This window comes from Gimesia chilikensis (assembly GCF_007744075.1).
Classification (GTDB): domain Bacteria; phylum Planctomycetota; class Planctomycetia; order Planctomycetales; family Planctomycetaceae; genus Gimesia; species Gimesia chilikensis_A.
Window position 1 is genome coordinate 5,233,975 of record NZ_CP036266.1, and the last position, 115,343, is coordinate 5,349,317.

A 115,343-nucleotide genomic window follows, 5' to 3' on the forward strand; every position below is an offset into this window, starting at 1 on the left:
AGTTCAACAGAAAATACGAGCCCGTTTCGGGTCTGTGGTGTTCAATGAACAGGGGATAATAATACGTAAAGAACTCGCCAGACTCGTTTTTGGAGAAACAAAGCAACACCAGGAAGCATTAGACGCACTTGAAAAGATTGTCCATCCCGAGATTCATCGGAGGTTGGAACAGGAAATTGTGGCAGCCCGGTCTGAAGGACAGGTTGATGCCATCCTGGTAGACGCCGCCGTGATTCTGGAAGCGGGATGGCAAAAGCTGTGTGATCACATCGTTTTTATTGAGTGTCCCTTTGAGCAACGCCTGCACAGAGTGACTGAAAATCGAGGGTGGTCAGCAGCAGAATTAAGCAAACGGGAGAATCAACAGTTGCCTCTCTCAGAAAAGCGTAAACTGGCAACCAGCGTGATTCACAATGATCAGGACCTGGAATCAGCAGGTCTTCAATTATCCAGATTCATCGATTCAATACTGCCAACAGAAAAAGAGACAATTCAATGATTTGAGGATATCCCATTCACATCCTCAGTCTGACACATATAATAATTTCGTCTTCAACCTGAGACAGCTGACTCGCCGCTGATTCAACCGAAACCAGTTGATGCCTTTTCAAATGTAACCTGACCTTTCCAGAGGTTCAAAATTCTTCGCGTTCAACCCATCTGCTTTACTCCCAGAAACTCCACTCGATTTCATCTCACTATTTAGCAATTCGGAAAGTATTTGATCATGGCCAAATCCATAAAACTTCAGACCTCTGAAAATGACGGGCTTGTGGCTTCAGAAAATATAGACGGGTTAGACTCGAACGGTAAAGCGGGCAAAACCGCGACGCGCGATCAGCGCGCGGATGCCATCTCCAAAGCGGCAGATGAACGCTACGAAAAAATCAAGCAGAGCGAAATTCACATCGCCGATCTGCAGCGGCTGACCATGAAAGAACTCATGCAGCTTGCCAAGGAAGAAAACCTCACGGAATACACCGGGCTCAAAAAACAGGACCTGATCTTCAAGATCCTGAAAGAACGAACCAAGGTCAACGGTCTCATGTTCGGCGAAGGAACTCTCGAGATCCTGCCGGACGGCTTCGGCTTCCTCCGCAGCCCCGATTACCACTACCTCCCCTGCCCGGACGACATTTACGTCTCGCCCAGCCAGATCCGACGCTTCGGATTACGCACCGGTGCGATCGTGGCGGGGCAGATTCGTCCGCCCAAAGAAAACGAACGTTACTTCGCACTGCTGCGAGTCGAAGCGGTCAACGGTTGTGATCCCGAAATCCTCACGACCAAAGTCTTCTTCGATGACCTGACCCCGCTGCACCCTAAAGAACGGCTCCGCCTCTCTTCACCTGCCGGCAACCTGAGCACGCGCATTGTCGATCTCGTGGCCCCCGTCGGTATGGGACAGCGTGGTTTGATCGTATCACCTCCACGTGCCGGTAAAACGGTCATGCTGCAGGAGATGGCCAAGTGCGTTCTCGCCAGCCATCCCAGCGCGTACGTGTTCATCCTGCTGATTGACGAGCGGCCGGAAGAGGTCACCGACATGGAACGACAGGTCGGCGGCGACCGCTGCGAAGTCGTCTCCAGTACATTCGACGAGCCGCCGAGCCGACACATTCAGGTTTCGGAAATGGTCATTGAAAAAGCCAAACGCATGGTGGAATACGGTGAAGACGTTGTCATCTTCCTGGATTCCATCACCCGCCTGGCCCGTGCCTGGAACACCGAAGTCCCGCACTCTGGTAAGATCCTCTCCGGTGGTGTAGACGCAAACGCGCTGCAGCACCCCAAACGGTTCTTCGGTGCTGCCCGTAACGTGGAAGAAGGGGGCAGCCTGACAATCGTTGCAACCGCCCTTGTCGATACCGGCAGCCGCATGGATGAAGTGATCTTCGAAGAATTCAAAGGGACCGGTAACACCGAACTGCACCTCGACCGTAGAATGGTCGAAAAGCGTATCTGGCCCGCCATCGATGTCAACAAGTCGGGTACCCGTCGCGAAGAACTGCTGATGGACGAAGAAGAACTCCGTCGCGTCTGGATCCTCAGACGGGTTCTCAACGATATGAATCCAGTTGATGCGATGGAACTGTTGACCAACCGGATGCGACGTTCTAAAACGAACGAAGAATTTCTGCTGAGCATGAACCTGGGATAATCAGCAATCTAAAGTAGTCTCAAAACAGACTGCTGACTCTCCCGGAACTGTCATTTTTATCCACCTGGCTATTTGAAATAACGACCTCGATGAACCACAAACTGATTGAAGGCAACCTGCTGGCCCGCGATGCGAACTATGCAATTGTTGTATCCCGCTGGAATGAACTGATTACCCGCCGTCTGCTGGATGGCGCACTGGAAACATTCCGTCGTCACGGGGGTTCCGAAGAGAAAATTTCTGTCTACTGGGTGCCTGGTTCCTTCGAGCTGCCGCTCGTCGCTGATAAACTGGCCAAAAGTGGACGCTTTCAGGCAGTCTGCTGCCTCGGTGCCGTCATTCAGGGCAGCACCATGCACCACGATTACATCAATCATCAGGTGGCTGCAGGCATCATGCGCAGCAGCCAGGAGAGCGGGATTCCCGTTCTGTTTGGTGTTTTAACCTGTGAAACAATGGAACAGGCCATGGATCGGGCCGGTGGAAAAGTCGGCAATAAAGGGAGTGAAGCCGCTCTGGCCGCGATTGAGATGGTCAATCTGTTAGACTCGATTGATCAGGATCAGCCATCCGCCTGATATTCAGGCCCTGATCCGCTTCCCCGGACAAACCGGATTTTTCTGTCTCCAGACTGTAGTTGTGATACCCCTATGTCTCTCCGAAAACAGGCACGCCAGCTGGTCGTGCAAATGCTTTACCAGATCGACCTCAACTCTGATATCACTGCGGAAGAGATTCGCGCAATGATCGATGAGCATGGTCGCAGCAAAACAGTTCGCGCTTTCGCCTGGGAACTGTTTACCGGAGTGATGGAATTCAAACAGCAGATCGATGCGGAAATTGTCCACGTCGCAGAGAACTGGTCCCTGAAGCGGATGGCAGTCACCGATCGTAACATCCTGCGACTGGGAACCTACGAGTTGCTGCACACCGACACACCGTCTGCAGTCATTATCGATGAAGCCGTCGAACTGGCTCGTGAATTCGGCAGTGCTCAGTCATCCCAGTTCGTTAACGGGATCCTGGATAAGCTCGTCCCCGGACGACACGACGAAAATCGTGCCGCCCCTCCTCTGCCAACTGAGCCCGCTCCTCAACCACCGGTGGAAGAAGATCCCGAAGAGGAAGATCCTCCACTAAAGCCGGGCAGCCCCTGGGCTACTTAACGCCGAACCGGTGGGGCGTACGATCGTTCCAGCTGAAGTTCATATCAATCGCCACCTGCGACAGATGCAGCAGCAGATCGCGATCCACGTGCGGACAAGGCAGATGCGGTGCCGCCTCTTGCGTGTTGGAACTGTCGAAGACCGGGTCATCGCGCCAGTAAGAGTTGTACACCCGGATGTGATCGTAGAACAAGCGTTCCCCTTCATTGGGGTCAGTCAATTCCACGCCAGCCCCTGCAAACCGGGAACCATAGAACTTGCAGGCCGTCGAAAGCACATCGTGCACCAGGCGGGACTGGACCGGATGCAGCGGAGTCAGATGGTACGTTTTGCCATGATGCTTGGGATGCGTAATGATGTATGACATCACTGCGGAAACCCAGTCGACGGGAATCAGGTTCTTGGATTCATCACCGTTCAGAGTGAACCGGGAGCTGGCATACAACAGGCCCGTTTCATCACGGGACTGCATCTGCATCAGGGTGTGTCCCAGCTGCAGAGCGGCATAGAATCCGTGGAAGGTGTTCGTGAATCCGGTTTTGGAATCGCCAATAATGATCGCCGGACGGAAGACGGTCAGCGATTCAAACTGATCGGAGCCGCGAACCATCAGTTCTGCTTCGAGTTTGCTCCGCTCGTAGTCATTTCCTGATTCCTGTCCCACATCGACGTCGGATTCCATGATCCGACCGGTTCGTAAACCACAGACATACGCAGTCGAAACGTGAGCAAACTTTTTGATTTCCGCGGTTTTACAGAACTCCAGCACTTTTTTTGCACCGCCCACATTGGAACGCCAGGGCTCACTTTCATGGCTGGTGCTGTAGAATGAGAGGCTGGCGGCGGAATGAATCATGTAGTCCACATTCTCAGTGGCCCACTTCAGGTCCTCTTCACTTAACCCCAGATTCTCTTCATTGATGTTGCCTTCCAGCACGACAGGTCGCGGCAGTTCACGGCCCAGCTGATCATCCCAGAAGCCCATGATCATGTCGATCCGCTGGTCTGCTGTCATCCGTCGGGTAGGTCGCACCAGCACCGCCAGCGGGACTCCCGCCATGGACAAATCTCGAATTAAGTATCTTCCCAGTAAGCCGGTGGCACCTGTGATCAGATGGTATCCCATTTTGATTTCCGCTATGAACCTGTAGTTGAAAAAAAGAGTGCTGAATAGCTCTGTTTGTTATCTCAGTTTTCTGGCCGGTCCTATCCAGCTGGCATCGCTGCAGCACAGAAACGCTGCAGACCGGTCCCCCGCCGACACAGAAAAAAGCTGTTTTTCAGGGGAAAGTCAATGATAATGAACTGGCTTCATATATCAATCAACGGGTACGGAAAAGCGAAGAGATTGACCGACGAATTCAGGCAATTGCACTAAAATCAACTATGCAACTGCTTTGTCTGACTGATCTTTCGCTCCCTGTTGCGACTGCTTGAGAAAATGCGGACTCCGTGGCCGGGACTCATCCGTCTCGGCACCACTGTCTTTGTGATCAGATCCATCCGGCTGATCGACATTCCGTGGTCGCAGGGCCAGCAGACAGGGCAGCAGGATCAAATCTCCCACCAGTGCTGCCACCAGCAGTGAAGTCATCATATAGCCAAACCGCGCGGTCGGCACGAAGTTGCTGAGCGTTAACGCCAGCATACCGGCCCCGGTAATCACCGCAGCCGTAAAGATCGGTTCACCGGTCATCAGCAGGGAATCGCGGGAAGCCTGAGCCGAATTACGGGAAAGACGGAACTGCTCCTGGTATCGCACCAGGAAGTGGAACGTCCCGTCGACGGCGATGCCCAGCGCGATACTGGCGGTCATCATGATCCCGATGTCGATCGGAATCTGGTACCAGCCCAGGATGCCGAACACGATGCAGATCGGCGTCAGGTTGGGAACCATGGCCACCAGTCCCGCCTTGATGGAACGCAGTGAGACAATCATCACGATCGTAATGATCACAAAGGCCATCGAAAAGCTTTCCCAGAAGCCGGTAAAGATCTGGTTCTGAGCACGTCTTAACAACGGAGCCACGCCGGTCAGAACGACCTGCGGGTCATTGATCATCGCCGACAGTTCATCGTAAATCTGATCCTGAGGCAGCTCTGCATCGCTGCTGATGCGAGCGGAAATCCGCCACAGCCGTTCCCCATCAGAAACAAAGTCATTCTCTCCGTGCTTCGACTGCGCCTTTGACAACAGCCGGGCTGTTTCAAACGGACTTTCGGGAAACTGATTCGGGAAAAAGCTCGCCAGCGACATGGTGTGCCTGACAGCAGGATGCTGCTGGATCACTTTTTCCAGCTCGCGAACACGCTCTACTTTTTCGATAAATGGCTTGTCGTCATCGCCAAAATCGACAATCGCTTCGACGGAATCGAGTTCGGTCAGATTCTCCTGAACGGATCTCACATCCTGAATCACTCGTCCTTCCGCGGGCAGAAAATCGAGTGGATCAATTTTCGTTTTAAGACTGAACAAGCCTACGCCGGTAATCATCACCAATACGATTGTCGCCAGCGACACGCGTCCGGAATGATCGATCAACCAGTTGGCACATTTCTGGAAGTTCCAGCGGGATTCCGCGGCGTGGATGGTTTTCGGATCAATGGGCCAGATGGTCAACACCGCGGGAGTGAGCCCGAGTCCGGTAATCAGGGAGACGAACGTTCCCAGTGAGGCGGCATAGCCGAACTGGGTGACTGGTCCGATTTCGCTGATCGTCAGCGAGTACAGGCCGATCGTGGTTGTCAGGGTCGCCAGAAAACAGGGTTTCCAGGCGATTTTGAGTGCAGCAGACAGGGGATCGGGTTGATCGATACAGCTGGCGACATAATGATGCACGTGAATCGAAATGGCGAGCGTGAATACCAGCACCATCACCGACAGGGCACCAAGAATGAAGTTCATCTCACCGCCGCCCAGGTAGATCAGAGCGGTGGTCAGGTTGATGGCCCAGATCGTCAGCCCCAGTGTGGCCAGTGTTTTCTTCCATTCGCGGAAGGAGTAATACAGGAGACACAGGCTGATCAGCAGCGTGATGATGAAAAACTTTTTATTGGATTTCTGACTGCCCAGACGATCCAGTTCTGCAATCACCACCGGCGCTCCCGCCAGCTTGACCTCACGTCCGGTTAACTGGTTGTACTCCAGCTTTTCACGAATCCCGGCGACCGTTCCTGCCCGGTCTTTAATCCCCTCATCTGATAGTAATACCAGAATTCCGGCCATGTTATGCTGCTTGTTCATCAACAGGCCGTCCAGACGACGGTTGACCTCTGCTGGTTCTACCTGGAACTCATTCAGAATATTTTTCAGTCGATCGGGGGTCCAGCACTCTCTGACGGAAGCTAAGGTTTCGATCCGCCCTGCGGTGCCTTCAATCAGTGCCGGCTGATCCAAACCCTTCTCTACCGCCACCAGAATGACTTCTTCTGCACCGAACTCCGCCTTGAAGCGATCGTAAACAATGCGAACATCCGAATCCTTGGGCAACCAGGTTTCGATATCATTGTTGGAAGGCAGCAGCTCTGCCATGAAGGCCAGAATCGGCAGCGTGCAGAACACACCCCAGATCAGGCAACGACTGTATTTTTGATAGAAAGATGAGATCATAAGATTTGGTAGATCAATCTGCTTTCGCTTGCTCGAGCCATTTCAAGTACTCACACCCCTGGTAATCAACATTATTCTGAACTCAGGATCCAGGCCCGGCTGAGTCATCAGTCAAATGATCGATTACTGAGACCACCCCAATTTCATATCGAACCGACTTGAAACAATGCGTCAAACGGTTTTTCCAAACGGCAGCCGGTATAGCAGAATCAGCTGATTTCTTTCGTACGACTGGTATAACTCGTACCTTCAAGGGGTGAAATACCGTCACAACCGGTAGATTCAAAACAGCCGGTGTCATCGATCTGACTCACACAAGAGTCAGCGGTTACCCCGTTCGCAAGGATCGACTGTGGTGAGCTCAGTCATTCCCCTCAAATTACAGATTCTCTGTTCGAGCAAACTCTCTAATCTGGCATGAAATCAGGCACTGTTCGTGATTTGTATTCTATATTTCTATATCAGTCAGAACTGAACCCACATACAAAATCAAAATACAGACTTCTAACCCGGGAGTAATTCAATGGAAGAAACGCCATGGAGCCGTCCTTCAATGGAGGACCTGAAACACGTACTGGCCAGCTTCGGTAATCAGGATGCCGTCAATGTCCGTGACGTGGATCGCCTGGAACTCTCCGTACCCGCAGAGATCAAAACCTCACGGGGGAATACCATTTCAGCCATGACTCGTGAAATCAGTCGTCAGGGGCTTGGACTGCTGCACAAAGGGATGATCAATCCGGGCGAAGTAACCGTCAAACTGGCCAGCGAAACGCGTGAATTTGAATACCGCGTCAAGATCATGTGGTGCACGCCTTGCGATAACGGTATGTTCATCAGCGGTGGTGAGTTTCTCACCAAACCGGAAAACTAAGCAGACGCTGATTCCTGATCCAATCAGAAGAGACCGCTCGCAGGAGCGGTCGACTGCTGCCTGCTTTCTCACCCAAACCTGAAGTACGTGATCAGTCCATCAGGAAGCAGAGGTTCCACGCCGCAGCAGAACGATAATGATCCCGGACAGCAGAAAGATGATCACCCCACCTGCGACCAGTAACAGGGTTGTCAGACTTCCCCAGCCACTTTTCACTTCGGGACGCTTCTGCTCTGCCAGGTCCCACTCAATCTCATCCAGTTGCAGACTCGTGCCTGCCTGACCTGCTTCCGCTTGAACGTCTTCCAGTTTCTGCTCGACAAAGGGAGATGGCTCCGCGCCACGATCCTGAATCCGCGATCGAAACTTTACGGGTGCCGTCTGCGTACTGCGGTGGCGCCCCGTCTGTGACGTCTGATCACCGGGAACAGAAGGCAGTTTCGGCAGCATCAGCTGAGGCCCCGGCCCAGCAGCAGGCTTCTGGTCCTGTTTTTCAACAGTCTGAGACGGCTGCACAGGAGCAGCCTGGGGGTCCGGCCCTTTCAAATCAATCCGAGCAGGCGCTTCGGCTGGTACTTCTTCCAGTTCCAGTTTGACAGACGGTTCCTGCGGTACGGGCTGTTCCCGGCGCTGAATCGGCTGTTCGATCGGCGGCAATTCTTCGGGAGCCTCGAGAGTTGGTTCGAAACTCGGAGGTTCGAGAGAGAGACTGCCTGCGGAACTTTTCTGCCTGACGGGCTGCTGTGGCTGAACAGGAGTCGTCCCCATGTTACGAGGTACGATCAGAGGTAACTCATCACTCGCAGAACCGGGTGAAGTCGGTTGAACAGGACGCGTTTTCACTGGTTCGGGTTGCTGAGGAGGTGTAGCACGTCGTTTCAAGGGATGAACCCTTGAGGGACGGAAGTTAGGAACTCTCTGACCGCCGTTAGACTGTACCTGCGGTTCGGAATGACCTGTCTGCTTTAAATCGGACGGCTGCTGGGCTGCCAGTTCTTCTTTGATCTGCTGCAACAGCATCTGTGGAGAGACTTCATCCAGACCAAAGGCGACATGCCCGCGATAGCTGGTTTCCAGGGCCTGTTCCGCCAGGAACTGGGCGTATTCATAGTTCTTCTGTTTCAATTCACGCCGGGCTCGTTCCATGATCGAACTGATCTGCAGTCTTCGCATTTCCTGTGACACATCTTCGAAGACGGGATTCGTCTGCTGCAGATCCCGCTCTAATTCCTGACCAAGTTGTTTCAGCTGAGGATCAGCTGACTGCTGCTGATCGGCCTGATCTAAATAGCGACTGAGCTCGTCCGATCGAAAAACATCATCTGCCGTTTGTTCGAAATTTGGTTCCTCCTGGGGAGGTTCCTGCGGTGTGACAGCTTTTTCCTGCAAAGTGGATTCCGGCTGCGCGGTTCCCGCCAGACGTCGAATCCCTTGAGAAAATTCCCTGCTGATCGAACCGGAAGCCTGTTGAATCCGTTCGGAGTTCTGCTGACAGGCGTCCATCAGCTTTGAGGGATATTTCCTGGCCGAAGCGATCAGTGATTTCGAGCGCCAGTCGTCAGTATCGGCAGGGCTGCGTTTGACTGGTTTGTTTTGAGCTGCTGCTTCTGCTTCCTGTCGCTGGCGTTCCGCATCCTCAAAGGCAGCCTGGCTGATTTTCACTGGCCCCGGTTGCATCGCCTCTGATTTGTGTTCCGCTTGAGCAATCTGCTCTTCCGGCACTGAGGTCGGCGCCCCCAGCTTCACACGGCCCGGCTTCTCTTGAACAGAAACTTTCTTTTTCTGCTCAAAAAAGTTAAAGCTGGAGCTGTTACTGGCAGTGATCAGCGGGTTGTCTGATTTCTGATTCGACTGGGAGATCACGTCCGCAGGCTGGCGCAGACATCCCACGGTCAGATAACCGAAGAGTGCCAGCAATAAATAAACCGTTGTCAGTTTTCGTGTTAACAGACCGATCTTCACAACGAAAAATCCTGTTTCTGCATGCAGATATCGTTACGGGAACGAGATCTCTGCCTGGGTCGCGGGGAGCAGCCTCAATGGGGCGTTGAGGTGCAGGCGAGACATGACACAGGCGCGCAACAGCACCCGACACTTCGCCTGTTACCCTTTATCGACTGGGCGAAATTGATGGCATGAGAGGGTATTTCGGATTTTAGCAGTCTTTGAGAAAATCGTTCAGTCTTCGCATAACCCACGCAGGGTCTGCATGTTAATCTGATCCAGCGGCACGCCGTCTTCCTCATCCTTGGGAGTTTCCAGATACATCGGACGGTCCTGGAAATTCGGATCATTGAGCAGATGCCGAAACGGTTCCAGTCCGAGGAAGCCTTTACCGATGTTTTCATGACGGTCTTTACGACTGCCAAACTCACACTTGCTGTCATTCAGATGGAAGGCCCGCACGCGATCGTAACCGATCACATTATCCAGTTCCTGCATGGTTGACTGGTATTCGTCCGCTTCGATCAGAGGATAGCCGGCGGCAAAGATATGACAGGTATCAACACAGATCCCCAGTCGCTCCCCTTCCTTGACCTGCTCCAGCAGATACGCCAGTTGTTCGAAGCGATGTCCCAGATTCGATCCCTGGCCAGCGGTGGTCTCCAGCCAGATCTGGGTCTGGAAGCCATCGGTCTTCTCATGAATCTGATCGATGGCAGCCACGATCCGGTCCAGACCCTCTTCTTCGCTGGAAGTCACGAAACTGCCGGGATGCATCACGGCCCCTTCCAGTCCGAGGGCTTCCGCTCGTTCCAGTTCCACAACGACGGCATCGATCGATTTGTTCCAGAGTTCATCTTTGGGACTGGCGAGATTAATCAGATAGCTCATATGCGAGCAGGGACGACTCACGCCCGTCGACTCCAGATGCTCTTGGAACAGAGCCACATCTTTATCCGTCAGAGGCTTGGCCCGCCACTGGTTGTTGTTCTTGGTGAAGATCTGCACGCAGTCCATTTCAAATTCAGCAGCCAGATCCACGGCTTTATAATATCCACCAGCAATCGACTGATGTGCTCCCAGTAATGGCATGATTCTCTTTCCGGATTATGGTGATATTCTTCGCTGCGCCCGGTCTCGCTTGCGGACGGGATCGCTTTCATCAGCGAACCTGCAGTATAGGCGTTCGAAGCGATCCCTTCCAGCGATGCCCCATTCACACTCGTATTTCACCAATTCAATCAGGATTTCATGGGCAGCAGTTTCCCGAAGCGTTACAATCGATGAGCCGCTGTTTCACTCCGGTCCCGGAAACGGCCCTGTGTATTCAAATCGATTCGCTCATCGAAGAGGAAACCAGCATGCGTCTGATCGTCTCCCTGTTTCTGCTCTGTTTCATCCTGTCCCCCCTGGCAAAAATTTCCTCCCTGCGAGCTGCAGAACAGCCCAACATCATCATCCTACTCGCCGATGACCTGGGTTACGGAGAACTGGGTTGCCAGGGAAATCCGCAGATTCCCACGCCTCATATCGACTCACTGGCGCAAGAAGGAATTCGTTTTACACAGGCTTATGTCACCGCGCCCAACTGTAGTCCGTCACGGGCCGGCCTGCTGACGGGTAAAATACCGACTCGCTTCGGTTATGAATTCAATCCCATCGGTGCCCGCAATGAAGATCCAGGTACGGGCCTGCCTCCTGCAGAGCAGACGCTGGCCGAACTTCTGCACGACCAGGGTTACACGACCGGCCTGATCGGAAAATGGCATCTGGGGGGCGCTGCCGACTATCATCCCTACCGCCATGGATTCGACGAATTCTTCGGCTTCATGCACGAAGGACACTACTTCGTCCCGCCGCCGTATCAGGGTGTGACCACCATGCTGCGTCGCAAGACACTTCCCGGTGGAAGCAAGGGCCGCTGGATCGGAGGTCAGCTGATTTACTCAACGCACATGGGATACGATGAACCCGATTACGACGCTAACAACCCCATCATTCGCGGCGGACAACCGGTTGTGGAACCGGAATACCTGACCGATGCGTTTACGCGGGAAGCGGTCAGCTTTATCGATCGCCACCAGGACAAACCCTTTTTTCTCTACCTGGCGTATAACGCGGTTCACAGTCCTCTGCAGGGGAAACAGGCGGACATGCAGAGTTTTCAAAACATTGATGATGTCCACCGACGCATCTTTGCCGCCATGCTTGCTTCCCTGGATCAAAGTGTCGGTCAGATTCTGAAGCAGGTCCGAAAAGCCAAACTGGATCGCAACACGTTGATTGTCTTTCTGAGTGACAACGGAGGTCCGACGCGCGAACTCACTTCCAGTAATCTGCCTCTGAGGGGCGAGAAGGGATCCATGTATGAAGGAGGACTGCGGGTTCCCTTTCTGATGCGCTGGACAGGCAAGCTGCCTGCTGGCCAAACCTATTCGCAGCCAGTCAGCAGTATGGATCTTTTCAGCACGTCGGCAGTTCTCTCTGGCGCACCGCTGCCGGACGACCTGGATGGTGAAAACCTGATGCCGTACCTGTTGAAAGAAAAAGAGGGCACGCCGCATCACGCGTTTTTCTGGCGTCAGGGCAAGCGAGCTGCACTCCGACTGGGGGACTGGAAAATTGTCAAAATGCGGGGCAAAGCCGACATCAAAGACTGGGAGCTGTACCACATCACAGAGGATCTGTCGGAACAGACCAATCTCGCCAGTGAGCGGCAGGACAAACTGCAGGAACTGCTCACCCGCTGGAACGAACTGAATTCGCAGATGAAGCCGGCCCTGTTTTGATTATTTCTCTACAGGTGCAACGGCACCGGGTCGGCTGCTCCCCTGCTCAATCAGATCGGCCAGCTGTTTTTTCAACCGCTGTGCAAGTTCCGGATGTGCCTGGATGACGTTCTGCTTTTCCGCAGGATCCTGCTCCAGATCAAACAACTGATATTGGGGGACTTTGGTGTTTGACAGCTGCTGCTCGACGATGATATTGCGGGCGGTCTGTTTGTCGTACCGTTGTAATTTCCATTTCCCGACCCGCAAAGCATACGTGCCGTTGTTCCCGTTGTTCTGTTGCACGAGATGCGCGCGTCCTGCAGCATCCGCTTTCCCCAGCAACGCATCCAGCACATTGAAGCTGTCGCGACAGGCATCCTGGGGCAGTTTCTGTCCGGTCAATGTTGCCAGGCTGGCTGGCAAATCGATGGTACAGACCAGCTCATCACTGACACCAGGCGGGATATGCCCTTTCCAGCGGGTAATAAAGGGTGTTCGGGTTCCCCCTTCATAGACGCTGTACTTGCCCCCGGAATATGGTCCGGCCGCGCGGTGATCTCCGACTTTCTCCAACGCGCCATCTTTGTAACCATCATCCATCACAGGGCCGTTATCGGAACAGAATACGACGAGCGTGTTCTCAGCCAGCTGGAGACGATCGAGTGTTTTCATCAGCTCACCCACACACCAGTCGAGCTGAATAATCGAATCGCCGCGATATCCGAGTGATGTTTTTCCCTGAAAACGTTCATGAGGCATGCGCGGGACGTGAATATCGTGCGAGGCGAAGAACAGGAAGAAAGGCTGATCTTTGTTAGCTTCGATAAATTCGACCGATTTCTCAACCCACTTATCAGCCAGATCCTCATCGCGGAAACGAGCCGCATGCCCGCCTGTATAAAAGCCGATGCGGCTGATTCCATTGTGAATCGTTGAGTTATGCCCGTGAGACCAGTCCATCTTGAGCGTATCACGGTGTGTGAGGCCGGTCGGATGATCGGGGCTCGGCTTCTTATTTCCCACCCAGAGAGGATCTGCCGGATCGAGATTGAGAACCCGGTGATCTTTCACATAAACCTGGGGAACCCGGTCATTGGTTGTCGGCAACAGGAAGCAGGTATCAAAACCGATCTCCAGTGGCCCCGGTTTCAAATCTCCGTTCCAGTCTGGTCCTGCTTCTCCCCCAAGCCCGAGGTGCCACTTACCGATAACGGCCGTGGTATAGCCGGCACGTTTCAACAAAGAAGCGACGGTCTCTGTTCCCGGCTTAATGATGGCCGGTGCATTTGGTGGCGCAATCCCGGTCCGCTTTCCCCGAAAGGCATAGGTCCCGGTCAGGAACGAATAGCGGGTCGGCGTGCATGTCGAAGCGGAACAGTATCCGCTGGTAAACCGCTGTCCGTCGGCTGCCAGTTGATCGATGTGAGGTGTCTTCAGTGCTGTCGCGCCATAACAGGAAACATCCCCGTACCCGAGGTCATCGGCCATGATTACGATCACATTAGGTTTTTCGGCCCGGAGCTGAGAATGACCGTGCAGGAGGCAAACCAGGAACAGCGTCAGCAGTGAGAAGATTCGAAATGACATGAGAGCACTTTCAATGACAGTGAATTAAAAATGAATCCGGGATTTGGGGCGGTTTTATTCTCCCGTTTGAGCAGCAGGAATCGGCACACCACTCCGCGTGAAGGCGATTGCCCGCGAACCGGAAGCCCCCACCATGACGGATTCAACCAGCGGCGGTGCAACCTGCTCCTCGGCCATCCAGTTCACGAGAAAATTCGCACCGGAGCCTCCCGTGCTGTCTTTTTCTTCCACCAGGAATTCAATCGTCTGAAACGGAGCAAGCTTGATAGGCTGGTCCAGATAGACCTTAATCGACTCCCCGTCAGTATCGACATACTTGACTCCGGTGAGGTAGACCGGCTGATCCTGATTGATGTTCCGGATACTCAGAGTCGTTTCCAGAAGCAACGGCGAACCGCCATGATAATAGATGTGAGAATAACAGGGGGCATAGATCGAACCGCTGCGCGTCATTTTTTCTGAGTCGATTTCGCCCGCCTGGTATTCCGCGAGATCAGGCGGTTCATAGCTAGGCGGCGGTATGAACTTCAATTCGTGTTCAAAGCGTTCGAAGCGGGTATCGAGGTACACTGCCCCCGCGATCAGCACTAAGGTCACGACTCCCAGCAAGAGAAACAGGACGAACCATTTGTCCCACAACCACAAAAACCAGTCGGGATATTCGCCTTTATTTCCCATCGCACACGCTTCCCCTGTGACAATTATTATTTCATTTCCGGCAGCGCGCCTGAAAAATATGGTTCAGACGGATTGAGACACTTCCTGTCGGCTGATGTATTAAACACTACCTCAGTCAGCATGAAAAGTCACCCCGACTGACCGTGTCGACTATGGCATATGTTTCTGTAACTCATCCAGGCGAGACAGGCAGTTTTTTACCAGCGGGACCAGTCGTTCATCCGACTGACCGGCGGCCTCGATCATGGAATGATAATACTGCACAATCTCTTCCGGCGGGGCGCCGAAGTGCCCCCAGAATTCAGCGCGGTCTTCCGTCTGCAGATCGAACAGCATCGCTTCCAGATTATGCAGCTTGTCCGCGAGTTCAATCGCCCGCGCGCCGAGTGATGCCTGCTGCATTACTTCAATATGATCCCGCTTACGATCGCGCCAGCTCCGCTTTGCGCCTTCCAGAGTCTCTTTCTCTTCGGTCATCTCCCTGACGTACTGCAGGACCTCATCTGAAAAGGTTCCCTCCAGATCCTCAAAAGTCAGCGCAGTGTCTTCGACCACATCATGCAGGGCGGCAGCTGCCAGGATGGATTCCTCATGAAATCCGGCTTTCACCAGGATCAGACAGACCCCCATCGGATGCGCGATGTAAGGAATTCCGGAGGACTTGCGTTTTTGAGATTTATGTGCTTCCGCGGCAACTCGAATGGCGTTCTCGACTACCGGAGAGTGAAGTGTATCCATGCTGCAAACTCTGGTTTAACGTTGTTCGATCGGAGTATCCTGTGAGTGCCGGAACTGGTTAAATCGCGTGTACTCCCAGTGACGATACAGGGCGGATTTCTTCAACAGGTTCGATTGACTGTCGACCGCTTCCACTTTGCCTTCGTGAATCACGACAACCTGATCAACGCGTCGCAGGGTCGTGATGCGGGAAGGGATGACCAGTACGGTCCGGTTCTGGAAAATCCGGGAGTAGGCATCTTCGAGCAGCGTTTTGGTATCTTCGTCGAGCGGCCCTTCCGGTTCTTCGATGATCATCAGAGCCGGCTTTCGCAACAGGGCGCGGGCCAGACCTAACCGGAAACACTCACCCGTTGTCAGATCTTCCCCGTGCTGCCCCAGCACGGTTTCGTAACCCTGAGGCAGCCCCTGGATAAACTGATGTGCGTGTGATTCTTTTGAAGCCGCAATGACTTCCTGCAGCGAATACCGTTCATCGCCACAGCGGATGTTGTCCTTGACGGTTCCGGTGAGACAGGGATCGTTCCCGCTCACAAAAATCGCTTCCGCCCGCAGAGACTCCAGGGTCACCCACGCTGTGTCTTCGCCGTCGATCAGGACCCGGCCCGAGCGGGGCTCAATAAAGCGAGGTACCAGGAAACTGACAGCGCGCGGGGCGAGCTTCTCCAGTGAGACCAGTGCGGTTGTCGTACCCGCGGGAATTTTCAGATCAAAGCCCTTCAAAATCGGAGGCGAACCAGGCGTGAGACTGTAAGTGACGTTTTCGAACTGCAGTGCCGTCGACATCGGCTCCAGAAATTTCGCTCCGACGGCCTGTCCGACTTCGGGGATCAGGTTCAGATAACGATAAATTGAACTGGCAGCCACAGTGGATTCTTCGCGCACACGGAACAGTTCATGCAAACCATTGACCGGCAGGTAGAAGAAGCCGAAGATTCCCACCACCAGCACCGCAGCAGAGAGCGGCAGGCTATCCGGGTTTACGAGGACTTTATACCCCACCAGAAAGACAACCAGGCACGAACAGAAGACGGCCAGGCCCCGGGCGATACGATGTCCCCAGCCTTCAACGCGTTTCAGCTTCTCCAGGTTTTCGGTGTATTTCGCCAGGTGCTTCTGAAACTGTTCATGCTCCGGGTTTTCCATTCCATAGCCACGGACCAGGCGTGTGCTCCGCAGATTTTCAGCCAGCAGGGAAAGTTCGGTGTCGATGGTGACCAGTGTTCTGGCATGCTGTAAATCGTAATCCTTGCGATGCTGCATCAGAAAATACCAGGCTGCGGCCAGTGGAATGATGCACTGCAACGTTAATCGCCAGTCGATGGAAACGGCAATCAACAGCAGAATCGCCAGCGTCACAGTATGACGCGTCAGACCGTAGACCCAGTGGAAGACGCCGTTCTGGACGGTTCCCACATCCTGAATGAACAGGTGAAACGCCTGATCGGTCTCTTTCCCTGACAGATCGCCGGGACCCAGGCGGAGCGCCTGGCGATGAATCATATTGCGTAACGTTGTCGAAATATGATGGGAAACCTTCAGGCTCCGCAATCTGCATCGCCAGCGGATCAATACACGAATGCTGGCCACGACCAGCGCGACTAAAATCAGTGTGAATAACGCGGACTGATTCTGCTGCAGCAAGGGGACGCGCTGATACACGCTTTTCATGATCCCCAGATGGTATTTGGAATGCGTCCACCAGACAGAGGGCAGAATCCCCGTATCAGAAAGGACCAAACGATCTGGGGTCGTCGTTGATTTTTCGGCCGCGGGAGCCGCTTTCGGCTCCGGTTCAGGCGCGGGCTTTTCTTCCGCGGCAGCAACTTCGTCGGTATCGGCTTTCGGCTCAGCCGGTTCTTCGGATGGTTCTGCGGTTTCAACAGATGCTTCGGGTTCGGGACTGGCCAGGATTTCCTGCAGTTGCTGAACCCGCTCTACCCCCTGCACCGAAATCCGCCCACGATGATCCAGCAGATCCAGGATCAGAAAAAACAGGATGAGCAGAAACGCCAGCAAGAGGCCATTGATGAACGACCAGAACACAACGGATCTGGCAGACCCACGAAAAAACTCCCGCGCGGGGAACGCGCGATGGAATGCGTTGGGCTGACGATTTGACACAGGACCCACCGAATCTGTTTTAAGTGATTAAATTAAAAGGCCTGTCCCCTGTCTGTCAGGCAAGGTCCCGGTCTTCGAAAAGGATGAAGGCAACCAGAATCGCAATTCCGGAATAGAGCAGACAGCTTAATGCGGAATGACCGATATAGACTGGTGGAACCACGGTTCCCGTTGCAACCGCAGGTGACATATTGAAGTTATCCAGGTTGGGCAGAATCGTAGCAATCAGCTGCCCGGTAAACTTCACGAATTCCAGCCCCTCTGCCTTGGCCTGAACCAGATTGGGAGTGAGGTGGCCAATGATATAGACGCCGAAACAGATAATCATGTTGACCATCATGGGCAGACGCGTCGAGATCGCCACGCTGATGGCGGCCAGAATGGCGACTTCCATATAGATCAGCAGAATCCCGGGCAGAATCAGCCAGACCGCAGCCATCCGCTCGGCGTGCGTTGGCGGTTCCTGGGCCGCTTCGCGGGCATCATAGCCGACTTTGAAGTAAACCAGCAGCAGGAAGGTGATCACCATGGGCAACATCAGCCAGACGACGGCCTTCAGAATTCCCAGGTATTTCCCGACGATAAACTGACGGCGATTGATCGGCTTCGACAACAGCGTCATGGCCGTCTTACCTTCAATTTCATCAGCGATACTGGTACTTGCCGACCACACGGCCAGCAACAGACTGCAGATCAGGATCGTGGCCAGACCACAGTCCATCAGCATCTTGACGTCATCCCCCATCGAAAAGAACGGGAGAAACGTATTTAACAGCAGCAGAATTAAACCGAGAGCCATCAGCAAGAGGAACACGGGCTGGCGAATGGCTTCCTTCGTGGTCGCCCTGGCGATTACACCCGCCTGGGTCATCGAAGTCACACCGAACAGGAGTACAAAATAGATTGCCACTCCGATTCCGGTAATCCACCATTGCACTGTCAGATTTGTCGTCTCAGCAGCCAATACCAGCAGGTTTCCCATTGTTTATGTACCGTCTTTAAAATAATGCATCAAAAAGTCAGTGCCCGCAGCTGACACCTGAGTGCGCAACTACACTTGCATCATACGAATGAAGTCTGCTCCGATGTTGGTTTTATTTTTGAACTTCTGAAAAAAGAAAGAGAATTCAGAATTCGCAGACCATCGTCGGAAAGCAACAGCTACTTTACCGAGAACCGGTGGCGAAAGTAAAGAAAACAGACCCAAACGCCCCGCGTTTTCCCCAATCTGACAGGCAGCTTCGCTATAACTTGCCAAATTGCTGCCATGCTCACGGCAAATGGTGAGGGGGAGTCTGCTCCTGTTGAACAGCAAAGCGGGTTTTGACTGATCGAAACCTGGCGTGTTGGTGATCCAGCAGGGATCGGAGCGCTCAATATTCGATGGTGAAACTTTGACGATCAGAATCGGCCGGGGCCCCTTGAATCGATACATCCGTCACATTCGTTGCGAATGTCAGCATCATATCATCGAAAAACCGATCGAGTACTGACTGATCATGGGCCTGCGCGACCAGTTCCACTGTTCCATCAGACAGATTTTTGACGAATCCGGTAACAGGGTAACGCTCCGCCAGTTGAGTTGTGCGATATCGAAACCCGACGCCCTGCACCCGCCCCGCATAGATCACGCGCAGACAGATCAAGTCCGTCGATGAACCGGATTGATGAGGATCAGCACACATGGCCGATATCCTCTCTATCAAGAGACCGTAATTAATGAGCGAAAAACATTGATCGGAGACAGTACGATCAGAAGGGACTTTTAGCCCTGAGAAATGAATAGAGACTTCGGTCGTACTGTTTTAATGCGAAGAAGGCTCTTCAGTCAGCTGGCCTGATTCCGGCAAGTCTGAAAAGTCGATACACAATTCTTCGCGAACAATGCTCATGCTGCGCGGAGCATCAATTCCTAATCGCACGGAATTGGGACCAATTCGAACAATCGTCAGGGTTACGTCATCGCCAATCCGAATCCGCTCGCCGGGCTTACGTGATAATACAAGCATTTCTTTTCGAATCCTTCGTTTTCTGTTCCCTCATACTTCCCTGTAACCTTCCAGGAAGGTCGAAAGCATTGTGCAGGATGAGGGTAGTTCAAGAGTACTCATCTCGACAATTCACTGAAACCAGCCAGCAAACTGCCATCACTACGATGTCGACATCAGTATGATAACAGCTTTTGAATTATCATGTCCAGCCCAGACTGAAAAATAACGTCACGACCCGCACAACCGCCAAAAACCGCCCCAAAACCACTCATTTTACCCAAAATCGTGCCCGAAAACCAGGCACAGCCACCCCTGCACAATAAACAGGCACAACCACTGCCATCGTCAGAGCTCTCATAACCAGACAATTTCCTCTCAGCCCGCTGACCGGTGCCCAGCCCGCAGTCAATTTCCAATATAGTGGACGCCGCAGATTCTACTGAAAACCGGTCCGCGCGCTGGTAAAGAATTTCATAATTTCTTTCTCTCCTCTCAGCCGGTTACCGGATGGCGGCGGTGAATGCAGATGCAAAAGAAGACGGAAAAGCAGCGGGGACCCGCTTGACGATTCCCACTTTGATCGTCAGTCTTTAGCAACAGTATTAACTAACTCAGAATTTCTGCCTCGCTATCAGGGGAACATCATGGTTCGTATCGGAATAATCGGCGTCGGTTTTATGGGAATGGCTCACTACGAAGGAGCCAAAAAGCTCAAAGGAGCCAAGGTCACTGCGATCTCAACGCGCGATCCCAAGAAACTGTCTGGCGACTGGAGCAGTATCGAAGGCAACTTCGGTCCCCGCGGAGGTCAGGTCGATCTCTCTAAGGTAAAACAGTACAGTGATTACCATGAACTGCTGGCAGACCCCGATATTGATCTGGTCGATATCTGTCTTCCCACCGAAATGCATGAAAAAGTCGCCATGGATTCCATCCAGGCCGGCAAACACACACTGGTAGAAAAGCCGATAGCCATCGACCTCAAGGCCGCCAACCGGATGGTGAAGGCTGCCGAAAAAGCGGGCGTACAGTTCATGGTCGCCCAGGTTCTTCCCTTCTTCCCGGAATTTCAGTTTGCCGTTGAATGTGTTCGCAGCCAGAAATATGGAAAACTGCTGGCCGCACACTTCCGCCGTGTGATGGCTCCTCCCAAATGGTCAGAGAATATTGAAGACTTCCAGAAACTGGGTGGCTGGGGCATCGACCTGCACATTCATGACAACCACCTGATCAGCCTGATGTGTGGCGTTCCCCAGAAAGTGACCTCTCGCGGTATCGAAAACAAGGGATACATCAACCACGTGCATACCGTTTATGACTATGAAGACCCGAACCTGGCAATCAGTTGTGTCAGCGGTGGCATTGCGACGCGCGGCCTCGAATTCGCCCACGGCTTTGAACTCTACTTCGAAGAAGCCACCGTTCTCTTCGGAGCCGGAACCATGGGTGTCGGCAAAAATAAGGAATGGGTTGTCAGCCAGCCACTGACATTGATCACCAAATCCGGTCAGCTGAAACATCCAAAACTCAAAGGGGGCAACGAATGGTGTGCCGCCTTCACGCTGGAACTGCAGGCAGCCGTCAATGCGATTCAGTCGGGTGAAGAACCCGAGGCACTCTCCGGCGCCCTGGCCCGCGATGCTCTGAAAATCTGCTACGCGGAAGCAAAAAGTATTCAGACAGGGCGATCCATTCCTGTCAAATAAGTGTCACTTCAGCTGTTGAAGTACACATTATGATATTCACACCGCCGATTCTCGAATCGTTCTCGAAAACCGGCGGTGTATTTCTTGGTATACTGCTGAAAATGAAGTAACCTGAGCCTGATTCCCGGGCAATTCAGCCCGAATCTTTAATCACTCCGACCTGAACCGGTAACAATAATCGGTCCGGTTCTGAAAAACGGCTCTGCCCAGTCTCCGATAAGCTAAGCTCATGCTCGAAAATCTACCTCTCCAATCAGTAAAATATAAAGGACTCACCATCGAGGGGTATTCTCGCGCTGCAGTACAGAGTTACTGGAGGATTCCCGAGCTGAAACTTGGCTTTGACCTGGGGGCCAGCCCCTGGTCGTTTATGGGAACGTCGGTGTATTTCATTTCTCATGCGCACCTGGATCACATGGCAGCGCTCCCCGCATACGTGGCCCGGCGGCGGATGATGAAAATGAGTCCGCCCACGATCTATATGCCCGAAGAAGTTGTCGATCCCGTCTGGAAAATGCTCCGCAGCTGGCACAAACTGGACCGGGGCCGCATGGACTGTGAACTCATCGGCATGAAAGACGGCGAAGACATTCAGCTGACCCGCGAACATGCAGTCACTGCATTTCAGACCAAGCACACGGTCCCTTCGATCGGATTCCAGGTCTGGGACTGTCGTAAAAAGCTCAAGCCGGAATTCATGGGTAAACCGGAAACCGAAATTCGCGATGCGCGGATGGCGGGAGTCGAAGTCAGTGAAGAAATCCGGGTACCCCTGGTCTGCTACACGGGCGATACCGCTCCCGCGGGACTGGACCACTTCGAAACCGCTTATGAATCAAAAGTCCTGATCACCGAGATGACGTTCCACCGTCCGGAACATCGGCGGGAACGAATTCATAAGTTCGGGCACATGCACCTGGATGATATCATCGAACGCGCCGACCGTTTTAAGAACGAGTTACTGATTCTCGCGCATTTCAGTACGCGCTACCACGATAATCAGGTGCTCAACGCGGTCAAAAAACGGGTTCCCGAGGATTTACTCGAGCGCATCCATCTCTGGCTGTAATTTACCCGGCCTCAATTGACTGTGAGACTCTGACAGCAGATCTGTAAAAAAAGCCTGGAAGGGATCGCCCCTCCAGGCTTTTTCTGTGTAGTCAACGATTATGCATTGATTTCGTAGCCTTTCCGCTGCTCACGGCTCTGCCACTGGTTGGCTTCATCATCACCAATGATCTGTTCCGTCTGGGGATCCCATTTCAGAGATCGATTCAGGCGAATCGCAATATTGGCCAGGTGACAGGTGGTGATCGCGCGATGGTGCGTCATCACATCTGAGATTGGCTGCTCACGGGCATCGACACATTCATAGAAGTTCCGCATATGGTCGCCGGGCTGGCGTCCTTTGTAGAGTTCCTTGATGGTATCGCTGGAAAGTGGATTGTCTTTCAGGTCTTCCACCGGCTTTCCGGTCAGATCGCCGCGGCTGACAAACATCCGCCCCTTGGTTCCGCTAAACAGAATTCCGTTGCGGCCATCGCTTTTGATCGTCATCTTCACATCATTCGGGAAGGTCGCCTGCACTTCAAACTTGGAAGCCACATTGTATTCATCATCCTTGGTCGGCATACCGTCTTTGAGAGGAACCGGATGCACTGCGGAAATCGGCACGACCTGGGTCGGTCCGGAATGATCCATGCCGATCCCCCACTGGGCGATATCCACATGATGCGCGCCCCAGTCGGTCATTTTTCCGCCGGAATACTCATACCACCAGCGGAATTCGTAATGGCAACGGGTTTTAGGACGTCCGTCGGCTGATTTCCAGCGGTAATCGGTCATGGGTGCCTGGCCCAGCCATTTGTCCCAGTTCAGAGTTTTGGGAACCTCGGCCACGGGAATGGAACCGCTGGGGTCGATGCCACCAATCACACATTCCACTTCGGTGATGTCACCCAGGCGCCCTTCCTTGATGATTGCCAGTGCATTCAGGAACCGCTGATTCATTTCGCTCCGCTGCTGGGTGCCGACCTGGAAGACCCGGCCTGTTTCCTTGAGCACTTTGATGATCTGCTTGCCTTCATCAATCGTCAGAGTCAGCGGCTTTTCACAATAAACGTCCTTGCCGGCTTTCATTGCTTCAATGGCAATTTTGGTGTGCCAGTGGTCGGTCGTTACGATCGTCACGATATCGATCTCGGGATTTTCCAGAACTTTCTGGTAGTCTTCGAAGACCGCGACTTCTTTGTTGTTGCCTTTTTTTCCCTGAATTTCTTTGACCTTGTCGTGTGCTTTACCAGCGTGTGCTGCATCCACGTCGCAGACGGCAATCACATCGCCGTACTTCATCGCATTCGGACCAACGGCGTTCCAGCGGCTTCCGGTACCGATACAGCCTACAACGGGGCGATCATTGGCCGCTTTGAATTTGTAGGCGCTGGCAGGATCAACACTGAACCAGAAGGGAACGCTGCTTCCCGCGACTGCGGCTGCTGAGGTTTTCAAAAAGTCGCGACGATTCTGCTTGGAATTACTCACTGAAGACTCCTTATCTACATGGAAGGGTGCGCGCCGATTTCAGGAATGGAATCACGCAGGTGCAGGATGATTGATCAATAGATCCATTATAAGGAACTCGGAATCGGCAATGCAAAGATCAAGACTGCTTTATGTCTGTTTTCTTCATACGACTTGTCCGGGATTACTGATAGAATGAAAGTATCAAAAAGTGCCGTCACCTCGCTTTTACTGATCGAACGTGGCGATCCCGGTTTTATAAAAGACCCTAACATATTTTCTTGCCTGAAACGGTAGCATGCGCACCATTCTGCACGTGGATATGGACGCCTTTTACGCGTCCATCGAAGAACGGGACCACCCGGAACTCAAAGGGCAGCCGATCATTGTCGGCGGTCGGGCCGAGTCACGGGGTGTCGTTTCGGCTGCCAACTATGCCGCGCGCAAATTCGGCGTTCACAGTGCCATGCCGATGAAAACCGCCCGCTCACTCTGCCCCCACGCACACTATTTTCCGGTCCGGATGAAAGATTACGCAGCCGTCTCCCATACACTGCAGCAGATCTTCCAGCGTTTTACCCCCCTGGTCGAGCCGTTGTCCCTGGATGAAGCATTCCTGGATGTGACGGGAAGCGAACTGCTCTTCGGCACGGGTGCAGAAATAGCGCGCACGATCAAGCGCGAAGTTCAGGAAACGTTACATCTGATCGCTTCCGTCGGGGTCGCGCCAAATAAATTCCTCGCGAAAATTGCCAGCGATGCGGACAAACCGGATGGTCTGGTGATTGTCGCGCCTGACCGCATTCATGATTTTCTCGATCCACTGCCCATTTCGCGCATCTGGGGCATTGGGAAGGTCGCCACCCGCCGCTTTAACCAACTGGGAATTCAAACCGTCGCTCAATTACGGGCCCTCGAACCGAAATTACTCACGGAACTGTTCGGCGAACAGGGTGCGCATCTCTGGAAGCTGGCACAGGGGCTCGATGAGCGACCCGTGGTGCCGGAACGCCAGGCCAAATCCATTTCGCGCGAAACCACTTTTTCCCGCGATGTGACCGATCTGGAAATCCTCAAGTCCGTTTTGATTGAACTGGTAGAAGACGTGGCTCGTCGGCTCCGTAAAAACCAGTTGCGCGGAAAAACGATTCAGCTCAAAATCAGGTATGATGACTTCTCGACCTTTACGCGGGCATCGACCATTGCGCAACCGACGGACATCACCCGCGATATCCAGGGTGCCGCTCTGCAGATGCTGGAACACCGGCTGCCGGCCCGCCGGTTGTCAATCCGACTGATCGGGGTCGGCGTTTCCGGTTTCGATCAGAGCGCCGTTCAGCAGCGCAGTCTGTTTGACGAAGAGGATCAACAGAAACACTCCCGACTGGACCAGATCAAAGATCAGATCGCCGACCGTTTCGGAATGGATTCGCTGAAACGCGGCAATCGCATTATAAATGATGCGCGAGATGAATCAGCGGAAGCAGACTGAGCTCGAATTCCGTTTTTTCTTCAATCTTTGACTGGTGCCCAGCGCAACTTTTGAGTTGTCTTGAATTCGACTTGTCCGTCATTTTGACTTTGCTGGTCCGGGCGACTACTGCCACGGTCGATCAATGCCTGCAGGTCGGCTGTCATCTGTCTGACCCGTTCCGGATGTTTCTGTGACAGATCCTGCTCTTCCGCAATGTCAGACTGCAGGTGGTAGAGCTCTGCGATGGTCGGCTTGCCGCGCGATTTTTCCAGATTGCGTTCGCCCAGTTTATACACCAGTTTCCAGGGACCATCCCGGAAGGCAAATTCACCAAAGTTCGAGTGATTGACCACTGACGTGCGTGAGCCGTCTGACGCTTTGCCCTGCAGTGCGGGGAAAAAGCTGAGGCTGTCTTCTGCGCCGGTTGCGGGTAACTTTGTTCCCAACAGATCGGCACTGGTTGCCAGCAGATCCGTCAGGCAGATCAGTTGGTCACTGCTGCTGCCCGCCTGTACTTTTCCGGGCCAGCGGACGACCAGCGGAACGCGGTGTCCCCCCTCCCAGACATCGCCTTTATGTCCGCGATAAGGACCGCTGGGGAGATGACCGGCTTTGATCAGATCCTTCCAGCCCGTGTAATGCGAATGGCCATTGTCTGCAGTGAAGATTACCACGGTATTCTCGCCCAGTCCCGCCTGGTCAATGGCCTGAATGACCTGACCTGCAGACCAGTCGGTTTCCATCACAAAATCAGCCACGGGGGCGATGCCGCTTTTTCCGCGGAAAGGGGGCGAGGGAACCACCGGCTCGTGCGGAGAGGTCATCGAAAAATAAAGAAAGAATGGTTCCTGCTGTGCCGCTTGCTGTTCGATGTACTTGACTGCCCGTCGGGTTAATTCGGGAAGAATTTCCTGCATTTTCCAGTCGGGTGCCGCCGGAGCGCCCGTGAACGCTTTGGGCAGGACAATTCCCTCTGCGGGATCGGGTTGAAATTTGGCCGTGGGCTGTGGAAAGACCCGGCTGTTTTCAATGAAGGTAAACGGAGGCAGATTCGGCAGATCGACTCCGAAGAAATAATCGAAGCCCCGGTCAACCGGTCCCCCTGAAATCGGTTTGGTAAAGTCCCAGTTCAGTTGCCACTGGCCGTTACGTTTCTCCGTCATCTGACTGGGCTGCGGTCCCGGCCAGTTCCAGCCCAGATGCCACTTTCCGATGCAGGCGGTGGTGTAACCCTGCGACTTGAGAAACCCGGGAAATGTGAGTCGGTCGGCAGCGATCAGTGGAGGTTCGTAAGCGGCGATGACCCATTCCTGCAGGCGTGTCCGCCATGCATAGCGGCCCGTGAGGAGTCCATAGCGGGTGGGAGTACAGACCGCCGAACCACTGTGGGCGTCGGTAAAGCTCATCCCCTGCTTTACCAGGCGGTCTAAATACGGCGTTGGAATTTTGTTCTCCGGATAGTGTGCCTGGATATCACCCACCCCGAAATCATCGGCCAGGATGACCACAATGTTCGGTTGCTGCTGTTCAGCCGCCGAAAGCAATCCGGGGCTCAGACACAACAAGAGACAACAGACAAGCGGGCGCAACATGTTAGACTCCTCAAGACGATCCAGGACAATGAAGCAGGAGATTGCCAACTGCAACTCGTTGTGAAGCTGACAGTATTTCTATCATCTATCCTACCGGTTCTAAAACGACAGTGAAAGCAGGACTGGCAGAAAAGCGTTAACCAGCTGTCGGGGGAGTGACGCCGACCAGTGACTCGTCTGTCTTCTGGCTCCGGCTACTGAAATGAACCAGCGCGAACCCAACCACGATGGAACAGAGGGAAACGATCAACCAGAAAAGGGGCAGATGCTTCTGGTCCTGCAGGTTCATGTCCCATTGTGAGAAGTAATGCTGATAGCTGGCGAAGGTGATCAACAAACCGTTGTGTAGCATGTGCAGCACGATCCCGGGAATCACACTCCGCGAGAGGATGTTGACATATCCCAGTGAGAGGCCCATGAAGAAGCTGGGAAAAAACCGCTCGATAAACAGGGAATCACGCACGATGACGTGGAACAGTGCGAACAAAAACGCCGAAATGAAGATCGATTTGGTACTCGAAAAGCGGTTCAACAGCCCGCTCAACAGGTAACCGCGGAAGAAGAGCTCTTCGCAGATCGCGGGGAGTACCGCGAGGCTGATCAACTTGATCCAGAGTGGTACCAGCTCCAGTTCCAGCTTCATCGAATCAAATAGTTTCGTCAGAACTTCAATGCGATAGTCGGTCAGGGCGAAGATCTCAATCTCGTAAGCCATCGGCCAGAGCGTGACCCCCAGCAGGACCGCGCCCACGCAGGCCAGCGGTCGGGGGCGATTCCAGCGAAAGCCGGACTTCAGATTCACACCTCCCAGCCAGGCAAACAACAGCGGGATCAGCAGGAACAGACAGAAGGTGAGCGTGCCTGATGCCAGCAGCCGCATTGCCATGGAAAGTTCCTGCAGCCGACTGATAAATGCAGCCGACAGGATGAACACCGGAAATAAGACCGCCAGACAGAGCACCGCATTATTCAGCGCGGGAGCAGCATGGGTTTTGGTGGCACGCTTGAAAAAATCGCTCCAGGAAGCTTCGCTCTGATACAGAATCGTATCGGTTCCGAAAATCCGGGCGGCCAGACTCAGGGCAACCACACCGTAGAAGACCGTGGAAAAGACCGAAACAAAAAACAGGGAGGGCTGCGCCTGGTGCAGTAAAAAATCGCGACTGAGCAGCACGATATTCGCCAGGGGAATCACCGCCCAGAAAAGCGTCATTTTGAGGTCGGGCACCAGGCCGATGACTCCGGGGGCCATCGAGATCAGCATCAGCGGAATCAGGTAGGCCTGTGCTTCTTTGAAGCTGCGGGCAAAGCTGGTGATACAGAGCAGGACCGCAGAGAAGAAGGCGGCGAAGATCAACAGAAGTAACAGAATCTGCATTAAGACGACTGGCGTCAGCCCCTCGCCGAACAGCATCCCCTCTAGACCGTTTGCGTATGCGGTCGCGAGCATCGCCACCATATTCACGATGGCAGTCAGCGTCGCCACCGCCAGGACGGCAAAAAACTTGGAACACAGAATCCACATGCGGGGTAACGGCGCGGCCATTAAGGTTTCCAGTGTTCCGCGTTCGCGTTCGCCGGCTGTCAGATCGATTGCGGGATAGACGGCGCCGGTCATCGTCATCAGCAGCAGAATCATGGGGACGAACGTCACCAGGGAAGCCCCCTGTCGCATCTCGGACTTTACCGGTTCAAACGTCGCGATGAACGGAACGGTGTCGCTTTTTCCCATTTCTGTCAGCAGCTGGTCGCGGTAATTCCAACGTACGGCCTGCAGACGTTTCTCGACATATTCCGCGGCCCGTCGACTGTGGGGAGACTGTGCGCCGTAGGTAATCTGAAAACGGCCACTATGTCTTTCGCGGGTCTGATCTGCCTGCGCCGTGTCGATGGGAATATAGCGTACTCCCACGTCAACCTGACCATCGCGGACCAGTTTCGAAATGTTTTGATTTTCACCGGAACTGTCGGCGATCAGAAACTTGATGACCGGGTCGACCTTTTGAAAGCGGGCCAGGGGCTGCTCGTCGTCAGCTGATTTCTGTTGGACAGGCGACATGCCGGGATTGGTTGCCAGCAGACGGTTCCCCTTGGTGAGCAGGGCGCGAAACAGCTGCCCCTCTGATTCGTTGGAGAGAATAATCCGGTATTCCACTTTGCCGAGCTGGCTCATCTGGCTCAAAAAGAACTTCTGCAACAGCAATCCGAGCAGCGGATAGACCAGCAGGGGCATCAGGATCAGGGTGATCACAGTGCGACGGTCGCGGAGAATTTCGCGCAGTTCTTTCTTCAAGAGACCCGAAAAGCGAAAACCGGTCGTGGGAGTGTAGATCCGGTGATCCGAGTCCTGATCGTAGGGTGACACCATTAAAGCAGTTCCCCCTGTGCCGCGGCGACTGTTTCTGTTTTTGTCACAGGCGCATCCAGCAGTTGCAGGAAGATCTGGGTTAATGTCTGACACGAAGTGCATTGCTGCAGCTCTTCCAGTGTGCCCTCATAGCTTTTCTTACCCTGGTACAGGAGCCCGAACCGATCGCAGAGCTGCTCGGCTTCATCCAGGCGGTGTGTGCAGACGATGACGGCCTTGCCTTCATCGCGGAGATGATCGATGTAATCGAAGATGACCTTGCTGCCGACCACATCCAGTCCGCGGGTTGGTTCATCCATCAGCATCACAGGAGGATCGTGGATCAGGGAACGGGCCAGATTCACGCGTTGCTTCTGACCGGTACTTAAAGTGGCAGAACGACGATCGAGGAATTCAGAGAGCCGAAACAAATCCGACAGTCGCTGGATGCGGTCTTCCGCCTGCGCTGCGGAGACGCCATAGACGTCGGCGAAAAAAGAGAGGATCTCGCGGGGTGTCAACCACTGGTACAGCCCGGCACTGGTTGAGACGAGGCCGACCCGCCGTTTGATTTCGTCGGGATGCGTCGAGACGCGAAAGCCTTCGACTTCAGCATCGCCACTGGTCGGTTTGAGCAGGCCGAGAATCATGCGGAGCGTCGTAGTTTTACCGGCACCATTGGGTCCCAGCAAACCATAGACTTCGCCTGTTTCGACTGCGAACGAAATATGATCGACGGCCAGAACATCCTGTTTTCCGGCTTCGAAAATACGTGTGAGGTTTTGAACGCGGATCATAACGGCCCTTAGTCCTGATTCTAAAAGAACCCCGGGAGCGCACCAGAGGTATCAATGAGAATTCAAAGGCGGATCATCGCTTGAATTCATTAGAACCAGAAACACTTGAAACTTCAGATTGGAAGAGCTGGCCTGCCTGAATCATGTTGAATTCACTGGAAGTGCGAATAGAAATGCTGGCGCATAAATAACCTGATTCGGAACTGATTCATCTTAACAAACCAAAAGCGAATCTGTCACCTGTGAAAACAGGTTTCCTGAACGGAAGACGGGAATGCATCCTCTTCTATGAATATTTGAATATCTACCACCGGGTATTTTAGTAAACAAAACTTTGAAGCCAGACTCTGCTTGCAGAGCGTTCCCATCAAACACACAATAGAACCGAAATACTTACTTCAAGCTGCTCAGATTATCCGTATCATTCCATTCCCGTTTGAAAGCCGTTTCCGTAATGAGATGCTTCCCCCGCCAGATCGTGCTGACACTTCTGTTCTGCCTGTTTGCGTCCAGCCTGTTTGCCGCTGATGACTGGCGCGTGTGGCGCGGGCCCACGGGAAACGGGGTGGCTGCTGCCGGACAAACACCACCGGTCAAATGGTCGGAAACGGAAAACATTCACTGGAAAACCCCACTCCCCGGACGGGGCCATGCCTCGCCGATTGTGGTCAACGATCGAGTACTGATCGCGACCGCTGATGAGTCACAGGAAATTCAGTCGGTGGTTTGTCTCGCCCGGGACTCGGGAAAAATACTCTGGAAGACCGACGTCAACCGGGGTGGCTTCGCTCCCAAAATTCACCAGAAGAATACACACGCTTCTCCCACACTCGCTTCCAATGGCGAACTGGTTTTCGCGGCCTTTCCGCATCATGAAAGTATTCAGCTCACGGCGCTCGATCTGGACGGGAAACAGCGCTGGCAGATCCGGGCGGGGGGCTTTCTGCCCAGGGCGTATCAGTTCGGCTATGGTCCTTCTCCCATTTTGTATGAGAATACGGTGATCGTGGCAGCCGAATATGAGAAGAACGGTTACCTGGCTGCCTTCGATCAACAGACGGGCAAAGAGGTCTGGCGTCTCGATCGCCCCGATAAAATCAATTTCTCGACGCCCATTGTTGCTCGCATCGCTGGTCGGGACCAGCTGCTGCACAGCGGCAATTCGCGGGTTGCGAGTTTCGATCCGCGAACTGGTCGCGAAATCTGGTCGGTCCCTGCTCCCTGGATTGTCAGCTGTGGCACCATGGTCTGGGATCAGGAACTCGTCTTCGCCAGTGGTGGTTTCCCAACCAAGGGAACTATTGCAGTGAAAGCAGATGGTTCGGACAAGGTCGCCTGGACGAACCGCGTTAAATGCTATGAGCAATCGATGCTGGCTGCGAATGGATATCTCTACGCGGTCGATGACAACGGCATCGCCTACTGCTGGGATGCACAGACCGGAAAAGAGATGTGGAAGCATCGCCTGGGCGGGAAAGTCTCTTCCTCACTGGTCCTCGCGAACGGCAATCTGTATTTGACGAACGAACGGGGGACTACGTTTGTCTTCCGTTCGAATCCTCAGAAATTTGAACTGCTGGCAGAAAACCAGCTCGGCGACGAAGGTTTTGCTTCGCCGGCAATCTGCGGCAGTCAGATCTTTCATCGCGCGGCCGGACGTGCCTCGGGAAAACGTCAGGACGTGCTTTACTGCATCGGCAAATAGTCTCCGGTCAGACTCTATTCTGCCTTGGCGGGCTCGGCTGCTTTCTGAGGTGGTGGCACCTGTTGATTTGCCGGAACCGGCTGACCAAAGGCTCGAAAGCCGCGCATCTCCTGGGGTACTCGAAAATAGAAACGGTTGGCGGTGTACGCGTTCGTCCATTGATAACGGACCTGCCCTTCTTTGGGACGGACGCTCATTTTGGGACTGGTCCAGACTTCTTGCTTGTCGAGTTGAACTGTCGTCGCTGCTGCAGACAACCGTGCGCAACCATAAGACCAGGTCTTGCCATCGGTTTCCAGAATCAGGATGACCTCGGGATTGAACCCGCGTTCAAAATAGAATGCCGCAGCATCCGAATTCTCTGCATCGGTCGGTTGATACTGGTCGAAAGGAGTGGGATGCAGATTCAGAAAGATCTGCTCCCGTCCCAGCATCTCCTCGGCTGAAAATCGAATTGCCAGCTGCTGCATCTGGTCCAGTCGTTCTTCCGCGGTCGCCGCCGGTTCGGGTGCATCGGGCAGCGGTTTGAATTCGATCCCGACCTCCCAGGGTTGCCAGGTCACACTGGGCCCTTCAATGCGAAACGGTTTTTCGGTCAACGAGAGGAATTCATAAGTGGCGCGTCCTGCAGTTCCTTCCGGATGATCCATTTCCACAGCGATATATGCCCAGGGACGCCCCGTTGTTCCTAAACGCCAGATCGCACCTTTGGTCACTTTATATTTGGGATCATGATATTTCATGACCGGTTCCTGAACGAAAGCCAGCGGCGCACTGCGTTCTTCCCTGGTACGAATCGACCAGGCATTGAGCAACTCCCGCATCGTATCGATTTTGGAATCATTGGCCGCCTCCTCTTGTTCCCCGGCAACGATCTGCACAACGACACAACAGAGTAAAACCGCTGCAAAACTACTGAGAAATGTGATTCTCCGGCGCATCATGACGAGTTCCTTATTCGAGACAGATTCAGTTCAACGTGAACTCATTGTATGAACACACAATCAGTGATCAAATATAAAGTTTGCTAAACGGGCGATTATTTAAGAATGCCTATTATTACTGTCCCGGTTGGATACCGCTGTATTTCGCGCATAAAAAAACGGCAGCCCTGTTTTCAGGACTGCCGTTTTCCATTCCATTGAAAGGAAATCGCTACTTTGCTTTTTTGATATTGGGATTCAGCAGACTGTCAGCTGCGGCATCCCCTTTGGCAGACTTCAAAATGATTTTGATTGAGTCTCCGCCCCCTTCCGGAATCATTACCTGAGTATCCTGTACTGCAGGTGGAGGATCCATCAGGTTTTCTCCCATGTTGCCGAGAACCACGCGGTAACTGCCGGGGGCAGCCCCATCTTCTTCTTCATAGGTTCCCAGCACAAAGGTACCGTCTTCATTCACATTCGCCCGGGCGGTCCGCACATTTTCTCCACTCGTGAGTGGTAAGAGATCAATGTGAATCGGTCCGAACGGTTGATCATCCAGTGTTAATGTTCCCGCAGCCGGCACGGTCTGAACTGTCCGTTTACTCCCTGCTGCATCCCCGCCTCCACAGCCTGTCAGACAGATCATCAGGGTTGCCAACAGTACGTTCGCTGAGCGCATCATCGTATGCTTGTTTCCTATTCCAAAATGACAAATGAACTTCAGGTCATCAGCACGATTTCCTCTCCCGGATCTCCGGGAGAGGAAACTGAAAATGGCTGATTAAAACTCACCAACGATACTATCGAAGCGACCGCCGGCAATCGTGTTGAGCGACATCCAGAGGCTGGGTGCACCAGGAGACTGGTTGTGATCACCGTGGTAATCGATGTTTTCACTGATGAATCGCACGGAACCATCGGCCATCAGGAAGTGAGCACCACCCTGATGCACAGAACCCGGCCCTGGCCATTCTGAGTTGAGACAGTGAGCGGCGATATAAACTGGCCCCCAGGCATAAGGAGAAGTTTTAAAGAATGTGGCATCTTCACCGGTGGAAGTACCGTCCGGTAACAACAGCTGATTACGGGGATCGTTCATGACCACGATGTGTGTCGAAGCAATAAATGCCATGCGGTAGACCGCTTCTCCACCACCGTCGCGGAGTCGGCCGGCACCACAGGTTCGTCCGCCACTGGCAAAACCATTTTGCGGAACTTCACCCACGGCAATGGTCGTGGTGGTTCCATCGGTGATGTCACGAATCCGGACTTTTGATTTCAGCGTGAAGACGCCTGTATGAACCTGGTTGGGTCGATCCCACCAGTCAAATCCCTGGGATCCGGCATAGTTGGTGGTTGCGAAACCATCACGGGCGCTGGGATCATGGTCCTGGTCCGACGGACAATGCAGGACAGGAACTTTAGTCGCCTGAATTGGTCCTGCCGTTCCGGTCTGGCCCAGCAGCGGTGCAGAGAAGTTAATCTGATTATACAGGGGCGCCTGTTCCAGGAATGGTAAAATCAGAGTAATCCAACTGTAGTTACGAGCTCCAGGTGAGGAACCGCCTGGAGCGTTCGTCCAGACATCGTTGGGAAACATCGAGTGTGTTTCATGATAGTTGTGCAGTGCCAACCCGATCTGCTTGAGGTTGTTCTTGCAGGTACTTCGACGGGCTGCTTCGCGTGCCTGCTGCACAGCGGGTAGTAGCAAGGCGATCAAAATTGCGATGATCGCGATGACCACCAGCAACTCAATCAACGTAAAGCCTCTCTTCTTTGAGCGTTTCAACTCCATACTGACTCTCCTTTAAGAATAAGAATAGTGATTATTGAGATGATAAAATCAGTCTCTCTCACAACACGCAGTATCGTTTCTCTCTCAGATGGAAATGAAAGGACATCTGATTGAATGAGAGTATAAATCGTTGCTCAGTACGCTCGGTTAACATCAGTTCAAAACTGATGTCGCTCGTAGTTAGAATTGAGTTAGATTCCGTTACCGGAAATTTAAATGAATGGAACCCCTGAAAACGGGGAGGAGATGCGAAAATCCAAACGGATTATTAATGGAAATTAAATAAATCAACACTCTCCGATCCGATTTTAATCGTAGTTTTATAAAATTGTCAAACAAGATATTTCGATGTTACGACATTTCGAAATAAGTAAGAATCCTTAATAATAAACAGGATTTCTAAGGTAAATTGACAAGGCCCTACGCAGTTGTGGCGATACAGATGTGAGACTGAGACCTGTAGAATTCCTGCATCGTTAGAAATACCCGCTGCATAACATTATGAATGACATTACTTCCGAACTCTTTACTGTTTTAACAGTAACTCACCAACGAATCGCGCTTCATGTCACCACTCAATCATTATGACTTCATCATCGTTGGCCAGGGGCTCGCAGGCACAGCGCTCGGCTGGACGCTGCAGCAACGCGGCTATCAAACCTTGATCATTGATCGTGGTGAAGAGATCACGTCCTCGAAAATTGCAGCCGGTTTGATCACGCCCATAACGGGACTGCGACTGGTGGTCTCCTGGCGACTGGAAGAATTCCTGCCTTGCGCAATCCGCTTCTATCGAGAGATTGAATCACTCACCGATTCCCGTTTTCTCGAACTGAAACCGATGCTGAGACTATTCGCTTCTGAACAGGAGCAGGAACAGTACCAGCAACGATCCCAGACACATTTTCCGGAACTGGTTTCCATTCCCGAGCCCCTGGCGAACGAAGCTGAATTCGATGTGTCACAGGGGGGATTTGAAATGCAGAGTGGAGGAAAACTGGATGTCCCCACTTACCTGGAAGCTTCACGAGAGTGGTTTCAAAAACAAAACTGTTTTTTGAAAGCAGACATCGATCCTCGCCAGGATCTGGAATGGGAAGCAGACCAGCTCCAGATCAACCGTCTGGGAGTGAGTGCCGACAAAATCATTTTCTGCCAGGGGATCCAGGCGCGGCGCAATCCCTGGTTTGAAAAAGTGCCTTTTGAGGGCGTCAAAGGAGAAATCCTGACTTTGAAAATTCCAGGCCTGACAGAGCGACGCGTGGTCAACCGGGGAGTCTGGCTCGCGCACTGGCAGGACGACCTGTATCGTGCCGGCTCAACTTATGATCGGGAACACCTCGACTGCGAACCCACGGTTGCCGGCCGAAAAGAAATCATGCAGCGTCTGACCGAATTTCTGAAAGTTCCGTTTGAAGTTGTCGAGCATCGGGCCGCGGTCCGTCCGGTCATTCACGGACGACTGCCTGTCTTGGGACTGCATCCGGAAAACCCGTGCGTCGGATTCTTCAACGGTTTTGCCTCGAAAGGGAGTCTGCAAACCCCCTGGATGGCAGCCCATTTTGCCGATGTACTGGAAGACAAAGCGACTCTGGAAAAACAACTGGACCTCAGCCGTAAGCTCAAACCAAAATCATGACACGTTTAACCGACCAGGCACACGCACGCATCTCTGATATTCTCCGCGCCGGTGAAACCGCCATCGACGCCACTGCGGGGAACGGGCACGACACCTGTTTTCTCTGTCAGACCGTTGGTCCCACGGGGCACGTGTATGCAATCGACATTCAAGAGTCGGCACTGGAGCAGACAGCCGCACAACTCGCGGAGGCGGACTGCTTTCATTGTGAGCTGATCTGCTGTGATCACAGTCTACTGGCAGAGATCGTTCCGGCTGAACACCAGGGCGCAACGGGGGCGATCATGTTTAACCTGGGCTACCTGCCCGGGGGTGATCACAGCCTGATTACGCAGGAGGCGACTACAGTAAAAGCGCTGGACGCGGCGATCGATTACCTGCGTCCCGGAGGAATTCTGACGATCCTCGCGTATCCGGGACATCCTGGCGGGGAAGCAGAAACCGGTGCCATTGTAGAATGGATGAACCAGCTACCTGCCAGCGAATTCAAAACGGAAACGATCCTGGCGCGTTCGTCTGCGCCCACCGCACCGCGTCTGTTGATTGTCACCAGGCAGGAATCCTGAGACAGAATTATTCCTCTTCAGAGGAATCCTCGTGCGATTGCGAAGACTCACGGATTTCGTCAATGATCTGACGGGCCCGATCCACGTTCGAGGAGACCACATCGACCTTAATCTCAAAAATACCGGTCATCGCAGCCTGATTTTCATTCTCGAGCAGACAGCGAATGCCTTCCCCTTCCAGCGTCATCTTGATGAATTCCGCTTCCATCACATTCGTCGTTGAATAGACAGTTTCCAGACTATCACTCATGGTATTGTGTTCCTTAGACAAACCGTCCCTGAAGAGTGAACTCATCATGGAGCGCTTCACAGTCAGTCAAATAATGGTCTCGTACCCTGTAAGGCTAACCTGATTCAGTGTTAACATCAATATTAAATACACAGGATACGCTTCAGATCGCCGATGGTCGGCTGGAATTCATCAGCAGGGTGAATGGAATTGAATCTCAGGGTCACCGCCTGCTATTCTGTAAGGGTGCTCTGATTATCATCGCCATCTAACAAGGGATCTCTCCCCATGAACCGCCTGTCACTCCGAAGTCTTTGCCTGCATCTCCTGACTCCCCTGCTGATCACAGGCGGCCTGATTCCCTGCTCGACTCAAGCGGAGCCCTCTGCAAAGAAACCTGTGGTCCTGACGGACCGGGCCCGTGAGTTGCATCGGCAATGTCTGGTGGTCGATGGTCACAACGACCTTCCCTGGACGATGCGGGAAAAAGCGGCCTCTTCCTTTAAACAGGCTGACATCGCCCAACCACAACCGAAGTTCCATACCGATATTCCCCGGTTGCGTGAGGGAAATGTGGGAGCCCAGTTCTGGTCTGCTTATGTTCCTGCTGAGACCAGCCAGGAACGCAGGGCCGCTCATTACACCCTGGAACAGATCGACCTGATTCACCGGATGATCAAGCGTTATCCTGACGTATTCGAAATGGCATCCACGGCTGATGATATCGAACGGATACACAAATCGGGGAAGATCGCCTCCATGATCGGTGTCGAAGGGGGGCACTCCATTGAAAACTCACTTTCATTGCTGCGGGTCTTCTACGGTCTGGGAGTCCGTTACATGACACTCACGCACTCCGACACACTAGACTGGGCTGACTCTGCAACCGATACAGCCAAACATGACGGCCTTTCCCCGTTCGGTGAGGAGGTTGTTCGCACCATGAACGAACTGGGGATGCTGGTCGATATTTCCCACGTCTCGCAGGCAACCATGGAGGATGTGCTGCGGGTCAGCCAGGCGCCCATCATCGCCTCGCATTCTTCAGCCCGGGCCGTTGCGGATCATGTGCGGAATGTACCCGATGAGATCCTGGTGAAAGTCAAAGAGAACGGAGGCGTGGTGATGGTGAATTATTTCTCCGGATTCGTCGTACCGGAATCAGCCCGCCAGATGACAGAAATGTTCCATGTCCGTCGGGAGCTGAAAAAGAAATATCCCGATGAAACAGAGTTCAATCGGGAATACAATCGCTGGAAGAGCAGCCACAAAATGCAGCCCGGCACTATTCATGATGTGGTCGATCATATTGACCACATTGCTAAAGTCGCCGGAGTGGAACATGTGGGCATTGGTTCGGACTTTGACGGCGTCTCGACGCTTCCCAGTCAACTGGAAGATGTCTCAACCTATCCCCTGATCACTCAGGCTCTGCTCGACCGGGGTTATACCGATCAGCAGATCAAACAGATCATGGGACTGAACCTCCTGCGGGTCATGCGGGAAGCCGAGCAGGTCGCCCATCGTCTGCAACAGCAGACAAAAGACTGACAGTCAGCTTCCCGTTGTCCTCTGTCACCCGCAGAAGAATCAGTTTATACCAAAACCCTATTTTGAGTCCGGCAGCTTCGGCATGACAGGACGCGGTGCTACCAGCTCCGGCTCTTCAGCCGGGGGTGGTGCCGGCAGCTTCACCTGGGCGGGCTGCTCCTTAGGTGCCGCCTGCTTGACCTGTTTTTCCAGACTCTGCTGCTGCTGAACCTCTTTGAGATAATCCTGCAGCAGACGATAGGTATTCTGAAACTCCTGACGATTCGTAATCATGTGATATTGTGAATCGACCTGAACCTGCTGATAGTTGGCAATCACTGCTTCCAGTTCAGCCGGATCGGGAGGGGTGGAACTGGATTCCAGTCCTTCAGGAAGTGCCAGGTAGTCTTTCCAGGCAGCATCCACGACATCGGTCAGTGACTGGTGTGCTCCCAGCAACTGATACTTCAGTTCGTCACTTTGAAGCTCCTGCTGTGCCAGATGAGCGACATCCTGCTCGATGCGAACCATATCCCAGACTTCAGAAACTCCATCACTGAAAAACAGGATGACCGTCGATTTATCTTTGGTCAGACTGTCCAGGCCGGTCTCCATGGTGACGGCTTCTTCTTCCCCCACCTTCCAGACCGCACGTTGTTTGGTTTTATCAATCGCCCCCTGCAGAGGCAGAGTGATATTACCTTCTTTATTGAAGTAAGTCCCGGCGATCGCACCATTCTTACCGACCGCCAGCTGGACTGTGACATTCACATCCTGGGTTCCCTGAGGAACGATCGCGAATAACCCGACCGGCATCCACTCTGCTGACTCTTCAGGAGGAGTCACGCTTTCGGCAATCTGATTGGCCTGGGATGCGTAATCGTTAACAGGTGCAATGGGCGTCCCATCATTGTAGATGTAGCCGTCATTGATGGAATAGTTATAGACGACGGGTGTCAGATTATTGTAACCGCACCAGGAAGCCAGACCACCGTAAGTAGCCCAGATCCAGGGACGGTAACCGTATCTGCGATAATGGTAGTAAGGATAGTATCCGTAACCGCGGCGATAACGACTATAGCCGGAACCGTATCCATAGCCGATTCCGAATCCGTAGCCTGTCCGGTAACCGGACCAGTAACCGGGATTATAATGATAGGATCTGCTGGCATAGCCGGTATGACCTCGGCCACGATTGTAGTTTCGGCCTGATCTTAATCCGGTACCGCCACGTCCAGCATGATGATGTCCTCCGGAGCTTAAACCAGGATTACTGTGTCGATGCTGACTGCCAAAGCCAGACTGAATTCCCCCGGGACGATAACCGGTGGCTCCCCGGTAATATTGATCGGTTCTGCCGTGACGACTTCCCCCCGAGCTTAATCCGCTGATGTTGCTTCCCCGGCGGGATCCGAAATCCTGAACTGACGAGCGGGAACGGTTGGAAGCGGAAGAACCGGATCGGTTACGACTGCCGGAATGCAGCCCCGGATTACCGGTCACACTACGCTGTCCCCGCGAAATGGAATTACGGGGAGAATTCTGCGATCTGCCGGAAGCAGAGGAACCGGAATGTCCGGGACGCATCGTGGTATGACTGGAGCGTCCCGAAGAACTGCCGAATGACTGATTGAACGATCGCGAAGGAGCACTCTGTCGACTGCTGCCTGAACCGCGAAAGGAACTTGAGTTCGGACGTGAGAATGAACGCCCGGGAGACATTGAGCGGGACGATCCGCTACGCTGGCTACTCCCCCGAGAGATGCTGCCCCGGGAAATACTCCCTCGGGAAATGCTCCCTCGCGAACTACTACCGCGGGACATGCTGCCGCGCTGGCTTCCCCCTCCGGAGAATCCCCCCCGGTGTCCGCCACCGCCTCCGCCACTTCGACTGCCGCCGCCTCCGCCGCCGCGACCACCCCGTTGGGCGAAACTATCGACTTCGCTGACGCATAACATCGTCAGCAACACTAAGAACGTGATTGATATCTTTTTCATTGAGTTCACCTGACCGACCACGAAGGTGAGAGCCCCCATGCATCGTCCTGATAGTACTTCTATGCGAAAAAGCGGACAGGTTTCCTACCTGACATCCGAGCCCGTTAAGCATAAGAGAGAGAAAAAACTGATCAGGCAGATATCTCGCCGTCAGTATCCAGACAGACGTACTTAGACTGTAACCGTCTATGGTAATTATCTCTGGTGTTCAGGTGGGGTAGGAAGCAGAGATAAATTTTAATAGCAGCGCAGACAGCACAAATTACTGTTTTCAACTGACTCAGCGACTTCGCATCCTGCTGGAATGCTGCCGAATCTCAATGGCCCGTATATCTGTCACAATAGGAATCGGGGTTCTAAAAGTCAATAACTGCCTGTCTGTAACAGATCTATCGTCAGGCATCAACCAGAGTGCATGGGTCCGGAATCGCTCTTAATTTCATGCGTTCCAGGGCTGTTCCAGAAGCAAATATTCACGTTTTTAAAAAATTCATCATTTCTTTGGAATAAACGGGAAGCAACGGGCCTCTTACAGACAGCAGGGACCGATTGGGCCCTGTCTGACGCACGAGACACATTACCGGGTTTCTTTCCTATCATGGAACTGGCCCCGGTCTGCAGGCCTCTCATCCCTGCGGATCTGTTATTGAATCGAGAATTTGGAGAACTGAGATGAAATCACTGTCGACACTTTTCACCATGCTGGCCCTGACCCTGTTCTTTGTTGGTTGTGGCAAAACTGAAACACCAGCTCCCAGCGAAACTCCTGCTCCCGCAGAAACACCTGCTGAAACTCCTGCTGCTCCTGAAGGGGAAGCTGCTGCACCAGAAGGGGAAGCCGCTAAGCCAGAAGAAGCTGCCGCTAAACCAGAGGAAGCTGCTGCTAAGCCAGAAGAAGCTAAACCAGAAGCCAAGCCAGAAGAAAAGAAACCCTAAGCTCTGGCATGTCATGCATGATGACGACACAAAAAAAGCTCTCCTGATCTGTCAGGAGAGCTTTTTGTTTTGGTTGTTGAACTCAGTTTACTTTGCAGATGCGTTGCCACTCAGAATGCGGGCTGCGGTCAGCGTATTTTTCAGCAGCATGGCAATGGTCATCGGTCCGACGCCCCCTGGAACCGGGGTAATCGCAGACGCGACCTCTTTGACACCTTCAAATTCCACATCGCCTACCAGTTTATCATCCACGCGGTTAATGCCCACATCAATGACAATCGCCCCCGGCTTGACCATGTCGGCGGTTACGAATTCAGGCTGACCGATGGCGGCAATGATAATATCTGCCGACTTCACGATCTCTTTCAGATTCTGTGTGCGGCTGTGACAGATCGTCACCGTGGCATCGGCGCCCATGCCCCGCTGAATCAACAGCATCGCCATCGGCTTCCCGACGATTTCACTCCGCCCCAGAATGACCGCATGTTTGCCTGCGGTCTCCATCTTCGTCGAGAGGATCATCTGCTGAATGCCGTAAGGCGTACAGGGCAGATAACGGGGACGCCCCTGCACGATCAGCCCCACATTTTCGGGGTGAAAGGCGTCCACATCCTTGAGCGGATCGACCACATCCAGAATGGCTGTCTCATTGATGTGCTTCGGCAACGGCAGCTGCACCAGGATGCCGTGTACTCCGGGATCAGCATTGAGCTCTTTAACCAGGGTCAGCAATTCTGCTTCGGTGGTTTCGGCATGCAGCCGTTTCAAGGTGCTTTCGATACCGGCTTTTTCACAGGCCCGCTGTTTATTACGGACATACACGGCGCTGGCCGGATCATCGCCTACCAGTACCGCTGTGAGGTGCGGGACGACCTGCGTTGCTGATTTCAGCTCTGCGACTTCCTGTGCGATCTGTTCTCGAAATGTCGCCGCCAGTGCTTTGCCGTCAATAATTTCTGCTGACACCCTGTCAATTCCTTGTTCAAGAGGGTTAATTTCCATCCGCTCACAACATAACGAATCGTCTGATAATCTAAAACCACCCCAAAAGAATTAATGTGACGTAAAGGCAAATCGCGGCGTAGATGGCTGCGACATAGTCGTCCATCATGATTCCCCAGCCTCCGTGGATGCGGTCAAAATATCGAACCGGCCAGGGCTTCCAGATGTCAAACAGACGGAACCAGAGAAAGGCAAACAGGGAAACCCAGAGAAAGTCAGCAGATAACGGTCGGTGAAAGACGGGCAGCATGACGATTGTGAAGGCCCCGATCTCATCAATGACGATCTCTCCCGGATCATCCTTTCCCAGGAGTCGTGAACCCTGCTCACAGAGATAGACGCCGAGCAGGAAAATCAGCAGAGAGACCACCAGATAGACGGGTAATGACAATTGCAGCCAGAACAGTCCCAGAACCAGAACCGGTCCCAGCAGACTTCCGAATGTTCCGGGAGCTTTGGGAGCGAGCCCTGTACCCAGTCCCCGTGCGAGGAGCAAAATCGTAACGTTTTTGAAATTTCTCATTTATGGTAATTGACCAGGCAGCCGATTCTCTGTGTTGCGTAATCGGAAAAATGTCACTATTCAAGATAATCTAAAGCGTTTATACTTTAAACAGGAGTGATTTTCCCGGGGTACATATAGACAGTCAACACAAACCAATGCGTTGATTCCAAAGCGGGTGCATTTCGTAACTCGAAGGCAGCCCGTCATTTCCTATATTGATCGTACCCTGACAGCCGAAAATTTCCAGTAAGACTCAACGAAACCTACCCTGCCATTTTGAGTCGCTTCTCGTGAAGAACGATTCGGGATGGCTCCTCGATTACATCAATCAGGATTGATCAATATGACATCCCCCGAAGGCCCCAAGCTTTCCAAGCTCGAATCTCTCAAAGAAGGCAGCCATCAGCTGCGCGGAACCATTGCTGAAGAACTGCTTAACGAAAGCGACCAGTTTTCCGGCGATTCGCTGCAACTCCTGAAGCATCACGGTACCTACCAGCAGGACGATCGTGACCTGAGAAAAGCCAAAAATCCGGACGGGACTCCCAAAGGCAAGTCATACAGCTGCATGATCCGAACCCGCGTGCCGGGTGGTAAAGTCACCTCAGATCAGTTCCTGGCCGAGCTGGACCTGTGTGACAAATACGGCGACGGAACCGTGCGTCTGACCACACGTCAGGGCTTCCAGCTGCACGGCGTGATCAAAGGCAACCTGCGGGCCGCCATCAAGGGGATCAACGAGACCAAACTGACGACCCTGGCCGCCTGTGGGGACGTGAACCGTAACGTGATGGCCTGCCCGGCTCCTTACAAGAACAACCAGGTCTTCGACGCGATGCAGAACATGGCGTATGCCATCGCCGAACATCTGCGTCCCAAAACAACGGCCTACTTCGATCTGTGGATTACCGACGAAGATGGCAACAAAACCAACGAAGCGGAATTCCAGCCGGTAGAAGAGCCGATTTACGGCAAGACCTACCTGCCCCGTAAGTTCAAGATCGGCATCGCTCTGCCGGAAGATAACTGCGTTGACATCTTCACCCAGGATATCGGCCTGCTGGGAATTGTCGAAAGTGACGAAATCGTCGGCTACAACTTCTACGTTGGCGGCGGAATGGGAGTCACTCCCAGTAAGAAAGACACCTATCCCGCGCTGGGCAAGCTGCTCGGCTTTGTGCCCAACGATCAGGTTCTGGCGGTCGCCGAAGCGGTCGTGAAAGTCCAGCGTGACTTCGGAAACCGGGAAGACCGGAAACGGGCCCGTATGAAGTATCTGGTGGACGATCTGGGAATTGAGAAATTCCGCGAAAAGGTTGCTGAGTACTTCGGTTCTGAAATAGCCGCTCCACGCGACGTGGAAGTGACCGGCATTGACGATCACATGGGCTGGCATGAGCAGGGGGATGGCAAGCTGTTCCTCGGCGTGAACATCGAAAACGGTCGTATCAAAGACGATGGCGACCTGCGGATTAAATCCGGCCTGCGGAAGATCCTCGAAACCTACAAACTGGATGCCCGGATCACTGCCAAGCAGAGTGTCATCTTCTGTGATATTGACCCCGCTGACAAGCAGGGAATCGAGCAGATCCTGGCCGATCACGGCATGAAGCGGGCTGAGGAACTGACCCTCATCCGTCGCTTCTCAATGGCCTGCCCGGCACTGCCTATGTGTGGCCTTTCGATTACAGAATCCGAACGGGTCCTGCCCGATCTGATTACCGAATTCGAAGAAGAGCTGGCGCGCCTCGGCCTGCAGGATGAGCGGATTTCGGTCAACATGACCGGCTGCCCGAATGGCTGTGCCCGTCCTTATGTTCCGGATATCGGACTGGTCGGTAAAGCCGTCGGCAAGTATACGGTTTTCCTGGGTGGAAACTCGCTGGGGAACCGGCTGGCCTTCATTTATGATGACCTCGTTCCACTGGAAGAAGTCACCAGCCGCCTGTCACCCGTGCTGGAATTCTTCAAGGAAGAACGTCAGCCCGGCGAAGCCTTTGGTGATTTCTGCCATCGGATGGGTAAAGAAACCCTGCAGGAAAAAGCGGGCCTGGCAGCCAAATAATTCTGCCGGAATTGTCTGTTTGAATATGAACCTTCCGGCAGGCAGGCTGTCTTTCATTTTGACAAAATCAATCCGTAACGGGTTGACCCTGTCTGATCGCGCGGGTAGATTATCTGCAACAGACAGCCTCTAAGGCTGCTGAGAACCGGAAATTACGAGTATTAACGACCAATGCGAAATTACAATCTCCTAAACCTGAACCTGCTACGAAGCCTGCTGCTACCAGCCAGGTCTTAGGTTCTTTGTACGATTGTAAATCAAAATACAGTGAAACCCTGAGACCAGATCGGCCTCAGGGTTTTTTATTTTCCCCACTGGTACTATTCTGGTCTCTCAACAGCGTCCCTCAGCGGGGCGTCAACCGATTCATGGAGCAAACCAATGTCCAATGACACAGTAAAAATCTTTGACACCACCTTGAGAGACGGTGAACAGTCGCCCGGTTGCAGTATGACAACCTCGGAAAAGTTGAAAGTGGCCAAAGAGCTGGTCGCGCTGGGCGTCGATATCATTGAAGCCGGTTTTCCCATCGCTTCACCCGGCGATTTCGACGCGGTCCGTAAGATTGCCACCCAGTTCGGCGATCAGACCACCATCTGCGGCCTCGCCCGCTGTCGTAAGGAAGACATTGACCGGGCCTGGGAAGCGTTGAAAGAAGCCAAAAACTCCCGGATCCACGTCTTTTTAGCCACCAGTTCGATTCATCGCGAACACAAGCTCAAGATGAGCAAGGAACAGATCATCGAAACCGCGGTGGAGATGGTCAAACGGGCCCGCGATTACTGTCCGGATATCGAATTCTCTCCGGAAGATGCCGCCCGAACTGAGAAAGACTTCCTCTGCGAAGTGGTCGAGCGAGCCATCGAAGCGGGCGCATCGACGGTAAACATTCCCGATACGGTCGGCTATGCGACTCCCGCGCATTTCCATGATGTGATCACCACGTTGAAGAAGAATGTCTCCAACATCGACCAGGCGATTATCAGCACCCACTGTCATAACGACCTGGGACTCGCCGTCGCCAACAGTCTGGCCGCAGTAGAAGCCGGCGCGCGACAGATCGAATGCACGATCAACGGCCTGGGTGAACGGGCCGGTAACTGTGCTCTCGAAGAAGTCGTCATGGCGTTGAAAACCCGTGCCGACTACTATGGCGTGAATACGAACATCAATACAAAACGCCTCTACCCCATCAGCCATCTCGTCTCTACCGTCACCGGCATGGCTGTCCAGCGGAACAAAGCGATTGTGGGCAAGAACGCATTCGCTCACGAAGCGGGAATCCACCAGCATGGCGTGCTGCAGGAACGGACCACCTACGAAATCATGTCTCCCGAAGACGTGGGTTACGTGGGAACGAACCTCGTGCTCGGCAAACACAGCGGCCGGCACGCTTTCCGGGATCGTGTGCAATCGCTGGGACATACCCTCGATGACGCGACGTTTGAGCGGATCTTCAATGAGTTCATTACCCTGGCCGATAAGAAGAAAGAGATCTACGACTCAGACATCGTCGCCCTGATCGAAAACCAGGTCTCCGATGCACCGGAAAAATGGTCGATTGCCCGTTTTCATACCTCAGCGGGCACCGGTACCATCGCGACGGCGACGATCGAACTCGCTGACGAAGACGGTAAAATCCACTGTGATGCCGCTACCGGCGACGGCCCCGTCGATGCCGTGTTCCGTGCTTTGGAACGCATTACCGGCATCTCGGCTGTACTGGAACAGTATCACGTCGGCAGTGTTTCCAGCGGTAAGGACGCACAGGGCGAGGTTCGTGTCGAAGTTCGCATTAACGGCGAGATGTTTAACGGGCGCAGCGTCAGCACTGATATCATCGAGTCCAGTGCGAAAGCATACCTGCAGGCGATCAACAAAGCCGTTGGTCGTGGGGAAAACTGAAAACCGACCTGAATTCGAACTGAGTCAGTAATGACCATGCACGATCCTGAACCATCATCCCGTCGCATCAAAGGCAGAACGATTGTGATCAGCCTGTTGATCTTCGGGCTGGTGATGTCAGGATCTTTGTATGTGTTTCAGGCTATCAACACCTACCCCTTCGCTGAAACTCAGCAGGCACTGGCTCAGAAGTTCCCGAAGTCCCGTCCCCGCGTTGAAGGGGGACGGCTCAAGGGAAAAGAGATCAACCCGCTCACCTTCCGGGTGACGCTTGCGGTCGACTTCAATCCCAATGAGAACCAGGGCCGCATCGACGAACTGGCGGATCAGGTGCTGCTGGTCGCCCGCGAGCATCTCAACCTCAACGAGTACGAAGTCGCCGAACTGCACTTCTATCAGCCGATCCCCGAACAGCAGATTCTGATGCGGGATCTCGAAATCGATCTGGCCGACTGGCAGAAACAGCATTGACGCGTCCCTGAGACCAGCGCCCACGCAACAGACAGGCCTGTCGAACCAACCGACACGTCCCGGCTCCTGCCGAGTGATGGTTGTCCGTCACCGCTTACGAAAAACAGCCTGAATACCGCGGAAAAACGCTTTTCCAGGATTCCCCGAGAAATCCCGCGTATTGGCATAAACATTGCCTGTCTACCTGCTGCCTGCTAAGCATTTCCGTCGAGAAGTATGAGTCATCTCATTCACTTTTCCGGAAACACGAAAATAATGGTTACCCTCCAGCCTGTGTGATGACGCCCGTCTTTATTGGCTGGAGGGTTAACCATTTATGGCCTGCTCCATTGTGAATATCCCCGTTCGCATCGCTTCCCTTCCGAAAGATCCAGGCTCCGGCTATCATCGAACGTATCGTAAGTGACGAGGAAATTCCTGTTTCAACCTGAGCGGTCATGACTTCACTGCAACAGCAACTCCAGAACTCCAGAAGCTTCTGGCTGGTCATCAGCATCCTCCTGCTGTTCCAATTCTGTCTCGGCCTGTACTCAGCCCAAAAGCTGAGTGTCACGCACGACGAATACTGGCATCTGCCGGTCGGCCTGCTCACCTGGAAAACGGGACGGACCGACTTTGATCGACTCAACCCGCCCCTGATTCGCAACTGGGCGACCCTGCCCCTGTTATTCACGTCGGCCCAGACCGGCGATCCGGAGCACTCCTCCGATCCTGCCGACTACGGAGACGCGTTTCTCAAAGCGAATCCGGAAGATTATCACCACTATTACGTCCAGGGACGCGTGATGATTCTCATTCTGGCAGTGGCTTCGGGACTGCTACTGGCAGTCTGGGCCCGCGAACTGTTCGGTCCCTCTGCAGCCTGTCTGGCAGTTTTTCTGTGGAGTATGAGCCCCAACGTTCTGGCGAATGCCGCTCTGGGAACGCAGGACCTGGCGATTGCGGGTTGCTTCCTGGCAACCTTGTATTGCGGTTGGAAATTCGCGTTAGCGGGATCGTGGAAGTGGGCGCTGATTACCGGCGCCGTACTGGGGCTGGCTCAAATCACGAAATACACGGCCATCCTGCTGGTGCCTCTGTTGATCATGCAGTGGTTCCTGCTGCGAGTCAAAAACCCGGAAATCAAAACGGAGACTCCCGCGAAAGTCATACTCGGACGCTGGGTTGCCTTGCTGCTCATGTGCTGTCTGATCATGAACGCTGGCTACCTGTTTCAGGGTAGCTTTCAGTCCGCAAGTACGTATCAGTTTCAGAGTTCGGAATTGAAACTTCTGAACCAGCTGCCTGCCTTGTTGCAGAGCCTCCCCCTGCCGCTGCCGCGGGATTACCTTTTGGGGTTCGACCTGCAGCGGCACATCATGCAGCAGTCACATCCCACGTTTCTCGATCTGGAATGGCGGCTTACCGGCTTTCGCAGCTATTACATTTTTACCCTGCTGTATAAACTTCCCCACGGCATTCAGTTGCTGTTGCTCCTGGCGGCCTGGCAGTGGTTTCAACAACGGCGCACGACGCTCATGTCTCCCCGGGTTCTGGGCATGCTGTTAAGCCCGGTTGTACTGCTGGTCGGCATTGCCAGTCTGTCGAATAATCAGCTCGGTCTGCGGTACATTCTGCCTGTGATTCCCTTTCTGTTTCTGTTGATCGCCCCCCTGGGAGAACTGATTGATCTGGAAAAACGGAAGACCCTGGCACTGGCTGTGATCGTCGCCTGCGTGAGCCTCCCCTTCTCGCTCCGTTATGCACCGGATCACCTGGCATACTTCAATGAGTTCTCCGGCGGTCCCGAAAACGGCAGCTATCATCTCATCGATTCCAACATCGACTGGGGACAGGATTTCTATCGCCTCAAAGCGTATCTGGAACAGCATCCGACAGACAACCTGGGACTGGCGTATTTCGGTACGATTCCCCCTTCCACTTTGGGGACTCCCTACCGCATCCCGCCGGAACTGCAGCCGCAACCGGGAACGTATGCGATCAGTGCCAGCCTGCTGCAGGGGCGCCCCTATTCGGTGCGTAAAGAGGATGGCAGCCGGCACAATCTCGGTACCGATGCCCTCGGCTATTTCCGCTTTTTTGAACCCAAGCAACGGCTGGGATACTCCATCAACGTGTATGAGTTGACACCCGAAGACGTTTACCGCTGGCAGAATGCGGTCAACCAGGCGCGCATGGGGCTCATGCCTTCTAATTAAAACCGACTGTCTGCCGGAATGCTCAGTCAGAAAACGGAAGTACTGTTGAATCCGTGATTTCCAGTTCGTTGAGCAGAGCCTGGTACTGAGCACGCGTATTGATATTTCGCAGGCTCCGCAGACCCGGATCAATTTCCTGCAGTTCCGTCGTTTCCAGAAAGACTGAATCCACCTGCGCAACGAGGTCAATCGGGCGTCGTTTTCCCTGTGACAACAGTTGTTGAATTGTCTCGAGCAGCGAGACGCGATAGATGGCCGCCAGCGGGTGCAGGCGGTCTCCTTCGCGAACCATCGCCAGTTGGTTGTTTCCCAGACGGGAGCAGAGACATTCGATCATTGCAGTCTCTATCAGAGGCGTATCACAGCCCGATATAAACACGGCTTCGCATTTCCCGTGCAATGCTTCAAGTCCCTGCCCAATCGCCGCGAGAGGCCCTTCCAGCGGCTCTCGATCGAAATAAACGGGGACATCGGCAGGCAGTGTGGGAAGTTGTTGATCCGGGGAGGCCATCACCGCTAGCGGACTGACACAGGAGCCAATAATTCTCACCACGCGCTGCAGCATCACCTCCTGGCCCAGAGGCAGCAGGGCTTTAGGATAATTCATCCGCGAACTGGCACCACCACAGAGTACGATTCCGCCGACCTTCAATTCCGCGTTTGAGTTTGACATCTCAGCTCAAGTAATTTACAAACAAAAATGAAAGTCACAGTTTAACAACTTCTCCTCTCAAGAAGCGATCCGAAATCATGAGTGATCAGAATTCTGAACAGGAACCATGGTATCGCGATGGCCTGAATTTCACCTGTACACAATGTGGAAACTGTTGCACGGGTGCGCCGGGAGTGGTCTGGGTCGATGATGCAGAAATCAAAGCGATAGCAGACTTAACGGGAAAATCGACGGGAGAAATTATGTTAATGCATACTCGGCTTTACGCAGGTCGACGCACCTTAACGGAATATGCAAACGGGGATTGCACTTTCTTTGATCCCGAAAAACGTGGCTGCACAATTTATGAAGCACGTCCGGTGCAATGTCGCACCTGGCCTTTCTGGAATTCGAATCTGAAAGACAAAGCAAGTTGGGACTCTCTCTCTCCCGACTGCCCTGGTGCAGGTAAAGGTGCCTTCGTCAGCTTCGAAGAAATTCAAAAACGGTCTGAGCAAATCGACTTGTGATTCAGCAGCGTGTTGTAAGTCTGTTGAGAACTTTCCGTTTGTTCTGCGCACTGTTTTCACAACGACAACGCTCTGACTTGTAATGCATTTCTATACCGTCTGACTCTCGATCGTCTGATGAATTCCAATTTTTATCGCTTCAATAAGTAACGGTTGAGCAAGACTTTGGAACGTCGAAAACGACTTGTTCTGCTCACAGAGGGCATTTTTTTTCATTTAACTTCGAAGTTTGTCAAAAAATCTTACAGTCTGGATATAGGGACTATAACGAAGTTACGAATCCTGGTTGCGGGCTTCTGAGCTGAAAGCGACTCTACTCCTATCCTGTTTTCCAGATTACACTTAAGACCGTCACCATAGCTCATTTTCCGTCAAAATCCCCTGCATATGCGGTTTTGGCTTTTGACATTTGAACAGTGTCTCCCTGTCCAAGAACCAGGCGCGAAACCCCTGCGCTGAAAGATCGGTCTTGACTTACTGTTCAATTGTGGGAAATAATCTATTGTGACACTAAGTCGTGTAACCCATTACAGTTGAGACGGCTCTCGAGTGCCCAGCGGAAGGGCGTAGCTGTCCGACGGCTTCTCAAAATTGGGAGAACCCAGTCGTGACGAAAAAAGAGATTGTCAAAGTGATTTCGGAAGAGATTGGTCTGACACAACTCAAGACAAAAGAGATTGTGCAAAAAACGTTCGATGCGATTGTCGATACACTCGTCACCGACAAACGAATCGAGCTCCGCAATTTTGGCGTTTTCGAAGTCAAAAAGCGGGCGGCCCGTAAAGCCAGAAATCCAAGAACAGGCGAACGCGTCGACGTGGAAGAGAAGTACGTCGTCACATTCAAGCCTGGTAAGGAAATGGAAAAACGTGTACGCGACCTGGAAGAAGAAGCAGCCAAGCTCAAAGCGGCCGCTGCCTCCCAACCACCGGTAAGCAGTCCACCTGCGGCGTCAACACCACCGCAGCAGACTCATCCACCGTCGTCGGCACCACCCAGTCCCGGTACGACACCAGGGTCCCCTCAAGTAGGAAGCTACAATAATTCCTACCCGTCGGGTACGCAGCATACACCTTAAGCCTTTTTCTTAAAGACCTTATTGTGGAAAGTACTGGTATGAGTTTTCTCATAACCGGTCTGATTTGATGGTACATCAACAGACCGGTTTTTTTATGCCCTTTTCTACCTGATCTCACCTCTCTCAGCGTCTGATGAACGGTTATTCCGTATCAGAGGCCCTTTTCAGCCCTCAATGGCCCGATTACCAAAATAATTGGAATAATCCGCATTTTTTACCAAAGTCACCTGATCCGGTTGTCGATAAAACGATCTAGAGGAGAATAAAAGCGGTATTTATAATCATATCTCTCCACTCTCCTCCCTTCACATTTCAGCACTTTAACCCCTTCGATATCGGTTTGATGCCTTGATTTCAATGGATTGAATTAAGGGATCTCTGCCTGGGATCAATACCAGCAAATATGGCACGACCATATCATGGAGAAGAAAATGCGTAAGTTCCTTTTGGCCAGCATGTTAATTGCAGTATCGCTCACTCAGGTCGGATGTGTGGTTCCTATCTACTCATCTTCACGTGATGACCGTACTCGTCAATTAATCTTCCAGTCTGAAAGTATGCGGCACATCCCAAAGATCTGGGAACGTATCTGGGGACTGGATATGCCTGACGTAGCCACGCCATACCGAACACATGGTGGTGTCATTTAACGCATCCTCCCGGGGTCATTCCGCTTGCCCGGGCGCAAACGGATCCGTTGAACAGTTGACGCTTCAGACATAATTGCAGCTGCCGTAATTCTCATTTCGGCAGCTGTTTCGCTTTTACCAGTTCGCTATTTACGCCTCGCTCTAACTGGTTCTCTCCCGTCGGTAACGCTAAGATGTGACTCAGCAGATCCACGTTGATCTGCGTCTCGAGTGCCCTGGTAATACCAGCCGACTTTCATGCCCGGCAATTGACGGGGCACGCTCTATTTCAATCCAGACTTCAATAGATGAGACAGCCCCCGGCTGTCCCGGATAACGACTCGATGAACGCCCCGACCCAAACGGATCTGTTATCAGTTACGCTGAACCGTCTCCAGCTCAAAAACCCGATCCTGGTCGCCTCTGGTACATTCGGGTATGCACGTGAAATGCAACCCTTCCTTGATTTCTCCCGACTGGGAGGCATCATCCCCAAAACCATCACGACGGAGCCGCGGATTGGAAATGCTCCCCCCCGCACCGTTGAAACGAGTGCCGGCCTGCTGAACTCAATCGGGCTGGATAACGACGGCATCGATCTCTTCCTCGAGAAACATCTTAACTACCTTGCATCGCTGGAAACCGCGCTGATTGTGAACATCGCCGGTCGCTCGATCGACGAAATGGCCCGGATGGCAGAACGGCTGAATGCCTTTCCGGATCAGATCACGGCCCTGGAACTGAACATTTCCTGCCCCAACGTGAGTGGCGGTGTCGATTTCGGTACACAGCCCGAGCTGACCGAGCAGATGCTCAAACAGGTCACCGAGAGCTGTGAGTTACCCGTGATTGCCAAGCTGACCCCCAACGTTACCAGCGTGGTCGACATTGCCCAGGCGGCGAAAGCAGGGGGCGCTGATGCGGTCTCGCTGATCAATACCGTCCAGGGAACCGCCATCGACTGGCGTCGCCGCAAACCGATTCTGGGGGGCGTCTTCGGGGGCTTAAGTGGCCCTGCCATCAAACCGGTGGCCTTACGCGTCGTCTGCCAGGTGGCCCGGGCCGTGGAGATCCCCATCATCGGCGTGGGTGGAATCTCTAATATCGACGATGTGATGGAGTTCATCGTCGCGGGTGCCTCTGCCGTCCAGATTGGAACCGCCAACTTCTACAATCCAGGGCTCGCAACTCAGCTGGTCACGGAACTGGAACAGAATCTGATCACGGAAAACTGCTCACAGGTCAGCGAACTCGTGGGCACGCTGGTGTATCCATAGTATTGGCACTGTCTCACACACCGTAGCCTGACCATCCACAATCGAATTTTAAAGCGACAAAGAGAATAAACTCATGCGAGTGTTATCGGGAATTCAACCCACGGGCCGCTTCCACTGGGGGAATTATTTCGGGGCCATCAAGCAGTATATTGACCTGCAGGACAACGACCAGGCATTCTACTTTATTGCCGACCTGCACGCCCTGACGACCATTCGCGACGCCGAACAACTGGGACAGAACACCCTTGATGCGGCCCTGGACCTGCTGGCATTAGGACTGGATCCCAAACAGGCGACTCTGTTCCGGCAGTCGGACATTCCTGAAGTGACCAGTCTGACCTGGATCCTGATGACCATCACACAGATGAGTCTGCTGGAAAAATGTCACGCCTACAAAGACAAAAAGGCCAAGGGCATCGCTGCGGACGCCGGGCTGTTTACTTACCCGGTGCTGATGGCTGCGGATATTCTGCTGTATGACAGCGACCTGGTTCCGGTAGGCCAGGATCAGATTCAGCACATCGAAGTCACCCGCGACCTGGCCCAGCGATTCAACATGCTGTTTGGCGAAACCCTGACACTGCCGAACTCCCGCACGCTGGACACCTCGGCCAAAGTGCCAGGTACGGACGGAGAGAAGATGTCCAAGAGTTACGGCAACGTGATCGAGATCTTCGAGACGCCCAAGAAACAGCGTAAGAAAGTCATGTCGATCAAAACGGACTCTGCAGCCCTGGAAGATCCCAAAGATCCGGACAACTGTGCCGTGTTTGCCCTGTATCAGCTGTTTGCTGACGAAACTCAGCAGGCAGAGCTGGCAGCCCGCTATCGTGCCGGCGGCATGGGTTATGGCGAAGCCAAGCAGGCAGTCCACGATGCGGCCCTGGAATACTTCGGGGAAGCACGGGAACGCCGCGAGCAGCTGGCCGCCGACCTGGATACCGTCCACGATATTCTCGCGGATGGGGCCCGGAAAGCGCGGGAAAAAGGGAAAGAAGTTCTGGAGCGGGTACAGTCTGCCTGCGGCCTGGGAACCAGTCACCTGTCGAAATGAAAAGAGTCGCATGTCGGATCCAACTTCAGAAGTACAATCTGAATCGCCGGGGTCCAGATCGGGCTTCCTTTCCTGGTTGATCATCGGCCTGATTTTGATGACAGCACTTTCGCTGCTGGCCGTCCATCTGCCCGAACGGCTCAAACTGATTCTGGTCTACGCCGTCGTCTATGGACTGGTGGCGGGCGCGATGCTCTCGACCCTCGCCGTGAAAACGGGACTGACCGTGACACGCGGGATATTGCTGACGATCGTGATCCTGACCATCGCCGGACAGGGTCTGGTGCTCTATCTGTCTCATCAGCGATACCAGGCAGCGACTCTCCGACAGTTCAAACTGGACCAGACGACGCTGGTCATTGACCGGATGTTCGCGACGGGAGAACCTCCCGAAGATCCGCAGGCCCGTAAAGAGTATGACCAGGTCTTGGAACAGTTCCAGGCGGCGAAGAAGGAACGCCAGGAGAAGAAGGAGCATCTGCTCAAAATCTCCTCGTATCTCGAACATCGGATTTCCCCAGTGGCGCAACTGCATGCCCCCTGGCCCCTGCTCTTCTGGCTGGTGGAACTGACGCTGTGCTGTGTGGCTGCGGTCTGGGCCAGCCGTCAGGTCACCCAACCTGCAGCTCTTGACTCTGAGCCAATAGAGACCGCTCAGACAGACCACGAATCGACAGAGAGTTGAACCTCGTCCCGCGTCGTGCTACTTTGATAGAGAGAAAAACGACTGCCTTCCTGCGATCAGCTGTCCCCAACCTGACAAAGGTTCGACCCCATGCTCCCATTACGCTTGCGTATTCTGGCCCTCTTCCTGTTCGTTCTGACTCTTGCCATGAATTCCGCTTCCGCAGCGGACTGGCCCATGTGGCGACACGATCCCCAACGCTCGGCCGAGACCGAACAATCGCTGCCTGAGAGTCTGTTTGTCCAATGGGTTCACAAGCTGCCAGCGCTTGATCCCGCTTTCAATAATGAGCGACTGCAGTTCGACGCAGGCTATGAGCCGATCGTGAAAGATCAGCGGCTGTTTTACGGTTCCTCTCAAACGGATTCCGTTACCGCCATTGATGTGGCCACCGGTAAGGAACTCTGGCGTTTCACCACCGATGGCCCGGTTCGTCTGGCTCCGGTCGCCTGGCAGGATCTGGTGATCTTCGGTTCGGATGACGGCTGCGTTTATGCGGTGGCAGCTGAGACCGGTGCACTGCGTTGGAAATACCGGGCGGTCCCTTCCCAGCGACTGATTCTGGGTAACCGCCGTCTGATCTCCGTCTGGCCGGTTCGCGGTGGCCCGGTGGTCGAAGAGGATACACTCTACTTCGCCGCCGGTGTCTGGCCGTTTGAAGGTGTCTTCATCTATGCCCTGAATGCGGAAACGGGGGCAGTGAAATGGGTCAACGATCGGCTGGGTTACATTTACGGACAGCATCCGCATGCGGCGGAAGCCTTTGGTGGCATTACCCCCCAGGGTTACCTGGTCATCGCCGGGGAGGAACTGATTGTTCCCTGCGGCACCGCATTTCCGGCGCGGATCAATAAACAGACGGGCAAACTCATCGAATTCGAACTGCCTAAACCGGGACGCACCCCGGGTGGCTGGTTCGCGGCTGCGGGTAAAGCAGCCCGACGGGGTGAGACGAAACTTCCGCAGACGACAGCCGCTCAGCCGGAACTGCAGTTTGACCGGGATGTGAACTCCGCCCGGCACGAGAATGGACAGAATTATGGTCCGGACGGCAAACGGGGAATCCGACAGCAGATTCAGACTGCGGATCGCAAGCTGACATACAAAAACGGAATTCCCGGCGTTCCAGGAGTGATCCACAGCCTGGTAGCTGCCGCGGATCGCCTGTTTGTGGTGACGGAAGCAGGCAGCATTTACTGTCTGGGACCAGAAGAAACGACACCGGTCACGTATGAGTCTCCCCTGCTGGCAAAGCAAACGAAGTCAACCGGTCAAACGTCTCAGGCTCCGTTACCGGCAATGTTTGGAGACGCACTGCAGGCGGGCGGTTATGTCTTCCTCGCAGGCGTTCCCGATGCGGAACTGCTCAACACACTCCTGACTCGGCATGACCTGCAGCTCATTTCTCTGATCAATGATCCGGGACAGCTCACACAGTTGCGAACGTTGTTTCACGAGCGGGGATATGCCAGTTCCCAACTGGCTTTTCTCCCGGGACCACTCAATAAGTTCAGCTCCCCGGCTTACTTTGCACAGACAATAATCACAGCCGAACCCGTTTTTGCCGGCATGAAATCGTACGCAGAACAGGTTCGCCTGCTCTATCCTTCACTCAGACCCTATGGCGGCCGATTGCTGGTAAAGACGTCGGACAGTGATCACAGTCGACTGGCGGCGGAGTTCAAATCGCTCTCACAAGTGAAAATCTCGCGTGTCGGTGACTACTCGGTCTTTGAAAAAGTAGGCCCCATTCCCGGTTCCTCCAATTACACGGGTGGCTGGTCGAGCCCTGACGAACTGGTCAAAGCACCGGTGGGCGTGCTCTGGTATGATGACAGTGTCGGGAACTTCAAACGGGCACCGCAGCCGCTGTTCGTTGATGGAGTGATGATCTCGCATTCAAAATTCTGGCAGGGATACCCGGCGGGAATCCGGCCCCCCTACAAATTACTCAACCCCCAGTTTTCCGATGTCTACACGGGCCGCAAACTGAATGCGACCCAGGCTGAAGTTTTGACGACCGAGCTGCCCACACTCAACCAGGAAGAGAAGCAGCCGAACCAGTATCGGCCACCTTATCAGACGAACGCCTGGAGTCCCCCGCCCCCGGTAATTGGCGAGCGGACGAATCCACTGAATGGCAAAACCGAACCGCGGGCCTTTCCCAAAAGTTATGGCTGCGACGGCGGCGTTGATTACAGTTACGTCTATACGATGCGTTCCGGGACCGCCGCTTTTTATGATAAGCGAGTGGAGAGCGGTACGATTCACATCAGCGGCCCTCGTTCCGGCTGCACGAACAGCATTGTGCCTGCGAATGGTCTGCTTAACGTGCCCTATTACTTCCAGGGATGTACCTGCAGCTATCCACTTCCGGTCGGGTTGTCGCTGATTTCCCTGCCTGAGACGCATGAGCAGTGGATGGTCTGGGGCAAAGGTCAGGTCCAGGACATTCAACGGGTCGGGCTTAACTTCGGTGCCCCCGGCGACCGAATGACCGATAAGGGCACACTCTGGCTGGACACGCCCAGCGTGGGAGGACCTTCGCCGGAACTCAAGCTTGAGATTCAGCCCGCGAGCGTCAAACCGTTCTACGAGCACTCCCTCTGGATCGAGGGTGGTCAGGGCTGGCCCTGGGTGGGTGCCTCCGGAATTACGGGCGTGGAACAGATCACTTTAAATGATCTGGAGCCGGGCGAATACACGCTGCGACTTTATTTCAGGGATCCGGACTTTGCGACTGCTGGAAAACGGGTCTTCTCGGTTCAACTCAATGGACAGCCGCTGATCCAGAACCTCGACATCGCCGGGGAAACCGGATCGCGACAACGAATTCTGGTACGGGAATTCAAAGATGTTTCGCTGGCGGAGTCTGCCCGACTGGACTTCACGACTCAGACGGGAACAGCCCTGATCTGCGGTGTGGAACTGGTGCGGCAGGGGCTCCCCCTGGATGAGATTGTCACCCTGCCCGAACAGAAACAGGAACTGCTGACGAAATAGTTTTCCCGATCTGTTAATAATCGCGGAAGGGTCCCCGGGGTTCGGCTTCGGCCATCTCTTTTTTCCAGTTGGCAAAGCGGGCTTGCAGCTGTTTGAGTTTTTCGGGATGCGTCTGGGAGAGATCGTGCTTTTCACCCACATCTGTGGAAAGATCAAACAGGCCGTTCCCTTTTTCGGATTCAACCCACTTCCAGTTTCCGACGCGAGCCGCTTTATCCGCACGACGCTGCCAGAACATTTCTGAGCGAGGTGAATCGGCCTGCCCCATCAGCGTGGGCAGCATATCGTATCCATCGATGACAACCTCCTGCGGCTGGGGAATGCCTGCCTCTTTGAGGAACGTCGGGACGAGTTCTAACGATGTGAGCAGGCCTTCGTTGACCGTTCCCGGCTTGATTTTTTTCGGATAACGGATCAGGCAGGGGACGCGAATCCCCCCTTCGAACATCATTCCCTTCTTGCCTTTCAGGGGACTGTTATCGGCACCACCGCCGCCCCCGTTGTCGGAGAAGAAGACCACGATCGTGTTGTCGGCGATTTTGTATTCATCGAGCAGATCCAGCACTTCGCCGATGGCGGCGTCCATGCAGGTAATGGAAGCGACGTACTCCAGGCGACGCCTGTCGGCAGAAGGTTTCTGGTGAATGACGGGGCCTTTGGCGGTTTCCCGGTATTCATAGCGGCCGGTCTTTTTCTTCGTGTCGAAGTCATCCTTCAGTTCGGGATACATGGCTTTATATTTTTTCGGTGCCTGGGCAACGCCACGAATGCGGGGATCGAGGTTTGAGGCGCTGTGAGGAGCGTTAAAGGGGAGGTAGAGAAAGAACGGTTTGTCGTGATTCTCCTTCACGAACCGCACTGCTTCCCGCTGGAAGAGATACGTGCAATAGGTGCCCTTGTCTGCTTCGGTGGGCTGATTATTGCGATACATGGAAGGCACGCCGTACCGTTCGTGGGTGAAGTAATCGATGCCGGTGTTGGTGAAGCCGTAAAAGTCATCAAAGCCGCGGGCAAGCGGCAGGAAGCGACGATGCACGCCCAAGTCCCATTTTCCATAGATGCCACTCACGTAACCGGCCGGCTTCAGCAGGGCGGGCAAGAGTTGTTCGCGGACATCCATCCCGCCGATGCGTTCGAAGGTGACGTCATACTCGGACGGCTTGTACTTGTGGCCGTAATCGGGGGCCTCGTTGCGGATCATGTCATAGATCCCGTTTCGCTGCGGATAGCGTCCAGTGAGCAGACTGCCTCGACTGGGGGTGCATGCCGGCCAGGTCACATAGAAATTGGTCAGTTTGACGCCTTCCTCTGCCAGGCGATCGAGGTTGGGGGCGATGACCTGCTGGCTGCCGAAACTTTTCAAGTCGTGATAGCCCTGGTCATCGCTGACAATCATGACGATGTTGGGTGGTGTGTCTGCGGCTTCTAGCGAAGCGATGTGCAGCGTTCCGATCAGACAGAGCAGGAGGACAAGAGCAGATGATTTCAGCACATGGGCTGTGAGCGGATGACGAGCCATAGGTGGTTTTCACTTTACATCTAACGTTCGAGGTTCATAGCATAGGAGTAACCCGTTCAGGATAACAGATGCGCCCGGGAAAACTCAAACCCCTGCAACAGGAATCAAGACGATGCACGTCCGCTGCTACTCGATTGTTTTACTGCTACTGTCCCTCCTGCTGACGGGAACGGCCCGCGTCGAAAGTGCGGACAAGCCTGCTTTTGTCCCGACCAGCTACCAGCTCTACTACGGGAGTGAGCCCCGCCTGTTGAAACAGTTGCGGGACCGGATCCGGCCGGGCCAGGTGATCGTGATCGAACTGCGTGGTCTGCAGCCTGATCAAGTCGCTGACCTCGTGAATTTCGCGCATCAGAAGCAGGCGAAAGTCATCGCTTACCTGAGTATTGGCGAATTGGGACAACTGGAAAAAGCAAACTTTGAGAAGTACCTCAAACGGTCGCCCAACGGGTATCCTCTCAGCGAAATCGTGTTCGGCAAAAACCAGACGTTTGAATCGTGGTATGTCGATGTGAGCTATGGCGAGTGGAGGGGCTTTCTGATGGAGCGGATCAAGCAGATGTATGCCCAGAAGATTGATGGTCTGTTTCTGGACACTGTCGACACCGCCGACCTGTACTTCAACAGAAAGGAATGGTCGATACCGCGTCGCGCCAAGAGCGTGGCAGCGATGATCGGCCTGATTCGCGATATTAAGCGATTCGATCCTGAGAAGTTTATCATGCAGAATCGGGGCTTGAACCTGATTGGGAAAACGGCGATTGTGGGCGATAAGAGCCAGATCGTCGTGCTGGCTCTGGACCTGGCGCACCAGCATCCGGGCAATCCGGACGGGCTGCTCTGGGAGTCGGCCTTCGCGCATTCAGGCGACTGGATTGAAAGCAAAGAGCGGGAGATGATCCGCATTCAGAAGAACGGATTCACAACGGTCTTCACACTGGGATACAGCGATACCAGCGTGAGTGAAGACACGTTTTTCCGTAAGAGCAAAGCAGACGGATTCATTCCCGGCTGGGCCAGTTCCACGACGAAACTGCACCTGGAGCTGACACAACAACCGCCGGGCAAGTGAACCGGCTCAGATCATGAAGTCGGTTTCGCGTCCCAGGATGCGGTCGACCAGATCCTGAGGCAGCTCGATCGACGGGGCGTGCTTACCGGCTACATCGGTGGGATTGATGCCGCAGTACTGCGACCAGGGTCCGAGGTGCCGCCAACGTCCGGCTCGATTCGGTTCGCTTTCCATCACGGGGGTGGTGCAGCGATTACAGCCGATGGTCGGGTAGCCCTGCTGATGCAGCGGATTGGTGATGACCTGGTTATCTTTGAGGTACGCCTGGAACTCGTCCTTGGTCAGGCTGGCCAGGATATTCACCCGCAGGCAGTTCATGGCGGGGTCAATCGCCAGGATAGGTACATTGGCGCGTTGACCGCCGTCGGCCCGGCGGAGACTGCCGATGAGGGCATCGTACTGATCGGCCACCTGAATGAGTGGTTCCGTCTTACGCAGATCGCAGCACTTTTCCTGACCTTCGACCGACAGATACAGAACGCCCAGTTCTTCGGTCTGCTCCTGCATCGTTTTGGCCGGCATCAGCGTGACGATGTTCAGGTTATACTCTTCAATCAGGCGGTCCCGGGTATCCAGGGTCTCCTGAAACAGCACGCCGGTATCGACGAACAGAATCGGGATGTCGGCCTTTAACTGGCTCAGCATGTGGGCTACCACGCAACCTGCACGCTGCATCGATGATAAAGCTGCCAGTCGTGTGCCAAACATTTCCTGTGCCCAATGAATCAGCTCCAGGGGAGTTCGTTCTTCAAACGACTCGTTAAGATCTGATAAATCAGCCTGAGTCAGACGTGCCATTCAAGTATTCCTGCTGCGTTTTCCACGTACTGACGCGAAAAGGCAGATAAGCGATGCCAGTAAAAAGTCCTGAAATAAGGGAAAAACCGCCTGTGAGCGGACAATTTCAGGAATTGTAGCGAACAGTCAGAAATACCTCAATGCGCTCCTGGACGGCTGCCCGCCAAACAGGGCGATTTTTCCCTGTTTGGCGGCAAAACCGCGTTAGACAGTCAGAAATTCAGGCCAGCAGGCGTTCCCGCTCGGGAATCCGGTGACTCTCGAGCTGAAAGAATTCTTCTTTGTTCAGATCGGCAATGCTGTCGACCACCAGATCGGGCTGATACGCATACTGGCTCAGGTCCGAGAGGGCTGTTCCGCCGGAAAGTACCAGCACGGAACGATAGCCCATTTCGACTCCCCCGAGAATGTCGGTCTCCATTGTGTCACCGATCATGGTTGTCTGGGCAGAAGAGATCCCCAGTTCCTGACGGGCACTCCGCATCATGACGGGGCTGGGCTTACCCACGCTGAAGGCTTTCTTCTTGGTGGCTGCTTCCAGCATGGCGACGATCGCCCCGCAACCGGGACGCAGGCCATTCTGGGTCGGGCAGTTGGGATCCATATTGGTGGCAATCAGCTTGGCACCGTTTTCGATCATGCGGACGGCAGCTTCAATCATTTCAAAGTTGACCATCCGACCTTCGCCGACGACGACATAGTCGGGATCGTGATCGACGATCGAGTACCCGTTGCGATGCAATGCATGCAACAGGCCACCTTCGCCGATGACGAAGGCGGTGCCGTGGGGTTTACTTTGCGCCAGGAACCGTGCGGTGGCCATGGCACAGGTAAAGATATGCTCTTCGCCGACGGTAATTCCCATCCGGCCGAGTTTGGTAACGACGTCGCGGCGGGTCCGCTGGCTGTTATTGGTCAGGAAAATGAACGGCAGATCGCGCTTCTTGAGTTCATTGATAAAATCGGTGGCACCGGGGATCAGCTCGGTCCCTCTGTAAACTACACCATCCATGTCAATCAAATATCCTGGTAACATTGTGTTCGGTCCTTGAATTTAGAACTTGAGTGAGTCAAATCTCACGTGGGAAATCTTCAGATGCCGGGCGCGCGCTCACTGAAAAATGTCAGTGTGTGAATCGGGTCTTGGGGAAAGCTCTGTGATTTTACAGAACTAATTGAGTTCTATTTTTCGACTCCAATTTGACCATCAGAACAATTCATCTATGTGGCATCTGCTGAAGAGTAGTAGCGCATTTCGTAACAAACATGATTGACGAACTTCGCAATTGCTGTGCCGGTCAAGAGGGTGTCTCGATTGTCGACCTGCAGATCCATAGTCATAACCCCTTGTGAGATATCACCTTTTTCAGATAAGTCTTTCAGAGGATTGATTAGAAAACCGCTGAATCTTTACAAGGAACTCACACAGACCGCGGACGAGCCACTTAGCAATTAAGCGGGTCTGCTCAGGAAATAGACAGTACGGGTGTGATCACAAAGCGTCGCCCACTGGTGAAAGAGTGGCTGCCATTAACAAAAAACCCCGATCGACTTCGCAAAGCCAATCGGGGTGTCGCAACGAATCATTTTCTCAGGGAGATCTCCACTCCAGCCGGTTATTCAGATTTGGAAATATCCTGAATCTCAATCCGGCGGGGCTGCATCTCGGCTTTTTTATCCATGACCACGGTCAGGACGCCTGCATCGAGAGTCGCGGAAACAGAGGCGGGATCGGCCCATTCCGGCAGGCGAACCAGTCGTTTGAATTTGCCGAAGCTCCGTTCGTTGTGGAGATGTTCCCGGTTTTCGACCGACTTGCGTTCGCCGGTAAGAACCAGGTTTCCATCCTGAATATCCAGAGACAGATCTTCTTTAGTCATACCGGGAACATCCAGGGCCACATGGAATTTGCTGTCTTCTTCCCAGACGGAAAGCGGCGAATAAGCGCCTTCGAAGCCGTTAAATGACTTGCCGAAGAACTGGGTGAAGGCATCATCCAGATCGGAACGCAGGTTAGCAGAAAAAGGAAATCCGAGTTTGTGATTGCGTGTGCTTAACATGGCATTGCTCCTTATCAAATAAGAAACGAAATTGTATTAACAGTAATCCCTGACAGGTGGGACTGACCAGCTGATTGACAGTTCCCCAATATGCATCCAGCATGCCAATTAGTCACACAGAACAACTCATATCACCACAATTCATTTATTATCAAACACTTACAATCATAAATTTTTCCATAAGAACCAAAATAGATTTACAGAAACACACACCAATCATGCCATTACGGCACCATTAACACCCCTGAAGCAAATGCCATTTTGGCACCGGAGTGTCTCAGCGCATAAAAAAACTCGCAGCAAACCCGGGGGCCTGCTGCGAGAATATTACCGATTTCGGTACTCTGAACGAAACGCTTACGCGTTGTAGTAGAGATCGAACTCATAAGGATGAGGGCGTAAACGAATCGGATCCAACTCTTCAGTCCGCTTGTAGTTGATGAAGGAGTTGATCAGGTCTTCACTGAAGACGTCGCCGGCTGTCAGGAAGTCGTGATCTTCTTCGAGAGCGATCAGAGCTTCGTCCAGGCTCTTGGGAGCGACATTGGTTTCAGCCAGCTCTTCCGGAGTCATGTCGTAGATGTCACGATCGAGGGGTTCACCCGGATCGATCTTGTTCTGCACGCCGTCGATCATCGCCATCATCAGAGCGGTGAAGCTCAGGTAACCATTGGCGGTCGGATCGGGGCAACGGAATTCAACACGCTTTGCCTTGGGGCTGCCGGAGTACATCGGGATACGGCAGGAAGCAGAACGGTTCCGCTGGCTCATGGCCAGAGTCACGGGTGCTTCGAAGCCAGGCACCAGACGGTGGAAGCTGTTGGCAGTCGGGTTGGAGAGCGCGATCAGAGCACGACCGTGCTTGATGATCCCGCCGATAGCATGAATCGCGAATTCACTCAGTCCGGCATAGCCATCACCGTACATGAGGGTGTTGCCATCTTTCCAGAGTGAAATGTGAGTGTGCATCCCGGAACCGTTGTCGTCAAAGACCGGTTTCGGCATGAAGGTCACGGTTTTGCCGTTCCGCTTGGCGACGTTCTTGATGATGTACTTGTACCACATGAACTGGTCAGCCATCTGCAGCAGTGGTGAGAATTCCATGTCGATTTCACACTGACCGGCAGTTGCCACTTCGTGGTGGTGGGCTTCGACAACGATGCCGACCTTCTGCAGTTCTTCAACCATTTCGGCACGCAGGTCGCCGTAGGTATCTGTGGGAGCTACGGGGAAGTAACCGCCTTTATAACCCACTTTGTGGCCCAGGTTGCCTTCTTCAGAACGACCTGTGTTCCAGGCAGCTTCAGAAGAGTCGATTTCGTACATGGCTCCCCGCTGGTTGGAGAGGTAACGTACGTCGTCGAAGACGAAGAATTCAGGCTCGGGACCGATGAAGCAGGCATCGGCCAGGCCGGTCTGCTGCAGGTAAGCCAGACCTTTTTTGGCAACGCCACGCGGGTCTTTGTTGTAATCTTCTTTGGTAATCGGATCGACGATGTCAGCCAGAACGCTGACGGTCGGCGATTTGAAGAAGGGATCCATTTTCACGGTAGCAGGATCGGGAACAGCCAGCATGTCTGAGCTGTCGATTGTCTGCCAGCCACGGATTGAAGAGCCGTCGAAGCCGACGCCGTCTTCAAAAGTACCTTCGTCCCAGGTGCTGAGGGGGTACGAGCAATGCTGCCAGGTACCAAAGATGTCGGTAAACTTTAAGTCTACCATCTTGGCGCCATTTTTTTCTGCGAAGGCAAAAAAGTCCTTGGGAGTCATCGTAAATTTGCTCCTCTAAAATTCTGAGTGATACTGCAGGTGAAGAGGTCCGCCTTACCCTGTCCTGCGTAAAACCGATCATTTCCAAAAAATAGTTCAAGCAAAGACGACAGTTCACAGAAAACACTGCGGACTGATCCAAAAGCTACTCAAGCAAAACCAGAACGATTCAGATCTTAGAACGCTTTTATCTTTACTCGTTTTCGCCGTGAGTCAGACGGTCTCCACTGCTCATCAACGGAGTGTCTGGCGACCCACTTTTTCGGGCTACTTCTTATCTTCCTGACATCAAAGTAGATCGGCTGGACAGATAGCGATTGCAGGAGCTCGCAACCATACCGAAACCCTCAGGCACAACCTGCGACCGGGTCTGATGTTGACGGAAACTTCAGTCGGCGCAGGTTGCCAGTTTGAAATTCACCTTAACGAATCAGGACCGAGAAATCTACTGTGTGACAAGACTTCTCTCATGAAATCCGGCTTGCCTGCAGGAGTGCTTAAATCATGACAATCAAATAAAATCAACAGCCTGTATCGATTAGCCAGACAGGCGAAAGACGGGCGCGCAATGGTCCCGCAGAGCAGCGGTATTCTTAAGGATCTTTAGATATTTAAGACGCCTGTATAACGACTAAACGGTCACCAGTGCTTTCATCTCGCGAACCGCCTGTTCCATGCCGACCAGCACCGCCCGCGAGACGATACTGTGACCGATATTCAGCTCACAGACATCGGGAATGGCGGCGATCTTCGAAACATTACGATACGTCAATCCGTGCCCCATGTGCAGCTTCAGTCCCTGCGCGACAGTAAACTCGGAGGCCTTGACAATGACGTCATATTCTTTCTGCTGTTCGTCGGCGGAGGTCGCATCGGCATAGCGGCCGGTGTGCAATTCGACAGCGTGTACTCCCACCTGTTTTGCAGCGGCGATCTGTTCGACATCGGGATCGATAAACAGGCTGACTTCGATCCCTGCCTGTTGCAGCTGGTGTACACATTGCTCAACCCGCTCCAGATTGGCGACCACATCCAGGCCCCCTTCGGTCGTCAGCTCTTCCCGCTTTTCGGGGACCAGGGAAACCTGATCGGGGCGGACTTCCAGGGCGATTGCCGTCATTTCTTCTTCCGCCGCCATCTCGAGATTCAGTTTGACCTGAACCGTCTTTTTCATGGTGTAGAGATCGTGATCCTGAATGTGCCGCCGATCCTCACGCAGGTGCAGAGTAATGCCATCCGCGCCTCCCAGTTCCGCCAGCACGGCCGCCCAGACGGGATCTGGTTCAAAGGTTAAACGAGCCTGACGGACGGTGGCGACGTGGTCAATGTTTACACCTAAAGCGGGCATTACATGCTTTCTGTTCAAATAAAGTCAGATTGGCGAGGTCGGGAAGAAACTCTATCCCCGGAACGTTCCTTAAATCGACAATCGAGGCCGGAGAAAAGTTCTCGGCGTTCACTCAAGAATCTCCCTTATCTTATTGCTTTTTCCTCTCAGTTCCAGAATCGGCCCGGCAGAAACTTCGGCAATCAGGTCAATTTCAAAGAAAACCCTGATCTTTTGTCGCATTCCTGTTTTGTTGACGAATCTCTTCTGGAAGCAGGCACTGTTTCCCGCTGACGGCAGACTTTCGTCCCTACACAACAGGTCAGAACATATGTGGTTTCCAGAATACAAGCAGTTTTTTCCCCGCTGGCTCGTACACATTTTCGCGAATGCTACCCGACGATCCGTTCGCGGATCTCGACGACGGTGGAAAGTGAGGTCTGCTCCGATCCTGGCACAGACGGAGTGCCTGGAAACCCGACAAATGCTGGCCGCCGATGATCTGACGGCACTCAGTGATGATTTTGAGGATGCAGCCACTCAGTCCAACTGGCAGCGGTTGTATCAGACCGAAGGTTGGGCTGGCGACCAGTTGCAGACCTGGGATGTGAATGGAACACAGTCGGGCCGGATGGTTATGATCCCGCACACGACCGTCTGGTACCAGGATTATCGCGGCCCCATGGTTTACAAGGAAATCACCGGCGATTTTGTGATCACAACTCAGGTGCATATTACCGACCGCGACGATGTGGGCGACAGCGACCTGGATGATGTTCCCAACGGCTCCCAGTACTCACTGGGCGGACTGATGATCCGCACGCCCCGCGATATCACTGATCCGGCAGTCGACTGGAGCCCGGGTTCGCATCAGAACGACGGGACCAATAACGGGGAAAACTATATCTTTCTCTCCCTGGGCTGGGGGAATGCCGGCAGTCAGTTCCAGATGGAGACCAAGACCACCCGCAACAGCAATTCATCACTCGTGCTGCAGAGCATGGGCAACAATGCGGTGATCCAGTTGCAGATTGCCCGCATCGGTGACTCGGCTTATACGCTGTACCAGATTCCCGGCCAGGACTGGGTGTTAAACAGTCGCTATCATCGACCCGATCTGCCTGAAACGCTGCAGGTGGGTATGGTAACTTACACCGACTGGACGAAGGCCAACGACTATGACCCGTTCTACCAGAACAACAACACTCTGCAGCCGGGCGGCTACGATCCGACGCCTGCCGAAGCGTTTCAGCCCGACCTGGTTGCCGGTTATGAATTCGTGCAGTTTGATCGCCCTGAGATCCCCGTCGCCTTACAGGGACTTGATCTGCGAACGCAGGCCAGCGATCAGGAAATGCTGTCTTTCCTGGGAGAGAATGTCAATGGGCCGGATCTGCCCACCGTGACGCTGGAAGCGTCCGTGTTACCGGTTGAAGAACTCAGCAGCAGCCAGTTGGAATTCGTGTTCCAGCGGAGTGCAGCGCAGATCGATCAGCCTCTGACGGTGGCATATCAGATCTCAGGCAGTGCCACACCGGGGCTGGACTTTCAAAGTCTGAGTGGGGAAATCACATTTGCTGCCGATACAGCAACGGCTACGCTGGTGGTTGACATACTCGAAGATTTCCTCGATGAACCGGATGAAAGCCTGGCCATCCAGTTGCTGGCAGGCAATGATTATCTGCTGGGAGAGACGACGTTTGCCAGCGGTACGATTCTGGATAACGATTATACGAATGTCGCGCCCGTAGCCAGTCCGATTGTCGACCAGGATCTGACGGAAGGGGACGCATTCAACCTGGATGTCAGTCCTTATTTGACGGATGCCAATGTGCCGGACGGCGATCAGCTCACGCTGACTGCAGCATTGTCAAACGGTGATCCGTTGCCGGGATGGCTGATTTTCAACGTGGTGACGGGTGTCTTTACGGGTGTTCCCGCATTCGCTGATGTTGGCAGTATTGAAATTGAAGTCACTGCTGCCGACCTGGGAGGCTTGACCGGCAGCGTGCTCTTCCAGTTGACGGTCGCACCGCTGCCGCGGACTCAGTTGCAGTTGCGTGTGGTGAAGTCAGCGACATCGGTCGCCGCCAATGGTGAAAGCCTGGCACTGCCTGCACACACGGAAGACCTGCAGGAGTGGGAATCGTTTCAGGTTGAAGTCTGGGGACAGGTCAGTAATCTGACTGAAGTCGGCATCGTGTCGTTCAGTTTTGATCTGACCTATGCGACGGCGTACACCACTGCGTCAGTCGTGGAATTCGGTCCCGCGTTTACGCAGAATCAGTCGGCCCTGATCAATGATGCCAGCGGCCTGGTTCAGGGTATCAGTGCCAGCACGCTGGCGATCAATGTGGGCGATGATCAGAGTGTGCTGCTCGCCCGGATTCATTTTGCCCCGACCGTCGCCGACCGGGTTGATCTGGATTTGGGGTCGCAGTCCATTGGCCCTTTTGACTCAGGCCTCTCACTGGAAAACGTGTCTCTCGAACTGGTCGAACAGGCGCCGCATCAGCTGGAAAACAGTGACATATCCGCGACGCAGTTCTGGGCGGTGCCTTATGACGTTAACGATGATGGTGCTATCAATTTCCAGGATCTGGTGCTGTTCGCGACTGCCTACCAGCATGATGTCGCCGATTCGCCGCTGCCTTACACTTGGGCTGTGGACTTCAACCAGTCCGGCAGGGTTGACTTCCACGACCTGCTGCTGCTGGCGGCCAACTATGGTCGTACAAAGCTCGAAGATCCTGAGCTGTATTTGCCTGCCAGCTATCCCCACGCCTGGATCGCGGCTCCGCTGGTCAGTTCTTTCAGTGCAGCGGAAACGCAATCAGCGGTTCCACCGTTTTCCTATTCGACCGCAGTGATGCAGGACTCTGCCGGGCTGCAGGGAGAAGAACCGGTCGACTCGATAGTTGAATCCCAGGAACAGAACCCAGTTCATGTTCAGACGGTTGAGGAACCGGTTCAGACTAGCCTGCCGATAATGATCGCCTCAATACAGTGGGAGGCTGCTACGCCTCGTAGTCTTTCTCCGTTTGCTGCTGCAGACATTGATCCGTTATTCATGCATGACCGCGGACTCACTCCAATTCTGGATCAGCAAAACAGGGAATCCGAACTGAGCGGAGCGGGTGTCTGGCAATCCACCCCTGGTCCCGCTGCGCCGTGGTGGGAAACCGAAGTGCGACAAGGGGAGAGGAAACTGCAGGAGATCGACGGGTATTTCAGTTCGCCGTTCGACGATGATCTTCTGACATGGGGATGAGCCCTGCCTGCTCGTCGGGACGCGGGGCACCGAGATATTCGGTGTCTCCGAGTTCTGCCAGTTTCCACATCATGAGCGTGGTCACTTCTTCCAGGATTTCTTTCGTATGCTTAAGGTCATAGTACGCGGACAGATCGATCGGTTCGCCGTAAACGATTGACGTCTCTGCGGGAGAATAAAAGGGTTCCACCATATTTTTACCGCCAGGTGAATTGTTGATATACACCGGGTAGACGGGCGCCTGGGAACGGAGCGCCAGGAAAGCGATGCCGGAATTCGCATGTTTGATCGATCGCCCCTCCTGAATGCCCCCTTCGGGGAAGACGCCAATCAGATCGCCCTGTTTGAGCTTGCGCAAGGCCTCCCGGACGGGAGCCACATCCTTCCCATTACGTTCCACGGGAATCGAATGCATGGCTCGTGAGATCCAGCCGACCAGGCCTGGTCGTTCGTAATACTCCCGCGCCATCAGGAAGCTGATGCAGCGCATTTTTTTCTGTGGATTCCCGAGGTGTGAATTGTACCAGAGAATGATCGGGTCGGCGGGACTGCGATGATTGGCTATGATGATGCCTGCGGAATCGCCGGGAAAGGGGCAGCGCTGATTGCGTTTAATCTTCCAGAGCCCTGGTGCATACACGCGGGTAATCGCGAATAGAATCCAGGCACGCCAGCCGTCGGGAAGGTTTACTGCCTGGTAGATGATCACCACCAGGAGAATCAACAGATAAATGACCAGTGTCAATACACCGGCTGCTTCTGGGCTCATTGCGAATTAGAAATTGAAAAGGGGTGCAGGAAGTTCAGATACGTTATCAGCTTTGAGGAGCCTGATTATACCGCGAATAAAATCGGCAAATCAACAATAATACGGATGGAGTCGCATCAGCAAAGTCATGTTCTTCAAAGATCAATAATCAACGGGGGTAATATTTGGACGTCAGAGCGAAACCGGAGTCAGGCAGTGTTTCTTAATTCGGATGTTATATACCAAACTCGTTTCAATCGGGGCTAATGCCACGGCTAATGAGCAACGTTACCAGGGCGAACAACTACACTTCGATGGCGGCTACGATGGCGTTGCTCAAGCGGGCCAGGTACCGGCCGTGTGGTTCCTGGGGTTCGGTCGTCAGGATGATGGCGGCGGCATCGAGTTGGGGGTCGATCCAGAGGACTGTTCCCGTTGCGCCGCCGTGTCCATATGCCTGGTCAGAGAGGAGATCGCCGTAGTATTCGCTTTTGGCCCGGGTCACGATCTGCCAGCCCAGTCCCCAGCCTTTTCCCTGGCGGGCGGTTTCCGAGAGGCCGGGAATTTCAGGCAGCTGGTCGCGGGTTGCCTGGCGAATCGTCTGCGCGGAGAAGAGGCGCTGATCCAAAACCAGTCCCTGCTGCTGCAGCATGCCGACCAGCTTCCCCAGGTCTGCGGGAGTAGTGAAGAGTCCGCCCCAGGGAGCACCAAAGCCGCGCCAGTAGGGACTGTTCCAGTCCCAGTGAGGCTCTACATTCAATTCCGGGGGCACGTGGATTTCGACGAGGCGCTCCAGGCGGGCCGCGCCTCCTTTAGACCATTCAGGGGGAACGCCCAGGGATGTGTCTTGCATCTCCAGCGGCTGGAAGAGTTCGTCCCGCAGATACTGGGGAGCCGACTTGCCTGTGATGCGCTGAATCAGTTCGCCGAGAATCGCGATGCCGGTGCTTTGATACTGCACGATCCGGCCGGGTGGTTCATCGGGCGTCAGTTCACAGATCTGTCTGACGAATTCGGACAGCGAGGCCTGCGCTGATCTCAGTTCCCGGTTATTGGGCAACATGTCGGGCAGGCCTGAAGTGTGTGTCATCAGATGACGGATCGTAATTCCGTGTTTGCCGGCACAACCAAATTCAGGAATGTATTGTTTCACGCGGTCGTTGAGCAGCAGTTCCCCCTGTTCGAGCAGCTTGAGCACGCCGAGCACGACGATGGGTTTGGTGATGGAGGCCACCAGGAAGATTGCATCGTCACGCAGGGTGCCGTTGTCATCTTCGACGGACTGCCGCCCCTGGCGATAGTGGCACGTGGTTTCACCGGTGATGACCTGTAAGGCGATTGCGGGAACCTGACCGGATTCACAATACTGGTCGACGAGTTGTTCGACGGTCTGCCAACGTGCGGGATGAATGCGGGACATCTGGATTTTATTTCCTGCTGTATGGGTTGGTGCGGGAGTGTGTCTGAAACGGAGTTCGGGAGACACACAATGCCTAATATATCCGGTTTGTTACGAATTGTCCCTGATAAAGGGAGTTCGTGTGGTTGTGCACCATGTGTTCGGTTTTCAGGTCGCGTGGTGGGTGGCGATTCGTAAGATTGTTGGGGCAACTGCTCCGGGTAACCCGATCAGATGATGGCCATCAGATTCGGAACTGGATTCAGCATCGTCAGGCGGGAGGACACATGGGTCCTCCCCTACTTTTTGTGAGTGGATAAATAATGATACCTGATTCTATTACTCGTCAGCACTGATTACCGGCGGCTAGCGCCTTGCCGCTCAGTTTTTTTTGTGGGACCGTTATGTTTGGATTGTATTTTGAGAAAGGGCGTCGCTGGGTCAAGCGGAGATTGTGCTGTGGGGGGACTGTGAAATTGTGTGAGTTGCTGGCGAATGTGCTGCGAAATGCTCTGAAGTTGCTCCGAAATGATTTGAAATTTTACGAGACATGGCGAACCGGTGATTTTTATTCCAGTGCAGATGAGGTGAAAATCGACGGTGATTCAGGTGCTGTTGTGTTATCAGTGCGTTGTGTTCCGGTGCACGCATCGTCCGCCTCGCGCGCGAAGCACAATTGCACAAGAATACGATTCGGAGAGCGTCGATCAAGTCCAGTCCGTTCAGTTGCGTGCAGGTGATATTCAGGGAAGCAGATCGACAGGCGGGTCTGAATGTGTCGTCTGTGTCACGGGAGGGACGTTTCGCGTCAGTAGTGATGGTGACAAAAAAAAGCGAAGGCCAACCGGAGTTGACCTTCGCTAATGACTTCGAATGGTAGAAAAAATCAGTAAGGGATTTCGACATCATGCAGATGCATGAACTGGTTCAGCCTGGTGATTTCCAGGACCTCGCGGATATCTTCCGAGGGGTTATACAAATGGATGTCGATGTTGAGATCTCGCATGGAAGCCAGCAGCCCGAGCATGCCGCTCGGAATCAATGTGACGCCGGTGAGGTCGAGAGCCAGTGTTTCACACTGATTATCTTTGACCAGTTCCAGCAATTCATCTCGAATATCTTTGACGCTGAACGTATCAAGGATATCCTTCCCGCCAAACCCTGCCACACAGAGTGGACCGGCATGGTAAACCTGGAGTATGCCTCCCTGTTGAACCGTCATCTTGTACTCATCCTTATGAAAGGGACAGGAAACGCAGCAGCAGAAGAAAAAAATATATAAGAGAACAACAAAGTCCCGGGTGCTGCATTACGTTTCAGATGCTTGACGCAAACATACTCTGGCAATTCATGTGCCAATCAGCGAGCCCCGAAATCCCGGCGAAGTGATCGGATCGCCACATAAAGAGCACTGGCCATAAGATACTGACACAATGTCACTTAGCAACTTGTGAATCACTTATTTAAAGTAACTGTTAAATTCAGGAGTCGTAAAAAGGTGCAGTAAAATACCTCACCCTGTAGTAAATTGAAACACACGGCCGATGACACTCTGCCCGTGGTGGGCGCACGCTCTGCCCTGATAAGCGGCAGCAGAGGGTTGTCGCTGAAACCAAAGAAAAAGCCCGCTCGACAATTTGCCTAGCGGGCTTTGGATTCGCGGGAATCCACTAAGGGTATTGTTACCGGTCCGGGTTTAGCGAACCCGAGCCTTGAAGGTGACGACACCTCCGGTATGTCCTTTGACGGTTTCATCGACTTCGAAGGTCAGGATCAGGCTGCCTTCCTGATTGTCTTCGACGATGAGTCGCCCTGCTCTGTCTGAGGTGGCACTGTCTTCGATGTATTCCAGACGCGGTGTCAGGTTGTCGACGATCTTGATGCCTTCGACATCGAAGTCACCCACGTTTTCATATTTGATGGTAAACAGGATCTCGTCACCCGGCTTGGCATTTTTCTTGTCAGCCATTTTGATGAGTTGCAGATTACCTTCGGTTTTACGCTTGTCTTCGATGCCGACGTATTCTTCCGGTTTGACGGCACTCTTCGAAGAGTGAGCCGACTGGGAGCGAATCGCGATGACTGGAAACTGAGCTCGAGACCAGATGGCTGCGGCCTGAACCTGGTAAGCGATGCGTGCTTCGTCCGACTGTTCGAACTGTCCGGTGGTTTCGGTGCCGGTATCCTGGTAGAGGTTGGTCAGCTTGGTATGACCGCCCAAAAGAGCTGTCTGTCCCACGGCGCCCTGCTGTTGTTCGGTCTCGACGCCACTGGCGCGGGAACGCATGCGGATGCCTTCGAGCTGTTCACGCTGCTTGTGTTGAGAGATCACAGTTCGAGCATCGATGCCGACGCCTTTAACGGTATCTTCCGTGGTGGCCAGAGCATCGATCGATGTTCCGGACAGAGGAGTGCTGGCGGTGCGGATCGCAGCGAAACGGGGTGCGTAGACGGCGACCCGGTTTGATTTCTTGACTTCGTGATTGCCTTTGTGGGTCTGGTATTCCACGATGGTATCTTCGGTATCCAGTCCCAGGCGGCTGTAGTCATCATAATGGACGGGGTTTTCGCGATCGCCGCCGTCGAACAGATATTCGTCGGGGTACATTCTGACCATTTCAGGATCGCTGCCGGCGGGCAGTGTGTAATCTCGCTGAACCGCAGGCGAAAACTCGCAGTATGCAGGACGCGGAGGACAGGCAGCCGGCATCGGTTGCTGATAAGCGACCTGTTGAATCGGTGAGGCAGCTGCAGGCTGTTTCGCAGGAGCGGAGAGACGAGCCGCCCCGACATTGGCATCAAAGTCGGCATGCTGAATAGCAGGAGGCTGCTGATCGACGGGTGAGGCGGTCTGTTTGCCCCAGGGAAGTGATCCTGTAACAGGCGACAGACTGGAACACCCGCTACTGACACTCAGCAGTATCATCGCAGCCGCAGAGCAGACACGCTGCACTCGCGATGCTCCTCTCAATTTTCGGTACGACAGATTCAACACGGGATTTCCTTCACTTACACCATACTCAGTTCTGGTCAGCCGGAGCCTGTAATTCGACTACAGGAGCACCACCATAAAACGCGGGATCTTCGCCACGCGTTGAAGGCAGTCGGCCGCCAATTCGTAAGATCAACATCGGACGCCCTAACAGATCGGCCTCGGCGATCAGATTCTTCTGTGCTGAGATCGATTGTGTCGGCTGTTTCTGATAAGTCGCTGGAACCGCAGTCTGGGGACGTTCCAGGTACACAACCTTGGAAACCATTCTGCCAGACATGACCAGTTCGATATCTTCTTCGGTAATGCTCACCGGCACGGGATACTGTTCTGCCAGTCCCGCTGGTGGATGCAGGCGATCGATGAGTTCAATCGACGGATACAGCTCGACACCCGGAAATTCAGGCATGTCGCTGATTTTGACGCGATAGACATAACCTACGGCAAAGCCGATCGGAGCAGGTGATGCTTTCTGAATCGTCTGCTCGGGACCATTCACATAGAAAGTGACGGTTCCCTTGGAGGGCAGCGAAACACGCATTGGCTGAATATAGCCTTCCTGAACCTGACCGGAGAGAGCGGCCCACTGGCCGGCGACTCCCGGAGGAGTCCGCTGATTGAGGGGATGGTAGAACCGGTTCCCCACATTGTATTGCCGTCCGCCAACCATCTGCTGCGACCAGGCGGTCTGCAGATCCATGACAAAAACGATCATGGTCATTAACAGCATGGCTAATAAGCGTGATCGGTTTTGTCGAATGAAACTTGTCATAACAGAAATTTTCTACAATCAGTTGTCCGAAAGGATGACAGGAGAAAAATCAAGACGGTTGCGAAGCAGGAGAGGATACAGGTAGAGCAGAAGTGCAATCGAAAAGACAAGGGGCAGCACTCCCTGAAGGCGACAGGGAGTGCTGCGTGGGTCCTGAGTCTTTTAATATCCCGGGCCGGGAGCCATCGTACGAGGATACGATACCTGACCTGGAGAGTGTACCGGATGGCTTTCTGAGTACTGGATGTACTTGACAGGTTTCGGCAGGCTTGGAGCCGGATCCTGTTTGACATCGATCAGGAAGTGATCAACCGGTTTCGGAAGATTGGTCTTGGAGACGTTCCGAATGGTGTGTGATTTCAGACTGGCAGGTCCCCCCAGCGGAATGTGAGGAGGTCCGGGCAATCCGATCGGTGTACCGGTCATCGGCATACCCCAGGCGGGAGTTGGTCCCATGCCTGCAATCGGGTTGTAAGCCGGCTGACCAGGTGCTCCCATTCCGCCGACCATGGTCGGAACCGGGACACCGGAAGTCACACCAATGGTATCTCCGGGGATCGGCATGGGAGCCATGTGAGCTCCTGCGTCACCATCGTAAGAGACCTGTGATACTGTTTCGTTTCCACCGTCACCGGAGGGCATCTCCAGATCCATGTTACCCATCCGCAGGACAGCCATGATCGTACCACGACGATCTGCTTCTGCGACAGGGTCTACACCGGGATCAAGACGGGTAGAAACCAGAGTTTCGACACCGGCGATTGCCAGTTCCTGGAATTTTTCATCCGGCAGGTAGATGACCTTGGTAACAAAGTTGTTACTTTCAACCTGATCCAGGTCTTCCGGAGTGATTTCCAGAGGAATACTGTTGTGTGACAGGTAAGCATCGGTCGTCGGATGCGACGGATAAACCTGCAGTGAAGGATACAGTGCCGGAATTGAGCGGCCCGGAATGTGTGACAGCTTTAACCGGTAGGTTGCCCCCTGGTTAAAGTTGTAACGTCCAGGAGCGGTGATCTGGTTTTCGGCATAACCTTCCGCAACCTGCCAGCCCACTTTCATGCCAGCGGGACCCACAAACCGAATCTGTGATGTCCGTGCAGCGAATGCACTGGCTGGTGGTGGTGCCAGCATCGACATTACGCCGGGACCGGGTCCATCCACCATTGGCCCCGGCCGCTGCATCATGGCAGCGGGTGGAGCAACATACTCACCCTTTTTAATAACTTGCTGTCCGTCGGCTGCACAGCCAACACAGACAACAACCAATGTACCTAAAGCCAGGAAGTAGTACTTCATCATGACCCCTTGTTCGAATACCCCACGACGAATAATGCGACTAGTTAAGTGAAGAACCGCCCATCACAAACACAGACGTCGATTCCTGGGAATTGGGAACAGTCGACGTACGGTTCAAAAAAGACTCAGTTTTCAGGTCGACCCCAAACCCAAATATCCGTTAAAATGCAAAGACCCTGAATTTCAACGCAACACTCTGAGCTGTACGGCCTGCTGACTGCATACTCCAGCCAGCTAGAGGTACATGGATGACCTCATACATCTGTTTTCGGACCGAAGTGGTCTGATTCTTTGATAAATTCGTTTTTTTCCGAACAATTAGAACATGTTACGCAATTTAACTTTTATGGTCGGCTTCCTGTTACTGGCAGGACTCTACAACTTTTTTCCCTGGGATCAGTTATCACAAGCTGCTGCTGCTAATAAGGATACAGCGACAGCTCCCCGGGCGAGTCTGGCCCTGGCTGATCCGGAAAGCAGTCCCGCGGAGGTCCCGGAAGGTGATTCTTCAGGCGAAAAGAATCTGAAAAAAAATCCGGGTTATGCAGAGGCACTCCTCAAAAAATCGAGGGAGAAACTGCTGGCTTACAGCTCAATCCAGGCGGAAATCACGGAAACGGTGCAGATCGGTCCCAAACCGTTTCACATAAAAGGGAAGTATCTGCAGGGAAAGGATCTGAAACTCAGACTGGAATTCGAAGTTCAAAGTCGTAAAGAGGACGGAAAACCGGTCGGAACCCTGCTCGAAATCTGTGATGGACAGGTTCTCTGGACCGAACACAATATAAAAGGGAATTCACGAGTCACCCGCCGTGATGTACAGGCGATCCTGAAACAGGCCCAGATGAATCCCAATTCCCAACCAAATCTGCTGGTGGCAGAACTCGGTCTGGGTGGTCTGCCTGGGCTGTTAGCGGCGATTCAGAAGAATATGCAGTTCGAAAGCGTCGCCGAACGAACCATCAGCGGTAAAACCCTGACCGTTCTGAATGGAAGCTGGAAAGAAGGCTTTCTCGCTCAGTTTAAAGGGGGAGATCCCAATGCCCCGGCCCAGTTACCCGCTTATGTCCCGGATGGAGTCAGAATTTATCTCGATCCGGACACCCTGTTTCCACGCCGGATTGTCTATCTGAAAAAGAACCAGGAAACCATGGAGAGTATGGTGACCCTGAATTTCAGCAAGGTGACCCTGAATGCACCTATTGCCGCGACGCAATTCGCGTATGAACCACCCGATGGTGTGTTTCCGGTGGATATCACTCATCAATACCTTAAACAGTTAAGCCAATAAACACGTATGAAACGTAGCCGGGCTCCCGTTCTGTCACGCTTTCGGGTGGAATCGAGGGAGGCCTGGCAATCTGGTCTCACATTAAACTCTGAAATATCATACACTTAATGAACTTGGACCTGCGTTTGATCCTTTCCGGAAGCCAGTTAGACCTGCGGACCACTCCTCATGCCGGCAGCATTAACAAAACTTGAACAGCGAACCTCCCGCTGGCAGAAAAACTCGCCTCTGCTGGTGGTTCCGAGCTGGGCTGCCTCACTGGCCATTCATTCGCTGATTCTGCTGATTCTGATCTCCAGCCTCAACCGCTGTGACAGTGGCCAAACCGGCGGCGATGAAGGGGAACTCCGTAGTGTAGGCATCTACGTCAAACAGTCCCCCGATGCCGATCAACCGGAAGACGCGGATCAGGAACCACAGGAAACGCTTGAAAACCAGCCGACTCCGCTGGCGCAACCACAGGTCACGGAGGTCATGGACCAGAAACCGCCCGTGGATCCACAATTACCCGAACTCAATACCAAGCTGCTGGGAGCAGGTCCGGTGCAGTCGCCGAATCTCCCGAACTCACCCAATTCAGACCCCACCAGTGATCTGGTGATGTCACCTGCAGCAGCCCTGGCCCCACCTGTGATGGGTTCCGGGAAAGTCAACTTTTTCGACGCCGTCGATTCCGGCAAACGGTTCGTGTTCGTCATGGACTGCTCAGGCAGTATGGCTGCCCCCCAGGGCGCCCCGATCCGTAAGGCTCGTTCCGAGCTCATCGCCAGTCTGTCCGGGCTCAATCATCATCAGCAGTTCCAGATCATCTTCTACAATACAACCACCCGGGCGATGAAACATCGCGGAAACGACTCCGAAATGCCCTATGCTTCGGACATCAACCGCACGCTGGCGCGTCAGTTTATCCAGAGTGTCGAGCCCGATGGCGGCACTGATCACCTGCCCGCCTTAAAGAGAGCTTTAAGTTTTCATCCAGATGTCATATTCTTTCTCACGGACGCGAAACATCCCCAGCTCTCCAGTGCAGATCTGAATGAAATTCGCCGTCTGAATGCTGGTAAAGCGAAGATTCACTGCATCGAATTCGGCGAGGGCTTTCCGGTAAAAGAGGGGAACTCCCTCGATAAGCTCGCGCGACAGAATCGAGGCAGTTACCGCTATTACAATGTCCGTAAATTTATTATCAAACGCTAGAAGGTCAGCACCACTGACTCTGCTGATCTTCTCTGGATTCATCTAACCTCTGAGAAAGTTGCTGCTGCATGTCCGCCACGGTTTCTAAAGCGACCCGCTATACCCTGCTGCTGATCTGTCTGATCTTCTGCGTAGGCTGTGATCAGTACACGAAGAAGATTGCGGTCGAGAATCTGCAGAACAAACGCCCCCTTACCTATTTCAACAACACACTCCGCATGGAATATGCCGAGAACACCGGGGCCTTCCTGAGTGTCGGCAGTGGTCTCTCTAAACCGGTCCGCTTCTTCCTGCTGGTCGTAGCTAACGCCGCCTTTCTATTGATTGTCGCTGGTATGCTGATCTTCCGCTGGCAGATGCCCCTGGTTCAGTTTATTGCCCTCTCGCTGTTGCTGGCAGGAGGCATCGGCAACCTGATTGACCGAGTCTTTCTCAATGGAATCGTCATCGACTTCTTGAATATTGGTCTCGGTCCATTGCGCACTGGCATATTTAATGTAGCCGACATGGCAATTACCGGCGGTGCGATTCTGATGCTGATCTCCTGGCTCTTTACCAAGGAGCCGAAGCAGCAGAATTCCGATCCACAAACGACTCCCCCGGATCAGGCGGCCCCCACGGCTGCGGAGTAACCTGCCCCGAGATTTGGAAACCCGGAATTGATGAAGTGTACTTTTTTGATCATGATCCTGACTGTGGCAACCTTGAGCGGGTTCACCAGCTCAGCCGCTGCGCAGGATAAGATCGAAGTCCGCCCCGATCATCATGTGGGCCAGGCAACACTCCCCTGCACGATTCTCGATTTCACCCAGTCAGAAATCAAAGTCAAGTTGCTGCCCAGCGGAACGGTCCGCACCTATCCCGGCTCGGAAATCGTCAAGGTGCATACGCCGCAGACGGAATCACACCAGCGCGGTCTGGAACAGATGCACCAGGGCAAATATGACAAAGCCACTCAGTCCTTCAGTGAAGCGTTGAATATCGAAAACCGCACCTGGGTCCGACGCGAGATTCTCGCTCAGCTGATTAAAGCAGCCCTGTTTCAGGGGGACATCCTGAAGGCGGCACTTCGCTTCCAGACAATGGTTGAGCATGAGCCGGACGCCCGCTACTTTGAACTGATTCCCCTCGACTGGTCGATCAGAGAAAGCCTCTCTCCAGCTCGCAGTGCAGCGCGAAGCTGGTTGACGGATCCCAACGAAGTCAGACAACTGCTCGGAGCCAGCATTCTGCTGACAGCCCCGGATTTTGCGGCCCAGTCGGAAGCAACCCTGCGGTCCCTGGCCACCAGCACCAATCGGAATATCCAGCAACTGGCACGCGCCCAACTCTGGAGACTCCGACTGCGAGCAGGCGACATCAGCCTGCTGGAATTACAGCGCTGGGAACGGAATCTGAAACTGATCCCGGAACATCTCCGGGGAGGCCCCTGTTATCTGCTTGGTGCGGGCTACGCTCAACTCGACCGTCACGGCCAGGCAGCAGCCTGGTATCTCTGGGTCCCCCTGGGTTATGCTGCCAATCCGCAGCTGTCCGCCGACGCCAGCCTCAAGGCCGCCGATTCACTCAAGGCCATGGGACAGTCAGCCAATGCCCTGCGGCTCTACCAGGAAACCGTCGCTCGTTATCCAACAACCGCAGCGCGACAGATGGCCGAACAGATGATCAATCAACTGATGCAGGAAGCGGGTCAGAAAAACTGATCTCGGGAAAACAACTCTTTGAATTCACGAACACACTGGAAAAGAATATTTTGATGGATCGCAGTAAATCACCACTGAAGAGATTCGCACTCTGTTGCCTGCTCTGCTGCCTGAGCCTGTTGACGCCAGCTCTCTGCCTGGCAGCTGATGATTCTGGGGACACTGGTGCTTCTGAAATTTCGAAAGTCGATCTGCGTCAACTGGTCGATGATGCGGGAACCATCGGTATCATTATCGCCGTACTCAGCATCGCGATGGTCGCACTGATTGTCGAGCATCTCATCAGCATTCGCAGCAACGCCCTGATGCCCCCCGGACTCGCAGAAGAAGTCCACTCCCTGATCGCACAGCAGCAGTATCGCAGTGCCGACTCGGTCTGTAAATCGAACCCCAGCTTCCTGTCCTATATCCTTTCCGCCGGCCTCTCTGAAGTTCAGATGGGATACGGTGCGGTCGAGAAAGCGATGGAAGACGCCGCGATGCAGCAGTCTGCCCGTCTGAATCGTAAAATCGAATACCTGTCTGTAATTGGCACCCTCTCCCCGATGCTGGGTCTGCTGGGTACCGTCTGGGGGATGATCCTCGCGTTCTCAGAATTCACAGCGAAAGCAAATCCTGATGTCGCTGAACTCGCACCCGGGATCTCCAAGGCACTGATTACAACCCTGTTCGGTCTGAGTGTCACGGTTCCCGCGCTGGCCAGTTTCGCCTTCTTCCGCAACCGGATCGACGAACTGGTCGCCCAGTCCTCACTGCTGGCCGAACATGTTTTCGCAGACTTCAAGCACGCTACGGTTCTCGGCAACCGACCGGTCCCCAAGCAACCCCGTAAGCGCGCGGAAGAAGAACTGGCACAACGGATGGCCAATCAACAGACGGCCCATCCGGCTCCCCCTCCCGGAGGCCAGGAAACGTGAGAATTCCCACGCGTCCCCGCCAGGCCGGCATTCGATTCAATATCACTCCGCTGATTGACATCGTCTTTCTGCTGATAGTCTTCTTTCTGGCTGCGACGCACTTAACTCAAAATGAAAAGTTGGAAGCGGTTGAACTCCCGGAAGCGTCTCAGAATGAAACCGAACCGGAGGAAGCCCCGCGACGTATCATCATCACCATCACCCCAGATGAAAAACTGCATCTGAGGGGGAATGATATTTCACCGGAAGAACTGGACGCGCAGTTAATTTCACTCGATGAAGATAAACGGAAAGAGACAGAAATCCGAATTCGCGGCGATCGACATATTCCTTATCGCATTGTCGAACGGGTCTTAATCAGTTGTGCCCGCGCCGGGATCTCCAACGTACAGTTTGCCGTACTGAATGACTGATTTACAGCATTATGAAAATACCCTCACATCACCACAGTCGCTCTGATATCCAGGATCAGGCCACCATGACGCCGATGATCGACGTGGTGTTTCTGCTGCTGATTTTCTTCATCAGCGCCTCGGCCAATCAGATCCGGGAATTCCTGCTGCCCACCGAACTGGCCACGGGCAGCATTGAATCCACGGAAACGGTGCCGCAGGAAAAACCATTGGGAGAAGTCTGGTTAAAACTCAAATACCGTGATGACCAGACCATTGTAGAATTAAATGATCGCGAGTATGCTCAGTTCGACCAGTTGAAACAGACGTTGACCGAACTGGCAGAACTGGCTCCTGAAATTCCGGTGATCCTCGATATCAACGAAGATGTCCCACTGGGTGAAATGATTCGCACTTACGACACCTGCCTGGCAGCCGGTTTTCAGTCAATCAATTTTGCCACGGACGCCAGCAAAGTCGCTCCCCCGAAGAAACCGATTACCGCTCCCAACTGAATTCCGAACCAGCCATGATTCTGTTTGATACCCACGCCCACCTCGACGAGGAAGCCTTTCACCCTGACCGCAATGAAACTGTGGAACGTGCCCTGGAGGCGGGCGTACAGACCATTCTCACCATCGGAACCACAGCTGACAGCAGTCAGCGGGCCGTCGATCTGGCAGCCACTTTTCCCCAGGTCTATGCGGTCGTAGGCATTCAACCCAATTATGTCGCACAGATGAAACCGGGTGACTGGGAGCGGATCCTGACTCTCTCCACCGCAGACAAAGTGGTCGGCATCGGAGAAACCGGTCTGGACCGTTACTGGGACTACGCTCCTATTGAACTGCAGCAGGACTACTTCAGCAAACACATTCAGCTCTCCCGCGAACGTGATCTCCCTTTCGTGGTGCACTGCCGGGAAGCGGAAGCCGATGTCGTCGATCTGCTGCAACGCGAAGCAGAACAGGCCCCATTCAAAGGTCTGATGCATTCTTTCTGTGGGACTCCGGAAACAGCTGCTGCCTGTCTGGAACTGGGAATGTACATCTCCTTTGCCGGGATGCTGACCTTCAAGAAGAACGACGAACTCCGCGAAACCGCGCGGCTGATTCCCCTCGACCGCCTGCTCGTCGAAACCGATGCCCCCTATCTGGCACCGGTACCGCAACGGGGCAAACGGAACGAACCCGCGTTCGTGAAACACACCTGTGCCTGCCTGGCAGAGCTTCACGATAAGACGCCCGAGGAGATGGCTGAGATCACCGCGCAGAATGCCAGAACACTCTTCCAGTTAAACTAGCGCTCGCAGCCCAGCGAATCTCATCTTCCGTTCTGAATCAGGATTCAGTCAGAATCCGTTTTTCTGACGAGAGAATATTTTCATTTGAGCTTCATCCTGCTATTGTTACACTTAGCTCAAATAGACAAATAACTTGCGTCAATCAATCACCACAACAGGTATCATAAGAACGCGTTCAAAGTCACGGCAGCAACGGACTGCTCTTCCCTGAGCATCTCCGCCCGTCGTTTCGCTGAACCCGGGATTCGGGCTAGGATGGTCATGATCAAACAGTGGCTCGCGAACGCCTTCGCGATCGAACGACCGGAAGATTTCGCTCCGACTGCCGAGCAGCAGAAAGTCGCTGACCACATCTGCCGTGAGATTGTCCGCAGGGACATGGTCACCCTCGCCATCCTCTCACTGGAAACCTGTCGCCCTCTTAATTACGTCGGCGCGCAGGCCCTGCATTTTTTCACTCCGTTTCTCTCCATCCTGATTGAGCCCCGCTCACAAAAACTCTTTGCAGAATTCCTGGAGAAACGCGGTTCGATTGAATGGATGTGCCAGCGGCTGGAAACCCTCAGTCAGGCGACGACCGAACCCACAACTGCTGCAACTTCACAGAAACCGCCCCCCGTTGGTTCCACCCATAATCCCGAGGACGGTTCCTGACCGAGACAAATCAGCGCGATCACAGCGTCCCCTGCTTTCCCGCTTACATGGATGGTGAGTCACAGAATGAACTCCGCAACAGAAAAAAAACTTGATCCTGATCAAATCAATGTGATTCTCGCCACAGACTGCGGCAGTACCACGACCAAAGCCATTCTGATCGAAAAAGTAAATGGCGAATATCGTCAGACCTATCGTGGTGAAGCACCGACTACGGTCGAAGAGCCGGCCGCGGATGTAACCGTAGGAGTCGTCAATGCTGTAACCGAAGTCGGGGAACTCGCGGGTCGCAAACTGATAGACGAAAACGGCGAAATCATTCGCCCTGCCCAGGGAGATGTCGGCTGTGACATCTATATCTCGACTTCCAGTGCAGGAGGCGGACTGCAGATGATGGTTGCTGGCGTCGTGCGGGAAATGTCAGCCGCCAGTGCCAAACGAGCCGCGTTGGGGGCGGGTGCCATTGTAATGGACACAATCTGTTCCAACGACAAACGGCTGCCCCACGAACAGATTCAGCGAATCCGGGAACTGCGTCCCGATATGATTCTGCTCGCAGGAGGGACCGATGGCGGTACTCAGAAACATGTGGTACAGCTGGCAGAACTGATCGCACCCGCCAAGCCGCAGCCCCGCTTTGGTGGCACCTATAAGATGCCCATCATCTACGCCGGCAACCAGGAAGCAACCGAACTGGTCGAAGAGGCCTTTGACGAAGACGTCAAGCTGACAACCGTCGCCAACGTGCGTCCGGTGCTGGAACTGGAAAATCTGGCCCCTGCCCGCGATGCGATTCACGATCTCTTCCTCGAACACGTGATGGCCCATGCCCCGGGGTATAACAAACTCATCTCCTGGGCCGATGCCCCCATCATGCCCACTCCCGGAGCTGTCGGAAATATCCTGCAAACCATCGCGGAACGACAGGGCATCAACGCATTGGGGGTCGACATCGGTGGTGCCACGACCGATGTCTTCAGTGTCTTTGATGGCACTTTCAACCGCACTGTGAGCGCCAACCTGGGCATGAGCTATTCCATCTCCAATGTTTGTGCCTCCGCGACGCTCCCCATGATTCTCCGCTGGGTGCATCTGAATATGGATCCCCGTGCCTTACAGAATCACATTAAGAACAAAATGATTCGCCCCACGACCATTCCCCAGACCAGGGAAGCTCTGGTATTCGAGCAGGCCGTAGCCCGGGAAGCACTCAGGCTGGCTTACATCCAGCATAAGGAATTCGCGACAACACTCAAAGGGGTGCAGCAGCAGCGGACCGTAGGTGACACCTTCAGCCAGGAAACCAGCGGTCAGTCCATCGTCGATAACATGAAACTGAATCTGCTCGTGGGTTCCGGTGGCGTACTCTCACATGCCCCCAACATGCAACAGACGGCTGCCATGATGATCGATGCCTTTGAACCGGAAGGCATGACCGTACTGGCCAAGGACAGTATTTTCATGATGCCTCATCTGGGTGTGCTGGCCCAGGTTCATCCGGCTGCGGCACTGCAGGTCTTTGAACGAGACTGCCTGATTTATCTGGGAACCTGCATTGCTCCCCGCGGTTTTTACAAGGCTGGTAAAACCTGTTTCGCATATAAGATCACTGGCAAAACATTGAATGAATCGGGGGAGATGGTTTGCGGCGACATGCGGCTGTTCCCCCTAGGCGATGATGAATGGGCCACCGTGACCGTAGAACCCCGCCGTGGTTATGATTTTGGAGAAGGGTCCGGCAAACGCGTTGAATTCAAAGCACGGGGCGGAACTGTAGGCCTGATTCTGGATGCCCGCGGCAGACCGCTCATGGTCCCCGCAGATGAATCGCGACATCTGGCTGAACTTAACAGCTGGGTTGAAGAACTAAAACTTTACCCGGAAGTCACTTAGAGAACTCACACCATGACACAGGCTTATTCTCCAGGATTACAGGTACGCAGGCAAACGCTGCATTCCAGTCGACGGATTCTTCCAATCCCCGGCGATGTGCTCGTTAAGGTTGGCGAACAGGTTTCCGCACAGCAGATTGTCGCTCAGACCTTCATGCCCGGCGATGTCACACCGATCAACGTTGCCAACCAGATCTCGGTCGCTCCCGCTGAAGTTCCCGGCTGCATGCTCTTCAAGGAAGGAGACGAAGTCCAGGTGGGTGACCTCCTGGCTCGAAGTAAGGGTATCTTCGGATTCTTCAAATCGGAAACGAAAGCCAAAACGGCAGGGACCATCGAATCAATATCGCATGTCACCGGTCAGGTGATCCTCCGCGGTGCACCGCTGCCGATTCAAGTACGAGCCTATCAGGCAGGCGTCGTCAAAGAGGTGATTCCTGAACAGGGCGTCGTCATTGAATCCGAAGTTACCTTCCTACAGGGAATCCTCGGAATCGGCGGAGAAGCCTACGGCACGATTCAGTTTGCCTGTCAGACCAAGGACCAGCCACTGACAGAAGAGCTGCTCGACGAAACAATCAAAGGTAAAGTCGTGATTGGCGGAGCCCGCATGACCGGCACCGCAGTAAAACGTGGCATCGAACTCGGGGCTGCAGCCATTGTTTCGGGTGGGATCGATGACGAAGACCTCAAAGAGATCCTGGGCTATGACCTGGGCGTCGCGGTCACCGGTTCTGAGCACCTCGGAACCACATTGATCATTACCGAGGGTTTCGGGGACATCGCGATGGCCGAGCGGACGTTTAATTTACTCAAAGAGCGAGAGGGAGCGGAAGCCGCCGTAAACGGGACAACTCAGATTCGGGCAGGTGTGCTCCGGCCTGAAATCGTTATCCCATTGGATAAAAGCATGACCTCTGGTTCTTCCACGGAAGACGTTGAAGTCACTTCCGGTCTACTGGAAACCGGCGTCCCGGTCCGAATCATTCGCGATCCCTATTTTGGTCTGCTGGGAGAAGTCGGCGAGATGCCCACCGAGCTGAGAACACTGGAATCAGGTTCCCAGTCCCGGGTACTCGAAGTCATTCTTGATTCGGGTGAGAAAGTGATTGTCCCGCGTGCCAACGTAGAACTCATCGAAGGATAAACCATGATCAGTTCATTTAATCATATGCTGAAACAGACGCTGCTTCCGCTGCTGACGCTCTGCCTGCTGCTGTCGCCGGCGTTGGGAGCCGAGGCTCCTGCTCCGCCTGCCAACTTCCTGGCTCAGGATGTCCCCGGAGATGCAGGGACCGCCATTGATTTGAGCTGGACTCTTTCTCCTGATGATGAGGAACAGACCAAACCGCGCAAAGTCCTGAGATATGTCATTTCGCGAAAGGTTTTCACCGGTGATGCCAAAACATTGACACCGGGAACAACGCTCACGGTCGAAGTCGGCGGAAAAGAAATGACTGTCGAAGTCGTCAAGAATATGAACGAGTATCAGCTTGTCGGCGAGACCACCTATAGTGTTAATAAATTCCGCGATTCCAATTGTGAAACGGATGTCCCTTACCTGTATCAGATTCAAGCCATCGGACAGGAGGGACTGGCATCGAGGCCAGTCGTTCTCGAACAACCAGTGGTAGCGCAGCTGCAATGGTTCAATCTCCAACGAGGTTGGTTTGCCATGTTTGTGCTCCTGATCTGCGGGTCAGTCATCATGTTCATTGAAATGGCTCGCCGGGGAAAGAAACTCAAGGTCCGCAAAATCGCTGGTCTGGAAGCGATCACCGATGCTGTGGGCCGCGCGACCGAAATGGGACGTTCCTGCCTGTTCGTCCCCGGTATTCAGGACATTAACGATATCCAGACCGTCGCCGGCATCACCGTACTCGCCCAGGTCGCAGAAACAACCGCCGACTACCGGGCGACTCTGGAAGTCCCCACTTCACGATCCCTGGTAATGACCACCGCCCGCGATACCGTGGAAGCCGCATACCTCGCCGCAGGTCGTCCTGATGAATACAACGAAGACGATATCTACTACATCACCGACGAACAGTTTGGTTATGTCGCCAGCGTGACTGGCAAAATGGTGCGCGACAAACCTGCTGCCTGTTTCTATATGGGTGCGTTTTACGCCGAGTCCCTGATTCTGGCAGAAACCGGAAACTCGGTCGGCGCGATTCAGGTCGCCGGCACAGCCATGCCGACTCAGCTCCCCTTCTTCGTCGCTGCCTGTGACTTCACTTTGATCGGCGAAGAGTTCTTCGCCGCTTCCGCTTACCTGTCACGGGAACCTCAGCAGTTGGGGAGTCTCAAGGGACAGGACTTCGGCAAGCTGGTGGGAGGCATCGTGCTGGTCGTTGGCTGCGTGATTGCCACTCTTGCTGCCTTTGAAGCAAAAGCAGCTCCTGCAGAACAGGACGAACCGACTTCCCTGGAGTCAGCTCAGACCTACATCAAAGAGAACATCCTCGGTAAGGGAGGTTTTTAATAATGAAACGGACAATCCCCCTGTTGATCTCTGCGGTGACAGGTTTCGTGCTGATCGGCACGGCCTTCATCCCCAAGTTCGTGGACTGGGGAAACACCGCGATGGCCTGGTTTAATATCCTGGCAGCCTTCGCGTTCATTCTCGGTGGCGGAAACCTGCTCAAAATGCAGTTACAGAAGATTTCAGCGCAACAGCCGGGCTGGGGTTATGCCGCGGTCACGCTGATCGCGTTTTTCATCACCCTGTTCGTCGGGTTATTCAAGGTCGGCGTGCACCCCAATCTCAATGCCGCAGAGCTGCCCTGGTCGGGAGACTTTCTGGAAGAAGGCAGCGCATTCTGGTGGCTGTTCGAGTATATCTTCTATCCACTCTCAGCGACCATGTTTGCCCTGCTCGCCTTTTATATTTCATCCGCTGCATTTCGTGCCTTCCGGGCCAAAAATACGGAAGCAACGATTCTGCTGGTCATCGCCGTGATTGTCCTGCTGGGACGAACCTATGCCGGCGAATGGCTCACCGGCAGTTGGCTTCCCGAAGAACCCATCATGGGTTTCAAGGAAGTTTATTACAGTGACTTCAGATTACCGCATCTTTCGCAAATCATTATGGACGTTTTCACCACTCCCGGCATGCGGGCCATCACGATTGGAATCGCATTGGGAGTGGCTTCGACCTCATTGAAAGTCCTGCTGGGCGTCGATCGTTCTTACCTCGGCTCGGATCAGGAGGCATAACCCATGTTACATTTTCTACAAAACCTGGACCGCCGCTGGATATTTCTGCTGATGCTGTTTGCGGTCGCAATTCCCCTCATTATGGGGACAACCTTTCCGGAAAAACCTTCTGACCAGGTGATGTCCGTCTTTCACGCGGTCGACGATCTGCCCGATGGTTCCAATATTTTTATTGCCCTCGATTACGATCCGGCCAGTGAAGGTGAACTTCAGCCGATGGCTTCTGCATTCACCCGACACTGTGCTTTGAAAAAACACAATATTTACTTCATGACACTCTGGCCACAGGGTGTTCCCATGATTCAGCGATCGGTTGATATTCTGGAAAATGAATTCCCCGACACCTACAAAGGCAAGTACGGCACCAAATACGTGAACCTTGGTTTTCGTACCGGGAATGAAGGGGTCATCAAACTGGTTGTAGAAGATTTGAAAAAAACGTATTCGACCGACATCAACAGCACCAGCCTCGATAATCTCCCACTCACGAAAAACCTGAAGAACATCCAGCAGGTCGATCTGCTGGTCAATGTGAGTGCCGGCTACCCGGGTTCCAAGGAATGGGTGCTCTATGGGTCTGCCCCTTTCGATATTCCCACGGTCGTTGGTTGCACCGGGGTTCAGGCTCCGATCATGCTGCCTTACATCCCCAAGCAGTTGATTGGCATGATCGCTGCGATCAAAGGGGCTGCGGAGTACGAACAGGCCATCATCAACGCCTACCCCCAACTGGAGGACAATCCGGCAGCGAAAGAGGGACTCAAACGCATGGGCCCTCAGCTGGTGGCCCATGTTCTCCTGATCGGATTGATTGTACTGGGAAATGTGATTTACTTCTGGGAACGTAAGCTGGGACTGTATCGATGAAACAATCTACACTCATCTGGACAATCTTGATGGTCGCTGGTGGCGGGTTCCTGCTCTTTCAGACGATCGACAAAAAAAGTGGCCGCGTCTATGTACGTGAAGTACCCGTAGAAGCGAAGTCCTCAGTTGAGGGAGCGGAACAGGCTATAGAGTGGACCAAAGAGCAAGTCGTCCCCGAAGCAGAAAAAGATCAACCGGGAGTGAGGCTGGGACTCTCCCGCACGATTGGCCTCTGGGTAGCTGCGTTCTGTACGCTGGCGATCTTCTCGTTTCTCTATGGTGATAATCCGGTTTATAAATTCACGGAATCCGTCTTCGTGGGGGTTTCAGCAGGCTATGCGATGGTGGTCGCGTTCTGGTCAGAAATCATCCCCAATCTGTTCGGCAAGCTGTTTCCGGTAGAAGCGAAGGACATCTTCTTTCTCGACATTAAAGATAGTGAGATGAATGCCAACCTCTGGTACCTGATTCCACTGGCCATGAGCGTCTTGCTGCTGCTGCGTCTCTCCCCCAAAGGAAGCTGGCTCGCCCGCTGGCCACTGGCATTCTTCATCGGAGCCACGGCCGGGATTCGGCTCATCAGTTACCTGGAAGCAGACTTCGTCGGCCAGTTGCAGAATACGATCATGCCCTTCGTGGTCTTCGGCTCTGATGGCAGCTGGCAGATCGTAGAATCGCTCAAGAACACAATCATCATTGTGGGTGTGGTCTCCTGTATGGTTTACTTCTTCTTCTCCATTGAGCATGAAGGCTTCGTGAAGTACGTCTCCCGTCTCGGCGTCTGGTTTTTGATGGTCACTTTCGGTGCCAGCTTCGCTTACACCGTGATGGGACGCATTGCACTGCTCAGTGGTCGACTGGACTTCCTGTTCCACAACTGGCTGGGAATCGGTCTCTAAGTTTTGTTTTGAGCAGAAGATAATACAGCCACGGTGTGCGACTGCTGATATTTTGATTGATAAAAAAACATGAAGAAGCCGTTTTTTTATCAAAAGCCGCGGCGACAGAGGTTACCTGTCCATTTCCTGATCTGCTATAGTGAAATTCCCACCGGTTGCCCGCCCCGGGTCGATCCTGAAAAAATATCCAGGGAAGAAACTGATTAGAAATGAATTCACAGTCCTCTTGTGCAGAAGTGGAACTGAAGGGTGGTCTCGAAGAGATCGCACTCCCCACCTATAAATTTTTCCCCGGCTGGTCCATTCTGGGAATCGCGGCACTGGCCCAGTTTCTGTCCGCACCTGGTCAGTCTTTCTCTGTCGCTGTCTTCAAAGATCCCATGCGGATGAGCCTGGGGCTTTCGGAAACCCAATACTCACTCGCCTATGGATTCGCCACGATTGTCAGTGCCTGTCTGCTCCCCTTCATCGGTCGCATGCTGGATCACTGGGGCGCCCGCATCATCCTGCCGATCGTGGCGACGGGACTGGCGATCTCCTGTTTCTTCATGTCGCAGATCCATACCCTGGGCAGCCTGTATCTGGGCTTCAGCCTTGTCCGCAGCCTGGGACAGGGCGCACTGACACTCATCTCGGTCTGGATGGTGGGCGAATGGTTTGAAAAGAAACGGGGACGCGCCACAGCCCTCGCCGGTTTCGGCAGTGCCTTTTCTGTGATGACTGTCCCCTTTATTAATAGCTGGTTGATCAGTGAGTATGGCTGGAAAACAGGCTGGATCTTCCACGCGGTTACCGTAGCGGTCTGTTTAATTCTGCCGGGTATTTTTATCGTCAGGAACCGGCCCGAGGATCTCGGCCTGCACCCGGATGGCATCGATCCCGCACAGGAACCGGAGCCCCAACCAGAAGAGAAGTCGAAGCGTCCCCTGATCACAGCCACGATTGAATCCTGGACGGTCCGCCAGGTCCTTCGCGACCCGACATTCTGGAAACTGCTCTCGGTGATCACCACCCACGCCCTGGTCGGTACCGGACTGGTCTTTCACCAGATCGCCTTGCTGGGCAGTCATGGAGTTCCCGAAAATTGGGCGATCCGCATGATGGCCTTTCAGGCCGTGTGTGCCACTCTGCTGATGTTCCCGGCTGGCTGGTTGACCGACCGCTTCCCCAGCCGCTACATCCTCTGCTTTTCCATGCTCTGCATGGCACTGGCGAATCTCATCGTGTTGACTATGCCTGCGATCTGGATGGTTGTTGTCTACACCTTCCTGCTGGGGATCACCGGGAGTATCTTTCGCAGCACAGCCACGGTCGTCTGGATCAACTATTATGGCCGCATGAATCAGGGCGCCGTACGTGGCGTGGCCTGGTCAATGATGATCCTTGCTTCTGCTTTGGGGCCCTTGCCGGTCGCCATGTCGATTGACTACTTCGGATCTTACAACCCGGTGCTCTATCTGTTCATGGCGCTCCCGCTGATGGCAGCCCTGGCCGTCTGGTCAGCTCATCCTCCGACATTGTTTAAGGACGAGGAGCCTGCTGCGGAACCGGAAGCCGCGAGTTAGCTAAGACTTCAGAGTTGCGCGCCGCAGTATTTACAGAATGTGGCATCGGAATCGTGTCCTTCCTTCATGCATTCCGGACAGACCTGCGTAGTAACCCAGTGAGGGGTTTTCTTACCGCCGGGATGGGCCAGTTCTGCTGAGACGATCCCGGTCGGAACGATGATCAGGCTGTAACCCAGAATCATGATGATCGCTGCCAGAAACTTTCCGAGAGGCGTCACTGGCGCGATATCACCATATCCGACCGTCGTCATGGTCACGATTGCCCAGTACATGCTCTGAGGAATCGAAGTAAATCCGCTGTCCTGATCCCCCTCGATCAGATACAGGGCAGTCCCTTCAATCACAACAGCAATTACGACAGTTGCCAGGAAGACTGTGATTTTGGAACGGCTGGCCCAGATCGCTCGCCGCAATTCCGAAGCTTCTGTCAGCATGTGGGCGAGCTTGAAAATTCGGAACGCACGTAACAACCGCAGTGCACGGATCACGCCCAGACTCTGCATTTCCAGCGGAGCGAAGAACATCAGGTAGGTTGGCAGAATCGAGAGCAGGTCGACGATGCCGTAAAAGCTGACGATGTACCGCAAAGGATGCCGGGCACAGCTGATGCGGGCCGCATATTCAATCGTAAATAGAATGGTAAAAAACCACTCGGCATAGCCGAATTCCTGACCATAGTGTTCATCCAGAGAAGGAACACTCTCGAGCATGATGACCAGCACACTTAATAGAATGGCAACCAGCAGCACGACATCAAACAGTTTCCCTGCAGGTGTATCCGCTTCAAAAATGATCTCGTACCAGCGATCGCGCCAGTGTTCTGGTTTGGTTCGGGGAGCAGGTTGAGGCTCATTCATAAGAGGTGATGGTTCGTTTTAACGAGGATATTTCAGGATTACTTCAGTGGGCATCAATAACTGATCTGCCTGCAGATTATGAGCGATCAGGCACTTGCAGGTCAACCTGACTCCTGACCCCTGTCAGCGATCCTGCTGATGCATCATATCACAGTGATTGGGCGATCTACTTCTGAAACTGAAACGAGTACAGGTCCGCATCTTTCAGCTTGAATCGCAGACGAACCGGTTTTCCAGCCAGCGCACTGAGGTCTGCCCCCTGTTTCCAGGTGACTTTGCGATCCAGTGTATCGCCGAAGAGTTCGACGGAATCAGCCAGGGAAAAGCCCTCAATCGGCTTTCCGTCAGCGGTTTGCAGCTCCACCCATATACTTCCAGCCGCAGAAGTCGCGAAGTTGACTGACAGTGTCTTCCCCGCAATCACAAATGGTTGTGTAATCAGTTCCCCTCCCTTAAGAGAGGCATGCACCGAGGTGAAGCCGTCCATTCTCAAAGAATAACGCCTGAGAGCGCCCCCTTTTCCATGCCAGTAATCTTCAGCGGCATAGAGTGACAGTTCATTCGGAGCACCGGGCAGATCCGAAGCGGTTTCGACCAGATGTTCTGCAATAAACTGATGCCCGTACTGCCAGGTTCCCGTGCGTTCAATGCCCGGTCGCAGAAAGGCTTCGTTCCAGCGTTTAAAATGGACACCATCCCGACTGGCCATCAGCAGCCCTTCACTGATCGCGGTGCCGTAGCGTTCTACCGAAGAAGCTCTCAATTGACGACGCTCCGGATCGGGTAGTGCCCGCATCGACTCAGACCAGCCACGCTCAACGTAGCGTGCAGGAAAACCAATACGAATATGTGGGGCCCGCAGGTAAGGCTTCACCTGGTTGGTATATAGTTCCTCGTCGGGTGAATCAGCGTAGACCAGATCGATGCCATCACTCCAGTTTAGAAAATCATCAGAAGTCGCCGTCTGAATCGCACGGATCCCCTCCGGCTTCCAGGTCTTGGAGTTGGTAACTCCTCCTGTAAAAACACGAAAGTATGTGCGATACGTTTTATGATCCTCATCCCAGAAGGCCAGGTTCTGAGAGTCGAAGGCCCCTTTGGTAATCACAGCTTTCTCCTGCATTCGCTTCCAGTGAATCCCATCTGCTGACTGGAAGGCATGCAGGCCTCCTTCATTCTGCAGTCCCGCCAGTGCTTTGAAGCGTGCCTCAGGTTTGCATTCCGGATTTTCATCTTTGAATGGAGCAAAGTTATGCGTTCCCAGACCTTCCAGAATGATGTTGTTCTGTTTCGATCCCTGAAACTCAACAATCCCCAGCTCGGGACGCGTCCAGTGAATTCCATCCTTACTTTCAGCATAACAGTAGTACGGCTTATGACTGCCCGTGTTGATGCGTCCCTGGGACACCTCGATGTGCGTACCGCGGTAATAAAGCCGATAGATGTCTCCATCCTGGATGATCGTATGATAGCCGGAACTGCTCCCCTCCCAGGGTTGATCGAATCGAATGACCACTTCGCGGGGCACAGGATGCTGTAACCGGATCTCGGCTTCCCCAGAAAGATGATCGACCAGTGCGTCATCGACAAACAGTTCCCGACGTGTCCCGATCGACAGCGGTTCTGTTGCGGGTAGCAAGTCAATCCACAACACAGACAGTAAACAGATCAACGCAAAACGGATGACGCATGTAGACATAGTGTAGGCTCCTGGTTGAGTATGAGGGAGCTTTCACAATACCAGAAGCGGATGTGGAATGCATCAGAAACTTCAGATTGTCTGATCCGGCAGTTTCAGGTGCAGCAGAGGATACGGCTTTCCAAAGCCATCCACATCCGAGCGATGGGCGACCTCAAAACCGAGATGCAGATAGAAGTCAACGGCTGCAGGATTCTGCTCGTTCACATCGACGAGACAGACATCCTGTTCCCGGATGGCGTGCTCTACCAGCAAACGTCCCAGCCCTTTGCCAGACCAGTCCGGATGGACGAACAGCGCTTCCAGTTTGGGAGAATCAACTCCCGAAAAAGCAATCACTTCTCCCTCAGAATCGCGCACACCAAACAGCGGCATTCCTTCAAAGCAGGCCTGCCTGACCAACGGTTTGAGAGTCTCGATTTCGTCTTCAGAGAGAAAATGGTGAGTCGCGCGGACCGCGGCTTCCCAGACAATCAGGACCCGGCCATGATCAGCGGGCATTAGCGGGGAGACTTGAAACGGTGAAGACATGGACGAAATAAAACAGGCTTGAAGTGATGGAGATTAAAAAAAGCCGATCCGCTTCAAGGAAGCGAATCGGCCAATCAGTTTGGATATCAGAGTTTAGAGTACTTTGGTGATACCGGGCATCGGAATCGGGTAGTACCCGTTCTCATCGGGAACCGTAACCGGCTGACCTTCCCAGGAGAACTCTTTGGGCATCAGGCTGACATTAGATGCCATTGCTTCGTCCCAGGTAACAGGCTTACCGCTGTAGGTCGCCAGACGTCCCAGGATCGAAGTCATGGTGGACTTGGCACCGTATTCGGCTTCGTTGTAGGGAGTTCCCTGACGGATTGCAGCGAAGAGGTCATCGTGCTCAACCTGGTAGGGGTTGGTTTTCTTACCACGGTAGCGCCACTTGTAGCCGCCTGTGGTTTCGTATTTTGCACCGCTGATGTCGCAGAACCCTTTGGTCCCCTGAGCATGCTCAGTCACGCTGTTCCAGCAGTTGCGGATATGACGGCACTGGCTGTACATCCGGGTTCCGTCTTCGTAAACAAACTCAACAGCGAAGTGGTCATAAATTTCACCGTACTTCTTGTCGGTACGAACCTGGCGACCACCCATCCCGTATGCCTGAACGGGGAAAGCATCTTTCACCCAGTTACAGACGTCGATGTTGTGGATGTGCTGCTCGTTGATGTGGTCACCACAGAGCCAGTTGTAGTAGTACCAGTTACGCATCTGGTAGTCCATCTCGCTCTTGGCTTCCTCACGAGACAGACGAGGCTCCCAGACCCCACCACTGTTCCAGTAGCAACGCAGGGAAGTAATGTCGCCGATCGCGCCATCTTTCAGACGTTTGATGGTTTCAATGTAATTAGCCTGGTGGTGACGCTGCAGACCAACGCCGACGGCCAGTTTCTTTTCCTTGGCTTTCTCAGCTGCTTCGAGCACCTTGCGAACGCCGGGTACATCGGTGGCAACCGGTTTTTCCATGAAGACGTGCTTGCCTTTTTCGACAGCTGCTTCGAAGTGAATCGGTCGGAATCCGGGAGGAGTCGCCAAGATCACAACATCGATTCCACTGTCGAGCAGTTTCTGATAGGCGTCAAAACCGACGAACTTTTTCTCTTCGGCCACGTCAACCTTTTCAGGTTCACCCGAAAACTGCTTCTGCAGGTTGCTGAGGCTTTTGTCCATCCGATCACGGTAGGCATCAGCCATGGCTTCGAGTTTAATGTTGCCTTTGGTCGACAAAGCCTGAGATGCAGCCCCTGTTCCACGACCACCACAACCGACCAGACCGACTTTGATTTTATCGTCGCCATTGGCGTAAACATGAGCCGACGATCCCAGAGTAGACAGGATGCTGGTTCCCACAGCGGTGGCTGTGGTTACCTTAAGGAAGTCACGTCGGGAAGAAGATTGATTATTAGATTGAGTCATCAGAGGCCTTTCCTAATCTGCAGGACGATTTGGTCAGTGGTACGTTTCTAAGATACATATGCCCTTCGCCGGACTTTATGTTTGCAGGAATCCGACGAAGGCATCTGTTTTCAATAAACTATCAGCAGCTGGCGGGATTTAACGCCCTTCATCGGCCGGAATGACCGGATCCAGGTTGTATTTCTTGCGTTCTTCAGCCGTAGGCACTTTCAGAGGCCGTACGACACGGAAGCCCACAAAGATGGCATCGGTGTGGTACCAGATACTCTGTGGAATCTGGGGATCCTGAATTTTCCAGTCGGCACTGGAGGCGATCCGATTCGCACTTCGCAGTGCTTCGGGATCATCATCCCAGGAACCGCCACGCACAACACGCGGATAAAGTTTTTCGGGAGTCGTAGGACTGACGGGGAACTCCACGGTTCCTTTGCCACTCCACTTTTTGTAGGCATCAGGAATGTACTGATCGAGGACCCACTCCGAAACGTTACCGTGCATATCGTACAGACCGAACGGGTTCGGCTTTTTCTGACCGACCTTCTGGTAGGTATCGTTACAGTTTGCGTAGTGCCAGGCGTAATCATCCATTTTGGCAGGGTTGTCACCGAATGAGTAAGCCGTCGTGGTGCCGGCACGGCACGCGTATTCCCACTCCGCTTCGGTAGGCAGACGATAGTAGTGACCGGTTTTTTCACTCAGCCATTTGCAGTAGGTTTTTGCTGCCAGCTGGGTCATGCAAATCGCCGGGTACCCATCGTGCCCCATGTCGAAGGTCATGTCGGTATAAGGCTTGGTAGGACGGGTTACAGCATCTGCTGCTTTTTCTTTGTCATCCGATTTGAGACGCATCAGCTTACGACGCTGAATATCCAGATTGAAGCTCCAGATATCATATTCGTTCCAGGTCACTTCATGCTTGCCCATCCAGAAAGGCTCAATTTTGACTTTGACCTGAGGACCTTCATCTTCTTCCCGGTTCTTTTCATCGGCAGGGCTGCCCATGACGTATTCACCACCGGGGATCGGCACCATATCAAAACTGACATCGGTGTTGGTAATTTTCTGCGTGTAAGGTTTCATCTCTTTTTCTGTTTTTGCTTCCGAGGGATCGGCAGCGAACGCCACGGAAGACGAGCAACAGAGAATGGCGAGTAATGCAGTTTTGGCTTGCATTATGAGACTGGAACGACATACGCTAAGCATATTAGTTTACTCCGTAACTTTAAGCGGAAATCAGACTTTAGATCTGGATGGAAGATGTCTTACCTATATCACACATGCCTGTTGCTCTCCACATTGTCAGGCAATCAACAGTGCACGGAAAGCGAAATTCTGCATCGGTATGAATTTCAGGAAGTACATATGGGAGTGCAGTGGAGAATCGTATTATATGCAACGGACAAACCAATCGCAAACAATGCCTCTCAAATTGCTTTTCGCCGTGTAAAGGAACTTAACAAAGTCCTCAGCGATTACGATCCCAACAGCGAGTTAAACCAGTTGTGTCAGTTATCCGGGCCGGGAAAGCCAGTCAAAGTCAGTCCCGACCTGTTCCAGGTACTGAAAAGAAGTCAAGCACTTTCCCGTGAGACCGCTGGCGCGTTCGACGTCACCATCAGTCCCGTAGTCCGCCTCTGGCGCAGAGCCCGTCGACGTAAAGAGTTGCCTGACAGTGAACGACTGCAGGCCGCCCGGGATCTGGTCGGTTATGAATTGATGCGACTATCTGAACAGAACCAGACCGTGGAACTCCTCAAGCCGGGCATGCGATTAGATCTCGGGGGAATCGCCAAAGGCTATGCGGCAGACGTCGCGATTCGGGTTTTGCAAGAACAGGGAATTGACCGGGTGATGATTGACGCCAGCGGCGATCTGTCACTGGGGGCTCCCCCTCCTGGAAGTTGTGGCTGGAAGATCGGCATCTCTTCGACAGATGCCCCGGATGCCAAAATTGATCGTTACCTCATGTTGAGAGACTGCGCAGTCGCCACTTCGGGTGACGCGTTTCAGCACGTGGTCATCAATGGCACTCGCTATTCGCATATTGTGAATCCCCATACCGGCCTCGGTCTGAACGATCATAGTCGCGTGACTGTGATCGCCCCTGATGGAATCACAGCCGACAGCCTGGCATCCGCGATCAGCGTCCTCGGACCGGAAAAAGGAATTGCGCTGTTAAGTCAGAAACCGGGCACGGCCTGCCTGATTCTGAGACATGAACAGGATCAGTTAAAGTCATACGAATCTCCCTGTTTCTCCTGCTTTGAAGCATCCCAGACCGCCCCCTGAAAGGACATCCATGACACAGAACCTGGTTTACTTGAATGGAGAATACGTTCCCGCGGATCAAGCCAAAATCTCCATCTTTGATGGTGCGATCAGCCTGGGAATGACAGTGACGGAATCGACGCGCACGTTCGGTCATCAACCGTATCGTCTGCGGGATCACATCGACCGTTTGTACCTCAGCCTCAAGGCAGCGCGGTTCGATGCCGGCATGACACAAGACGAACTCGAAAAATTAACTCTCGAAGTCTGGGAAAAGAATAAACCCAATTATGACGCTGGAACTGATGCCTGGATCATCCATAACATCACACCGGGACAATGGGTTCCCTCCAGCGGTCAGAAGCCCGCTGATTCCGCATCAACGGTAATGATCATCACCCTGCCCCTCGACCTGAGTTACTGGGCCGACTTCTATCAGACAGGCTGCCACGCAGTGACTCCCTTCACCCGCATTCAACCCGCGCAGTCGCTGGATGCCCGCATTAAGAACCGCAGCCGCTTCATCTACACACTGGCTGAATCTGAAGTGAAACTGGTCGATCCTAAAGCACAAAGTCTGCTGCTCGACACCGACGGTTATCTTTCCGAAAACAAAGGGGGGAACTTCTTCCTGGTTTCAAATAATCGCATTCGAACGCCCAGTACGATCAACTGCCTGGACGGCATCAGCCGACAGTCTATCTTTACCCTGGGAGAAAAACTGAATATCCCGGTCGAAGAATGTCAGCTGCTGCCTTATGATGTCACGACTGCGGATGAAGCCTTTTTCACCAGCACCCCCTATTGCATCATGCCGGCAACCAAATTTAACGGGCTTGAAATTGGTGACGGAAAAGTGGGACCGATCACAAAACAGTTGATTGCAGCCTGGAGCGATCTGGTCGGCGTCGACATCATTGAGCAGGCTCAGGCCTCGAAAGCATCGTGAACTGGCAGCAGTCGACTGACACTCAAGCCAGCAGCATATCAAGAACTTCGCCTTCCACTCCGGTGAGTCGGTAATCCAGCCCCTTGTGTTTGACGATCAGCTTTGTGTGGTCAAAGCCCAGCTGATGGAGAATCGTCGCATGCAGATTATGCAGGTGCACGGGCTGCTCGACCGGATGGAAGCCAAGATCGTCTGTTTTCCCGATAACCGTTCCTGCCTTTACGCCGCCACCTGCCATGAGCATCGTAAAGCTGAAGGGATGGTGATCCCGTCCTTCCCGCCCCGGCGATGAGCCCCGACGGACTTCGGTCATCGGTGTCCTGCCAAATTCCGCTCCCCAGATCACCAGTGTGTCATCCAGCAGACCCCGCTGCTTGAGGTCTTTGATCAGTGCCGCACAGGGCTGATCAGTCATCTCGCAGTTCGTCTTCAGATTCTTATCCAGATTGGAATGATCGTCCCATGTTGAATGATACAACTGCACAAAGCGGACGCCACGTTCAACCATTCGGCGGGCCAGCAGTGCATTGCTGCCAAACCAGTTGGTCGTCTCATTTTCAATGCCGTACATGTCCAGCGTCGCTTTAGACTCATCACTGAAATCCAGCAGATCCGGTGCAGCCGTCTGCATGCGATACGCCAGTTCGTACGCAGCAATCCGGGATGCAATTTCCGGATCCCCGACCTGATCGAACCGTTGTGCGTTCAGATCCCGAATCGCGTTGATTCGAGCCTGCTGCATGGCCTGTGAAACCCCTTCCGGATTGGAGAGATACAAAATGGCCTCGCCCCGACTGCGGAAGGTCACCCCCCGGTAAGTGGAAGGTAGAATTCCATTGGTCCACAACGAAGAACCGCCGTCTACGCCCTTGCCCGAATTCGAAAGCAGCACAACATAGCCGGGCAGGTTTTCAGATTCACTCCCCAGCCCATAGGTCACCCAGGAGCCCATACTGGGACGGTCGAACATGGTCGAGCCGCTGTTCATCAGCATCTGGGCGGGGTGGTGGTTGCTGACGTCAGTCTGAACCGTCCGAATCATGCACAGATCATCGGCGCATGTTCCCAGGTGTGGCAGGTTATCTGAAAAATCGAGTCCCGCTGCCCCATACTTTTTGAATTTCCGAGGTGACGCCATCACCTGGGCCGTCGTTTTGATCAGAGCATCCTGAATTCCTTTCAGAAAGGACTCAGGCACCGGCTGACCGTGCAGTTTCTGTAACTGTGGTTTCGGATCGAAGAGATCCAGCTGGCTTGGACCGCCTGACATGAAAATGAAAATCACGTTTTTGGCACGAGGCTTGAAATGCGGCGTCTTAACCGCAAGAGGATTCACCGCATTCAGGGCACCGGATTCTGCCAGACCATCGCGAGCCAGCAGGCTGTTGAGCGCCACTCCCCCCAGTCCACAAGCCGTGGACTGCAGAAAGTGTCGTCGTTTCAAATTAAGCCAGGGATCAGGTGATAGCATCGCTGTCAGTCCCGTGTTATGAATTCATGCAGGTTGAGTAAGACACTCGCCACAAGCGTCCAGGCCACGTCCTGTTTTTCAGCAGGCGTTCTGTCAGCTGGCTGTTGAGCAATCTGCTTCCGATAAAGCTCCTTCAGGCGTTCCCGTTCCATTTCCAGCGGTTCTCGTGCCAGGCAGAGACGGAACGCATAGCTCATCTGTTGATCGAGGTCCCCCGAACTCTCCCGGGTAACACGTCGTCCCAGATGTTGTGCTGCTTCGTAAAAGACAGGATCGTTCAACAGAGTTAAAGCCTGCAGCGGTGTATTAGACCGATCGCGTCTGGTACAGGTCTGACTCGGATTCGGAGCATCGAAGATCACTGACTGAGCATAAGGCGAAGTCCTGAGAATCAACGTATAAAGCCCCCTGCGATAGCGATCGCTCCCCGTACTGACATCCCATGTATTGGAACCAAAGGCTTCCATCACGACGCTGTCCGGCTGGGGAGGCCGCACGCAGGGTCCCCCCAGCTCTCGAGTCAGCAAACCACTGACCGCGAGTGCCTGATCGCGCACGAGTTCGGCAGAGAGCCTCAGATTCGCCTGATGGCTCAGAAGTCGATTCGCGGGATCTTTTTCCTGCATGTCCGGTCGTGTCTTTGATGACTGTCTGTACGTCGCAGAAGTCACGATCAGGCGATGCAGGGCTTTGACATCCCAGCCACTCTCCTGAAATCGCCGTGCCAGCCGGTCCAGCAGTCGCGGATGTGAAGGACGATCCCCCTGGGTACCGAAGTCATCCGACGATATCACAATTCCTTGACCGAAATATTCCTGCCAGACACGATTCACAGTCACCCGGGCTGTGAGCGGATTTGAGTCCGAAACCAGCCAACGTGCCAGATCAAGTCGATCCGGCTTCCCTGAAGGTTGGAAAGTCGGTAAGGAACGGGGCGTCCCTGGTGCCACAGGGATTCCGGGAGAAAGATGGGAACCGCGTAGATGCACAAACGCCTGATTCGGCGTCTGCATCTCATGCATCGCGGGAGCACGCGAAACCGCCGGAAACTCGTTTCGCAAAGCAGTCAAGTTTCGAGCAAGTTCACCCAGTTTGAGTTCTTTAAAACGGGCACTGTCTACCAGATGCCCACGGGCCAGAAAGTAATCCAGCAGATCGTCGCGCTGCCTCTGTGAACGCTCTGAGGGATCCAGCTTAAGGATCTCCAGGCCTTCCTGTTGCCCCTCCCCGGATTTGACGCCCCAGACCAACCCCATCACTTCCCAGGCCCGAGCCCAGTGATGATCTTCCGCAGGGTGCTCAGAGGCATGTAGCATTTTCTGCTCCCACTCTCGCTGCAAATGTTCGAGCGGTTCGCGAATGGGATCGATGAGTGCTTGTCGTTTCTGTTGATAGAGCGTCTGTTGCGCGACCAGTTCCTGGTCTTGTAGCAAGGGAGCATCAATGTTGACTTCATAGGCTGAATTAAAAAAGGCGTAGAGCTGATAGAATTCTTTCTGGCTGATAGGATCGTACTTGTGGTTATGGCAGCGGCAGCAGTCCAGCGTAAGCCCCAGCCAAATCGTTCCCATCAGCTTGGTACGATCGACTACTTTATTGACCCGGAACTCTTCCAGGTCGGCGCCTCCTTCTCGGTTACTCAAGGTCTGGCGCAGGAAACCAGTACCAGCGTGTGCTTCAGTCGAACTTTCAGGCAACAGATCGCCGGCAATCTGCTCAATCGTAAACTGATCGAAAGGTTTGTTCTGGTTGAGTGATTGCACTACCCAGTCGCGAAACCGCCAGGCATGCGGTCGGACGGCATCGGTCAGGTATCCATCACTGTCTGCGTAATGACACAAGTCGAGCCAGGGCCGAGCCCATTTCTCACCGAAATGCGGTGACTGCAGGAGACGATCTACAAGTCGCTCATAAGCATCCGGCCGCTTATCCTGCAAAAAAGCCATTACTTCTTCTGGCGAGGGAGGCAGACCGGTCAGGTCCAAAGTGACACGACGAATGAGCGTTGTTTTGTCTGCTTCAGCTGAGGGAGTGAACTGTTCTTTTTCCAGGCGATGCAAAATGAAATAGTCTATTTCGTTCCGACACCAGTCACTTTTTCTGACTGTTGGCAGCTCTGGATTAGAAATTGTTTGAAAAGCCCAATGTGACTTCTGGGGGTTCGGTTCTGATTCATTGCCTAAGACAAGTTTTTCAGGCCAGGGGGCCCCCTGTTGAATCCACTCCCGAATCAAAGCAATCTCCCGTGCAGGCAACCGTTCTCCCTCGGGAGGCATGACTATCTTGTCAGGATGAGTCCCCGAGATCATCTGAAACAACAGGCTGCGGGCCGGCTGCTGGGGAATAACAGCTTTCCCATAATTCCCGCCAGCCAGAGTGGTCTGCCTGGTTGAGAGGGAAAAGCTGCTTTCGGGTTCTTCTCCCGAATGACATTCCAGACAATGAGTTTTCAGAATTGGGAGAATGTCTCTCGAAAACGATACTTTCTTAGCAGTCTCAGATTCTGCCAGCGCGAACTCCGGGTAGATGCTGGCACTGAGAAACCCGAAGCCGAACAACCAGTTGAGCATCATATTCCATGCTGAGAATCGGGCGTTCATCAAAACTCCTCTCAACACACAGAGGCAAAAAAAGAACGAATGGAACGAATTTAATATAACAGAACTTTTATCTGTTTAACAGTACGAAGGCCCCCTGACGAGGGGATATTTGATTCGGATCTCTATAGCAAAAAACGCTGCTGTCGGATAATGAGAGCAGCGTTTTGTTTTGCTAAGCAAAGTTATCGCGAGCAGCATTGACTGACTTCACCTAACTCCACTTATTGTCAGTGATGACCAGGGCGGGGCCTACTAGTGGATCTTCATCTGCTGGTAAAAAAGTAACCTCTGCATTACTTAACAGTTTCCCATTTGGTGAACGCCACTGATTCGCTTTCATCTACCACAGATTCTTTGCCACAACCACTAATCACAATGTTCAATAGTATCAGGCAGTAACTACGTAAGTTTATGTCACAGTCTGATCTGGCTAAATGAAAAAGAAGCTTAATCCTCTCTGGGACCGAACCCAGCATGGATTAAATATTCAATTGCGATCAGACAGAAGTCTCAGGGGACTATTACTACTTCGCCACCGCGTGGAGTACAGAGGGCCTGACATTAACTACCGTCAATATTGTTGCTGATAAACCGAACGGCGCCATCCATGAATCTAGAATGCACTCCTTCAACATCAGCACTACCTAATGTTCCAAAGCTTGTTGTGCTGTAAGTAATGTTTTGACTGTCAGGAGTCGCATCATTCCTGGTAGAGAAACCAATATTGCCGTAATTCACTGCAGAATCACTCCTGCTTCTCTCCATCAGATTCTTGCAGGAAGTAAGCCGCCCATAATTCAGGCCTGTAGAATACTCAGAAAAGATAATTGTGTTACTGGATCTGTGGGTAACATTCTGTGGTCGCATTTGAGTCATGTATACTGCGCCGGTTGTATCATCGAAGAGCCAGGAGGAAGCAAAATTTTCGTTTGAGTTCTCCTGGCCATGACGACTACATAAATCGTAACCATGATTATCACTGGCTGTTGGATAGTTGTCTTGTGCGTAACTGGCATCCTGCAGGAGCTACAGTAAAATTAATTTTGTTATTATGCGGTGTCTGATCCAGGGAAATTAATATAGGGTCCCTGCCTCAACAAAAAACGGCCCCGGTTCTATTTCCAGGGTGAAATAAAACCGAAGGCCGTTGAGTATTTAGAGCTCGTCTTTACTGCCGTCGAACAAAGTCGACATCAGACGCTGCTACTTCAGATCAAAATTAAACTCGCCTCCTGCATCGCTCACCTGAGCAGTCAGTTTTGAGTCAAGAAAGCTGCTGTATTGAATCGGCAGTGATTCAACAGCACCGAGGTTCGCCGGGGGCTCAGAGCCATCAATCTTGATAGGAGAACCATCCCCCTTCACGAAGTGATTGATAACCACTTTATAGCTGCCCGGAGGAGCTCCTTCGCCACCTCGAATCTGTTTCAGCTGGTACTTACCGGCTTCATCAGTAAAGCCAACGCATTCCACGCCCTTGGTCTCACCCTGCGGGACGAAAGTAACAGTTGCTGAGACCAGTGGTTTGCCCTTCATAGTTACTGCGCCAGTAACAGGCACAGTGTTCGGTAGCGGCTTTTCTTCAGCACCGCCACCACAGCCCGACAGCCCCACCAGGAGACCGCAGACTGCCAGACATAAGCTGATTCGTTGTAACATCGTTTGGAGTTTCCTCTTAAAAACGTCTGAATAGAGAGGCCTGAAAATCCGATTTGAGTTTTCAGTCGACCTTACCATTCTCCTATGACTTTGCCATCAGACATACGTGCCAGATTCTGACGGGTAGTGGTGTCGATGTTCTCACTGAGAAAGTGAACCGAACCATCTGCCAGCAGGAAGTGAGCACCACCGGTGTGCAGACTTCCGGAGTATGCCCAGCTCCCCAGTTTTCCACGCGGCTGTTCCGGAGGTGAGGCGGATGAATAATAGAAGCGGTTGATCGGGTAAGAAACCAGATTCAGACCGACCATCACGTGTCCACGATACCCCCAGGCGTTGGTCCCGCCGTTGTATACAGTGCGGGTGGTTTCGCCCATCATCAGGGTGTTACTTGTCCCGTCTTTGACGTCATCCAGCCGGCACTTGCTGTTGTCGCCAAACATGCAGCGACTGGTTGGTGCAGTCAGAGTCCAGTTTTCGCAGGAATTGTAAGGGGTAATGGTAATGAAATCGTAGTTGGTCTTAGCGCCCCCTGTTCCCGTATTCGTAGCAGAAATACCGTAGCTGCTGGTGGCGGAAGGAATGAAGTAAGTCCCGTCATCGGATGGGCACAGGAAGACGGTGACCAGTGTTTTGACCACAGCAGCATTTCCGTTGGTCACGGGGTCATCACCTGCGGAAAGTGCGCCCCCACCAGTAGAAATACTGGAGTGAGTCGTAGCAGAACCGCTGGAGTTGTACATATTGTACAAAGGAGCCTGATCCAGATAAGGCAGCAACATGGTCAGACCGGTAGCCATGAGCCGGGGAGTCGTACAACGTCCGATGTGAGCTGGTGGCAGAACCGAAAACGTTTCATGGTAATTGTGGAGTGCCAGTCCAAGCTGCTTCAAGTTGTTTTTACACTGGGATCTTCTGGCTGCCTCACGGGCCTGCTGTACAGCAGGTAACAAAAGGGCAATCAGAATTGCGATAATGGCGATTACCACCAGCAATTCGATCAAGGTAAAACCCCGTTTTGGCCTTTGCATCTTAGACATTAAAAGAACTCCTGAAAAAATTTAAATCAGAACTGAAATGAACTCACCCCTGTCTTTGTCTGCCTACTGAACCTGCAGGGTATGCTGTTTTTTCAGGCTCAACTGGTTGATTGATCAAGGATTTGTTAACGACGCTTTACTCATGCAAAATCAGTGCCAGACCATGCTGTTGACGAAAAGAACACTCAGATCGTGCGATCGCCAGGCGTATGGTACGACTCAAGAAATGCTGCCAGAATCAGGAAGAGAGATGACAACTCAGGGAATCGTGTCGTATGATGCAGCTAACCCGTTCTTTCAGGCTTTGTCATCTGCCAGGGAAAATCAAATCATTGTTAACAATTGAATAAGTAAACACAGCTCATGAAAAAGAAGATCGCGCTCCTCTGCTGGTTACTAAGTTTTTTTTCAGAAAATTTCCTGTTCGCTCAACAGGCCGAAGAGCAAACCGATTTATTGATTGTCGGTGGAACGGAATCAGGATGGGCCGCAGCCATTCAGGCGGCTCGACTCGGGGTGGAATCCATTACCCTTGTGCTGGATGGAGACTGGCTGGGCGGACAGTACACAGAACAGGCGCTCGCCTGTGTCGACGAGAACAAGGGGCCGGGTAAAGTTGGCTGGGGCGTTGACTGGCATCCGATGAAACGCTCCTTCCACCGCAGTGGCCTGTTCAAAGAACTGATGGATCGGATCGAAGCTTTCAATACACAAAAATACGGCTCTCCCATGCCGGGACGCCCGTTCCATGGACCTTCCACATTTCGCCCCGCCGAAGCCGAAGCCATCTTTCGTGAACTGCTCCAGCCCTACATCCAGAGTGGCCAGATTCGACTGATCACCCGCCATTATCCCGTCAAAGCAGACATCGACCGGAGTGGAACTCATCCCCGGCTGACAGGTCTCTGGTTTGCACCGGCCGGGTCGGAAATACCTGACCTGCACGTACGGGCCAGCCTGACGATTGACGCTTCTGACTGGGGAGAAGCAATCCAGGTTGCCGGTGCCGCATTCGAAATTGGAGCCGACCCGCGTTCGCGGTACGGAGAACCGAGTGCACCTCTGAGCCTGAAGGATTACCCACCCAATGAAATGAATCCGATCACCTGGGCCATGATCGTAGAAGAATCGGACGGCGATACCCCCATTCCCAAACCCGAACGCTACGATGATCGCTGTTTCGTAAGAACATCCAAACTGAGTTTCGCCGAGATGAAGCACTTGGAATGGGATCGCCCCCTCAAAAAAATGGGCTCTATCCCTCACTGGCCGCCGGCCGGACAGGCTTCCCCCCGCCAGCTCTCTGTCTTCACGGTCCGACGAATCGTGGACGGCTATACCAGTAAAGATCATAAAACCAGTATTCTCCTGAATTATATGCTGGGCCAGGACTACCCCCTCGAACGACTTCCGTACCAGGTCTGTGAAGCTCTGGAAGCAACCGAACCAGGGGCTTCCATGAAGAACATTGTGCTGATGAACCGTCGCCAGAGAGAGATTATTTTTAATGACGCGAAACGGCATTCGCTCTGCCTGCTGTATCACTTGCAGAATTTCGTGCACGATCGAGCTGATGACCAGACCAACAGTTTCCGGCACTTCCACTTGAGCAAGGAGTTCGGTACGCCCGACCAGCTGCCCCCCAAACCTTATATACGCGAATCACTGCGTCTGAAAGCCATGTACATGATGCGTGAGCAAGATGGCCGTAACATGGACGGCCCGACCAAGAAATTCGCTCGCGAACGGTTCTCCCGGGTCATGTATCCGGATGGGCTGTTCGCCTGGCAGTTCCATTATGACTTCCACCGTACCGGACGTACCTACTTGAAATCTGAGGGTAACCGAGGCCCCTGGATCGACTATGAGAAACCGGGCCGGAACACGAGCCTGGTCAGCGATCGCAGCCTGTTTCCCCTGCGGAGTCTGGTTCCTGTAGAAATGGACGGCTTGCTCGGCGCACAGAAAAATGTCGGCTACAGCAGTATTGTAAGTGCCGCGATTCGTCTGCACGATCAGTGTATCACCATCGGTCAGGCGGCAGGGGCGACTGCTGCTGTCTCATTGAAAGAGCAGGTCGAGCCACGCGAAATCCCCTACAACCGTCGACAGTTGGAACAGGTGCGGCATGCACTTTGTGGGGAATCGGAGACCGGTTTGGCAGTTTTAATCTGGCCGTTCCGCGACCTGGCTCCGGAACATCCGGCTTTTGTGGCCGTCAATCGACTCGCTGCCCGCGGGGCTCTCCCACTCAAGGTCCGTGAAGTCGATTTCCGACCAGACCAACCCGCAACTCCCGAGTGGCGTGCAGCCACGATGGAGCTGACGATGAAGACACTGCAGGACCCCGACCTGATTCTATCACTTCCAGACAACCTTTCACGAGGAGAATTCTGTCAAAAACTCTGGTCTGCCATTCAAGGAGTTCCCATCCGTCCCTACCAACGGCTTACACCAGACGACGCCGATGGGGACGGTATCGCGGATGCCGATGATCCCTCCCTTTTCACTCCGGGCGAACCACTGCAATGGATGCCTGAAAAACTGACCGCCGACCAGGATGGCCTACTGGAAAAAAACATTTCAAACCGGGCCCGAAAATTTAACTTCGCTGGCAGCAAAACTCCTGCCATCTCCGGATTTGAAGCCGATCATGGGTTGTCTTTCAAAGAGTCCCGGGGTTTTGGTTGGCAACAGGATCTGAGCAGGAATGTGCGCGAACGAAAGCAGGTTCCGGAAGCCTATCGAGACACATTTATTTTCACACGGAGTCATGCCACCTGGGAATGCGTACTCCCTCGAGGCAGTTATCGCGTTACTGTTTGTGTCGGAGATGCCGGCCACGAACAGGTCGGGCAATGGGTGACAGTAGAAGGCAACACGCTCATTGAGGACCAGGCCACAGTCAGTGGCGCATTTCATGAGCAAAGCACAACTGTCGATGTTTCCGATGGCCGACTGACAATCGAAATCGGAAAGACTGGCTCAACAACAAACACCTGCCTGAACTGGATTGTGCTCGAACCAGCCCCCTAAAAGACGCTTATCAGAAGAGCCACTCTGATCAGTTGCCAACCCTTTCAGACAGAAATATCAGATTTTGAGAGCCATAATTTGTCTGAAATTGTCTGCTGCGACAGAGAATCATATTGAACACATCAGAGACAGACGATATATTAAATAAGATTAAATATTTATGAAATTCTAACTGCAAGTTCGCTCGCGCTTTGCAACCCCGATATGGGAAGTGGAATTGATAATGAAGTTCAATCTACATTCGCGCACACATTCACAGCATGCATTTACCGCTTTTAACCCGCTGGTACCGGAAGGTCTGGTTGTTCAAAGTCGGCGGAATATGCTCAAAGCCTCGCTGGCAGGCCTGGCAGGTCTGACTGTACCGAACTTGTTGCGTGCTTCTGATTCTCTGCTCTCAGAAGGTAAATCTTCACTCCCCAAGAAGAGTATCATCCTGCTCTGGATGACGGGCGGGCCCAGCCACATTGATACCTGGGATCCCAAACCGGATCGTCCGATTCAGAACCGGGGACCGTTTGGTGTCACTCAGACCAATGTCCCGGGTATTACGATTACCGATCGGCTCCCTAAACAGGCAGCCATGATGGATCGCTTTACGCTGATCCGCTCCGTCGATCCCAAGATGAGCAGCCATCAACCCAACCAGGTCATGCAGACCGCCAATCTGCTGGCAACCCCGCGTACAAATCGCAAAGGTGATAAATACCCAGCGATGGCTTCTATCGTCGCCAAGCATCATGGCTCGAATCATCCCGGGATGCCCCCTTACGTCGCCTTCATGAAACACGATTCCCATATTGCCTGGGGAGGCTATCTCGGCAAACAATATGATCCCTTCATCGCCAACGATGCCGCCGACCTGCCTGTGTACGACATGGTGGGTAAAGACACCGGCGGAATGAGTGGCGGCAAAATGTTTCAGTTCGCTCCCGGTCTGTCCTTTGAGCGTATGAAAAGTCGACGCGATCTGATGCTGCAGTTCGATAATCTCCGCAGTGATATCGATCAGGCGGGATCCATGAACGCCATCGACAGTTACAGTCAGCGTGCCTACAACATGGTCCTCGGAAAGCGGGTTCAACAGGCATTTGATCTGTCACAAGAGTCGGCTGAAACACGCGACCGTTACGGCAAGCACCTGTGGTGCCAGCAGGCGTTGCTCGCACGACGGTTGGTGGAAGCCGGCAGTTCGTTCGTCACCCTCGACCTGAGCTATCATACCGCTTCCGGAACCTGGGATAACCACGGTGACAACATTCCTCCGTACGGGGGCATTAAGAACGGACTGGGGCCACTGCTCCCCCTGTTCGACCATCTGTTGACCACCCTTGTTCTCGATCTCGAAGAACGAGGCCGATTGGATGATACCCTGGTGATCGCCATGGGCGAGTTCGGACGATCCCCCATGTCGGGAACTCAGGGCAGCACCGATGGGCGTAACCACTGGCCGGTCGTCATGTCCATGTGCATGGCAGGCGGAGGTCTGAATCATGGTCAGGTGATCGGAGCCAGCGAAAATGATGGCAGTAACATCAAGCATCGGCCTGTTCGTCCGGGCGATCTGGCTGCTACCATTTACCGCTACATGGGCGTCCCACTGGATACGCACTATGTCGATGACAAAGGACGTCCGATCCCCGTAATCGAAAATGGTGCTCCGATTCACGAATTGTTCTGATTCGCGTGTTTCGTAGCTTACTTCGGTTTCGCCGTGGAGTCGCTGATTTTCTGAAAAACCGCCTGAACGGACCCCAGTTCCCCGTTTGCATTTCGAGTGCCATGCGATAATCTGCATGCTGCAGACAGAGTCCAGTCCCGCTGTGCTCCTGCTGGATGACCTCACTTGAACTGACAATTCACACTGCGTTCTTTCAGAAACCGTTTTGTGCTCATGACCAATACAGCCCTCGCGACAGATCTTCCCACATCAGATCAGATCGTTCACAACACCAGACTTCGCTGGTGTATCTACATTCTGCTCCTGACAGTCACCGCAGGCCAGAATCTGGCTGCGATCATGAACAGCGTACCTCTGCAGAGTGCGAATGACCGTTCTCGCTGGTGCACTGTCTGGTCACTGGTCGAAGAAGGCACCTATCAGATCGATACGATCAACGATCGTTCCGGCTGGTCCAGCATCGACAAGGTCCGTCACCAGGATCATTTTTATTCATCCAAGCCGCCCCTGTTTCCTACGATGGTAGCGGGCCTGTACTGGCTTATCAAAACAATCACCGGGCTGAACCTGAATCAAAATCTCTATGATGTAGCCCACCTGATTTTAATACTCGTGAACCTGATTCCGATGCTCATTGCGCTGGCACTTATCTGTCGCATGGTCGAAAAGTATGCCCAGACCGATTTCACACGTTTCTTTGTAGTCATCGCTTCCTGCTTCGCTACATTACTGACTCCGTTTCTGCTGACTTTGAACAATCATTCCATCGCCGCCAGTTGCGCTGTCTGTACGCTCTATCCCCTGATGAGAATCATCCTCGACGGAGACCAGAAGAAACGCTACTTTGTCCTTGCCGGTTTCTTTGCCATGTTTACCTGCTGCAATGAACTGCCGGCGGCCCTGTTTGGTCTGGTCACTTTCGGTCTGCTGTTCAAAGCCAATCCACGACTGACGCTGCTGGTATTTTCTCCCGCAGCCCTGATTCCACTGATCGGTTTTTTCGTCACCAACTACGCAGCTACCGGCGGCTGGAAGCCCTTCTATATGTATTACGGAACCGAGAAATATCTCTACGAACATAAAGGCATCCCCAGCTACTGGAACAACCCGCAGGGCCTGGACCAGAATCTCGATTCCCCGCTGGTTTATTTCTTTCATTGCACGCTGGGACATCATGGAATCTTTTCGTTGTCGCCCATTTACCTCTTAACACTCTTCTCATGGGTGCGCATCAGACAGGCTGCCCAACACACTCTACGTCCCCTGCTCTGGATCAGTCTTGGTTTGACGGTCATCGTTTTTGGTTTCTACATGACTCGGACCGGCAACTACAACTATGGTGGAAACAGTGCCGCCCTTCGCTGGATGCTCTGGCTCACTCCCTTCTGGTTGATCAGCATGATCCCGCTGCTCGATCAGTTCGCAAACAGGCGCTGGTTACAGTGTGTGGGAGTCCTTTGCCTGCTGCTTTCGGTCTTCTCCGCACATCATCCGCTACATAACCCCTGGCGCGCCCCCTGGATTTTTTCCTGGTTCAAAGAGGCTGGCTGGATTCAATATGAACAGCGTCCCACAGCATTCAAACGCCCCCATTCCAGTTGGCTGGCATCGATTCCGGAATCAACACCGGAGGTGCCTGAACCGTTTGTCGAATTCACCGGTCCCGCCAACGACGGACGATTGATCCGTCTCAGGATCAGCGTCGTCAAGTCGGAAGAACAACAGAGCAAAGCACCGAACCTTCGCACGATTCAGGTCACTCGTCATCTGGGAAGTGACCTCGTTCAGTCCAGTCGCTACTCCATCGATGTCGCTAAGTTTAATGCGGGAAAGTGGCCGGAAGAATTTCTCCAATGGCCCAATGAAAATGTCTCGGACGCAGAGAAGTATGCTGCCTATCGTTTCTTCTATGGCATGCCACGTCGTCGGGCATATAACCCCGGCAAGACCAGGCATCTGTTTACACCGCTCCGGCAAGACGCCTATCGCTGTCAACTGGCAGCCTCACAAGTCGCGGTTACCATCGCCGCTGATACCCAGGCAGAAAAAAAACTGCGCTACCGCACGGATCTCTGGCTGACTGACCAGATTCCATTTGGAGTCGCGCAGTTCGAAACTTCGGTGTATGATGGTTCCAAAGGACAGCTGCTCAGCCGCCAGACACTGATTGTCACCAGTGCCAGCGGACAGTCAGCAGAGACTACAGAGTAAGTTCAATGAACCTACTTTTTTGGTGCTCCGGGACCGGTAATCGGCTGCACCCAGGCACGCTCGACTTCTCCCACCTCTGATGGATTGGGATGCAGCTTTGACGAATGCACAACTGCCCGCACATAAATCTCACTTCCATCAAAATCATAGCTGGCGGAAGTCCCCTTCACCGATTTAAACGATTCCCCAATCTTCTTGCTGTAGCGTTTGGTGGCATGCATTTCCTGGCCCTTGCTGTCCAGCACGGGAATCCCTCGTTTAGGATAGCCTTCTCGTGTCCCGACGAATTCGATCGTGTACTCGACCCCCTTCTCGGGATCTACTTCCACCTGCATTCCTTTGTCAGAATGCCGGACTGATTTCAATTTCACACCGGAGGATGCATAGAACTTCCCGGCTTCCAGTGCCTTCACCAGGGCTTCCGGCTCCAGAGTTTCGGAAAGTACGACGACCCAACCCCGCCCCGGTTCGCTGGCGCGACTGGGAATCTTGTGATAGTTATGTCCGTCATCGGTCCCCAGGCCATACATCA

The 115,343-nt window shown here is 53.5% G+C and carries 95 protein-coding genes (2 of these 95 only partly in view); 48 read left to right on the plus strand and 47 right to left on the minus strand.

From position 1 onward, the window contains the following. The 4 genes from coaE to nusB form a co-directional block, all read left to right on the plus strand. Window positions 1-499: the 3' portion of a dephospho-CoA kinase gene (coaE, locus tag HG66A1_RS19760; RefSeq protein WP_145187888.1), read on the plus strand. The gene continues 149 nt to the left of window position 1, outside the view; only the last 499 of its 648 coding nucleotides appear in the window; its start codon lies beyond the left edge, outside the window; its stop codon occupies window positions 497-499. A gap of 228 nt (window positions 500-727) precedes the next feature. Continuing rightward, window positions 728-2,161, plus strand: a complete 1,434-nt coding sequence (gene rho, locus HG66A1_RS19765) for a transcription termination factor Rho (RefSeq protein ID WP_145187891.1) — start codon at window positions 728-730, stop codon at window positions 2,159-2,161. 89 nt (window positions 2,162-2,250) lie between these two features. Continuing rightward, window positions 2,251-2,739 (plus strand): 6,7-dimethyl-8-ribityllumazine synthase, encoded by a 489-nt coding sequence (gene ribH / locus HG66A1_RS19770; RefSeq protein WP_145042078.1) that lies wholly within the window; start codon window positions 2,251-2,253, stop codon window positions 2,737-2,739. 72 nt (window positions 2,740-2,811) lie between these two features. Further along, complete coding sequence (nusB, locus tag HG66A1_RS19775; protein ID WP_145042079.1) at window positions 2,812-3,327, plus strand: transcription antitermination factor NusB; 516 nt, start codon at window positions 2,812-2,814, stop codon at window positions 3,325-3,327. Here the strand turns inward: nusB and HG66A1_RS19780 are convergent. After that, on the minus strand, window positions 3,320-4,453 hold the full coding sequence (locus HG66A1_RS19780) for an SDR family oxidoreductase (protein ID WP_145187894.1): 1,134 nt from the start codon (window positions 4,451-4,453) through the stop codon (window positions 3,320-3,322). The genes nusB and HG66A1_RS19780 overlap by 8 nt on opposite strands. A 258-nt stretch (window positions 4,454-4,711) precedes the next feature. Next, window positions 4,712-6,937, minus strand: a complete 2,226-nt coding sequence (locus HG66A1_RS19785; protein WP_145187897.1) for an efflux RND transporter permease subunit — start codon at window positions 6,935-6,937, stop codon at window positions 4,712-4,714. A gap of 523 nt (window positions 6,938-7,460) precedes the next feature. Between HG66A1_RS19785 and HG66A1_RS19790 the strand changes: the two genes are divergently transcribed. Then, window positions 7,461-7,811, plus strand: a complete 351-nt coding sequence (locus HG66A1_RS19790; RefSeq protein ID WP_145187900.1) for a PilZ domain-containing protein — start codon at window positions 7,461-7,463, stop codon at window positions 7,809-7,811. A 99-nt stretch (window positions 7,812-7,910) separates the two neighbouring features. Here the strand turns inward: HG66A1_RS19790 and HG66A1_RS19795 are convergent, their stop codons facing one another. Beyond that, on the minus strand, window positions 7,911-9,773 hold the full coding sequence (locus HG66A1_RS19795) for a hypothetical protein (RefSeq protein ID WP_145187903.1): 1,863 nt from the start codon (window positions 9,771-9,773) through the stop codon (window positions 7,911-7,913). Window positions 9,774-9,794: 21 nt separating this feature from the next. Between HG66A1_RS19795 and HG66A1_RS32095 the strand changes: the two genes are divergently transcribed. Next, window positions 9,795-9,950 carry a hypothetical protein gene (locus HG66A1_RS32095; protein ID WP_197996696.1) on the plus strand — a complete coding sequence of 52 codons (156 nt, stop codon included), beginning with the start codon at window positions 9,795-9,797 and terminating at the stop codon, window positions 9,948-9,950. Between the two features lie 39 nt (window positions 9,951-9,989). Here the strand turns inward: HG66A1_RS32095 and HG66A1_RS19800 are convergent, their stop codons facing one another. Next, complete coding sequence (locus HG66A1_RS19800) at window positions 9,990-10,847, minus strand: deoxyribonuclease IV (RefSeq protein ID WP_145187906.1); 858 nt, start codon at window positions 10,845-10,847, stop codon at window positions 9,990-9,992. Between the two features lie 191 nt (window positions 10,848-11,038). Between HG66A1_RS19800 and HG66A1_RS19805 the strand changes: the two genes are divergently transcribed. Beyond that, window positions 11,039-12,544, plus strand: a complete 1,506-nt coding sequence (locus HG66A1_RS19805) for a sulfatase (RefSeq protein WP_232106622.1) — start codon at window positions 11,039-11,041, stop codon at window positions 12,542-12,544. Here the strand turns inward: HG66A1_RS19805 and HG66A1_RS19810 are convergent, their stop codons facing one another. The 8 genes from HG66A1_RS19810 to HG66A1_RS19840 form a co-directional block, all read right to left on the minus strand. Next, a complete protein-coding gene (locus tag HG66A1_RS19810) occupies window positions 12,545-14,113 on the minus strand; it encodes a sulfatase family protein (RefSeq protein ID WP_145187909.1) in 1,569 nt (522 codons plus the stop codon). It abuts the gene before it with no gap. A 54-nt stretch (window positions 14,114-14,167) separates the two neighbouring features. Then, complete coding sequence (locus HG66A1_RS19815) at window positions 14,168-14,791, minus strand: DUF3124 domain-containing protein (RefSeq protein WP_145187911.1); 624 nt, start codon at window positions 14,789-14,791, stop codon at window positions 14,168-14,170. 150 nt (window positions 14,792-14,941) lie between these two features. After that, window positions 14,942-15,529, minus strand: coding sequence for an HD domain-containing protein (locus HG66A1_RS19820; protein WP_145187914.1), 588 nt, complete (start codon window positions 15,527-15,529; stop codon window positions 14,942-14,944). A gap of 15 nt (window positions 15,530-15,544) precedes the next feature. Next, a complete protein-coding gene (locus HG66A1_RS19825; protein WP_145187917.1) occupies window positions 15,545-17,653 on the minus strand; it encodes an ABC transporter ATP-binding protein in 2,109 nt (702 codons plus the stop codon). A 55-nt stretch (window positions 17,654-17,708) separates the two neighbouring features. After that, window positions 17,709-18,635 (minus strand): ABC transporter permease, encoded by a 927-nt coding sequence (locus HG66A1_RS19830; RefSeq protein ID WP_145187919.1) that lies wholly within the window; start codon window positions 18,633-18,635, stop codon window positions 17,709-17,711. Window positions 18,636-18,704: 69 nt separating this feature from the next. Beyond that, complete coding sequence (locus tag HG66A1_RS32100; RefSeq protein WP_197996697.1) at window positions 18,705-19,088, minus strand: hypothetical protein; 384 nt, start codon at window positions 19,086-19,088, stop codon at window positions 18,705-18,707. Beyond that, on the minus strand, window positions 19,027-19,338 hold the full coding sequence (locus tag HG66A1_RS19835) for an acylphosphatase (RefSeq protein ID WP_145187922.1): 312 nt from the start codon (window positions 19,336-19,338) through the stop codon (window positions 19,027-19,029). The genes HG66A1_RS32100 and HG66A1_RS19835 overlap by 62 nt, the downstream gene beginning before the upstream one ends. 120 nt (window positions 19,339-19,458) lie before the next feature. After that, the gene (locus tag HG66A1_RS19840; RefSeq protein ID WP_145042092.1) at window positions 19,459-19,662 is read right to left on the minus strand and encodes a carbon storage regulator; all 204 of its coding nucleotides are present in this window, start codon (window positions 19,660-19,662) and stop codon (window positions 19,459-19,461) included. A gap of 626 nt (window positions 19,663-20,288) precedes the next feature. Here HG66A1_RS19840 and HG66A1_RS19845 point away from each other — a divergent pair. Both HG66A1_RS19845 and HG66A1_RS19850 read left to right on the plus strand, forming a co-directional pair. After that, window positions 20,289-21,350, plus strand: a complete 1,062-nt coding sequence (locus tag HG66A1_RS19845) for a Gfo/Idh/MocA family protein (protein WP_145042093.1) — start codon at window positions 20,289-20,291, stop codon at window positions 21,348-21,350. 229 nt (window positions 21,351-21,579) lie between these two features. Beyond that, complete coding sequence (locus HG66A1_RS19850; protein ID WP_145187925.1) at window positions 21,580-22,419, plus strand: MBL fold metallo-hydrolase; 840 nt, start codon at window positions 21,580-21,582, stop codon at window positions 22,417-22,419. Window positions 22,420-22,517: 98 nt separating this feature from the next. Here HG66A1_RS19850 and HG66A1_RS19855 read toward each other — a convergent pair whose 3' ends face one another. Then, window positions 22,518-23,891, minus strand: a complete 1,374-nt coding sequence (locus HG66A1_RS19855) for a Gfo/Idh/MocA family oxidoreductase (protein WP_145187927.1) — start codon at window positions 23,889-23,891, stop codon at window positions 22,518-22,520. Window positions 23,892-24,168: 277 nt separating this feature from the next. Between HG66A1_RS19855 and dinB the strand changes: the two genes are divergently transcribed. Continuing rightward, window positions 24,169-25,362 carry a DNA polymerase IV gene (dinB, locus tag HG66A1_RS19860; RefSeq protein ID WP_145187930.1) on the plus strand — a complete coding sequence of 398 codons (1,194 nt, stop codon included), beginning with the start codon at window positions 24,169-24,171 and terminating at the stop codon, window positions 25,360-25,362. Window positions 25,363-25,382: 20 nt separating this feature from the next. On the opposite strand, the gene HG66A1_RS19865 is transcribed toward dinB, so the two are convergent. From HG66A1_RS19865 to HG66A1_RS19875, 3 genes are all read right to left on the minus strand, one after another. Then, entirely contained in the window at window positions 25,383-26,936 is a 1,554-nt protein-coding gene (locus tag HG66A1_RS19865) for a sulfatase family protein (protein WP_145187933.1), read from the minus strand. 136 nt (window positions 26,937-27,072) lie between these two features. Next, window positions 27,073-29,304 carry an ABC transporter permease subunit/CPBP intramembrane protease gene (locus HG66A1_RS19870; protein ID WP_197996698.1) on the minus strand — a complete coding sequence of 744 codons (2,232 nt, stop codon included), beginning with the start codon at window positions 29,302-29,304 and terminating at the stop codon, window positions 27,073-27,075. After that, window positions 29,304-30,080: an ABC transporter ATP-binding protein gene (locus HG66A1_RS19875; protein WP_145187939.1), complete on the minus strand. Its 777-nt coding sequence runs from the start codon at window positions 30,078-30,080 to the stop codon at window positions 29,304-29,306. The genes HG66A1_RS19870 and HG66A1_RS19875 overlap by 1 nt, the downstream gene beginning before the upstream one ends. A 454-nt stretch (window positions 30,081-30,534) precedes the next feature. On the opposite strand from HG66A1_RS19875, the gene HG66A1_RS19880 reads away from it, so the two are divergent. Further along, window positions 30,535-31,785, plus strand: a complete 1,251-nt coding sequence (locus HG66A1_RS19880) for a PQQ-binding-like beta-propeller repeat protein (RefSeq protein WP_145187942.1) — start codon at window positions 30,535-30,537, stop codon at window positions 31,783-31,785. A 14-nt stretch (window positions 31,786-31,799) separates the two neighbouring features. On the opposite strand, the gene HG66A1_RS19885 is transcribed toward HG66A1_RS19880, so the two are convergent. The 3 genes from HG66A1_RS19885 to HG66A1_RS19895 form a co-directional block, all read right to left on the minus strand. Next, window positions 31,800-32,729, minus strand: a complete 930-nt coding sequence (locus tag HG66A1_RS19885; RefSeq protein WP_145187945.1) for a hypothetical protein — start codon at window positions 32,727-32,729, stop codon at window positions 31,800-31,802. A gap of 211 nt (window positions 32,730-32,940) precedes the next feature. Further along, on the minus strand, window positions 32,941-33,393 hold the full coding sequence (locus HG66A1_RS19890) for a hypothetical protein (RefSeq protein ID WP_145187948.1): 453 nt from the start codon (window positions 33,391-33,393) through the stop codon (window positions 32,941-32,943). A 99-nt stretch (window positions 33,394-33,492) separates the two neighbouring features. Continuing rightward, window positions 33,493-34,506, minus strand: a complete 1,014-nt coding sequence (locus HG66A1_RS19895; protein ID WP_145187951.1) for a DUF1559 domain-containing protein — start codon at window positions 34,504-34,506, stop codon at window positions 33,493-33,495. Between the two features lie 565 nt (window positions 34,507-35,071). Here HG66A1_RS19895 and HG66A1_RS19900 point away from each other — a divergent pair. Continuing rightward, window positions 35,072-36,145, plus strand: coding sequence for an NAD(P)/FAD-dependent oxidoreductase (locus HG66A1_RS19900; protein ID WP_145187954.1), 1,074 nt, complete (start codon window positions 35,072-35,074; stop codon window positions 36,143-36,145). After that, entirely contained in the window at window positions 36,142-36,711 is a 570-nt protein-coding gene (locus HG66A1_RS19905) for a class I SAM-dependent methyltransferase (RefSeq protein ID WP_145187956.1), read from the plus strand. Before HG66A1_RS19900 ends, HG66A1_RS19905 begins: the two co-directional genes overlap by 4 nt. A gap of 7 nt (window positions 36,712-36,718) precedes the next feature. On the opposite strand, the gene HG66A1_RS19910 is transcribed toward HG66A1_RS19905, so the two are convergent. Further along, a complete protein-coding gene (locus HG66A1_RS19910) occupies window positions 36,719-36,961 on the minus strand; it encodes a putative signal transducing protein (protein ID WP_187782167.1) in 243 nt (80 codons plus the stop codon). A gap of 267 nt (window positions 36,962-37,228) precedes the next feature. Between HG66A1_RS19910 and HG66A1_RS19915 the strand changes: the two genes are divergently transcribed. Next, entirely contained in the window at window positions 37,229-38,491 is a 1,263-nt protein-coding gene (locus HG66A1_RS19915) for a dipeptidase (protein WP_145187959.1), read from the plus strand. A gap of 57 nt (window positions 38,492-38,548) precedes the next feature. On the opposite strand, the gene HG66A1_RS19920 is transcribed toward HG66A1_RS19915, so the two are convergent. Further along, a complete protein-coding gene (locus HG66A1_RS19920) occupies window positions 38,549-40,468 on the minus strand; it encodes a hypothetical protein (RefSeq protein WP_197996699.1) in 1,920 nt (639 codons plus the stop codon). A 672-nt stretch (window positions 40,469-41,140) separates the two neighbouring features. Here HG66A1_RS19920 and HG66A1_RS19930 point away from each other — a divergent pair. Then, entirely contained in the window at window positions 41,141-41,404 is a 264-nt protein-coding gene (locus HG66A1_RS19930) for a hypothetical protein (protein ID WP_145187965.1), read from the plus strand. An 87-nt stretch (window positions 41,405-41,491) separates the two neighbouring features. Here the strand turns inward: HG66A1_RS19930 and folD are convergent, their stop codons facing one another. Together folD and HG66A1_RS19940 are read right to left on the minus strand one after the other, a co-directional pair. After that, window positions 41,492-42,370, minus strand: a complete 879-nt coding sequence (gene folD, locus HG66A1_RS19935; protein WP_145187968.1) for a bifunctional methylenetetrahydrofolate dehydrogenase/methenyltetrahydrofolate cyclohydrolase FolD — start codon at window positions 42,368-42,370, stop codon at window positions 41,492-41,494. Window positions 42,371-42,437: 67 nt separating this feature from the next. After that, on the minus strand, window positions 42,438-42,929 hold the full coding sequence (locus HG66A1_RS19940; protein WP_145187971.1) for a phosphatidylglycerophosphatase A: 492 nt from the start codon (window positions 42,927-42,929) through the stop codon (window positions 42,438-42,440). Between the two features lie 325 nt (window positions 42,930-43,254). Here HG66A1_RS19940 and HG66A1_RS19945 point away from each other — a divergent pair, with 325 nt between their 5' ends. The 4 genes from HG66A1_RS19945 to HG66A1_RS19960 all read left to right on the plus strand — a co-directional run bounded on the left by HG66A1_RS19945 (window position 43,255) and on the right by HG66A1_RS19960 (window position 49,550). Continuing rightward, a complete protein-coding gene (locus HG66A1_RS19945; protein WP_145187974.1) occupies window positions 43,255-44,976 on the plus strand; it encodes an NADPH-dependent assimilatory sulfite reductase hemoprotein subunit in 1,722 nt (573 codons plus the stop codon). 381 nt (window positions 44,977-45,357) lie between these two features. Next, on the plus strand, window positions 45,358-46,881 hold the full coding sequence (locus HG66A1_RS19950; protein ID WP_145187977.1) for a 2-isopropylmalate synthase: 1,524 nt from the start codon (window positions 45,358-45,360) through the stop codon (window positions 46,879-46,881). Window positions 46,882-46,911: 30 nt separating this feature from the next. Continuing rightward, window positions 46,912-47,352: a hypothetical protein gene (locus tag HG66A1_RS19955; protein WP_145187979.1), complete on the plus strand. Its 441-nt coding sequence runs from the start codon at window positions 46,912-46,914 to the stop codon at window positions 47,350-47,352. A gap of 437 nt (window positions 47,353-47,789) precedes the next feature. Then, window positions 47,790-49,550, plus strand: coding sequence for an ArnT family glycosyltransferase (locus tag HG66A1_RS19960; protein WP_145187981.1), 1,761 nt, complete (start codon window positions 47,790-47,792; stop codon window positions 49,548-49,550). A 22-nt stretch (window positions 49,551-49,572) separates the two neighbouring features. On the opposite strand, the gene HG66A1_RS19965 is transcribed toward HG66A1_RS19960, so the two are convergent. Continuing rightward, a complete protein-coding gene (locus HG66A1_RS19965; RefSeq protein WP_145187984.1) occupies window positions 49,573-50,223 on the minus strand; it encodes a molybdenum cofactor guanylyltransferase in 651 nt (216 codons plus the stop codon). 77 nt (window positions 50,224-50,300) lie between these two features. On the opposite strand from HG66A1_RS19965, the gene HG66A1_RS19970 reads away from it, so the two are divergent. From HG66A1_RS19970 to HG66A1_RS20000, 6 genes are all read left to right on the plus strand, one after another. Then, entirely contained in the window at window positions 50,301-50,732 is a 432-nt protein-coding gene (locus HG66A1_RS19970; RefSeq protein ID WP_145187987.1) for a YkgJ family cysteine cluster protein, read from the plus strand. Window positions 50,733-51,339: 607 nt separating this feature from the next. Continuing rightward, window positions 51,340-51,810, plus strand: coding sequence for an HU family DNA-binding protein (locus HG66A1_RS19975; protein ID WP_145187990.1), 471 nt, complete (start codon window positions 51,340-51,342; stop codon window positions 51,808-51,810). Window positions 51,811-52,783: 973 nt separating this feature from the next. Beyond that, window positions 52,784-53,716: a dihydroorotate dehydrogenase gene (locus HG66A1_RS19985; RefSeq protein ID WP_145187992.1), complete on the plus strand. Its 933-nt coding sequence runs from the start codon at window positions 52,784-52,786 to the stop codon at window positions 53,714-53,716. A 73-nt stretch (window positions 53,717-53,789) separates the two neighbouring features. Then, window positions 53,790-54,770: a tryptophan--tRNA ligase gene (gene trpS / locus HG66A1_RS19990; RefSeq protein WP_145187995.1), complete on the plus strand. Its 981-nt coding sequence runs from the start codon at window positions 53,790-53,792 to the stop codon at window positions 54,768-54,770. Between the two features lie 10 nt (window positions 54,771-54,780). Continuing rightward, window positions 54,781-55,455: a hypothetical protein gene (locus HG66A1_RS19995; RefSeq protein ID WP_145187998.1), complete on the plus strand. Its 675-nt coding sequence runs from the start codon at window positions 54,781-54,783 to the stop codon at window positions 55,453-55,455. Window positions 55,456-55,545: 90 nt separating this feature from the next. Beyond that, the gene (locus tag HG66A1_RS20000; RefSeq protein ID WP_145188001.1) at window positions 55,546-58,458 is read left to right on the plus strand and encodes a PQQ-binding-like beta-propeller repeat protein; all 2,913 of its coding nucleotides are present in this window, start codon (window positions 55,546-55,548) and stop codon (window positions 58,456-58,458) included. Window positions 58,459-58,471: 13 nt separating this feature from the next. On the opposite strand, the gene HG66A1_RS20005 is transcribed toward HG66A1_RS20000, so the two are convergent. Then, a complete protein-coding gene (locus tag HG66A1_RS20005; protein ID WP_145188004.1) occupies window positions 58,472-59,977 on the minus strand; it encodes a sulfatase-like hydrolase/transferase in 1,506 nt (501 codons plus the stop codon). Between the two features lie 112 nt (window positions 59,978-60,089). On the opposite strand from HG66A1_RS20005, the gene HG66A1_RS20010 reads away from it, so the two are divergent. Then, window positions 60,090-61,049: an endo alpha-1,4 polygalactosaminidase gene (locus tag HG66A1_RS20010; protein WP_145188007.1), complete on the plus strand. Its 960-nt coding sequence runs from the start codon at window positions 60,090-60,092 to the stop codon at window positions 61,047-61,049. A gap of 6 nt (window positions 61,050-61,055) precedes the next feature. On the opposite strand, the gene HG66A1_RS20015 is transcribed toward HG66A1_RS20010, so the two are convergent. From HG66A1_RS20015 to HG66A1_RS20035, 5 genes are all read right to left on the minus strand, one after another. Next, window positions 61,056-61,847: a phosphoadenylyl-sulfate reductase gene (locus HG66A1_RS20015; protein ID WP_145042126.1), complete on the minus strand. Its 792-nt coding sequence runs from the start codon at window positions 61,845-61,847 to the stop codon at window positions 61,056-61,058. A 220-nt stretch (window positions 61,848-62,067) separates the two neighbouring features. Next, window positions 62,068-62,883, minus strand: coding sequence for an HAD-IIA family hydrolase (locus HG66A1_RS20020; RefSeq protein ID WP_232101985.1), 816 nt, complete (start codon window positions 62,881-62,883; stop codon window positions 62,068-62,070). Between the two features lie 580 nt (window positions 62,884-63,463). Further along, a complete protein-coding gene (locus HG66A1_RS20025; RefSeq protein WP_145188010.1) occupies window positions 63,464-63,907 on the minus strand; it encodes an Hsp20/alpha crystallin family protein in 444 nt (147 codons plus the stop codon). A gap of 357 nt (window positions 63,908-64,264) precedes the next feature. After that, the gene (glnA, locus tag HG66A1_RS20030) at window positions 64,265-65,677 is read right to left on the minus strand and encodes a type I glutamate--ammonia ligase (protein WP_145188015.1); all 1,413 of its coding nucleotides are present in this window, start codon (window positions 65,675-65,677) and stop codon (window positions 64,265-64,267) included. Between the two features lie 631 nt (window positions 65,678-66,308). Continuing rightward, complete coding sequence (locus HG66A1_RS20035) at window positions 66,309-67,025, minus strand: pyridoxine 5'-phosphate synthase (protein ID WP_145042130.1); 717 nt, start codon at window positions 67,023-67,025, stop codon at window positions 66,309-66,311. Between the two features lie 310 nt (window positions 67,026-67,335). On the opposite strand from HG66A1_RS20035, the gene HG66A1_RS20040 reads away from it, so the two are divergent. Then, window positions 67,336-70,275, plus strand: coding sequence for a putative Ig domain-containing protein (locus HG66A1_RS20040; protein ID WP_145188018.1), 2,940 nt, complete (start codon window positions 67,336-67,338; stop codon window positions 70,273-70,275). Here the strand turns inward: HG66A1_RS20040 and HG66A1_RS20045 are convergent. The 6 genes from HG66A1_RS20045 to HG66A1_RS20070 all read right to left on the minus strand — a co-directional run bounded on the left by HG66A1_RS20045 (window position 70,235) and on the right by HG66A1_RS20070 (window position 77,488). Further along, window positions 70,235-71,020, minus strand: coding sequence for a lysophospholipid acyltransferase family protein (locus tag HG66A1_RS20045; protein WP_197996701.1), 786 nt, complete (start codon window positions 71,018-71,020; stop codon window positions 70,235-70,237). The genes HG66A1_RS20040 and HG66A1_RS20045 overlap by 41 nt on opposite strands. A gap of 307 nt (window positions 71,021-71,327) precedes the next feature. Further along, window positions 71,328-72,443: a serine hydrolase domain-containing protein gene (locus HG66A1_RS20050; protein ID WP_145188024.1), complete on the minus strand. Its 1,116-nt coding sequence runs from the start codon at window positions 72,441-72,443 to the stop codon at window positions 71,328-71,330. 865 nt (window positions 72,444-73,308) lie between these two features. Then, window positions 73,309-73,644, minus strand: a complete 336-nt coding sequence (locus tag HG66A1_RS20055; protein WP_145188027.1) for an STAS domain-containing protein — start codon at window positions 73,642-73,644, stop codon at window positions 73,309-73,311. Window positions 73,645-74,118: 474 nt separating this feature from the next. Further along, window positions 74,119-75,375 (minus strand): isopeptide-forming domain-containing fimbrial protein, encoded by a 1,257-nt coding sequence (locus HG66A1_RS20060; RefSeq protein ID WP_145188031.1) that lies wholly within the window; start codon window positions 75,373-75,375, stop codon window positions 74,119-74,121. A 67-nt stretch (window positions 75,376-75,442) separates the two neighbouring features. Then, window positions 75,443-76,186: a hypothetical protein gene (locus tag HG66A1_RS20065; protein WP_145042136.1), complete on the minus strand. Its 744-nt coding sequence runs from the start codon at window positions 76,184-76,186 to the stop codon at window positions 75,443-75,445. Window positions 76,187-76,348: 162 nt separating this feature from the next. Further along, a complete protein-coding gene (locus HG66A1_RS20070; RefSeq protein WP_232106623.1) occupies window positions 76,349-77,488 on the minus strand; it encodes a hypothetical protein in 1,140 nt (379 codons plus the stop codon). A 322-nt stretch (window positions 77,489-77,810) separates the two neighbouring features. Here HG66A1_RS20070 and HG66A1_RS20075 point away from each other — a divergent pair, with 322 nt between their 5' ends. The 16 genes from HG66A1_RS20075 (at window position 77,811) to HG66A1_RS20150 (ending at window position 93,384) form a co-directional block, all read left to right on the plus strand. Beyond that, on the plus strand, window positions 77,811-78,776 hold the full coding sequence (locus HG66A1_RS20075; RefSeq protein ID WP_145188034.1) for a LolA family protein: 966 nt from the start codon (window positions 77,811-77,813) through the stop codon (window positions 78,774-78,776). A gap of 168 nt (window positions 78,777-78,944) precedes the next feature. Then, window positions 78,945-79,973 carry a hypothetical protein gene (locus HG66A1_RS20080; RefSeq protein ID WP_145188037.1) on the plus strand — a complete coding sequence of 343 codons (1,029 nt, stop codon included), beginning with the start codon at window positions 78,945-78,947 and terminating at the stop codon, window positions 79,971-79,973. Window positions 79,974-80,041: 68 nt separating this feature from the next. Continuing rightward, window positions 80,042-80,605, plus strand: a complete 564-nt coding sequence (lspA, locus tag HG66A1_RS20085; RefSeq protein WP_145188040.1) for a signal peptidase II — start codon at window positions 80,042-80,044, stop codon at window positions 80,603-80,605. A gap of 30 nt (window positions 80,606-80,635) precedes the next feature. Beyond that, complete coding sequence (locus HG66A1_RS20090; RefSeq protein ID WP_145188043.1) at window positions 80,636-81,676, plus strand: tetratricopeptide repeat protein; 1,041 nt, start codon at window positions 80,636-80,638, stop codon at window positions 81,674-81,676. Window positions 81,677-81,729: 53 nt separating this feature from the next. Continuing rightward, window positions 81,730-82,593 (plus strand): MotA/TolQ/ExbB proton channel family protein, encoded by an 864-nt coding sequence (locus tag HG66A1_RS20095; RefSeq protein ID WP_145188045.1) that lies wholly within the window; start codon window positions 81,730-81,732, stop codon window positions 82,591-82,593. Then, the gene (locus HG66A1_RS20100) at window positions 82,590-83,006 is read left to right on the plus strand and encodes an ExbD/TolR family protein (protein WP_145188048.1); all 417 of its coding nucleotides are present in this window, start codon (window positions 82,590-82,592) and stop codon (window positions 83,004-83,006) included. Before HG66A1_RS20095 ends, HG66A1_RS20100 begins: the two co-directional genes overlap by 4 nt. A gap of 11 nt (window positions 83,007-83,017) precedes the next feature. Beyond that, a complete protein-coding gene (locus tag HG66A1_RS20105) occupies window positions 83,018-83,500 on the plus strand; it encodes an ExbD/TolR family protein (protein WP_145042143.1) in 483 nt (160 codons plus the stop codon). A 14-nt stretch (window positions 83,501-83,514) separates the two neighbouring features. Then, a complete protein-coding gene (locus HG66A1_RS20110; RefSeq protein WP_145188050.1) occupies window positions 83,515-84,288 on the plus strand; it encodes a TatD family hydrolase in 774 nt (257 codons plus the stop codon). 255 nt (window positions 84,289-84,543) lie between these two features. Beyond that, the gene (locus HG66A1_RS20115; protein ID WP_145188053.1) at window positions 84,544-84,942 is read left to right on the plus strand and encodes a hypothetical protein; all 399 of its coding nucleotides are present in this window, start codon (window positions 84,544-84,546) and stop codon (window positions 84,940-84,942) included. A 66-nt stretch (window positions 84,943-85,008) separates the two neighbouring features. Then, complete coding sequence (locus HG66A1_RS20120; RefSeq protein ID WP_145188056.1) at window positions 85,009-86,835, plus strand: glutamate mutase L; 1,827 nt, start codon at window positions 85,009-85,011, stop codon at window positions 86,833-86,835. A 12-nt stretch (window positions 86,836-86,847) separates the two neighbouring features. After that, on the plus strand, window positions 86,848-87,981 hold the full coding sequence (locus tag HG66A1_RS20125; RefSeq protein WP_145188059.1) for a hypothetical protein: 1,134 nt from the start codon (window positions 86,848-86,850) through the stop codon (window positions 87,979-87,981). 3 nt (window positions 87,982-87,984) lie between these two features. Next, a complete protein-coding gene (locus HG66A1_RS20130) occupies window positions 87,985-89,319 on the plus strand; it encodes a DUF6754 domain-containing protein (protein WP_145188061.1) in 1,335 nt (444 codons plus the stop codon). 2 nt (window positions 89,320-89,321) lie between these two features. Next, complete coding sequence (locus tag HG66A1_RS20135; RefSeq protein ID WP_145042149.1) at window positions 89,322-90,053, plus strand: hypothetical protein; 732 nt, start codon at window positions 89,322-89,324, stop codon at window positions 90,051-90,053. Window positions 90,054-90,056: 3 nt separating this feature from the next. Beyond that, window positions 90,057-90,920, plus strand: a complete 864-nt coding sequence (locus tag HG66A1_RS20140; RefSeq protein ID WP_145188063.1) for a hypothetical protein — start codon at window positions 90,057-90,059, stop codon at window positions 90,918-90,920. Next, complete coding sequence (locus tag HG66A1_RS20145) at window positions 90,917-91,819, plus strand: hypothetical protein (RefSeq protein WP_145188066.1); 903 nt, start codon at window positions 90,917-90,919, stop codon at window positions 91,817-91,819. The genes HG66A1_RS20140 and HG66A1_RS20145 overlap by 4 nt, the downstream gene beginning before the upstream one ends. 209 nt (window positions 91,820-92,028) lie before the next feature. Then, on the plus strand, window positions 92,029-93,384 hold the full coding sequence (locus tag HG66A1_RS20150) for an MFS transporter (protein ID WP_145188069.1): 1,356 nt from the start codon (window positions 92,029-92,031) through the stop codon (window positions 93,382-93,384). 8 nt (window positions 93,385-93,392) lie between these two features. On the opposite strand, the gene HG66A1_RS20155 is transcribed toward HG66A1_RS20150, so the two are convergent. The 5 genes from HG66A1_RS20155 to HG66A1_RS20175 all read right to left on the minus strand — a co-directional run bounded on the left by HG66A1_RS20155 (window position 93,393) and on the right by HG66A1_RS20175 (window position 99,069). Beyond that, window positions 93,393-94,244, minus strand: coding sequence for an ion transporter (locus HG66A1_RS20155; protein ID WP_145188075.1), 852 nt, complete (start codon window positions 94,242-94,244; stop codon window positions 93,393-93,395). Between the two features lie 166 nt (window positions 94,245-94,410). Next, window positions 94,411-95,943 (minus strand): hypothetical protein, encoded by a 1,533-nt coding sequence (locus HG66A1_RS20160; RefSeq protein WP_232106624.1) that lies wholly within the window; start codon window positions 95,941-95,943, stop codon window positions 94,411-94,413. A gap of 72 nt (window positions 95,944-96,015) precedes the next feature. Beyond that, window positions 96,016-96,444, minus strand: coding sequence for a GNAT family N-acetyltransferase (locus tag HG66A1_RS20165; RefSeq protein ID WP_197996702.1), 429 nt, complete (start codon window positions 96,442-96,444; stop codon window positions 96,016-96,018). A 123-nt stretch (window positions 96,445-96,567) separates the two neighbouring features. Then, on the minus strand, window positions 96,568-97,896 hold the full coding sequence (locus HG66A1_RS20170; protein ID WP_145188080.1) for a Gfo/Idh/MocA family protein: 1,329 nt from the start codon (window positions 97,894-97,896) through the stop codon (window positions 96,568-96,570). 138 nt (window positions 97,897-98,034) lie between these two features. Continuing rightward, window positions 98,035-99,069 carry a formylglycine-generating enzyme family protein gene (locus tag HG66A1_RS20175; RefSeq protein ID WP_145188083.1) on the minus strand — a complete coding sequence of 345 codons (1,035 nt, stop codon included), beginning with the start codon at window positions 99,067-99,069 and terminating at the stop codon, window positions 98,035-98,037. Between the two features lie 84 nt (window positions 99,070-99,153). Between HG66A1_RS20175 and HG66A1_RS20180 the strand changes: the two genes are divergently transcribed. Together HG66A1_RS20180 and HG66A1_RS20185 are read left to right on the plus strand one after the other, a co-directional pair. Beyond that, window positions 99,154-100,185, plus strand: a complete 1,032-nt coding sequence (locus HG66A1_RS20180; protein ID WP_145188086.1) for an FAD:protein FMN transferase — start codon at window positions 99,154-99,156, stop codon at window positions 100,183-100,185. Window positions 100,186-100,195: 10 nt separating this feature from the next. Continuing rightward, entirely contained in the window at window positions 100,196-101,113 is a 918-nt protein-coding gene (locus HG66A1_RS20185) for an aminotransferase class IV (protein ID WP_145188089.1), read from the plus strand. Window positions 101,114-101,135: 22 nt separating this feature from the next. Here HG66A1_RS20185 and HG66A1_RS20190 read toward each other — a convergent pair whose 3' ends face one another. The 5 genes from HG66A1_RS20190 to HG66A1_RS20210 form a co-directional block, all read right to left on the minus strand. Further along, window positions 101,136-102,584: a DUF1501 domain-containing protein gene (locus tag HG66A1_RS20190; protein ID WP_145188092.1), complete on the minus strand. Its 1,449-nt coding sequence runs from the start codon at window positions 102,582-102,584 to the stop codon at window positions 101,136-101,138. A 5-nt stretch (window positions 102,585-102,589) separates the two neighbouring features. Then, window positions 102,590-105,184, minus strand: coding sequence for a PSD1 and planctomycete cytochrome C domain-containing protein (locus HG66A1_RS20195; RefSeq protein WP_145188094.1), 2,595 nt, complete (start codon window positions 105,182-105,184; stop codon window positions 102,590-102,592). Window positions 105,185-105,745: 561 nt separating this feature from the next. Beyond that, the gene (locus HG66A1_RS32835; RefSeq protein ID WP_145193849.1) at window positions 105,746-106,207 is read right to left on the minus strand and encodes a DUF1559 domain-containing protein; all 462 of its coding nucleotides are present in this window, start codon (window positions 106,205-106,207) and stop codon (window positions 105,746-105,748) included. 180 nt (window positions 106,208-106,387) lie between these two features. After that, window positions 106,388-106,843, minus strand: a complete 456-nt coding sequence (locus HG66A1_RS20205; RefSeq protein WP_145188097.1) for a carboxypeptidase regulatory-like domain-containing protein — start codon at window positions 106,841-106,843, stop codon at window positions 106,388-106,390. Window positions 106,844-106,914: 71 nt separating this feature from the next. Further along, window positions 106,915-107,883, minus strand: coding sequence for a DUF1559 domain-containing protein (locus HG66A1_RS20210; RefSeq protein WP_145188100.1), 969 nt, complete (start codon window positions 107,881-107,883; stop codon window positions 106,915-106,917). Between the two features lie 363 nt (window positions 107,884-108,246). On the opposite strand from HG66A1_RS20210, the gene HG66A1_RS20215 reads away from it, so the two are divergent. From HG66A1_RS20215 to HG66A1_RS20225, 3 genes are all read left to right on the plus strand, one after another. Further along, window positions 108,247-110,919, plus strand: coding sequence for an FAD-dependent oxidoreductase (locus HG66A1_RS20215; RefSeq protein ID WP_145188102.1), 2,673 nt, complete (start codon window positions 108,247-108,249; stop codon window positions 110,917-110,919). A gap of 223 nt (window positions 110,920-111,142) precedes the next feature. Beyond that, complete coding sequence (locus tag HG66A1_RS20220; RefSeq protein ID WP_145042166.1) at window positions 111,143-112,600, plus strand: DUF1501 domain-containing protein; 1,458 nt, start codon at window positions 111,143-111,145, stop codon at window positions 112,598-112,600. Between the two features lie 213 nt (window positions 112,601-112,813). Next, window positions 112,814-114,811, plus strand: coding sequence for a hypothetical protein (locus tag HG66A1_RS20225; protein WP_145188105.1), 1,998 nt, complete (start codon window positions 112,814-112,816; stop codon window positions 114,809-114,811). Between the two features lie 11 nt (window positions 114,812-114,822). Here HG66A1_RS20225 and HG66A1_RS20230 read toward each other — a convergent pair whose 3' ends face one another. Beyond that, window positions 114,823-115,343, minus strand: partial view of a hypothetical protein gene (locus HG66A1_RS20230; protein WP_145188108.1) — the 3' portion only. The gene runs 823 nt beyond the window's last position; the window shows 521 of its 1,344 coding nt (coding positions 824-1,344); its start codon lies beyond the right edge, outside the window — the gene reads right to left on this strand; its stop codon occupies window positions 114,823-114,825.

Coding starts and splice junctions, on each gene's coding strand:
- rho (WP_145187891.1), top strand. CDS start 728: ATGGCCAAATCCATAAAACTTCAGACCTCTGAAAATGACGGGCTTGTG.
- ribH (WP_145042078.1), top strand. CDS start 2,251: ATGAACCACAAACTGATTGAAGGCAACCTGCTGGCCCGCGATGCGAAC.
- nusB (WP_145042079.1), top strand. CDS start 2,812: ATGTCTCTCCGAAAACAGGCACGCCAGCTGGTCGTGCAAATGCTTTAC.
- HG66A1_RS19780 (WP_145187894.1), bottom strand. CDS start 4,453: ATGGGATACCATCTGATCACAGGTGCCACCGGCTTACTGGGAAGATAC.
- HG66A1_RS19785 (WP_145187897.1), bottom strand. CDS start 6,937: ATGATCTCATCTTTCTATCAAAAATACAGTCGTTGCCTGATCTGGGGT.
- HG66A1_RS19790 (WP_145187900.1), top strand. CDS start 7,461: ATGGAAGAAACGCCATGGAGCCGTCCTTCAATGGAGGACCTGAAACAC.
- HG66A1_RS32095 (WP_197996696.1), top strand. CDS start 9,795: ATGCAGATATCGTTACGGGAACGAGATCTCTGCCTGGGTCGCGGGGAG.
- HG66A1_RS19800 (WP_145187906.1), bottom strand. CDS start 10,847: ATGCCATTACTGGGAGCACATCAGTCGATTGCTGGTGGATATTATAAA.
- HG66A1_RS19805 (WP_232106622.1), top strand. CDS start 11,039: ATGAGCCGCTGTTTCACTCCGGTCCCGGAAACGGCCCTGTGTATTCAA.
- HG66A1_RS19810 (WP_145187909.1), bottom strand. CDS start 14,113: ATGTCATTTCGAATCTTCTCACTGCTGACGCTGTTCCTGGTTTGCCTC.
- HG66A1_RS19815 (WP_145187911.1), bottom strand. CDS start 14,791: ATGGGAAATAAAGGCGAATATCCCGACTGGTTTTTGTGGTTGTGGGAC.
- HG66A1_RS19820 (WP_145187914.1), bottom strand. CDS start 15,529: ATGGATACACTTCACTCTCCGGTAGTCGAGAACGCCATTCGAGTTGCC.
- HG66A1_RS19830 (WP_145187919.1), bottom strand. CDS start 18,635: ATGGGAAACCTGCTGGTATTGGCTGCTGAGACGACAAATCTGACAGTG.
- HG66A1_RS32100 (WP_197996697.1), bottom strand. CDS start 19,088: ATGTATCGATTCAAGGGGCCCCGGCCGATTCTGATCGTCAAAGTTTCA.
- HG66A1_RS19835 (WP_145187922.1), bottom strand. CDS start 19,338: ATGTGTGCTGATCCTCATCAATCCGGTTCATCGACGGACTTGATCTGT.
- HG66A1_RS19840 (WP_145042092.1), bottom strand. CDS start 19,662: ATGCTTGTATTATCACGTAAGCCCGGCGAGCGGATTCGGATTGGCGAT.
- HG66A1_RS19845 (WP_145042093.1), top strand. CDS start 20,289: ATGGTTCGTATCGGAATAATCGGCGTCGGTTTTATGGGAATGGCTCAC.
- HG66A1_RS19850 (WP_145187925.1), top strand. CDS start 21,580: ATGCTCGAAAATCTACCTCTCCAATCAGTAAAATATAAAGGACTCACC.
- dinB (WP_145187930.1), top strand. CDS start 24,169: ATGCGCACCATTCTGCACGTGGATATGGACGCCTTTTACGCGTCCATC.
- HG66A1_RS19865 (WP_145187933.1), bottom strand. CDS start 26,936: ATGTTGCGCCCGCTTGTCTGTTGTCTCTTGTTGTGTCTGAGCCCCGGA.
- HG66A1_RS19870 (WP_197996698.1), bottom strand. CDS start 29,304: ATGGTGTCACCCTACGATCAGGACTCGGATCACCGGATCTACACTCCC.
- HG66A1_RS19875 (WP_145187939.1), bottom strand. CDS start 30,080: ATGATCCGCGTTCAAAACCTCACACGTATTTTCGAAGCCGGAAAACAG.
- HG66A1_RS19880 (WP_145187942.1), top strand. CDS start 30,535: ATGAGATGCTTCCCCCGCCAGATCGTGCTGACACTTCTGTTCTGCCTG.
- HG66A1_RS19885 (WP_145187945.1), bottom strand. CDS start 32,729: ATGATGCGCCGGAGAATCACATTTCTCAGTAGTTTTGCAGCGGTTTTA.
- HG66A1_RS19890 (WP_145187948.1), bottom strand. CDS start 33,393: ATGATGCGCTCAGCGAACGTACTGTTGGCAACCCTGATGATCTGTCTG.
- HG66A1_RS19895 (WP_145187951.1), bottom strand. CDS start 34,506: ATGGAGTTGAAACGCTCAAAGAAGAGAGGCTTTACGTTGATTGAGTTG.
- HG66A1_RS19900 (WP_145187954.1), top strand. CDS start 35,072: ATGTCACCACTCAATCATTATGACTTCATCATCGTTGGCCAGGGGCTC.
- HG66A1_RS19905 (WP_145187956.1), top strand. CDS start 36,142: ATGACACGTTTAACCGACCAGGCACACGCACGCATCTCTGATATTCTC.
- HG66A1_RS19910 (WP_187782167.1), bottom strand. CDS start 36,961: ATGAGTGATAGTCTGGAAACTGTCTATTCAACGACGAATGTGATGGAA.
- HG66A1_RS19915 (WP_145187959.1), top strand. CDS start 37,229: ATGAACCGCCTGTCACTCCGAAGTCTTTGCCTGCATCTCCTGACTCCC.
- HG66A1_RS19920 (WP_197996699.1), bottom strand. CDS start 40,468: ATGAAAAAGATATCAATCACGTTCTTAGTGTTGCTGACGATGTTATGC.
- HG66A1_RS19930 (WP_145187965.1), top strand. CDS start 41,141: ATGAAATCACTGTCGACACTTTTCACCATGCTGGCCCTGACCCTGTTC.
- HG66A1_RS19940 (WP_145187971.1), bottom strand. CDS start 42,929: ATGAGAAATTTCAAAAACGTTACGATTTTGCTCCTCGCACGGGGACTG.
- HG66A1_RS19945 (WP_145187974.1), top strand. CDS start 43,255: ATGACATCCCCCGAAGGCCCCAAGCTTTCCAAGCTCGAATCTCTCAAA.
- HG66A1_RS19950 (WP_145187977.1), top strand. CDS start 45,358: ATGTCCAATGACACAGTAAAAATCTTTGACACCACCTTGAGAGACGGT.
- HG66A1_RS19955 (WP_145187979.1), top strand. CDS start 46,912: ATGACCATGCACGATCCTGAACCATCATCCCGTCGCATCAAAGGCAGA.
- HG66A1_RS19960 (WP_145187981.1), top strand. CDS start 47,790: ATGACTTCACTGCAACAGCAACTCCAGAACTCCAGAAGCTTCTGGCTG.
- HG66A1_RS19965 (WP_145187984.1), bottom strand. CDS start 50,223: ATGTCAAACTCAAACGCGGAATTGAAGGTCGGCGGAATCGTACTCTGT.
- HG66A1_RS19970 (WP_145187987.1), top strand. CDS start 50,301: ATGAGTGATCAGAATTCTGAACAGGAACCATGGTATCGCGATGGCCTG.
- HG66A1_RS19985 (WP_145187992.1), top strand. CDS start 52,784: ATGAACGCCCCGACCCAAACGGATCTGTTATCAGTTACGCTGAACCGT.
- trpS (WP_145187995.1), top strand. CDS start 53,790: ATGCGAGTGTTATCGGGAATTCAACCCACGGGCCGCTTCCACTGGGGG.
- HG66A1_RS19995 (WP_145187998.1), top strand. CDS start 54,781: ATGTCGGATCCAACTTCAGAAGTACAATCTGAATCGCCGGGGTCCAGA.
- HG66A1_RS20000 (WP_145188001.1), top strand. CDS start 55,546: ATGCTCCCATTACGCTTGCGTATTCTGGCCCTCTTCCTGTTCGTTCTG.
- HG66A1_RS20005 (WP_145188004.1), bottom strand. CDS start 59,977: ATGGCTCGTCATCCGCTCACAGCCCATGTGCTGAAATCATCTGCTCTT.
- HG66A1_RS20010 (WP_145188007.1), top strand. CDS start 60,090: ATGCACGTCCGCTGCTACTCGATTGTTTTACTGCTACTGTCCCTCCTG.
- HG66A1_RS20015 (WP_145042126.1), bottom strand. CDS start 61,847: ATGGCACGTCTGACTCAGGCTGATTTATCAGATCTTAACGAGTCGTTT.
- HG66A1_RS20020 (WP_232101985.1), bottom strand. CDS start 62,883: ATGTTACCAGGATATTTGATTGACATGGATGGTGTAGTTTACAGAGGG.
- HG66A1_RS20025 (WP_145188010.1), bottom strand. CDS start 63,907: ATGTTAAGCACACGCAATCACAAACTCGGATTTCCTTTTTCTGCTAAC.
- glnA (WP_145188015.1), bottom strand. CDS start 65,677: ATGACTCCCAAGGACTTTTTTGCCTTCGCAGAAAAAAATGGCGCCAAG.
- HG66A1_RS20035 (WP_145042130.1), bottom strand. CDS start 67,025: ATGCCCGCTTTAGGTGTAAACATTGACCACGTCGCCACCGTCCGTCAG.
- HG66A1_RS20040 (WP_145188018.1), top strand. CDS start 67,336: ATGTGGTTTCCAGAATACAAGCAGTTTTTTCCCCGCTGGCTCGTACAC.
- HG66A1_RS20050 (WP_145188024.1), bottom strand. CDS start 72,443: ATGTCCCGCATTCATCCCGCACGTTGGCAGACCGTCGAACAACTCGTC.
- HG66A1_RS20055 (WP_145188027.1), bottom strand. CDS start 73,644: ATGACGGTTCAACAGGGAGGCATACTCCAGGTTTACCATGCCGGTCCA.
- HG66A1_RS20065 (WP_145042136.1), bottom strand. CDS start 76,186: ATGACAAGTTTCATTCGACAAAACCGATCACGCTTATTAGCCATGCTG.
- HG66A1_RS20070 (WP_232106623.1), bottom strand. CDS start 77,488: ATGATGAAGTACTACTTCCTGGCTTTAGGTACATTGGTTGTTGTCTGT.
- HG66A1_RS20075 (WP_145188034.1), top strand. CDS start 77,811: ATGTTACGCAATTTAACTTTTATGGTCGGCTTCCTGTTACTGGCAGGA.
- HG66A1_RS20080 (WP_145188037.1), top strand. CDS start 78,945: ATGCCGGCAGCATTAACAAAACTTGAACAGCGAACCTCCCGCTGGCAG.
- lspA (WP_145188040.1), top strand. CDS start 80,042: ATGTCCGCCACGGTTTCTAAAGCGACCCGCTATACCCTGCTGCTGATC.
- HG66A1_RS20090 (WP_145188043.1), top strand. CDS start 80,636: ATGAAGTGTACTTTTTTGATCATGATCCTGACTGTGGCAACCTTGAGC.
- HG66A1_RS20095 (WP_145188045.1), top strand. CDS start 81,730: ATGGATCGCAGTAAATCACCACTGAAGAGATTCGCACTCTGTTGCCTG.
- HG66A1_RS20105 (WP_145042143.1), top strand. CDS start 83,018: ATGAAAATACCCTCACATCACCACAGTCGCTCTGATATCCAGGATCAG.
- HG66A1_RS20110 (WP_145188050.1), top strand. CDS start 83,515: ATGATTCTGTTTGATACCCACGCCCACCTCGACGAGGAAGCCTTTCAC.
- HG66A1_RS20115 (WP_145188053.1), top strand. CDS start 84,544: ATGGTCATGATCAAACAGTGGCTCGCGAACGCCTTCGCGATCGAACGA.
- HG66A1_RS20120 (WP_145188056.1), top strand. CDS start 85,009: ATGAACTCCGCAACAGAAAAAAAACTTGATCCTGATCAAATCAATGTG.
- HG66A1_RS20125 (WP_145188059.1), top strand. CDS start 86,848: ATGACACAGGCTTATTCTCCAGGATTACAGGTACGCAGGCAAACGCTG.
- HG66A1_RS20130 (WP_145188061.1), top strand. CDS start 87,985: ATGATCAGTTCATTTAATCATATGCTGAAACAGACGCTGCTTCCGCTG.
- HG66A1_RS20135 (WP_145042149.1), top strand. CDS start 89,322: ATGAAACGGACAATCCCCCTGTTGATCTCTGCGGTGACAGGTTTCGTG.
- HG66A1_RS20140 (WP_145188063.1), top strand. CDS start 90,057: ATGTTACATTTTCTACAAAACCTGGACCGCCGCTGGATATTTCTGCTG.
- HG66A1_RS20145 (WP_145188066.1), top strand. CDS start 90,917: ATGAAACAATCTACACTCATCTGGACAATCTTGATGGTCGCTGGTGGC.
- HG66A1_RS20150 (WP_145188069.1), top strand. CDS start 92,029: ATGAATTCACAGTCCTCTTGTGCAGAAGTGGAACTGAAGGGTGGTCTC.
- HG66A1_RS20155 (WP_145188075.1), bottom strand. CDS start 94,244: ATGAATGAGCCTCAACCTGCTCCCCGAACCAAACCAGAACACTGGCGC.
- HG66A1_RS20160 (WP_232106624.1), bottom strand. CDS start 95,943: ATGTCTACATGCGTCATCCGTTTTGCGTTGATCTGTTTACTGTCTGTG.
- HG66A1_RS20165 (WP_197996702.1), bottom strand. CDS start 96,444: ATGCCCGCTGATCATGGCCGGGTCCTGATTGTCTGGGAAGCCGCGGTC.
- HG66A1_RS20170 (WP_145188080.1), bottom strand. CDS start 97,896: ATGACTCAATCTAATAATCAATCTTCTTCCCGACGTGACTTCCTTAAG.
- HG66A1_RS20175 (WP_145188083.1), bottom strand. CDS start 99,069: ATGCAAGCCAAAACTGCATTACTCGCCATTCTCTGTTGCTCGTCTTCC.
- HG66A1_RS20180 (WP_145188086.1), top strand. CDS start 99,154: ATGTCTTACCTATATCACACATGCCTGTTGCTCTCCACATTGTCAGGC.
- HG66A1_RS20185 (WP_145188089.1), top strand. CDS start 100,196: ATGACACAGAACCTGGTTTACTTGAATGGAGAATACGTTCCCGCGGAT.
- HG66A1_RS20190 (WP_145188092.1), bottom strand. CDS start 102,584: ATGCTATCACCTGATCCCTGGCTTAATTTGAAACGACGACACTTTCTG.
- HG66A1_RS20195 (WP_145188094.1), bottom strand. CDS start 105,184: ATGAACGCCCGATTCTCAGCATGGAATATGATGCTCAACTGGTTGTTC.
- HG66A1_RS20205 (WP_145188097.1), bottom strand. CDS start 106,843: ATGTTACAACGAATCAGCTTATGTCTGGCAGTCTGCGGTCTCCTGGTG.
- HG66A1_RS20210 (WP_145188100.1), bottom strand. CDS start 107,883: ATGTCTAAGATGCAAAGGCCAAAACGGGGTTTTACCTTGATCGAATTG.
- HG66A1_RS20215 (WP_145188102.1), top strand. CDS start 108,247: ATGAAAAAGAAGATCGCGCTCCTCTGCTGGTTACTAAGTTTTTTTTCA.
- HG66A1_RS20220 (WP_145042166.1), top strand. CDS start 111,143: ATGAAGTTCAATCTACATTCGCGCACACATTCACAGCATGCATTTACC.
- HG66A1_RS20225 (WP_145188105.1), top strand. CDS start 112,814: ATGACCAATACAGCCCTCGCGACAGATCTTCCCACATCAGATCAGATC.